This window comes from Microbacterium sp. 2FI, assembly GCF_005502885.1.
Classification (GTDB): domain Bacteria; phylum Actinomycetota; class Actinomycetes; order Actinomycetales; family Microbacteriaceae; genus Microbacterium.
The window spans coordinates 1-115,343 of the sequence record NZ_SCMR01000006.1 but is presented as its reverse complement, the minus strand read 5'-3'; the positions used below and the strand labels follow the sequence as shown (position 1 = coordinate 115,343).

Annotated in this window: 94 protein-coding genes (1 of these 94 running past the window's edge); 57 read left to right on the top strand and 37 right to left on the bottom strand. The window is 69.8% G+C overall.

The window, feature by feature from the left end:
• From FFS15_RS07450 to FFS15_RS07410, 9 genes are all read left to right on the top strand, one after another.
• On the top strand, window positions 1-9,196 hold the 3' portion of the coding sequence (locus tag FFS15_RS07450; RefSeq protein ID WP_171013118.1) for a right-handed parallel beta-helix repeat-containing protein. The gene continues 2,591 nt to the left of window position 1, outside the view; 9,196 of the gene's 11,787 nt are visible here — the last part of the coding sequence; its start codon lies beyond the left edge, outside the window; its stop codon occupies window positions 9,194-9,196.
• 76 nt (window positions 9,197-9,272) lie between these two features.
• The gene (locus FFS15_RS07445) at window positions 9,273-10,388 is read left to right on the top strand and encodes a mannose-1-phosphate guanylyltransferase (protein ID WP_137844380.1); all 1,116 of its coding nucleotides are present in this window, start codon (window positions 9,273-9,275) and stop codon (window positions 10,386-10,388) included.
• A gap of 148 nt (window positions 10,389-10,536) precedes the next feature.
• A complete protein-coding gene (locus tag FFS15_RS07440) occupies window positions 10,537-11,655 on the top strand; it encodes a BMP family ABC transporter substrate-binding protein (RefSeq protein WP_137844379.1) in 1,119 nt (372 codons plus the stop codon).
• Between the two features lie 93 nt (window positions 11,656-11,748).
• Complete coding sequence (locus tag FFS15_RS07435; protein WP_137844378.1) at window positions 11,749-13,266, top strand: ABC transporter ATP-binding protein; 1,518 nt, start codon at window positions 11,749-11,751, stop codon at window positions 13,264-13,266.
• Window positions 13,263-14,639 carry an ABC transporter permease gene (locus tag FFS15_RS07430; protein WP_137844377.1) on the top strand — a complete coding sequence of 459 codons (1,377 nt, stop codon included), beginning with the start codon at window positions 13,263-13,265 and terminating at the stop codon, window positions 14,637-14,639. The genes FFS15_RS07435 and FFS15_RS07430 overlap by 4 nt, the downstream gene beginning before the upstream one ends.
• Entirely contained in the window at window positions 14,636-15,922 is a 1,287-nt protein-coding gene (locus FFS15_RS07425) for an ABC transporter permease (RefSeq protein ID WP_137844376.1), read from the top strand. The genes FFS15_RS07430 and FFS15_RS07425 overlap by 4 nt, the downstream gene beginning before the upstream one ends.
• Window positions 15,923-15,965: 43 nt before the next feature.
• A complete protein-coding gene (locus FFS15_RS07420) occupies window positions 15,966-16,367 on the top strand; it encodes a cytidine deaminase (RefSeq protein WP_137844375.1) in 402 nt (133 codons plus the stop codon).
• Window positions 16,364-17,656, top strand: a complete 1,293-nt coding sequence (locus FFS15_RS07415) for a thymidine phosphorylase (RefSeq protein ID WP_137844374.1) — start codon at window positions 16,364-16,366, stop codon at window positions 17,654-17,656. Before FFS15_RS07420 ends, FFS15_RS07415 begins: the two co-directional genes overlap by 4 nt.
• A gap of 63 nt (window positions 17,657-17,719) precedes the next feature.
• Window positions 17,720-18,835: an adenosine deaminase gene (locus FFS15_RS07410; RefSeq protein ID WP_137844373.1), complete on the top strand. Its 1,116-nt coding sequence runs from the start codon at window positions 17,720-17,722 to the stop codon at window positions 18,833-18,835.
• A 189-nt stretch (window positions 18,836-19,024) separates the two neighbouring features.
• Here FFS15_RS07410 and FFS15_RS07405 read toward each other — a convergent pair whose 3' ends face one another.
• The 12 genes from FFS15_RS07405 to FFS15_RS07350 form a co-directional block, all read right to left on the bottom strand.
• Window positions 19,025-19,978 (bottom strand): SDR family oxidoreductase, encoded by a 954-nt coding sequence (locus tag FFS15_RS07405; RefSeq protein WP_137844372.1) that lies wholly within the window; start codon window positions 19,976-19,978, stop codon window positions 19,025-19,027.
• Complete coding sequence (locus tag FFS15_RS07400; protein WP_137844371.1) at window positions 19,975-20,955, bottom strand: bile acid:sodium symporter family protein; 981 nt, start codon at window positions 20,953-20,955, stop codon at window positions 19,975-19,977. Before FFS15_RS07400 ends, FFS15_RS07405 begins: the two co-directional genes overlap by 4 nt.
• Complete coding sequence (locus tag FFS15_RS07395; protein WP_137844370.1) at window positions 20,952-22,283, bottom strand: NAD(P)/FAD-dependent oxidoreductase; 1,332 nt, start codon at window positions 22,281-22,283, stop codon at window positions 20,952-20,954. Before FFS15_RS07395 ends, FFS15_RS07400 begins: the two co-directional genes overlap by 4 nt.
• 96 nt (window positions 22,284-22,379) lie before the next feature.
• A complete protein-coding gene (locus FFS15_RS07390) occupies window positions 22,380-23,102 on the bottom strand; it encodes a TSUP family transporter (RefSeq protein ID WP_171013117.1) in 723 nt (240 codons plus the stop codon).
• Between the two features lie 11 nt (window positions 23,103-23,113).
• Window positions 23,114-23,869, bottom strand: coding sequence for an alpha/beta hydrolase (locus FFS15_RS07385; RefSeq protein ID WP_249353825.1), 756 nt, complete (start codon window positions 23,867-23,869; stop codon window positions 23,114-23,116).
• The gene (locus FFS15_RS07380) at window positions 23,866-25,014 is read right to left on the bottom strand and encodes a mannitol-1-phosphate 5-dehydrogenase (protein ID WP_137844368.1); all 1,149 of its coding nucleotides are present in this window, start codon (window positions 25,012-25,014) and stop codon (window positions 23,866-23,868) included. The genes FFS15_RS07385 and FFS15_RS07380 overlap by 4 nt, the downstream gene beginning before the upstream one ends.
• Window positions 25,014-25,451 carry a PTS sugar transporter subunit IIA gene (locus FFS15_RS07375; RefSeq protein ID WP_137844367.1) on the bottom strand — a complete coding sequence of 146 codons (438 nt, stop codon included), beginning with the start codon at window positions 25,449-25,451 and terminating at the stop codon, window positions 25,014-25,016. The genes FFS15_RS07380 and FFS15_RS07375 overlap by 1 nt, the downstream gene beginning before the upstream one ends.
• A 131-nt stretch (window positions 25,452-25,582) precedes the next feature.
• The gene (locus FFS15_RS07370; RefSeq protein ID WP_137844366.1) at window positions 25,583-27,139 is read right to left on the bottom strand and encodes a PTS mannitol transporter subunit IICB; all 1,557 of its coding nucleotides are present in this window, start codon (window positions 27,137-27,139) and stop codon (window positions 25,583-25,585) included.
• Window positions 27,140-27,173: 34 nt separating this feature from the next.
• Complete coding sequence (ptsP, locus tag FFS15_RS07365; protein ID WP_137844365.1) at window positions 27,174-28,850, bottom strand: phosphoenolpyruvate--protein phosphotransferase; 1,677 nt, start codon at window positions 28,848-28,850, stop codon at window positions 27,174-27,176.
• A gap of 4 nt (window positions 28,851-28,854) precedes the next feature.
• Window positions 28,855-29,130 carry an HPr family phosphocarrier protein gene (locus tag FFS15_RS07360; protein WP_137844364.1) on the bottom strand — a complete coding sequence of 92 codons (276 nt, stop codon included), beginning with the start codon at window positions 29,128-29,130 and terminating at the stop codon, window positions 28,855-28,857.
• Window positions 29,131-29,197: 67 nt separating this feature from the next.
• Entirely contained in the window at window positions 29,198-29,542 is a 345-nt protein-coding gene (locus FFS15_RS07355; RefSeq protein WP_137844363.1) for a PTS sugar transporter, read from the bottom strand.
• Between the two features lie 86 nt (window positions 29,543-29,628).
• Window positions 29,629-29,970, bottom strand: a complete 342-nt coding sequence (locus FFS15_RS07350; RefSeq protein ID WP_137844362.1) for a hypothetical protein — start codon at window positions 29,968-29,970, stop codon at window positions 29,629-29,631.
• A 147-nt stretch (window positions 29,971-30,117) separates the two neighbouring features.
• Here FFS15_RS07350 and FFS15_RS07345 point away from each other — a divergent pair, with 147 nt between their 5' ends.
• Complete coding sequence (locus FFS15_RS07345; RefSeq protein ID WP_137844361.1) at window positions 30,118-32,049, top strand: PTS sugar transporter subunit IIA; 1,932 nt, start codon at window positions 30,118-30,120, stop codon at window positions 32,047-32,049.
• A 282-nt stretch (window positions 32,050-32,331) separates the two neighbouring features.
• Here the strand turns inward: FFS15_RS07345 and FFS15_RS07340 are convergent, their stop codons facing one another.
• The 5 genes from FFS15_RS07340 to FFS15_RS07320 form a co-directional block, all read right to left on the bottom strand.
• The gene (locus tag FFS15_RS07340; RefSeq protein ID WP_137844360.1) at window positions 32,332-33,291 is read right to left on the bottom strand and encodes a hypothetical protein; all 960 of its coding nucleotides are present in this window, start codon (window positions 33,289-33,291) and stop codon (window positions 32,332-32,334) included.
• A gap of 201 nt (window positions 33,292-33,492) precedes the next feature.
• Window positions 33,493-34,077: a GNAT family protein gene (locus FFS15_RS07335; protein ID WP_137844359.1), complete on the bottom strand. Its 585-nt coding sequence runs from the start codon at window positions 34,075-34,077 to the stop codon at window positions 33,493-33,495.
• 28 nt (window positions 34,078-34,105) lie between these two features.
• On the bottom strand, window positions 34,106-35,515 hold the full coding sequence (locus FFS15_RS07330) for an MFS transporter (protein WP_137844358.1): 1,410 nt from the start codon (window positions 35,513-35,515) through the stop codon (window positions 34,106-34,108).
• Window positions 35,516-35,624: 109 nt separating this feature from the next.
• Window positions 35,625-37,322 carry a phospho-sugar mutase gene (locus FFS15_RS07325; protein WP_137844430.1) on the bottom strand — a complete coding sequence of 566 codons (1,698 nt, stop codon included), beginning with the start codon at window positions 37,320-37,322 and terminating at the stop codon, window positions 35,625-35,627.
• Window positions 37,323-37,369: 47 nt separating this feature from the next.
• Window positions 37,370-38,203 (bottom strand): purine-nucleoside phosphorylase, encoded by an 834-nt coding sequence (locus FFS15_RS07320; protein WP_137844357.1) that lies wholly within the window; start codon window positions 38,201-38,203, stop codon window positions 37,370-37,372.
• Window positions 38,204-38,284: 81 nt separating this feature from the next.
• On the opposite strand from FFS15_RS07320, the gene FFS15_RS07315 reads away from it, so the two are divergent.
• The gene (locus FFS15_RS07315; RefSeq protein WP_137844356.1) at window positions 38,285-39,742 is read left to right on the top strand and encodes an NAD(P)H-quinone dehydrogenase; all 1,458 of its coding nucleotides are present in this window, start codon (window positions 38,285-38,287) and stop codon (window positions 39,740-39,742) included.
• 162 nt (window positions 39,743-39,904) lie between these two features.
• On the opposite strand, the gene FFS15_RS07310 is transcribed toward FFS15_RS07315, so the two are convergent.
• The 3 genes from FFS15_RS07310 to FFS15_RS07300 all read right to left on the bottom strand — a co-directional run bounded on the left by FFS15_RS07310 (window position 39,905) and on the right by FFS15_RS07300 (window position 43,077).
• On the bottom strand, window positions 39,905-40,372 hold the full coding sequence (locus tag FFS15_RS07310; RefSeq protein WP_137844355.1) for a hypothetical protein: 468 nt from the start codon (window positions 40,370-40,372) through the stop codon (window positions 39,905-39,907).
• A 143-nt stretch (window positions 40,373-40,515) separates the two neighbouring features.
• Window positions 40,516-42,282 (bottom strand): biotin carboxylase N-terminal domain-containing protein, encoded by a 1,767-nt coding sequence (locus FFS15_RS07305; RefSeq protein ID WP_137844354.1) that lies wholly within the window; start codon window positions 42,280-42,282, stop codon window positions 40,516-40,518.
• A 75-nt stretch (window positions 42,283-42,357) separates the two neighbouring features.
• On the bottom strand, window positions 42,358-43,077 hold the full coding sequence (locus FFS15_RS07300) for a Maf family protein (protein ID WP_137844353.1): 720 nt from the start codon (window positions 43,075-43,077) through the stop codon (window positions 42,358-42,360).
• Window positions 43,078-43,100: 23 nt separating this feature from the next.
• On the opposite strand from FFS15_RS07300, the gene FFS15_RS07295 reads away from it, so the two are divergent.
• From FFS15_RS07295 to FFS15_RS07280, 4 genes are read left to right on the top strand one after another with little or no spacing between them, the layout of a single operon-like run.
• Window positions 43,101-44,474 (top strand): TRAM domain-containing protein, encoded by a 1,374-nt coding sequence (locus FFS15_RS07295; protein WP_249353823.1) that lies wholly within the window; start codon window positions 43,101-43,103, stop codon window positions 44,472-44,474.
• Between the two features lie 10 nt (window positions 44,475-44,484).
• Complete coding sequence (locus tag FFS15_RS07290) at window positions 44,485-45,162, top strand: response regulator transcription factor (RefSeq protein ID WP_137844352.1); 678 nt, start codon at window positions 44,485-44,487, stop codon at window positions 45,160-45,162.
• Window positions 45,152-46,399 carry an ATP-binding protein gene (locus FFS15_RS07285; protein ID WP_137844351.1) on the top strand — a complete coding sequence of 416 codons (1,248 nt, stop codon included), beginning with the start codon at window positions 45,152-45,154 and terminating at the stop codon, window positions 46,397-46,399. Before FFS15_RS07290 ends, FFS15_RS07285 begins: the two co-directional genes overlap by 11 nt.
• On the top strand, window positions 46,396-47,448 hold the full coding sequence (locus tag FFS15_RS07280) for a hypothetical protein (protein ID WP_249353821.1): 1,053 nt from the start codon (window positions 46,396-46,398) through the stop codon (window positions 47,446-47,448). Before FFS15_RS07285 ends, FFS15_RS07280 begins: the two co-directional genes overlap by 4 nt.
• 270 nt (window positions 47,449-47,718) lie before the next feature.
• Here FFS15_RS07280 and FFS15_RS07275 read toward each other — a convergent pair whose 3' ends face one another.
• Together FFS15_RS07275 and FFS15_RS07270 are read right to left on the bottom strand one after the other, a co-directional pair.
• Window positions 47,719-47,943 (bottom strand): acyl-CoA carboxylase subunit epsilon, encoded by a 225-nt coding sequence (locus tag FFS15_RS07275; RefSeq protein WP_137844350.1) that lies wholly within the window; start codon window positions 47,941-47,943, stop codon window positions 47,719-47,721.
• Window positions 47,940-49,538: an acyl-CoA carboxylase subunit beta gene (locus FFS15_RS07270; RefSeq protein WP_137844349.1), complete on the bottom strand. Its 1,599-nt coding sequence runs from the start codon at window positions 49,536-49,538 to the stop codon at window positions 47,940-47,942. The genes FFS15_RS07275 and FFS15_RS07270 overlap by 4 nt, the downstream gene beginning before the upstream one ends.
• A gap of 402 nt (window positions 49,539-49,940) precedes the next feature.
• On the opposite strand from FFS15_RS07270, the gene FFS15_RS07265 reads away from it, so the two are divergent.
• From FFS15_RS07265 to FFS15_RS07130, 28 genes are all read left to right on the top strand, one after another.
• Window positions 49,941-51,833, top strand: coding sequence for a serine hydrolase (locus FFS15_RS07265; RefSeq protein ID WP_137844348.1), 1,893 nt, complete (start codon window positions 49,941-49,943; stop codon window positions 51,831-51,833).
• Between the two features lie 20 nt (window positions 51,834-51,853).
• Window positions 51,854-52,651, top strand: a complete 798-nt coding sequence (locus FFS15_RS07260; protein WP_137844347.1) for a biotin--[acetyl-CoA-carboxylase] ligase — start codon at window positions 51,854-51,856, stop codon at window positions 52,649-52,651.
• 71 nt (window positions 52,652-52,722) lie between these two features.
• Window positions 52,723-53,292: a PH domain-containing protein gene (locus FFS15_RS07255; protein ID WP_137844346.1), complete on the top strand. Its 570-nt coding sequence runs from the start codon at window positions 52,723-52,725 to the stop codon at window positions 53,290-53,292.
• 56 nt (window positions 53,293-53,348) lie between these two features.
• Window positions 53,349-54,485, top strand: coding sequence for a 5-(carboxyamino)imidazole ribonucleotide synthase (locus FFS15_RS07250; RefSeq protein WP_137844345.1), 1,137 nt, complete (start codon window positions 53,349-53,351; stop codon window positions 54,483-54,485).
• 112 nt (window positions 54,486-54,597) lie between these two features.
• A complete protein-coding gene (purE, locus tag FFS15_RS07245; RefSeq protein WP_283205748.1) occupies window positions 54,598-55,101 on the top strand; it encodes a 5-(carboxyamino)imidazole ribonucleotide mutase in 504 nt (167 codons plus the stop codon).
• Window positions 55,098-56,543 carry an LCP family protein gene (locus FFS15_RS07240; RefSeq protein WP_137844344.1) on the top strand — a complete coding sequence of 482 codons (1,446 nt, stop codon included), beginning with the start codon at window positions 55,098-55,100 and terminating at the stop codon, window positions 56,541-56,543. Before purE ends, FFS15_RS07240 begins: the two co-directional genes overlap by 4 nt.
• Before the next feature lie 4 nt (window positions 56,544-56,547).
• Window positions 56,548-57,675, top strand: a complete 1,128-nt coding sequence (locus tag FFS15_RS07235) for a glycosyltransferase (RefSeq protein ID WP_137844343.1) — start codon at window positions 56,548-56,550, stop codon at window positions 57,673-57,675.
• 51 nt (window positions 57,676-57,726) lie between these two features.
• A complete protein-coding gene (locus tag FFS15_RS07230) occupies window positions 57,727-60,597 on the top strand; it encodes a hypothetical protein (RefSeq protein WP_137844342.1) in 2,871 nt (956 codons plus the stop codon).
• 30 nt (window positions 60,598-60,627) lie between these two features.
• A complete protein-coding gene (locus FFS15_RS07225; RefSeq protein ID WP_137844341.1) occupies window positions 60,628-61,623 on the top strand; it encodes a GDP-mannose 4,6-dehydratase in 996 nt (331 codons plus the stop codon).
• The gene (locus FFS15_RS07220) at window positions 61,620-62,777 is read left to right on the top strand and encodes a LegC family aminotransferase (protein WP_137844340.1); all 1,158 of its coding nucleotides are present in this window, start codon (window positions 61,620-61,622) and stop codon (window positions 62,775-62,777) included. Before FFS15_RS07225 ends, FFS15_RS07220 begins: the two co-directional genes overlap by 4 nt.
• Window positions 62,774-63,937, top strand: coding sequence for a UDP-N-acetylglucosamine 2-epimerase (neuC, locus tag FFS15_RS07215; RefSeq protein ID WP_137844339.1), 1,164 nt, complete (start codon window positions 62,774-62,776; stop codon window positions 63,935-63,937). The genes FFS15_RS07220 and neuC overlap by 4 nt, the downstream gene beginning before the upstream one ends.
• Window positions 63,934-65,031 carry an N-acetylneuraminate synthase family protein gene (locus tag FFS15_RS07210; RefSeq protein ID WP_137844338.1) on the top strand — a complete coding sequence of 366 codons (1,098 nt, stop codon included), beginning with the start codon at window positions 63,934-63,936 and terminating at the stop codon, window positions 65,029-65,031. The genes neuC and FFS15_RS07210 overlap by 4 nt, the downstream gene beginning before the upstream one ends.
• Entirely contained in the window at window positions 65,024-65,665 is a 642-nt protein-coding gene (locus tag FFS15_RS07205) for an acetyltransferase (RefSeq protein WP_137844337.1), read from the top strand. The genes FFS15_RS07210 and FFS15_RS07205 overlap by 8 nt, the downstream gene beginning before the upstream one ends.
• On the top strand, window positions 65,662-66,708 hold the full coding sequence (locus FFS15_RS07200; protein WP_137844336.1) for a nucleotidyltransferase family protein: 1,047 nt from the start codon (window positions 65,662-65,664) through the stop codon (window positions 66,706-66,708). Before FFS15_RS07205 ends, FFS15_RS07200 begins: the two co-directional genes overlap by 4 nt.
• Window positions 66,705-67,403 (top strand): acylneuraminate cytidylyltransferase family protein, encoded by a 699-nt coding sequence (locus FFS15_RS07195; protein WP_137844335.1) that lies wholly within the window; start codon window positions 66,705-66,707, stop codon window positions 67,401-67,403. Before FFS15_RS07200 ends, FFS15_RS07195 begins: the two co-directional genes overlap by 4 nt.
• Window positions 67,400-68,860, top strand: coding sequence for a hypothetical protein (locus FFS15_RS07190; protein WP_137844334.1), 1,461 nt, complete (start codon window positions 67,400-67,402; stop codon window positions 68,858-68,860). The genes FFS15_RS07195 and FFS15_RS07190 overlap by 4 nt, the downstream gene beginning before the upstream one ends.
• A 104-nt stretch (window positions 68,861-68,964) precedes the next feature.
• Window positions 68,965-69,870 (top strand): ABC transporter permease, encoded by a 906-nt coding sequence (locus FFS15_RS07185; protein WP_137844333.1) that lies wholly within the window; start codon window positions 68,965-68,967, stop codon window positions 69,868-69,870.
• Window positions 69,867-70,604 carry an ABC transporter ATP-binding protein gene (locus FFS15_RS07180; RefSeq protein WP_137844332.1) on the top strand — a complete coding sequence of 246 codons (738 nt, stop codon included), beginning with the start codon at window positions 69,867-69,869 and terminating at the stop codon, window positions 70,602-70,604. Before FFS15_RS07185 ends, FFS15_RS07180 begins: the two co-directional genes overlap by 4 nt.
• Entirely contained in the window at window positions 70,601-72,562 is a 1,962-nt protein-coding gene (locus tag FFS15_RS07175; protein WP_137844331.1) for a DUF6541 family protein, read from the top strand. The genes FFS15_RS07180 and FFS15_RS07175 overlap by 4 nt, the downstream gene beginning before the upstream one ends.
• 32 nt (window positions 72,563-72,594) lie before the next feature.
• Window positions 72,595-73,329 (top strand): glycosyltransferase family 2 protein, encoded by a 735-nt coding sequence (locus FFS15_RS07170; protein ID WP_137844330.1) that lies wholly within the window; start codon window positions 72,595-72,597, stop codon window positions 73,327-73,329.
• Window positions 73,330-73,334: 5 nt separating this feature from the next.
• Window positions 73,335-73,757, top strand: coding sequence for a DUF2304 domain-containing protein (locus FFS15_RS07165; protein WP_137844426.1), 423 nt, complete (start codon window positions 73,335-73,337; stop codon window positions 73,755-73,757).
• A complete protein-coding gene (locus FFS15_RS07160) occupies window positions 73,754-74,941 on the top strand; it encodes a glycosyltransferase family 4 protein (protein ID WP_137844329.1) in 1,188 nt (395 codons plus the stop codon). Before FFS15_RS07165 ends, FFS15_RS07160 begins: the two co-directional genes overlap by 4 nt.
• Window positions 74,942-75,005: 64 nt before the next feature.
• Window positions 75,006-75,617, top strand: a complete 612-nt coding sequence (locus FFS15_RS07155) for an acyltransferase (RefSeq protein ID WP_249353819.1) — start codon at window positions 75,006-75,008, stop codon at window positions 75,615-75,617.
• The gene (locus FFS15_RS07150; RefSeq protein WP_137844328.1) at window positions 75,614-76,711 is read left to right on the top strand and encodes a DegT/DnrJ/EryC1/StrS family aminotransferase; all 1,098 of its coding nucleotides are present in this window, start codon (window positions 75,614-75,616) and stop codon (window positions 76,709-76,711) included. Before FFS15_RS07155 ends, FFS15_RS07150 begins: the two co-directional genes overlap by 4 nt.
• Window positions 76,711-77,697 carry a Gfo/Idh/MocA family oxidoreductase gene (locus FFS15_RS07145; RefSeq protein WP_137844327.1) on the top strand — a complete coding sequence of 329 codons (987 nt, stop codon included), beginning with the start codon at window positions 76,711-76,713 and terminating at the stop codon, window positions 77,695-77,697. The genes FFS15_RS07150 and FFS15_RS07145 overlap by 1 nt, the downstream gene beginning before the upstream one ends.
• A 3-nt stretch (window positions 77,698-77,700) precedes the next feature.
• A complete protein-coding gene (locus tag FFS15_RS07140; protein WP_137844326.1) occupies window positions 77,701-79,485 on the top strand; it encodes an ABC transporter ATP-binding protein in 1,785 nt (594 codons plus the stop codon).
• 11 nt (window positions 79,486-79,496) lie between these two features.
• Window positions 79,497-80,720 (top strand): glycosyltransferase family 4 protein, encoded by a 1,224-nt coding sequence (locus tag FFS15_RS07135; protein ID WP_137844325.1) that lies wholly within the window; start codon window positions 79,497-79,499, stop codon window positions 80,718-80,720.
• Between the two features lie 137 nt (window positions 80,721-80,857).
• Complete coding sequence (locus tag FFS15_RS07130) at window positions 80,858-81,946, top strand: glycosyltransferase (RefSeq protein ID WP_249353817.1); 1,089 nt, start codon at window positions 80,858-80,860, stop codon at window positions 81,944-81,946.
• A 20-nt stretch (window positions 81,947-81,966) separates the two neighbouring features.
• Here the strand turns inward: FFS15_RS07130 and FFS15_RS07125 are convergent, their stop codons facing one another.
• The gene (locus tag FFS15_RS07125) at window positions 81,967-82,392 is read right to left on the bottom strand and encodes a hypothetical protein (protein WP_171013116.1); all 426 of its coding nucleotides are present in this window, start codon (window positions 82,390-82,392) and stop codon (window positions 81,967-81,969) included.
• A 5-nt stretch (window positions 82,393-82,397) separates the two neighbouring features.
• A complete protein-coding gene (locus FFS15_RS07120; RefSeq protein ID WP_249353815.1) occupies window positions 82,398-83,753 on the bottom strand; it encodes a glycosyltransferase in 1,356 nt (451 codons plus the stop codon).
• Between the two features lie 108 nt (window positions 83,754-83,861).
• On the opposite strand from FFS15_RS07120, the gene wecB reads away from it, so the two are divergent.
• Complete coding sequence (gene wecB, locus FFS15_RS07115) at window positions 83,862-84,926, top strand: UDP-N-acetylglucosamine 2-epimerase (non-hydrolyzing) (RefSeq protein WP_137844323.1); 1,065 nt, start codon at window positions 83,862-83,864, stop codon at window positions 84,924-84,926.
• A gap of 45 nt (window positions 84,927-84,971) precedes the next feature.
• Here wecB and FFS15_RS07110 read toward each other — a convergent pair whose 3' ends face one another.
• Entirely contained in the window at window positions 84,972-86,117 is a 1,146-nt protein-coding gene (locus FFS15_RS07110) for an acyltransferase (RefSeq protein WP_249353812.1), read from the bottom strand.
• A gap of 110 nt (window positions 86,118-86,227) precedes the next feature.
• Between FFS15_RS07110 and FFS15_RS07105 the strand changes: the two genes are divergently transcribed.
• Window positions 86,228-87,520 carry a nucleotide sugar dehydrogenase gene (locus FFS15_RS07105; RefSeq protein WP_137844322.1) on the top strand — a complete coding sequence of 431 codons (1,293 nt, stop codon included), beginning with the start codon at window positions 86,228-86,230 and terminating at the stop codon, window positions 87,518-87,520.
• A 27-nt stretch (window positions 87,521-87,547) separates the two neighbouring features.
• Here the strand turns inward: FFS15_RS07105 and rfbB are convergent, their stop codons facing one another.
• Window positions 87,548-88,546 (bottom strand): dTDP-glucose 4,6-dehydratase, encoded by a 999-nt coding sequence (rfbB, locus tag FFS15_RS07100; RefSeq protein WP_137844321.1) that lies wholly within the window; start codon window positions 88,544-88,546, stop codon window positions 87,548-87,550.
• A gap of 141 nt (window positions 88,547-88,687) precedes the next feature.
• On the opposite strand from rfbB, the gene glf reads away from it, so the two are divergent.
• From glf to FFS15_RS07085, 3 genes are read left to right on the top strand one after another with little or no spacing between them, the layout of a single operon-like run.
• Window positions 88,688-89,824: a UDP-galactopyranose mutase gene (gene glf / locus FFS15_RS07095; RefSeq protein WP_137844320.1), complete on the top strand. Its 1,137-nt coding sequence runs from the start codon at window positions 88,688-88,690 to the stop codon at window positions 89,822-89,824.
• Between the two features lie 24 nt (window positions 89,825-89,848).
• The gene (locus tag FFS15_RS07090; protein ID WP_137844319.1) at window positions 89,849-90,640 is read left to right on the top strand and encodes an ABC transporter permease; all 792 of its coding nucleotides are present in this window, start codon (window positions 89,849-89,851) and stop codon (window positions 90,638-90,640) included.
• Window positions 90,640-91,386, top strand: a complete 747-nt coding sequence (locus FFS15_RS07085) for an ABC transporter ATP-binding protein (protein ID WP_137844318.1) — start codon at window positions 90,640-90,642, stop codon at window positions 91,384-91,386. Before FFS15_RS07090 ends, FFS15_RS07085 begins: the two co-directional genes overlap by 1 nt.
• On the opposite strand, the gene FFS15_RS07080 is transcribed toward FFS15_RS07085, so the two are convergent.
• From FFS15_RS07080 to FFS15_RS07065, 4 genes are read right to left on the bottom strand one after another with little or no spacing between them, the layout of a single operon-like run.
• A complete protein-coding gene (locus FFS15_RS07080; RefSeq protein WP_137844317.1) occupies window positions 91,371-92,330 on the bottom strand; it encodes a glycosyltransferase in 960 nt (319 codons plus the stop codon). The genes FFS15_RS07085 and FFS15_RS07080 overlap by 16 nt on opposite strands.
• Complete coding sequence (locus FFS15_RS07075) at window positions 92,330-94,240, bottom strand: glycosyltransferase (protein ID WP_137844316.1); 1,911 nt, start codon at window positions 94,238-94,240, stop codon at window positions 92,330-92,332. The genes FFS15_RS07080 and FFS15_RS07075 overlap by 1 nt, the downstream gene beginning before the upstream one ends.
• 59 nt (window positions 94,241-94,299) lie before the next feature.
• Window positions 94,300-95,643 carry an O-antigen ligase family protein gene (locus tag FFS15_RS07070; RefSeq protein WP_249353810.1) on the bottom strand — a complete coding sequence of 448 codons (1,344 nt, stop codon included), beginning with the start codon at window positions 95,641-95,643 and terminating at the stop codon, window positions 94,300-94,302.
• Window positions 95,640-97,046, bottom strand: coding sequence for an O-antigen ligase family protein (locus FFS15_RS07065; RefSeq protein WP_137844315.1), 1,407 nt, complete (start codon window positions 97,044-97,046; stop codon window positions 95,640-95,642). Before FFS15_RS07065 ends, FFS15_RS07070 begins: the two co-directional genes overlap by 4 nt.
• A 75-nt stretch (window positions 97,047-97,121) precedes the next feature.
• Here FFS15_RS07065 and manA point away from each other — a divergent pair, with 75 nt between their 5' ends.
• The 4 genes from manA to FFS15_RS07045 all read left to right on the top strand — a co-directional run bounded on the left by manA (window position 97,122) and on the right by FFS15_RS07045 (window position 103,083).
• Window positions 97,122-98,315 carry a mannose-6-phosphate isomerase, class I gene (gene manA / locus FFS15_RS07060; protein ID WP_137844314.1) on the top strand — a complete coding sequence of 398 codons (1,194 nt, stop codon included), beginning with the start codon at window positions 97,122-97,124 and terminating at the stop codon, window positions 98,313-98,315.
• A gap of 96 nt (window positions 98,316-98,411) precedes the next feature.
• Window positions 98,412-98,738, top strand: coding sequence for a WhiB family transcriptional regulator (locus FFS15_RS07055; RefSeq protein WP_137844313.1), 327 nt, complete (start codon window positions 98,412-98,414; stop codon window positions 98,736-98,738).
• Between the two features lie 80 nt (window positions 98,739-98,818).
• A complete protein-coding gene (locus FFS15_RS07050; protein ID WP_137844312.1) occupies window positions 98,819-101,668 on the top strand; it encodes a glycosyltransferase in 2,850 nt (949 codons plus the stop codon).
• Window positions 101,665-103,083 carry a DUF5719 family protein gene (locus FFS15_RS07045; RefSeq protein WP_137844311.1) on the top strand — a complete coding sequence of 473 codons (1,419 nt, stop codon included), beginning with the start codon at window positions 101,665-101,667 and terminating at the stop codon, window positions 103,081-103,083. The genes FFS15_RS07050 and FFS15_RS07045 overlap by 4 nt, the downstream gene beginning before the upstream one ends.
• A gap of 21 nt (window positions 103,084-103,104) precedes the next feature.
• On the opposite strand, the gene FFS15_RS07040 is transcribed toward FFS15_RS07045, so the two are convergent.
• Entirely contained in the window at window positions 103,105-103,545 is a 441-nt protein-coding gene (locus FFS15_RS07040; protein ID WP_171013115.1) for a metallopeptidase family protein, read from the bottom strand.
• Between the two features lie 89 nt (window positions 103,546-103,634).
• On the opposite strand from FFS15_RS07040, the gene FFS15_RS07035 reads away from it, so the two are divergent.
• Together FFS15_RS07035 and ahcY are read left to right on the top strand one after the other, a co-directional pair.
• Window positions 103,635-103,841, top strand: a complete 207-nt coding sequence (locus tag FFS15_RS07035) for a DUF3499 family protein (protein ID WP_137844310.1) — start codon at window positions 103,635-103,637, stop codon at window positions 103,839-103,841.
• Between the two features lie 111 nt (window positions 103,842-103,952).
• Window positions 103,953-105,434 (top strand): adenosylhomocysteinase, encoded by a 1,482-nt coding sequence (ahcY, locus tag FFS15_RS07030; RefSeq protein ID WP_137844309.1) that lies wholly within the window; start codon window positions 103,953-103,955, stop codon window positions 105,432-105,434.
• Window positions 105,435-105,452: 18 nt separating this feature from the next.
• Here ahcY and FFS15_RS07025 read toward each other — a convergent pair whose 3' ends face one another.
• The gene (locus tag FFS15_RS07025) at window positions 105,453-106,298 is read right to left on the bottom strand and encodes an RDD family protein (RefSeq protein ID WP_137844308.1); all 846 of its coding nucleotides are present in this window, start codon (window positions 106,296-106,298) and stop codon (window positions 105,453-105,455) included.
• Between the two features lie 16 nt (window positions 106,299-106,314).
• Between FFS15_RS07025 and FFS15_RS07020 the strand changes: the two genes are divergently transcribed.
• Genes FFS15_RS07020 through katG form a run of 3 tightly spaced genes read left to right on the top strand, consistent with a single transcriptional unit; the run spans window position 106,315 to window position 110,127 of the window.
• Entirely contained in the window at window positions 106,315-107,310 is a 996-nt protein-coding gene (locus tag FFS15_RS07020; RefSeq protein ID WP_137844307.1) for a stage II sporulation protein M, read from the top strand.
• 52 nt (window positions 107,311-107,362) lie between these two features.
• A complete protein-coding gene (locus tag FFS15_RS07015) occupies window positions 107,363-107,815 on the top strand; it encodes a Fur family transcriptional regulator (RefSeq protein ID WP_137844306.1) in 453 nt (150 codons plus the stop codon).
• Between the two features lie 35 nt (window positions 107,816-107,850).
• Window positions 107,851-110,127 (top strand): catalase/peroxidase HPI, encoded by a 2,277-nt coding sequence (gene katG / locus FFS15_RS07010; protein ID WP_137844305.1) that lies wholly within the window; start codon window positions 107,851-107,853, stop codon window positions 110,125-110,127.
• Between the two features lie 72 nt (window positions 110,128-110,199).
• On the opposite strand, the gene FFS15_RS07005 is transcribed toward katG, so the two are convergent.
• From FFS15_RS07005 to FFS15_RS06985, 5 genes are all read right to left on the bottom strand, one after another.
• Window positions 110,200-110,997 carry an aquaporin gene (locus FFS15_RS07005; protein WP_137844304.1) on the bottom strand — a complete coding sequence of 266 codons (798 nt, stop codon included), beginning with the start codon at window positions 110,995-110,997 and terminating at the stop codon, window positions 110,200-110,202.
• Between the two features lie 101 nt (window positions 110,998-111,098).
• Complete coding sequence (locus tag FFS15_RS07000; protein WP_137844303.1) at window positions 111,099-112,400, bottom strand: DUF58 domain-containing protein; 1,302 nt, start codon at window positions 112,398-112,400, stop codon at window positions 111,099-111,101.
• 2 nt (window positions 112,401-112,402) lie between these two features.
• Window positions 112,403-113,401, bottom strand: coding sequence for an AAA family ATPase (locus FFS15_RS06995; protein ID WP_137844302.1), 999 nt, complete (start codon window positions 113,399-113,401; stop codon window positions 112,403-112,405).
• Window positions 113,398-114,576: a DUF4350 domain-containing protein gene (locus FFS15_RS06990; protein ID WP_249353808.1), complete on the bottom strand. Its 1,179-nt coding sequence runs from the start codon at window positions 114,574-114,576 to the stop codon at window positions 113,398-113,400. Before FFS15_RS06990 ends, FFS15_RS06995 begins: the two co-directional genes overlap by 4 nt.
• Window positions 114,573-115,343: DUF4129 domain-containing protein (locus FFS15_RS06985; protein ID WP_212743125.1), on the bottom strand; the 771-nt coding region annotated here is incomplete at its 5' end. The genes FFS15_RS06990 and FFS15_RS06985, both read right to left, overlap by 4 nt.

Genomic DNA, 115,343 nt, shown 5'->3' with positions numbered 1-115,343 from the left:
CGCCGCGGAGGATGCGACTGTCGACGAGGCGCTTCCGCTCGAGAATGCGAGCTTCAGCGAGTTCCTCACCGTGCGATCGCAGGCGCCCGGCCAAGACGCCCGGGCCCTGATCCGCTTCGATCTGCCCGACGACGGGCCGGACTGCGCCCTGGAGAGCGCGCGGCTGCGACTGTACGGCGAGGGTGATCCGGGCCGGACGCTCGACGCAGCCCCGGTGACAGCGCCGTGGTCGGAGAGCCTCGTGACCTGGCAGAGCCGGCCGGACGCCGCGGTCGGCGGAGCCTCCACCGCGACGGGATCCGGCTATCACGAGTGGGAGGTCACGGCGCACGTCGCGGCGGCGCTCGCGGGCGAGATCGACGATTACGGGTGGATGATCCGCGACGCATCGGAAGAGGATGCCGCGGGAGCCGAGGCGTCGTTCCTCTCCAGCGAAGCGGTCTCCGACCCGCCGACCCCGCCGCAGCTCGTGCTGCGCTTCGTCCCCGGCAACGCGCCCGCGCCCACAGCCCCGCCGGAGCCGACGGTCGTCACCGAGGTCGAGTGCGGCCAGGTGCTCACCGCGAGCACGCTCGTCGGCAATGACCTCTCGTGTGCAGGGGAGGGGCTCGTCATCGGCGCAGACGACATCGTGCTCGACCTCAACGGCCACACGATCCGCAGTTCGCTCGTGATCGAGCTGGGCGAAGAAGAGGGGTTGGATGCCGGCGTCCGCAATGCCGGTCACACCAACGTCGTCGTCAGGGACGGGCGCGTCGAGAACTTCGGCTACGGCGTCCGACTCATGGCGGGTGCGGCTTACAACGTCGTCCACGACATGACGCTGCACAACAACGTCAACGCCGGCGTCGAGCTGTTCGACGCCGACAACGGGCGCGTGGGCAGCGTGGTGCGCGACAGCGTGTTCACGCTCAACGGTGACGGCGTGACGCTGGTAGCGGGCGCCGAAGGCAACGTGATCGAGGGGAACGACTTCACCGGCAACGCCGGCCGCGCGGTGTACGCCTTCGATGCCGCATTCACCGTGCTGCGCGACAACACCGTCTCGGGGCTCACCAACGACCCGCTGCTCGACAGCGACGGCGGTTTCTACCTGGAAGGGTCGACCGACACCCTCGTCAGCGGGAACTTCCTCGGCGACACCGGCGACGCGGCGATCGTCGTGACCGCTGGATCGCATCGCACCACCATCCAGAACAACACGGCGACCCGCACATCTGACGCCTCGCTGAGTGCCGACGGTTCGCGCGACCTCACGATCACGGGAAACGTCTTCCACCTCGCCGGTGGCGCCGCGATCGGCGTGTCCGACCTCGACGGCGGCACGATCACCGGCAACGACGTGCGCTTCAACCCGGGCGGCATCGAGGTCAGCGGTTCGCGCAACCTGCTCATCGAGGGCAACGATGCCCGGCAGACCGGTGCCGATGGCATCGTGCTCGAGGCGACGTCGCTGAGTACCATCCGCGAAAACCGCGTGGAGCACACCGGAGCCACCGGAATCAGTGTGGAAGGCGAGGTGCTCGACGGTGCAGGTGACCCGATCGACGGCAACGTGATCGAAGGCAACAGCGCATCCGGCAACCTCGGCGACGGCATCTCCATCAACGGCGCCGGGCACACCGTGCGCGCCAACGAGGCCTACAACAACGGCGGCTGGGGGATCAGCGCCGACGTCGGCTCTGACGACGGCGGCGGCAACCTCGCCAGCGGCAATGCGGAGCCGGCACAGTGCGCAGGAGTGGTCTGCGCACCGGGAACGGCGCCAGCACCGGTTGCGCCGGACCTCGTGGCGCCCGATACCGCCATCACGGTCCAGCCCGTGAACGGCGGCAGTTCGCTCTCGCCGCAGCGGTTCGAGTTCACCGGCACCGACGACCAGACCCCGGTCACCGCGTTGCGGTTCCAGTGCCGCCTCGACGCGCCTCCGGACCCGGAGCCCGAGATTCCCGACCCGCCGGACCCCGGCGACCCGCCGGAGCCGGTGGAGCCGCCATCCGTCGACAACTGGGGAGAATGCGGCAGCCCGACGATCTACTCGTACCTGCTGGCAGGCGAGCACACCTTCGAAGTTCGCGCGATCGATCCGGCCGACAACGTCGACCTGACTCCGGCCGTGCACACGTGGATCGTGGTTCCCGCGCCCGTGGGAGACGATGACGTCGCGCCGTCGACCAAGATCGCCGCGCAGCCTGAGAACCCGAGCGACGAGACCACCGCCACCTTCCGGTTCCGCGGCAGCGACAATGCGACCCCCGGTCCCTACCTCACCTATCAGTGCAGTCTGGACGGGGCGGACTGGGCCGCGTGCACCTCGCCGATCTCTTACCCGGGACTCACGCTCGACGATCACCTCTTCGAGGTGCGAGCCACCGATCTGGCGGGGAACACGGATGCCTCACCCGCCGCGTACGCATGGTCGATCGTGGCTCCGCCGGAAGACCACGTCGCGCCGGAGACCGAGATCGTCTCCGGTCCCGACCCGGTGACCGTGGCGACGGTCGCGACCTTCGTCTTCACCTCCGACGATCCCACCGCGACCTTCATCTGCGCGATCGATGACGAGGAGGACGCGTCCTGCGAGTCGCCGTGGTTCGTCGAGGCCGGTGAAGGAGAGCACTCCGTCACGATCCACGCGGTGGATCCCGCGGGCAACGACGATGAGACGCCGGCAACCTGGACGTGGGAGGTCGGCCCGCCCCCGGTGCCGAGCGCCCTGTCCTGCGGGGCGGTCGTCACTCAGAGCGTCCGCCTCACCGCGGATCTCACCGACTGCCCGGGCGACGGCCTCGTCGCCGCGGAGGACGGGATCACGATCGACCTCGACGGGCACACCGTCGACGGCACCGGGCTGGGGTCCGGCATCCTGGTCTCCGGATTCCGGGACGTGACCGTCGTCGACGGGACCGTGCAGGAGTTCGACTTCGGCGTGCACTTCGCCACCGGAGCGGCCCGCGCCCTGGGCCACGAACTCACCCTCCAGCTCAACGCCGACGCCGGCGCTCTCATCGCCGATGCGGATGACGGCACGGTCGGAGCGACTCTCCGCCACAGTTCGATCAGCGGGAACGGCGTGGGTGTGCATGTGGGGCCGGGAACCCACGCGATGCGCATCCACGACAACGTCATCAGCGGCAACTCCGGCCAGGGCGTGCTCCTGGAAGCAGCCACCGGGGGAGAGCTCCGCGAGAACACCATCTCCGGCAGCGCGGACGCCGGCGTGCACCTGATGGGCTCGAGCGGAAACAGCGTCAAGGACAACGAGATCTCCGGGGCCGCCGACTCCTCGATGGTCGTCGAACTGGCCTCGAACGCGAACATCGTGCAGCGCAACGATATCCACGACGGAGAAGCCGGGATCATCGTCTCGGAGTCGTCGGGCAATCAGCTGCTCGACAACCGCGCCAACGGGATGGGCGACAACGGCATCGAGCTGGAGCTCGCGACCGGCACGCTCGTGCGCGGCAATGATCTGCGCTACAACACCGGAGGCCTCGCCATCGGCGAATCCAGCGGCAACCGCATCGAGGCCAACAACGCCTCCAACAACGACGGCACCGGCATCGAGATCGGCGCGGACTCCGCCTCCAACACGGTGATCGGCAACACCGCGAACGCCAACGCCGGCGTCGGCATCGAGATCAGCGCGCATGCACCTGCGGGCCTCGGCACGATCGTCGACGGCAACTCCGCGAGCCGCAACGGCGACGACGGGATCCATGTCGGCGATGTCAGCCACATCATCCGCGGCAATGTGGCCAATGACAACGGCGGCTGGGGTGTGTACTCCGCCCTCGGTTCGATCGCCGGCACCAACGTCGACGGCGGTGGCAACCGGGCGACCGGCAACGTCGGTGGAGGCATCGACCCCTACACACTGCTGGTCGTCGAGTGCCACAACATCCGCTGCGACGGCAGCGGCGGTCCCAGCGGCGATCTCGTCCCCCCCGAGACGACGATCGTCAGCGGGCCGAATGCGACGACGGCCCTCACCCGCGCGACCCTGCGCTTCTCCGGGAGCGACAACGCCACAGGCGTGACGTTCGAGTGCGCGCTGAACAGCGCGAGCTTCGCACCCTGCGACAGCGGCATCGTCTACACGGGCCTCGCCGTCGGCGCGCATACCTTCCTCGTGCGATCCGTCGACTGGATCGGCAATGTGGATGCGACTCCCGCGGCGCACACCTGGACGATCGTGCCGCCTGATCCCCTGCAGGCTCCCGACACGACGATCCTCACTGGACCCGACTCCATCACCGCGCAGACCTCCGCCTCGCTGTCGTTCGAGTCCGATGAAGAGGGCACGACCTTCGAGTGCTCGCTCGATGGCGCCGCCTTCGCGCCGTGCGCCTCGCCGGTCTCGGTCGGCGGTCTGCCGACCGGGCCGCACACGTTCGCCGTGCGCGGCACAGACCCCGAGGCGAATGTCGAAGCCGCCCCCGCCCTGTGGTCGTGGACGATCAGTGCGGCACCGGTGCCGACCGCGACGAACTGCGGCATGACGGTGACGGTCTCGATCCGCCTCACCGCCGACATGGTCGACTGCCTGGGTGACGGGCTCGTGGTCGGAGCATCCGGAATCACGATCGACCTCGGCGGACGCACGATCACCGGCACGGGGCTCGGCGCGGGTGTGCGCAACCCCGGCTTCGACGCGGTCGCCGTGACCAACGGCATCCTGATGGAGTTCGACGTCGGCGTCCTGCTGCAGGCGGGCACCGCCGGCAACGTCGTCGCGGGGGTGACGGCATCGATGAACCAGGATGCCGGCGTCTCGATCGAAGGCGGTGACGCGAGCAATGCCATTCGCTCGTCGAACCTGTCGGAGAACGCCGTCGGCGTGTTCCTCTCCGCAGGCACCACCGCAGCGACGGTGAAGGACAACGTCATCGACGCGAGCGCCGGCGATGGCGTTCGTCTGTGGGGTGTCTCGGGCAACGCGATCTTGGGCAACACCATCACCGAGTCGTCGCAGTCCGGGATCGGTCTGGAACAGGCCACCGGCAACACGTTCGACGCCAACACGATCAGCGCCTCGGGTTCTGCCGGAATCTCGGTCGACCTCGCCTCGCACGGCAATGCCGTGCTGGGCAACACCATCAGTGCGGGTGCGATGGGCATCTCGGTGAATGAATCGAACGACACCCAGCTCGCGGCGAACATCGTCACCGGATCCGGTGGTGGCGGGCTCGTCATCGAGTACTCCGCGCGAACCACCGCACGCGGGAACGACGTGCGCTACAACGCCGGTGGTATCGACGTGTTCGACGCACCCGACACCCTCCTCGAGCAGAACAACGCGGGTGGCCAGAACGGCACCGGCATCGCGGTGGACGCCACATCGCTGCGCACCGTCGTGCGCGGCAACGCGGCCTCGGGCAACTCCGGTGACGGTGTGGAGGTCGCCGGCGTCGGAACGACCGGCGCAGGCGTCGTCGTCGTCGGCAACGTCGCGAACTTCAACTCCGGCGACGGCATCTCGGTGCCCGACGCCGGTCACATCATCCGCGCCAACAGCGCCAGCCTGAACGACGGGTGGGGGGTGTACGCAGGCACGGGCGGCATGGACGGCGGCGGCAACACCGCCTCGGGCAACAGTGAGCCCGCGCAGTGCTTCAACGTCGCCTGTGCGATCACCGAGGCGCCGGGCGCTCCCGACACCACGATCGTGATGCAGCCGCCGGCGACGAGTTCGAGCGCCAACGCGCTGTTCACCTTCACGGGCTTCGACGACACGACCGCGGCGTACGACCTCGGGTTCGAGTGCCGCCTGGACAGCATCAGCGACACCGCGTGGGTGGAGTGCGAGAACCCCTGGGAGTACCAGGGCCTCGCGGCGGGCAGCCACACCTTCGAGGTGCGGGCGATCGACGAGTTCGGCGCGGCCGACCACACCCCTGCGATCTACACGTGGGTCTACCAGCCCCTGCCGACCGGCGTGGCTCCCGACACGTTCATCGGAATCAAGCCGGCCGCGGAGACACCGCTGTTCGAAGCGATCTTCACCTTCAGCTCGAACGAACCCGACGTCACGTTCTCGTGCCGTGTCGACATTGGAGCCTGGAACCCCTGTGCGTTCGCCGTCGAGTATGAGTTCGCCGACACGGCATTCGGTCTCCATACCTTCGAGGTGCGCGCCACGGATTCCGAGGGCAACACCGATCCCAGTCCGGCGACGTGGACGTGGGACATCACCGGTGCGCTCACGGTCGTCACATCCGGTCCGGCGTTCATGCCCGGTGACCCGGGGGAGCCGGCCGAGGGTGGCGAGACGGAGGAGACTTCGGCCACCTTCGCGTTCGAGGCGAACATCGCCGATGCCACCTTCCGCTGCTCGCTCGACCTCGGACCGTTCGCCGAGTGCGCGTCGCCGGTGAGCTACACCGGCCTGGCGGTCGGAGAGCACGTCTTCCGGGTCTACGCGATCGACGCGGAGGGCGCCGAGCAGCTGGAGGCGACGGAGTACGGCTGGGTGATCCTGCCCAGTCTCGATCTGACGCCGCCGCAGACCGCGATCACCACCGTCGGTCCGCCGATCGATCCCGTGACGGGGGCCGTTCGGTTCGCCTTCAGCGGGATGGACAACGTGACATCGCCGCAGGGACTGGCCTTCGAGTGCTCGCTCGTGAGCCCGCTCGACCCCGGGTACGAGGCATCCTTCGCCGAGTGCGCCAGCCCCTGGACGCTGCCGAACCCGGACGCGCCCGATCCGCTTCCCGCAGGGGAGCACGTCTTCTCGGTCCGCGCGATCGACGTGGAGGACAACATCGACCCGACCCCTGCCGTGACGAGCTTCACCTACGTCGGGGATGAGACAGCGCCGAGCGCGTCGATCGTGGCGGCTCCGCCGGCCGAGACGACGCTGACGGCGGTCACCGTGCGGTTTGCCTCCAACGATCCGTTCGCCACCTTCGAGTGCGCTCTCGACGGTGCCGGCTACGAGCCGTGCGCGACACCCCACGAGGCCGCCGCCGACCTCGTCGGCCCGCACGTACTGCGCGTGCGTGCCGTCGATCTGGCCGGCAACATCGGTGAGCCGGTGAGCGCCGCATGGACGCTGCTCGGCCCGCCCGAGACGACTCTGCTCTCCGCCCCCGAGGTGGAGACCGCCGCCACCACGGCGACCTTCACGTTCTCTGCCGACATCGCCGGATCCAGCTTCGCCTGCAGCCTCGATGGAGGAGCCTTCCTGCCCTGCGCATCCCCTGCGGAGTACGCCGGCCTCGGTGGCGGTATCCATACCTTCGCGGTCGCCGCGACGAGCCCCGCAGGGTTCGCGGATGCCTCGCCCGCCGAGCACGAGTGGACCGTCGAGGCGCCGCCGGACACGACACCTCCTGGCGCGCCGGTCATCACCGGCCCGGCAGCGGTGACGCTCGCGACGACGGCGACGTTCACCTTCACGGTGGGCGAGCCGGGTTCGACCTTCGAATGCGCTCTGGATGCCGGGTCGTTCTCGGCCTGCCCCTCGCCCCACCTGATCGAGGGACTCATCGAGGGTGAGCACACCCTCGCCGTGCGAGCGGTCGACGCAGCCCTGAACACGGGGCCGGCGGTCGAGTACACGTGGGTGGTCGATGGGCCGCCCGAGGCGGCGATCACGTCGGGCCCGGACGAGGAGACGGAGTCGTCGACTGCGACGTTCGAGTTCACCTCCGACGAACCGGGCTCGATGTTCGCGTGCTGGCTGGACGGTTCCGAGTCACCCTGTGCCTCGCCCGTGACGTACACGGGTCTCGGCATCGGCGAGCACGTGTTCGCCGTGCGGGCGACCGATGCCGCGGGCAACCAGCAGGTCGACTGGGTGGACTACGAATGGATCGTGGTCGCAGCGGTGCCGCCCGAGACGACGGTGACGGCCGGGCCGACGGGGACGACCACGCAGACCTCGGCGTCGTTCAGTTTCAGCGCGACCGAGACGGCGACGTTCGAGTGCGCGCTCGACTCGGCGGGCTTCACCCCCTGCACGTCGCCGATGTCCTACGCCTCGCTGGGAGTGGGTGCGCACACATTCGCGGTTCGGGCGATCGACGCGACGGCGACGGTCGATCCGACTCCGGCGGTCACGACCTGGACGATCGAGGCTCCTGCCCCGAGCTGCGCAGGCACGACGGTGACGCTCACCGCCACCGCCGACAGCTGGATCAGCTCCGGGTCCACGTCGCAGAACAAGGGGACCGACTCCAACCTCAAGGTCACCTCGAAGTCGAGCGGCAACACGCGCACGCTCGTGAAGTTCCCGATGGGCACGGTCCCCGACGGCTGCGTCGTGGCCTCCGCAACATTGCGGCTCTGGCTCGACTCCTACCGCAGCGGACGCACGCTCCAGGCGCTGCCCGTGACCGGATCGTGGACGGAGAACGCCGTGACGTGGGCCAACCAGCCCGCGACCGGTACCGGCCCCGTCGAGGTCGCGTCCGGCTCGAGCAAGGGCTGGCGCGAATGGGCGGTGGCGAGTCAGGTCACGGCGATGTACGCGGCAGGCAACGTCCAAGGATTCCTCCTCCGCGACAAGGTCGAGGGGCAGGATGCCGAGCAGCAGTTCTTCAGCCGCGAGAAGGGTTCGAACCGGCCTCAGCTCGTCGTGACGTTCGCTCCGGCAACTGCGCCTGCGCCGGTGCCTGAGCCGACGCCGACGCCGACGCCGACGCCGACGCCGACGCCCACTCCGCCGCCTCCGCCCGCGGTCGACTGCGGGTCGACGATCACGCTGCGCGCGACCGCCGACGCGTGGATCGATGCGAAGGATCCCGGAGCGAACAAGGGTGCCGACTCGGCGCTGAAGGTGCGGTCGAAGTCGGGGGAGGCGCTGCGCGCACTCGTCGCATTCGATCTCCCGTCCGCTCCGGCGGGATGCCAGGTGGGTTCGGCGAGTCTGCGGATGAACGCCTCCTCGGCACGCAACGGTCGGACCCTGCAGGCGCTCGCCCTGAATGGGCCGTGGGCGGAAGGGCAGGTGACGTGGGCGACGGCGCCGGCGACGACGGGTGCCGCGGCCACGACGGCGTCGGGGACCGGGTGGCGCGAGTGGAGCGTGACCGCGCAGGTCGCGGGCATGTACGCCGCGACCGTCGAGCACGGCTTCCTCATTCGCGATGCCAACGAGACCCAGGACGCGGAGCAGTCGTTCCGAAGCCGTGAGGATGGAGCAGCCAGTACCCCCACGCTGGTGCTGACCTTCACGCCGGCGACCTGAACGCGCCGGGCAGGTGGCCGCGGCGCCTGGCGTCCGCGGCCATCTCGGCGCTCACGGCGCCCGATATCCTTGGCCCATGCCAGAGCCGATCGAAGACTTCTACGCCGTCATCCCCGCGGGCGGGATCGGCAGCCGGCTCTGGCCACTCTCTCGCGCCGATGCGCCCAAGTTCCTCCACGATCTCACCGGCTCGGGTCAGACGCTCCTGCGCGACACGTGGGACCGCCTCGAGCCCCTGGCGGGGCCCGACCGGATCGCGGTCGTGACCGGACGCGCGCACCGCGCAGCGGTCGAGAAGGAGCTCCCCGGCATCCCCGACATGAACGTGTTCCTCGAGTCGGAGCCGCGCGACTCCGCCGCCGCCATCGGGCTCGCGGCGGCGATCCTCTCGAAGCGCGAGCCGGATGTGATCATCGGGTCGTTCGCGGCCGACCACGTCATCCGGGTGCCGCACCTGTTCGACTGGGCGGTCCGGCAGGCGGTGGCGACCGCGCGCGAGGGCTACATCTGCACGATCGGCATCCAGCCCTCCGAGCCGTCGATCGGCTTCGGCTACATCCGGAAGGGGGCCGAGATCGTCGTCGACGGCGCCCCCGAGGCGGCCCTCGTGGAGAGCTTCGTCGAGAAGCCCGATCTCGACACGGCCAAGGCGTACTTCGCCGACCGCTCCTACCTGTGGAACGCCGGCATGTTCATCTCGCGCGCCGACGTGCTGCTCGGCGAGATCGCCGACAACCAGCCGCACCTGTACGCAGGGCTCATGGACCTCGCCGAGGCGTGGGACGACCGCGACGCCCGCGGACCCGTCGTCGACCGGGTCTGGCCGACCCTCACCAAGATCGCGATCGACTACGCCGTCGCCGAGCCTGCCGCAGAGAAGGGCCGGCTCGCCGTCGTCCCCGGCCACTTCGACTGGGACGACGTCGGCGACTTCGCGAGTCTCGCCAAGCTCAACTCCCACGGCCGCAAGAACGATCTCGCGATCCTGGGGCCGAACGCCCGCATCCTCTCGGATGCCGCGAGCGGCATCGTGGTGAGTCAGACCTCGCGCGTGATCAGCCTCATCGGCGTGCGCGACATCGTCGTGGTCGACACCGAGGACGCCCTTCTCGTGACCACCAGCGAGCACGCGCAGCGGGTCAAGGGTGTCGTGGACGCCCTCAAGCTCACCGGGCGCGGCGACGTGCTCTGAATTCCGCGGCTGTGACGGTCCGGTATCGACGTATTGCGTCTTTGTAACCTTTCGGCCCCAGAGGCGGTTCTGGATGCAAGCACGTCGTCACAGTGGGTAACTTTATGCAGTCCCCGTGAAGGACGCGGGGTTACCAGTGGAGGCTGAGTTGAACATCTCACGCACCAAGAAGCTCGTCGGTGTCACTGCCGCCGCGGGCCTTCTCATCGCCCTCGCGGGCTGCGGCGCAGCGCCGGAGAGCACCCCGAGCGAAACCGCCGACGCCATCGACGTCGTCGAAGGCTTCACCCCCTGCCTCGTCTCGGACGACGGCGGGTTCAACGACAAGTCGTTCAACCAGTCCGCGCTCGAGGGCATGGAGATGGCGGCCGAGGAGCTGGGCGTCGAGCCCATCGAGGTCGAGTCGAGCTCGGCCAACGACTACGCGCCGAACCTCGACAACCTGATCGCCGAGGGCTGCACGTTCATCGTCGCCGTCGGCTTCAAGCTGTCGGCCGACACGATCGCCTCGGCGACCGCGAACCCCGACGTCGACTACGCGATCATCGACGACTGGGCCGACGCCGACTTCAACGGCGAGACCGACGCCCCCAACATCAAGCCCCTCATGTTCGACACGGTCCAGGCCGCGTACCTCGGCGGCTACGCCGCGGCCGCATGGTCGGCTGAGGCCGGCGTCAACAAGGTCGGCACCTTCGGCGGCATCCAGATCCCGCCGGTGACGATCTTCATGGACGGCTTCGTCGACGGCGTCGCCAAGTACAACGAGGACAAGGGTGCCGACGTGGCGACCTTCGGCTGGGACGTCGCCGGCCAGGAGGGCTCCTTCACGGGCGGCTTCGCCGCCAACGACACTGCCAAGGTGACCGCGCAGGGCATCCTCGACCAGGGTGTCGACGTGATCCTGCCCGTCGGTGGACCGATCTACCAGAGCGCTCGCGACGCGATCGCCGACGGCGGCGCGAACACCGTCATGCTCGGTGTCGACTCCGACCTCGCCGTCGTCGACCCGTCGGTCGCCGACCTCGTGCTGACCTCGATCATGAAGCGCATCGACCAGGCCGTCTACGAGGCGACCATGGCCGCCGCGACCGGTGAGTTCGATGTCGCGCCGTACGTCGGCACGCTCGAGAACGAGGGCGTCGGCCTCTCGGGCTTCGGCTCGTTCGAGTCGCAGCTGCCCGAGGGCCTGGTCGACGAGCTCGCCGCGCTGCAGGAGCAGATCATCTCGGGTGAGCTCGAGGTGACCTCGCCCAGCTCGCCGTAGCACCGGCGCAGTGCGCACTGCGGCCGGGTGGATGACACATCCACCCGGCCGCAGTTCTTCCAGCCCACCCGACTCACTCGGTAAGGTGCAGATATGAAGCTCGAGCTCCGTGGAATCACGAAGCGGTTCGGGTCCCTCGTCGCGAACGACCACATCGATCTTGTGGTCCGCCCGGGTGAGATCCACGCCCTCCTGGGCGAGAACGGCGCCGGCAAGTCCACCCTCATGAACGTGCTCTACGGCCTGTACCAGGCCGATGAGGGCGACATCCTGCTGGACGACGTCGTCCAGCACTTCCGGGGTCCCGGAGATGCGATGGCCGCCGGCATCGGCATGGTGCACCAGCACTTCATGCTCATCCCCGTCTTCACGGTCGCAGAGAACGTCATGCTCGGCCATGAGGACACCAAGGCGCTCGGCGCCCTCGACCTCTCCAAGGCTCGCCAGCATGTGCGCGATGTCGCCGCCCGCTTCGGGTTCCAGGTCGATCCCGACGCGATCGTCGGCGATCTCCCCGTCGGCGTCCAGCAGCGGGTCGAGATCATCAAGGCCCTCTCGCGCGACGCCAAGGTGCTCGTCTTCGACGAGCCGACCGCGGTCCTGACGCCGCAGGAGACCGACGAGCTGATGGGCATCATGCGCCAGCTCCGCGACGAGGGCACCTCGATCGTGTTCATCACCCACAAGCTGCGCGAAGTCCGCGAGGTCGCCGATCGGATCACGGTCGTGCGACTCGGCAAGGTCGTCGGCGAGGCATCTCCGACCGCCTCCAACGCCGAGCTCGCCTCTCTCATGGTCGGGCGCGCCGTCGAACTCACCGTCCACAAGGGCGAGGCATCGATCGGCGAGGGCGGGCTCGCCGTCAAGGATCTCCGGGTTCTCACCGCCGAAGGTGCCGTCGTCGTCGACGGCGTGAGCTTCGATGTGCGTCCCGGGGAGGTGCTCGCCGTCGCGGGCGTCCAAGGCAACGGTCAGACCGAGCTCGTGGAGGCGATCGTCGGCCTTGCCGAGCGCGTCACCGGCACCATCACGCTCGACGGCGTGAACCTGATCGGGCGGAGCGTGCGCGGCATCCTCGACGAAGGAGTGGGGTTCGTCCCCGAGGATCGCACCGAAGACGGGCTCGTCGGAGGCTTCACGGTCGCCGAGAACCTCATCCTCGATCGCTCGTCGGATGCCGCCTTCGTCCGCGGCGGCACGATCAAGCGCACCGCCCTCGACGACTTCGCGAAGGCGCGCATCACCGAGTACGACATCCGCACGCAGGGCCCCGACGTTCCGGCCGGCACGCTCTCGGGCGGCAACCAGCAGAAGGTCGTGATCGCGCGCGAGATGAGCCGCGAGCTGAAGTTGCTCGTCGCCGCCCAGCCGACGCGCGGCGTCGACGTCGGATCGATCGAGTTCATCCACACCCGCATCGTCGAGACGCGCGACTCGGGTGTGCCGGTGCTCGTGGTCTCGACCGAGCTCGACGAGGTGGCGGCACTCGCCGACCGCATCGCCGTGATGTACCGCGGAACGATCGTGGGCATCGTGCCGGGCGACACCCCGCGAGACGTGCTGGGCCTGATGATGGCGGGCGAGACGCCCGAGAGCGGGGTGGCCGCGTGAGCGATGACGCCAAGGGGACGACCCCCGGCACTTCCGACCCGACCAAGGGCCTTCCGCCCGAGCAGCTGCCCCCGGCCTCCGGTCCGCTCACGGGCACGCCGGATGCTGCGACCGTCGACGCCGAGATCGCGCCGCCGCCGCGACAGAACGTCGTCATCAAGGAGATCCTGCGCAGCAACTGGGTGACCACGGTGCTTGCGATCGTCGCGGCGATGATCGTCGGCGGCATCCTGATGGCGATCACCGACGAAGACGTCCAGGCCGCTGCGGGCTACTTCTTCTCACGACCCGGCGACACCATCGCAGCCGTCTGGAGCGCCGTGTACGGCGGGTACGAGGCGCTCTTCCGCGGCGCGATCTTCAACTCGCGGGCGAACGACTTCGCGACGGCGATCCGTCCGCTCACCAACACGCTGGGCTTCGCGGCGCCGCTCATCGCAGCCGGCCTCGGCGTCGCCCTCGCCTTCCGCGTGGGGCTGTTCAACATCGGCGGGCGCGGCCAGATGCTCATCGGCGCGGCGTTCGCGGCGCTGGTGACGTTCAACCTCGACCTGCCGATGTACCTCCACCTGCCGCTGACGCTCGCCGCCGGCATCGTGGGCGGTGCGATCTGGGGTGGCATCGTCGGTGTACTCAAGGCCCGCACCGGCGCGCACGAGGTGATCCTCACGATCATGCTCAACTACGTCGCGTTCTATCTCGTGTCGTGGATGGTGCGCACCCCGGGACTCCTGCAGCGCCCGGCCGGCGACCAGCCGATCTCAGCCCCGACCCCCGCGTCGGCGCAGTTCCCGGATCTCATCGGCCCGCGCTTCCCGATGCTCGACTGGGGATTCATCATCGTCGTCGGCGCGACCGTGTTCGTGTGGTGGCTCGTCGAACGGTCCAGCCTCGGCTTCCGACTGCGGGCCGTGGGCGAGAACCCGCACGCCGCGCGGGCCGCGGGCATCTCGGTGCAGCGCATGTACATCTACGCGATGCTCTTCGCCGGAGGCCTGGCCGGTCTTGCGGCGATGAACCAGATCCAGGGGTCGGTGACCAGCGGCTTCGACGGCTATATCGACGCGGGCATCGGGTTCGACGCGATCACGGTCGCCCTGCTCGGACGCAGCCGCGCGTGGGGCGTCTTCGCCGCCGGCATCCTGTTCGGCGCCCTCAAGGCGGGTTCCTTCACGATGCAGGCGTCGCAGGGCATCCCCGTCGACATCGTGCTGGTCGTCCAATCGTTGATCGTGCTCTTCATCGCGGCACCACCGCTCGTGCGCACGATCTTCTTCCTTCCCAAGTCCGATGCCGAGAAGGCTGCCAAGGCCCGAGCCAAGGCCGCGAAGCGTCGACCCGAGCCTGTCAACGACAAGGCGGTGTCCGCATGACCGCTCTCGCTCCCTCGACGGCCGCCGACGGCACGATCCAGCTGGCGACCGTGCGCGTTCGCCACTGGAAGCTCGCCATCAGCCTGACACTGTCCACGGCGCTGCTGGGCATCCTCTTCCTCGTCGCCCCGCGCGACGGGGTGAGCACCTTCCGACTCGGCGATCCGGCATCCTCGATCGAACTCCCCAACGTCAGTGTTCCGACCGCGGCGACGAGCTGGATCGTGTGGGGAATTCTCCTCGTGCTCACGCTGTGGGCGGCGTGGGACGCGTGGGGGTACCGCCGCACCGGAATCTGGCTGCCGATCGTCTACGGCGTGCTGGCGATCTTCGCGTTCCTCACGTGGGCCGCCGCCGACGGACTGGTCCCCGTGACCGGACTCCTCTTCGGCGCGCTGTCGCTGTCGATCCCGCTCATCTTCGGTGCGCTGGGCGGTGTCATCGGCGAACGCGTCGGAGTCGTCAACGTCGCGATCGAGGGCCAGTTCCTGCTGGGCGCGTTCAGCGCGGCGCTCATCGCGAGCATCACCGGCAACCCCTTCATGGGCCTCATCGGCGCGATGGTGGGCGGCGTGCTCGTCGCGTTCGTGCTCGCGGCGTTCTCGATCAAGTACCTCGTCGACCAGGTGATCGTCGGTGTCGTGCTCAACGTCCTCGTGACCGGGCTCACCGGATTCCTCTACGGCGCGCTCCTCGTTCCCAACGAGTCCGAGCTCAACCGCCCGGTGCGCTTCACGCGCTGGGAGATCCCGCTCCTCGGCGACATCCCGATCCTCGGGCCGGTGCTGTTCAACCAGACCTTCATCGTCTACCTCATGTACTTCACGGTCGCCGCCGTGGCGTGGGGGCTCTACCGCACCCGCTGGGGCCTGCGCCTGCGCGCGGTCGGCGAGCACCCGCAGGCCGCCGACACCGTGGGCATCAAGGTCAACATGAGCCGGTTCTGGAACGTCTCGCTCGCGGGAGCGATCGCCGGCATCGGCGGCGCGTACTTCACGCTCGTCTCGGTCGGGCAGTTCACGAAGGAGATGACCGCGGGCCTCGGCTTCATCGCGCTCGCGGCGGTCATCTTCGGCCGGTGGGATCCGGTCCGCGCGACCCTCGCGGCGCTGCTCTTCGGCTTCACGACCAACCTGCAGAACCTGCTGACAGTGCTCGGCACGCCGATCCCCAGCGAGTTCATGCTGATGCTCCCGTACCTCGTCACGATCATCGCGGTCGCCGGCTTCGCGGGACAGATCAGGGGTCCGGCCGCGGCGGGCAAACCGTACATCAAGGGATGACCGTGACCGACCCTCCCGATACCGACCCGAAGGACGACCGCTCGTGACCGACATCGACTGGGATGACCTGCGTGCGGTCGCGACGGACGCGATGCGGCGCGCATACGCCCCGTACTCGCGCTACCGGGTGGGGGCTGCGGCACTCGTGTCGGACGGGCGCATCGTCGCCGGCTGCAACATCGAGAACGCCTCGTACGGCGTGACGCTGTGTGCCGAGTGCGCGCTGGTCGGCGACCTTTTCATGTCGGGCGGCGGCAAGCTCGTCGCGTTCGTGTGCGTGAACGGCGACGGTGAGACGATCATGCCGTGCGGTCGCTGCCGGCAGCTGCTGTACGAACACGCGATCCCCGGGATGCTTCTCGAGACCGTGTCGGGCATCCGCACGATCGACGAGGTGCTGCCCGACGCGTTCGGCCCCCGCGACCTCGAGGAGGCCGGGCGATGAGCTCCGTCGAGGCCCACGACGCGGTCGACGTCATCCGCGCGAAGCGCGACGGGGGAGCAGTCCCCGAGGATGCGCTGCGCTGGATGGTCGACGCCTACACGCGCGGCTACGTCGCCGACTCGCAGATGGCCGCGTTCGCGATGGCGGTGCTCCTCAACGGCATGACCCGTGACGAGATCCGTGTCATGACCGACGCGATGATCGCGTCGGGCGAGCGCATGAGCTTCGCCGGCCTCGGCAAGCCCACGGTCGACAAGCACTCCACCGGCGGTGTCGGCGACAAGATCACGCTGCCGCTCGCGCCGCTCGTCGCAGCCTTCGGCGTCGCGGTTCCGCAGCTCTCGGGTCGCGGCCTCGGGCACACCGGCGGCACGCTCGACAAGCTCGAGTCGATCCCCGGCTGGCGGGCGGCGCTGTCGAACGACGAGATGTTCGCGCAGCTGCGCGACGTCGGCGCCGTGATCTGCGCCGCCGGGTCGGGCCTGGCTCCCGCCGACAAGAAGCTCTACGCCCTCCGCGACGTCACCGGCACCGTCGAGGCGATCCCGCTGATCGCCTCGAGCATCATGTCGAAGAAGATCGCCGAGGGCACCGACTCGCTCGTGCTCGATGTGAAGTTCGGCTCGGGAGCATTCATGCGCGACGTCGAGCGCGCGCGGGAGCTCGCCCGCACGATGGTGGCGCTCGGCACCGACTCGGGCGTGTCGACCACGGCGCTGCTCACCGACATGAACACGCCGCTCGGCCTCGCGATCGGCAACGCCAACGAGGTGCGCGAGTCGGTCGAGGTGCTCGCCGGCGGCGGTCCCGCCGACGTGGTGGAGCTCACCGTCGCGCTCGCGCGCGAGATGCTCTCGCTCGCGGGCCAGCCCGATGCCGACGTCGAAGGAGCACTCCGCGACGGCCGGGCGATGGACGCGTGGCGCGCGATGATCCGGGCCCAGGACGGGGATCCGGATGCTGCACTTCCCGCTCCGAACGAGACTCACACCGTGACGGCGACCGAGGCAGGCTTCGTCACCGGCATGGAGGCGCTGCCGTTCGGCATCGCCGCATGGCGGCTCGGGGCCGGCCGCGCCCGCGCCGAGGACCCGGTGCTGCATGCCGCCGGGATCGATCTTCACGTCAAGCCCGGCGACGAGGTCGCCGTCGGTCAGCCGCTGTTCACCCTGCTGGGCGAGGATGCGTCGCGGTTCGACCGCGCGCTCGACGCCCTCGAGGGCGCATGGGACGTGGGTGCTGAGGCCCCCGCCCGTACCCCGCTCGTGCTCGAACGCATCACCGCCTGACGCCGCCGGCGCGGCATCCATCCCCTTCCGCTTCCACACCGCCCCGACTCCGAGGAGAAACCCATGCCCATCGATCAGCACGGCGACGCCGTTCTCGACGGAGTCTCGATCCGGAGCCTGCCGAAGGTGTCGCTGCACGATCACCTCGACGGCGGCGTGCGGCCGGCGACCATCATCGGACTCGCCGACGCGGCGGGCGTCGAGGTGCCCGAGACCGATCCCGACGACCTCGCCGACTGGTTCGCCGAGAAGAGCGACTCGGGCTCGCTCGTGGAGTACCTGAAGACGTTCGACCTCACCACCGCGGTGATGCAGACGCGTGAGGGACTCACGCGCGTCGCGCGCGAGTTCGTCGAAGACCTCGCCGCCGACGGCGTGATCTACGGAGAGGTGCGCTGGGCCCCCGAGCAGCACCTCACGCGCGGCCTGTCGCTCGACGAGGTCGTCGGCGCGGTGCAGGAGGGCATCGAAGAGGGTGAGGATTCCGCCGAGCGCAGCGGCCGTGACATCCGCGTCGGGCAGCTCATCACCGCGATGCGCCACACCGACCGGTCGCTCGAGATCGCCGAACTCGCGGTCGCCTGGCGTGGACGCGGCGCCGTCGGCTTCGACATCGCCGGGCCCGAGGACGGGTTCCCGGCGTCGAACCACCGCGCGGCGTTCGACTACCTGGCGGCGGAGTTCTTCCCGGCCACCGTGCACGCGGGCGAGGCGGCCGGACTCGACTCGATCCGTTCGGCGCTGATCGACGGACGCGCGCTGCGCCTCGGCCATGGGGTGCGCATCGCGGAAGACCTCGAGGTCGTCTCGCGCGCGGGCGAAGAGGTGCTCGTGCAGTTCGGCGACCTGGCCCGCTGGGTGCGCGACCGTGAGATCCCGCTCGAGCTGTCGCCGTCGTCCAACCTGCAGACCGGCGCGATCGCGGCGTGGGGGACGGCCCTCGAGGACCACCCCTTCGACCTGCTGTACCAGCTCGGGTTCTCGGTGACGGTGAACGTCGACAACCGCACGATGAGCCGCACGTCGCTCACGCGCGAGCTGGCGCTGCTGGCCGAGACCTTCGACTACGGCCTCGACGACCTCGAGGCGTTCCAGCTGAATGCGGCCGCCGGTGCGTTCCTGCCGATCGAGGAGCGCGAAGAGCTCATCGAGCTGATCGCCGACGGCTTCGAGCGGTAGGTCTCCGCGCGGGGACTGGGACACCCCGGGTTTGGGGCGCTTCGCGTGCGCGACGCGCCGGGTGGGTCGGCGTGTCGGGCACGGAAGGCGCCCCGAACCCGGGGTGGAGTGCCGACGGATGCTGCGGCTCGGCGTGTCGGGCACGCACGGCGCCCCGAACCGCGGGCCGAAACACCCGGAGAGACCGGACTAACGCCGCGCGACGCCCGGGTGGGTGTCGAGATACGCCTCGAACGCCTCGGCCGAGGTCTTCTCCGGCGTGAAGCCGAAGTCGCGCACGAGGGCGTCGTTCGCGAGCACCGGGCGGTAGCGGAGGAACCCGACCTGCTCGGGGCCGTGGACCGTGAGTCGCAGCATCCGTCCCATCCGCAGGGCGAAGGCGAGGACGCCGGCCGGAAGCGTCAGCAGCGGCTTGCCGAGGCGGGCGGCGATCTCGTTCACGGTCATGCGGCCGGTTCCGGCGACGTTGTAGATGCCGGCGGGGCCGTCGGTCGCCGCGCGCGCGATCGCGGCGGCGACGTCGTCGACCCAGATGAAGACGAACGGCGACTCCGAGCCGCGGACGGCCAGCACCCGGCGGCCGTCCCACAGCGCCGTGATCTGGTTCTTCACGGTGGGCCCGAGGATCGTGCCGATCCGGAACACGACCTGCTCGAGCTCGGGGTTCGTCTGCCGGAACGCCGCCAGCATCTGCTCGACGAGACGCTTGTGCTTCGAGTACGGGAACTCGTCGTTGCCGCGCACCGGGTCGCTCTCGTGCAGCCACTCCGGATTGTCGGGGTGGTACCCGTAGGCGGCGCCCGACGACGACACGACGATGCGCTTGACACCGGTCTCGACGCAGGCCTCGAGCACGTGGCGCGAGCCGTCGACGTCGACCAGATACTCGAGGTCGTGGTCACGGCCGGGGTTCACGATGGCCGCGAGGTGCACGACGACGTCGATGCCGTGACGCTCCAGCAGCGGCACGAGCGAGCCCTCGCGCGTGACGTCGGCCTCGTCGTAGACGACGCCCTCGATCGGGTGCTCCGGCCGGCGCACATCGGCGGCGACCACGAGCGCGACATCGGGGTGGGCGACCAGCGCCGCGGCGACGTGGGTGCCGAGGAACCCGGCGCCGCCCGTGATCAGAACGCGCGTCATGCGGATGCCTCGGCGGCGGCATCCGCGGTGCCCTCGTCACGCGTCGCATGGCGCGAGGCGTCGCCCTTGGCCGAGCCCGTGCGGCGCTTCGTGTGCCGAGCCCAGAGCGTCGCGACGATGAGTCCGGCGATGATGTCCCAGATGCCCCACCAGCCGGCGACGATCGCCATGCCGCCGAGGCCCCCGAAGAAGGTGAAGACGAGGCCGAGTCCGAGACCGGCATTGCGGATGCCGACCTCGAACGTCATCGCCTTGCGCTCGCGTGTGCCGAGTCCGCCGACCACCGCCGTGCCGTAGCCGATCGCGAGGGCGACGGCGTCGTGGATCGTGACCACGAGCACGATGATGCCGAGGAACGCGACGAAGAAGGCCCAGTTGCCGGCGAGCGCGGCGACGATGAACCCGACGAGCGCGATGAGCGAGAACCACTTCACGAACGGCTGCACCTTCATCGCGAAGGCCGGGAAGCGGTTGCGGATCAGGAGTCCGGCGGCGAAGGGGAGGCCGATGATGAGGAATATGTCGACGAGCATCTGCCACGGGTTGAGCTCGACGGTCTCCAGCAGCGTGCTCGCGGTCGGATGCAGGGACCCCCAGAACGCGACCGACAGCGGCAGCGCGAAGATGTAGATGACGTTGCCGACCGCGGTCATCGACACCGACAGCGCGACGTTGCCGCCGGAGCGATGCGTCAGCACCTGCGAGATGTTCCCCGGCGGGCAGCAGGCCACCAGGATCATGCCGAGCGCCATCGACGGCGTCACCGGCAGGATGAGGGTCAGGGCGAAGGTCACCGCAGGCAGGACGACCAGCTGCGCGAGAATCGCGATCGCGAACGGCTTCGGCTTGCGCGCGACGATCTTGAAGTCGTCGACGGTGGTGTCCAGCGCGATGCCGAACATGATGAGCCCCAGCACCACGTTCAGGATCACGAGGGTCCCGGGGTTGAAGTTCAGGACGATGTCGTCGGGGTTCATGCGGGGATCCTCTTCTTCGAGGGGGCGGTCTCGCCCGTGCGCAGCTTCGCGGTCGCGGTGCGCACCGCGCGGCGGTACGCATCCTTGTTGACGTAGTACGACATGCGCTCGAGGCCGAGGTACTTGTAGCCGCCCGTGAGGTCGGGCCACGGCTCGCTCGTCGCCGTGCGACGGAACTCGGCCGCGCGCTCGGGATCGCTCTCATCCGCCGCGAGGTACGCCGCGATGAGCTCGGCCTGCTCGTAGCGGCCCTGCCACCCGATGCCGGAGGCCTCGATCATGCCCATGACATACAGGCCGTTGAACGAGGGCGGGAAGACGTTGAGGAAGAGCTTGGGTGACCAGCCCGTCCAGTTGAGGGCGTCGCGGGCGACGAAGGGGTAGTCGAGCGTGTAGCCGGTCGCCAGCAGCACCATGTCGTAGTCGGCGCTCGAGCCGTCGCGGAAGTGCACCGTCTGCCCGTCGAACCGGTCGATGTCGGGCTGGATCCGCAGGTCGCCCTGGCCGAGGTGGTTCAGGATCAGGGTGTTGACGATCGGGTGCGACTCGTAGATCTTGTACCCGGGCTTGGGAAAGCCGAAGCGCACCGGGTCGCCCGTGAACGCCTGCAGCACGCGCTTGTCGACGAACTGCTTGATGCGCGCGGGCAGGGGCTTGCCCTGGTTCAGCGTGTCGGACGGACGGCCGAAGAGGTAGCGCGGCACGAAGTAGTAGCCGCGACGCACGCTCATATCGACGGATGCCGCGTGGTGCACCGCGTCGACGGCGATGTCGCAGCCCGAATTGCCGGCTCCGATGATGAGCACGCGCTTGCCGGTGAGCTGCGCCGCGCTCTTGTAGGCGCTGGTGTGCACGATCTCGCCGGTGAACTCGCCGCGGAACGCCGGCACGTTCGGCTCGGCGAGCGTGCCGTTTGCGAGGATCACGCCGTCGTAGCGCTCGGAGGTCGTGCCGTCGGGCCCATCGGCGCTCAGCATCCAGCCGCCGTCGTCGGTCTTCTCGACCGAGGTGACCTTCGTCTCGAAGCGGAACCGCTCGGTGAGGCCGAAGTGATCGGCGAAGTCGCGGAAGTATCGGATGAGCGTGCGGTGGCTCGGGTAGTCGGCCGTCGTGTCCATCGGAAACTCCGCGAACTCGGTCGTCGTGCGCGAAGAGATGAGGTGGGCCGACTCGTACATCGTCGAGCGCGGGTTCTCGATGTCCCAGAGGCCCCCGACGCCGCGTGAGGCCTCATAGCCGTCGAACGCGACTCCTGCCTTCTGCAGGGCGCGCGCTGCGGACAGCCCTGAAGGACCGGCGCCGATGATGGCGTAGCGGTGCTCGTGCATTCTTCTCCCAGACACGTCTTCGTGATCGGGCTCCGGCCCGGACAACCTCACGATGTTAGCCGTTCTTAACTGAAAATCCGCATCGTGTGTGGATGGTCACGACAACAGTGCCAGGATGCCGCGTACGAGCACCACTGTCGCGCCCGCCCACGCGATCGCGAGCATCGCGATTCGGGCGATGCGGGAGGGCACGAACCGCACCAGCAGAGTGCCGATCAGGATGCCGGCGGCGGTCGCCGCGATGAGCAGCCAGATGTCGGCGACGGGGGATACCGGGAGCCCTCGCAAAGCCACCGAGACGACGCTGAACGTCGCGAAGATCACCTGAACGCTCGCGGCGAACCGGCGCTGCTCCCACTGGTCGCCGACCGCGTAGGCGGCGAGCGGCGGGCCGGACAGGCCGCTCGCGACGTGCATGAACCCCGCGGCCGAGCCCGCGACGACCGCTCCCGGGCGGCCGCGCAGCGATGCCGAGAGGGCCGGGATCCAGCCGGCCACGAGCGCGAAGTACGCCATCGCGGCGATGAGGAGGAGGAGCGCCGAATCGGGCAGCACCCGCACGAGGAGCGCCGCGAAGGGGGCGGCTACCAGACCCGGCCAGATGAGCCACCACGTCCGCCGCCACTCGATCTGCCGCCAGACGAGCGGGATCGCAGACAGCGACGCGACGAGCGCGAGCAGCACGCCGATCGTGACGCCCTCGAGCGGGCCGTAGAGCAGCACGATGGGTCCGACGAGCACGAGCACGAACCCGAGGCCCGTGATGCGCTGGATCACCGCCGCGACGAAGGCGGCGAGGGCTGCGAGGACGAGGGTCACGGGCGGAAAGTCTATGTCGCCGGCAGGCCGCTTTCGAACTCGACCAGCAGTTCCGTGAGCTCGGCTCGCATGTCGTCGTCCGAGATCGTCGGCGTGCCGTCGCCGTCCTGTGGGCCATAGTCGCCGAACGACGCGTGGCTCGCACCGTCGATTACCGCCATCTCCGCGTCGGCAGGCAGCAGCGGTCGCGCGTCGGCGATCTTCTCGGGGGTCGACAGCCCGTCCTCACTGCCGGCGATGCTGATCACCGGGAGCCCCGAGTCAGCGAGATCGGTCGCGCAGTACGACCCGAACAGGGCGAGGGCGTCGGCGTCGTCGGCCAGCTGGCACGCGCGGACGCCCCCGAGTGAGTGGCCGCCGACGATCCACGTGCCGACGTCGGGAGCGAGATCCGTGAAGGCCGACAGCGGACGCAGGTCGAAGAAGGCGAGGTTCAGCCAGGGTTTGGTGATCACGACCGTGACGCCCGCCTCGTCGACGATTCCCGACATCTTGTTCGCGTACGCCCACGGGTCGACCTTCGCGCCCGGGATGTAGACGAGGCCGACCTCGCTCGCGCCGTCGGCCGGGGCGAGCACGATGCCCGCGGCGGTGTCGCTGATCGTGATCGCCGGGTCGGCGCGCACGGCGGCGAGAGGGTCGGGCTCGGCGGCCATCACCCCCACCTGGCTCCAGATCACGATGCCGACGGCTCCCGCGAGCAGCAGCACTCCGATCGAGCCGAGCACCCACGCGAGGATCCGCCGGGCGCGGCGATGCGATGTCACAGCCCGGCCTGGCGCGCCGCGACGACGGCCTCCACACGCGGGAAGAGCGGATGCTGCGCCTCGAGCCCCGTCACGGTGGCGGTGAATGTCGCGGAGTCGTGCTCGCGCAGCATCCGCTGCAGGTCGACCGATTGCGGGTCCTCGGCATCGTCGAAGGCGAGCGCCGCGCCCATCGCCGCGACCAGCGCGTCGACCGGGAGCCCGCGTTCCGCGGCTTCGGCGGCGGGGCCGACGAAGCGCTCGTTCCGTGAGAGCTTGCGCAGGGGCTGGCGGCCCACCCGCCACACCGTGTCGGGGAGCGCGGCGTTTCGGAACCGGGCGAGGATCGTCGCGCGGTACGCCGCGAGATCGGCCGCGTCGAGCCCGTGCTTGGCGGCCAGCAGCGCCGAGGTCTCTTCGAGCGCCGCGGCCACACGCGCGGCGATCTCGTCGTTCGCGAGCGCGGCCGCGATCGTCTCGACGCCCGCCTGCGCGCCGAAGTACGCCGTCGTCGCATGCCCGGTGTTGACGGTGAAGAGCTTGCGCTCGATGTAGGGGGCGAGGTCGTCGACGAAGTGGGCGCCGGGAATGCGCGGGGGCTGCTCGCCGAACGGGGGGCGCTCGATCGCCCACTCGTAGAACGGCTCGACGGTGACGTCGACGCCGCCGTCCGCGGGCTGCGCGGGCACGATGCGGTCCACCGCGGTGTTGGCGAACACCGCGCGCCCGGCCAGGGCGTCCCATGCGTCGCCCGTGAGAGCGATGATCTCGTCGCGCAGCAGGTCGGTCGCGTTGATCGCGTTCTCGCACGCCATGATCTGCAGCGGGGGAGCCGCGGGGTCGCGCAGCCCGAGACCCGCGACGATGTGCGGCGCGACGAACTTCAGGATCGTGGGCCCGACGGCGGTCGTCACGACGTTGGCCGTGGCGATCTCGTCCACGACCTGCTGTGGGTTCTCGGCGCTGTTGATCGCGCGGAATCCGGTGACGACCGTGTCGCGGCCGCCCTCGCCCACCTCGTGGACGGTGTACTCTGAGACGGCGTTGATCGCGTCGACGAGCGGGGCCGCGACGTCGGAGAACACGAGCTCGTAGCCACCTTCGTGCAGCAGCAGCCCGACGAACCCACGGCCGATGTTGCCGGCGCCGAAGTGGACGGCCTTCATCACACGCCTGCGGACGAGACGATCGCGAAGAGCTCCTCGGGAGTCCCCGCCTCTTTCAGCCGCGCGACGTCGTCGTCGTCCGAGAACAGGATCGCGATCTGCGACAGGATCTCGAGGTGCTCATCGCCCTTGCCCGCGATGCCGACCACGAAGGTCACCGGCTCGCCGCCCCAGTCGACACCGCCGTCGTAGCGGACGACCGACAGCGCCGAGTCGAGGATCGTGTGCTTGGTCTCGTTCGTGCCGTGGGGGATGGCGAGTTCGTTGCCCATGTAGGTCGAGACGGTCTGCTCGCGCTGCTGCATCGCATCGAAGTAGGCGCTTGTGACGGCGCCCACGGACTCGAGGATGTCGGCCGCCTCCTTCATGGCCTCCTCGCGCGTCGCGCTGCCGGAGTGTATGCGCACCTGTCCGATGCTGAGGACCTCACGTGCCATGTCGGTCGCCTTTCTGTCGTCCGCGGATCCCGCGGCCTGTCTAGTTTCGAACGTACCCGGGCCGCCCCGGGGCCGGGAAGGCCACGAGGCCGGAGGCCTCCCGCCGTCCGGCCCCGCAGCGGTCTGGTGTGTCAGTTCTCGTGCTGGTTGCGCACGAGCTCCACGACCTCGTCGTACTTCGGCGAGTTCATGAAGTTGTCGACCGAGATGTGGACCGCATCCGGCGTCTTGGCGCGTGCGCGGTCGGTCAGCTGGTTCTGCGTGATGACCAGGTCGGCTGAGGAGTCGAGGGCCGCGATCGCCTTGTTGACGACGGTGACGTCTTCGATGCCCGCCTTCTTGATCTTGTTGCGCAGCACGCTCGCACCCATCGCCGACGATCCCATGCCGGCGTCGCACGCGAACACGATGTTCTTGATCTCGCGCTCGGTCATGATCGCGGGCTCCACGCCGCCGGCCGCGGCCGTCGCAGCCCCGCCGCGAAGGCCCCCGAGGGCGTCGGACGACTTGCCCTTGGCCGCCTCGGTCTGGGTGATCGCCGCGCCGAACGCGTCGTCGGTGGCCGCCATCGCCGCGAGGTCGCGCTTGCGCGAGGCCCGCAGGATCACGCCCGCGATGAGGAAGGTCACGGTCGCCGAGAGGATCACCGAGAGGATCACCGCGAAGTACGCGCCCGTCGCGGTCTGCGCGAGCACCGCGATGATGCTGCCCGGTGCAGCCGGTGCGCGCAGCGCGCCGCCGAGGAGCATGTTCGTGGTGACACCGGTCATGCCGCCGGCGATGAGCGCCAGGATCAGGATCGGCTTCATGAGCGCGTACGGGAAGTACACCTCGTGGATGCCGCCGAAGAACTGGATCACGGCCGCGCCGGGGGCCGAGGCGCGCGCGGCGCCGAGGCCGAAGAACGTGAACGCGAGCAGCAGGCCGACGCCGGGACCGGGGTTGGCCTCGAGGAGGAACAGGATCGAGGCGTTGTTGTCCGCCTCGGCCGCCTGCTGGATGCCCAGCGGCGTCAGCACGCCGTGGTTGATCGCGTTGTTGAGGAAGAAGACCTTCGCCGGTTCGATCACGATGCTCGTGAGGGGCAGGAGGTTGTTCTCCACGAGCCAGCCCACGGCATTGCTGAGTCCCTGCATGACGCCGTTGACGAGCCAGGCGATCGGGTAGAAGCCCACGACGGCCATCACGAAGCCCCAGATGCCGGCGGAGAACATGTTGACGAGCATCTCGAAGCCCGCCTTGATCTTCCCCTCCCACAGGCTGTCGAGCCACTTCATCGTGTAGGCCGCGAGCGGCGCCATGATCATCGCGCCGATGAACATGTGCACCTCGCCGAGCTGGTCATCCGCAGGCAACGTCGCGTTGACGTTCGCGATCAGCAGGTCGGAGCCCGCGATCGCACCCATCGTCGCGATCGAGGCGACGACGCCGCCGCGGATGCCGTAGACGATGCTGCCGCCGGTGTAGGCGATCAGGAGCGGCAGGAGGTAATGGATGAACGGACCGACGATCGTCGCGAGGTCGGCGTTCGGGGTCCAGCCCACTCCGATGAAGAAGGCGGTGAAGATTCCCCACGCGATCAGCGCGGGGATGTTCGGCATGATCATGCCGGACAGATACGTGCCGAAGCGCTGGACTCCGACTCGTGTCTTGCTGGTGCCCGTCGTGGGCGTTGACGCCGTTGTCATTGCGATCTCCTTGTTTGTTTCGGGTGGCGGCGCGCTAGGCCGCGGGGGTGGTGCTGTTCTCGGCCGCGGCGGCACGCGCCGCGTCCCGGGCGGATGCCGCGCCGGAGGCTTCGAGGGCGGCGGCGGCGATGACCCGCGCGTCGTCGATCGAGTGCTGCAGGAGCGTCGCGCGCACGTCGGCGAGCGCGGTGGGCGCCATCGACAGGCTCGTCGCGCCGAGGCCGACGAGGACGACGGCCAGCAGCGGGTCGGCCGCGGCCTCACCGCAGATGCCGACGGGCTTGCCGTGGATGCGGCCGGCATCGCCGACCTCGCGGATGAGCCGCAGCACCGCGGGGTGCCACGGATCCTGGAACGCCGCGACCGAACCCAGCAGGCGGTCGGCGGCGAGCGTGTACTGCGTGAGGTCGTTCGTGCCGATCGAGGCGAAGTCGGAGTAGGACAGGATCCGGTCGGCCAGCAGTGCCGACGACGGCACCTCGATCATGACGCCGGCGGTCTTCACGCCGTAGTCGCGGGCAAGGTCGGTGAAGTACACCGATTCCTCGACGGTCGCCACCATCGGCGCCATGACCCACAGGTCGGCATCCGTGGCGGCATCGGCCTGGGCGAGGGCGGTGAGCTGCTCGCGCAGGATGTCCTCGCTCGCACGGAGCGCCCGGATGCCGCGAAGCCCGAGTGCGGGGTTCTCCTCGTGCGCGTCGTTGAGGAACGCCAGCGGCTTGTCGGCACCGGCATCCAGCACCCGCACGACCACCTTCTTGCCGGGGAAGGCCGCGAGAAGCTGCGTGTACGACTCGCGCTGCTGCTCGACGGTGGGTGCCTGGCTCGCGCTGAGGAACAGGAATTCCGTGCGGAAGAGGCCGACGCCCTCGGCTCCGAGGGCGACCGCCTCGGCGGCGCCCTCCGGCTTGCCGAGATTCGCCAGCAGCGGCACGGGCGTGCCGTCGGCGAGCGCGCCCGGGGTGAGGGGAGCAGATGCCGCCGACGCGCGCGAAGCCGCACGGGTCTGTGCCCGCTCGAGTTCGTCGGCGGTGGGGTCGGTCGTGACGACGCCGGCTGCCGCATCCACGATCACCGTGTCGCCGTCCGCGAGAGTCGTCGCGCCCAGGGCGCCGACGACCGCGACGATCGCCTTCTCGCGGGCGAGGATCGCGGTGTGCGAGGTCGGTCCGCCGTCGGTGGTGACGAGCGCCAGCACCTTGTCGAGGTCGAGGAGCGCCGTGTCTGCGGGGGCGAGATCCTTCGCCACGAGCACGAACGGGTAGCCCGGATCGGGCACGCCCGGTGCCGGAACCCCGCGCAGGTGCGCGATGACGCGCTGCGCGACATCATCGAGGTCGGCCGCGCGCTCGCCGAGGTAGCCGCCCATCGCGGTCAGCGTGTCGCGGAACGACGCGAACGCGTCGAAGACTGCGAACTCGCTGGTCTTGCCCGCGGCCAGACGCGTGGCGATCTCGTCTTCGAGGGTCGGGTCCTCGGCCATCATGGCCTGCGCCTCGAGCACGTCCTGCGCCGCGCCGCCGGCCTGGGCGCCGCGGGCCTCGAGCTCGCGGGCGACGGCGCCGACGGCCTCCTTCACCCGCGCCGTCTCCTCGTCTGCAGACAGCGTGCTGGGTGCATCGCTCGGGGCGGGCAGAGGTTCGGACATGCGGGCCACGGGGCCTTGGGCGACCCCGAGGCCGATGCCGACACCACGGATCTCAGCCATCGTCCTACTCCGCGTCGTGATCGGTCGTGAGGAGCTCGGAGAGCGTGTCGAGCACGCCTTCGGCCCCGTCGCCGTCGGCGGTCAGGGTGACGTAGTCGCCGTGCTCGACGCCGAGCGCGATGACGCCGAGGATGCTCGCCGCGTTGACGGGGCTGCCGGCGCCCTTGGCGATCGTGACCGGGATGCCGGAATCCTTCGCCGCCTGGGCGAAGAGCTTCGCGGGGCGGGCGTACAATCCGTGCGAGGAGCCGATGTGGACGGTCCGGGAAATGGGGGGCATGTGCGTGACCTCTCTGTCGCTTCGTTTTCGTGTCGAGTCGGTGGTTTGCGGGATGTCGCGGGGAGCGTCAGGGGGGTGGGCCGCCCGCGGTCGGCAGGGTCCCCCCGGAGCCTCCGACCGCGGCGCGGACGAGCGCGAGCGTCCGCGTGCCGTCGAGATCCTGGAAGATGTCGGACGGCAACAGCACCACCGTCGTTCCTCGAAGCGCAGCATCCCGCTCGATGCGCTCGAGCGCATGCACGAGGTGCGGCCCCACGAGGACGACGTCGGCGGCATCGAGATCGATCGGTAGCGAAAGCTCGGTGCCGGCGAAGGCGGTGTAGGCGAGACCCTGGTCATGGGCCGCATGGCGCACGCGCTGTGCGACGAAGGTGCTCGAGGCACCCGCTCCGCAGACCACCAGGATCCTCATCGATCCGCCTCCTCGGTTGCCATTCTTGTGAGAATGCTGGGAGCCGACAACCAGTCGTTCTTCCGCGGGGGCGGAAGGACGCGTGCTCAGCTGAAGTAGGCGCTCGCCTTCGGCGAGTAGAGCAGGATCAGGCCGATGAGCGGCAGCAGGCTGCTGCCGATGACCGCCCACAGGCTGCTTCCGCCGGAGACGAACGCGGCGATCGCGACGGCGATGCCGATCACGAACACGATCGCCATGATGGTGCGCGCGCCGTTGCTGCCGCGGAAGAGACCGAGGCTCACGGCGATGGTGATGATGCCGATCACGATCGAGGCCCACCCCGCCCAGCTGAAGATGTGGAAGATCCCGCTGATGATCGTGAACAGTCCGTTGATCCAAGCGATGACGGCGACGAGCGTGACCCCGCCTGGGCGCTGACCTGCCATGAGCACTCCTTCGTCCGGGGCGGCCACGCCGCCCGTTGGCGCTCACGCTATCGCCCCCGTGGTCGCAGGGCCACGGCATCCGCATGCTCGCCCGCGTGTCGCGACGCGCGTGGTTGACTGGCTCCGGGTCTGCGAGAGAGGAGCACCGTGGCACGAGCGAGGCAGGACAGACTGCTGGGTCTGCTCGCGCGCGACGGTGACTGGGCGACGGCGGCGACGCTCGCCGACGCCATCGGGGTGACTCCGCGCAGCATCCGCTCGTACGTCACCGCGATCAATGCGCGCATCGCTCCCGGCGTCGCGGTCGAGTCCGGTCCGCTCGGGTATCGAGCGGGGACGGATGCCGCAGCCGCCCTCCGCGCCGGCCTCGAGACCGGCACACCTCGCGACCGCCTGCACACGCTCGTGCGGAGCCTGCTCGACGCGCCCGACGGCATCGACGTCTACGAGACGGCCGACGCGCTGTTCGTGAGCACCGCGACCCTCGACGCCGACCTCGCCCGCGTCCGCGGACTTCTCGGCGGCACCGAGCTCACGCTCGAGCGCTCCGCGTCGCGCGCGCGTCTGCGGGGTACCGAAGCGGCGCAGCGGCGCCTTCTCAGCCGTCTCGCGCACGACGAGATGGATGCCGGATCCTTCGACCTCGCGAGTCTTCGACGCACCCTCGGCGAGGGATCGGTCGGCGCGCAGGCGTTCGGGCCGTTCAAGACCGAGCTCGTCGCGCGGCTGGGGGAGCGCGGCTGGTTCGTGAACGAGTTCGGCATCAGCGACGTCGTGATGCACATCGCGATCGCCGCCGATCGCGTGGCTCAGGACCGACCGCTCGAGGCGGTCGCCGCCGATGCTCGCCCCGCCCAGCTCGAGGTCGCCGGCATCATCGCCGAGCTGTCGGAGCGCCACCTCGGCGTCTCCCTCGGCAGCGGCGACCTGCAGCACCTCGCCACCCTCGTGCTGACGCGGGTCGTGGCGCCCGGCGCGCCCGGCGCCGCGACGGGCGACGACCATGCGCGCTCGCGGCTCGAGCCCGACGTCGAACAGGCGGTGCGCGAGGTCGTCGAGCACGCCGCGGCCGAATTCCTCGTCGACATCGCGCACGAGGACTTCATTCTGCGCCTCGCCCTGCACGTGCAGAACCTGCGTCATCGCGCGCGTGAGCAGGCGTGGTCGCGCAATCCGCTGACGCGCTCGTTGAAATCGACCTATCCGATGATCTTCGAGGTCGCCGTGTACATCGCCAGCGGCCTGCACGAGCGCCTCGACATCCCCCTCCTCGACGACGAGATCGCCTACATCGCTATGCACGTCGGCGGGCGGCTCGAGCGCAGCCGGCGCGCCGATCAGCTGCTCACCGCCACGATCGTCTGCCCGGGTTACTACGAGCTGCACGAACTGCTGCGGTCTTCGGTGGACCGGTCGCTCGGGCAGGCGATCGAGGTCGTCGGCGTCGAGACGCGCGTGGATCCCGACTGGACCTCGATCGACACCGACCTCGTGCTGACCACGATCGATCCGCCCGCATCGGGCGAGCGCATCGTGCGGATCCAGCCGTTCCTCACCGACGCCGACGTCGAGCGCGTGCAGGCGGCGGCCGGCCGCATCCGTCGCTCCCGCCGGCTCGCGCGCCTGCGCGCCGAGCTCGAACGGTACGTCGATGCGTCGGCGTTCGTGCGGGGACTGGATGCCGCGGCCGGCGTCGACGGTGCGATCCGCACGCTGGGCGCGCTGCTGGTCGCGCAGGGCGTCATCGACGAGGACTACATCGACCGCACGATCCAGCGCGAGCAGCTCTCATCCACCGCGTTCACCGACGCGCTCGCCGTGCCGCACGCCCTCGGGATGACCGCGACCCGCACCGCGATCGCGATCGGCATCGCCGAGCCCTCGATGCCGTGGGGCGAGGGCCGCGTGCAGGTCGTGGCGATGGTGGCGTTCTCCGAGACCGACCGCGAGGCGTTCCAGACGGTCTTCGAGCAGTTCGTCGAGGTCTTCTCGGAGCGCGACAGCGTGCAGCGGATCGTGCGCCGCGCGACGGACTTCCCCGGCTTCCTCGACGAGCTCGTCGCCGTCATCGACGGCTGAGCGGTTCGCGCGCAGGGGCGGAGGTTCCTCCGGTTCACCCCCGGTTTGGGGCGCGTTCCGTGCGCGGCACGCCGGGAGTGCTGGCGTGTCGCGCACGGAACGCGCCCCGAACCGGTGGGGTGCAGCATCCATGCCCTCCGTGGTGCCCGCGGGGTCGCCGGCCGGCTCATCGGTCGGGTCGACGGTCCCTCTCGGGTTTGGGGCGCGGTGCGTGCGCTACACGCCGGCGGTACTGGCGTGTCGTGCACGTTCGGCGCCCCGAACCGGTCGCGGAAGAGCCGCTCAGCCCGGGGGATGGATGCCGAAGGCGGCCAGTCGCGCGCCGAGCTTCGCCGCCGTCCTGATGTCGGTCCAGCCCCAGCGCACGAGCGGGAGCCCGGTCACTCCGCGGATCCAGTCCTCGCGCTGCTTCTCGTCGTCGAAGACCTCGTCGGGGGTTCGGTCGACGAGCAGGCGTCCGTCCTCGTACTTGATCCGGCCGTCGAACTCGCCCAACGCCCTCACATCGCCGAGCCCGAAGTCGACGTAGTACATGCGTCCATTGCGAGCCGATGGGACCGCGACCTGCAGTTGAGGTCGGCGGAACCCGAGTTCGGCGAGCCGGATGCGGCTGATGCTCTCGCCCGGGAGCTGTGCCCGGCCGTCGGCGAACCGCAGCACGCGCTGCGCGGCCGATACTCCGTGCGCGCTGCGCCGCGCGATCTCGAGCGCCGTCGCGCGGAACTCCTCAGCCGTGTCGTGGTCGTACTCGTGCGGCTCGGGCGTGCACCGCATGCGCAGCGCCGCATCGCCCACCGTGACCGCTGACTCGAACGTCGCCGTGCGCGCCATATCGGCGACCGTGCGTTCCAGTGACGTGCAGCGGATGTCGTCGACGACGACAACGTCGCCATCGGGCAGCTCGCCGCGATGGCGCACGACTCCGCCGGCGGCGCCGGGCCTGCCCTCGGACACGATCGCGTGCACGCGCGTCGCGGATGCGCGGTAGAGCGCAGCTCCGTGAACGGCTCCCGCCGTCTCGTGCGAGAACACCGGCGGCTCCTCAGACGCGGCGGCGAGGGCACGCGCGCGGGCGACGATCCGCATCTCGGGCGATGCCCGCTCCCATTCGTCGCCGACGGCGAACAGGCCGCGGCGGAGGGGGACCAGCATCCCGTTCGCGATCAGTTCTCGACGTCGCCGAGACGAATAGCCCCAGTCGGCGAGCTCGGCGTGGCTGAGGAGTCGCGGTTCGCTCTGCATGCCCCGATCGTCGGTCCCGGCGGAGAGTCCGGGGTGTCGGCATCCGTCATTGTGGACAACCGCAGGCCGGTTGCCTTCGGGGGAGGAACGGTCGACCCGACCCCGTTCGGGGCGCCGAACGTGCGCGACACTCCGGGTGCGCCGGCGTGTCTCGCGGGTATCGCGCCCCGAACCGGGCAGGACACACCGGCCGCCGCACCGCTATCCGCGGCGCAGGCGCTCCTCGAGGCCGAGGCGCACGGCAGGCCACTCGCCGGGCAGGATCGAGAACACGACCGTGTCGCGGAGCGTGCCGTCGGGGCCGAGGCGGTGATTGCGCAGGATGCCGTCCTGCTTCGCCCCGAGACGTGCGATCGCCGCACGCGACTGCCGGTTGTGCCAGTGCGTGCGGAACTCGACGGCGATCGCGTCACATCCCTCGAACGCGTGGGCGAGCATGAGCAGCTTCATCGCGGTGTTCACCGCGGTCCGCTGTGCTTCGACACCGATCCACGTGTGGCCGATCTCGACGTGCCGATGCGACTGGTCGATGTTGCAGAACGTGGTCGTGCCGACCACGCGTCCTGTGTCGAGGCGCCGCACGGCCCACGGGTTCATGCTGCCCTCGGCGTGCCACGCGAGGCGCTGCGCGACGTCGGAAGCCATCGCATCGGGAGTCGGCACCGACGTGTACCACGCGTGCTCGAGCCCGACGGCGGCGTCGGCGAGTTCGCCGGCGTGGTCGGCCTCAAGGGGCTCGAGTCGGACGTGGGCGTTCTCGAGGACGACGGGGTCTGTCAGCAGCACCCCTCGAGCGTAGAGCCCGCGCCCGCCCTCACGCGTTCTTGTGCATCGCAGCCTCGACCGCGGCAGCCGCCTCCGCCGGATCGTGGTCGCCCACGCGCGCGGCGGCGCGGGCGGCCGTGATCGCACGCTGACCGGCGGGAAGCCACACGGCGAGCCCGACGACGACGAAGGTGAGCAGACCCGCGGCGATCAGCAGCCATTCGATCGGCATGACATCCGCCAGCGGCCCGAACGCCACCATGCCGATCGGCATGGCGACGGCCATCACGATGCCGACGAACCCGAAGACGCGCCCCTGCCGCTCGGGCTCGACCGTCTCCTGCAGAAGCGTCATCGACGGCGTCGAGAAGAACGGCACCGCGAGCCCGACCAGGAACATGAACCCGAAGAACACCCACACGTTCGGCGACAGCCCGAGTCCGATCGACAGTGCCCCGAAGACGAGCGACGAGATCACGATCAGCGCGATGCGACTGCGCTTGGCGAAGAACGTGGCGATGAGGATGCCGCCGAGCATCATTCCGACACTGAACGAGATCTCGAGAACGGCGAGGTTGACGACGTCCTGTGACGCGCCTGCCGGGAACGAGCGCACCAGCATGAGGGGCGTGAGGTTGGACGGTGCCACCGTCAGCAGGAAGATGATCGCGAACAGCACGAGGAGCCACCGCACGAACGCGTGGTGCGCGACGTAGCGAACTCCGTCGACGAGGTCGGCGAAGTACCCGGTGTGGGCGTCTGCGGCGCGTCGTATGGTTCCGACCGGGATGAACGCGAGGAAGGCGATGCCGATCGCCGCCGTCACGACGTCGATGAAGAAGATCGGCACGAGCGCCGTCGCGCTCCCCCCGGAGGCGATCGAAGCCCACGCGTAGATCGCCCCGGCGGCTGCCGGCGCCAGCAGCGCCATCGCCGACTGGATCGAGCCGTTGATGCCGTTCACGCGCATGAGGTTGCGAGTCGGGGTGATCTGCGGGATGAGCGCGGCGACGGCGGGCATCTGGATGCCGGCTCCGGCCGAGCGGATCGCGAGCGCGGCGAAGATGAGCCACGGCGCGTCGTAGCCCGTCATCATGACGAGTGCCAGGGCGAGCGTCGTGATCGCGATCGCCGCGTCGGCGCCCATGATGAGGAACTTGCGGTTGTGCCGGTCGGCCCACACGCCGCCGAAGACCGAGATGATCGCCTGCGGCAGGAACCCGAAGACCGCGGCGAGGGTCATGATCAGCCCCGACTGATAGGTGATCGTGAGGTACCAGAACACCGCGTACTGCACGAGCATCGAGCCGAACAGGCTTGCCGTCTGACCGCTCAGGAACAGGATGACACTGCGTCGCCAGTGCGGCGGATCGGGCGTCGCCTCCGCGCCGGGCGAATCCACTGCAGCGACGGATGCCGAGGCCACGGCATCCGTCTCGTCGTTGTGCCGCCCCGTCATCGTGCGCTCCTCGCCTCGATCGCGCGATCGTGATGCTGATCGCGATATATCGCGAGTGAGACTGTAGCACGCACCGCGGACACGCGTCGCGGCCAGCGTTCGCCGGGGCTCAGCCGCCGTGCTCGGAGAGCAGAGCGCGCGTGCCCGCGGCCAGCGCCGTGATGCGCGTGTCGGCGTCTTGTCTCGAGTCTCCGCGCACGTCGAGATACAGCTTGAGCTTGGGCTCGGTGCCGCTCGGCCGCACGATGACGCGGGATCCGTCGGTGAGCCACAGCCGCAGCACATCCCCGGGCGGGAAGCCGTCCACGCCCTCGAGCAGATCGTCGACGCGGGCGACGTCGACATCGCCGACGGCGGAGGGATGCTGCGCCCGCAGCGCCGCCATGATGCGCGCGATCGTCGACACATCGTCGACCCGGATCGAGATCTGGTCGCTGGCGAACGCTCCGAAGGTGTCGTCGAACTCGGCGAGGAGGTCATTCACGCTCGCGCCGCGTCCGCGTGCCTCCGACACCATGCCGAGCATGGCGACGGCGGCGGAGATGCCGTCCTTGTCGCGTACCGTCTCGGGGTTGACGAGGTATCCCAGCGCCTCCTCGAACCCGAACACCAGCCCGGGTGCGCGCGAGATCCACTTGAACCCCGTCAGGGTGGCGTGGAAGTCGAGCCCGTAGTGATCGGCTACGGCCTTCAGGCCCGGCGACGAGACGAGCGAGCAGGCGAGCGACGAGCCGGCGGTCAAGCCGTCTTCCGCCGCGAGACGCGCGGCGCGCCAGCCGAGCAGCAGCCCGATCTGGTTGCCGGTGAGGCGCCGCCAGCCGCCCTCGGCCCCGTCATCGGGGATCGCGACGGCGAGGCGGTCGGCATCCGGGTCGTTCGCGATGACCAGCTCTGCGCCCGTCTCTCGCGCCGTCTCGAAGGCGAGGTCCATCGCCCCCGGCTCCTCCGGATTGGGGAACGACACCGTCGGGAAGGCGCCGTCGGGATCGAGTTGCGCGGTCACCGGGTCGGGCGTGGGGTAGCCGGCATCCTCGATGATCCGCGCGAACGTCTCCCAGCCGACGCCGTGCATCGCGGTGTAGACCCAGCGGAGCCCGTCTGCACCCTCGGGTGCGGGGGCGACGGCGGCGGTCGCGGCGATGTACTCGTCGACGAGCGACTCGGCGGCGTGCTCGTACCCGAGCGAGCGGGGGAGCGCGCCCACCTCGGCATCGTCGGCCACGCGCTGGATGTGCGCGGCGATCTCGGCGTCGGCGGGAGCGACGATCTGCGACCCGTCGTTCTCGCCGCCGAGGTACACCTTGTAGCCGTTGTCGTTGGGCGGATTGTGGCTGGCGGTGACCATGACGCCGGCCGCGGCGCCGAGGCGGCGCACCGCGAACGCCAGCACGGGGGTGGGCAGCAGCCGCGGCAGCAGCACGGTGCGCAGCCCCGCGCCGGCGAAGATCTCGGCGGAGTCCTGCGCGAAAACGGAGGAGTTCCGTCGCCCGTCGTAGCCGACCACGACCGTCGGCGCGTCGTCGGGCTCGATCTCGTCGTCGGGGCCGATGCCCGCCTTCTCGCGCACGAAGGCCGCGAGTCCGGCAGCGGCCTGGGCGACGAGCACGCGGTTCATGCGGTTCGGACCCGCTCCGAGCTCGCCGCGCAGTCCCGCGGTGCCGAACGCGAGGCGCGCGGCGAAGCGGTCTTCCAGGTCGGCCGCCGCTGCGGCGTCGCCGCCCTCGGCCGCTTCGATCAGCGCACGCAGTTCGGCGCGCGTCTCGCCGTCCGGGTCCTGCGCGAGCCACGCGTGCGCGCGCTCGGCAATGGCGGCGGGACCGACATCCGTCCCCTCGGCGTCGCCCCCCGGGCCGCTCACAGCGCGCCGATCACGCGGGCGAGGAGCGAGGAGATCACCGGTTCGGCTTCGCGGCCGGCGTCGATCACCTCCTGGTGGCTGAGAGGGGTGGTCTGGATGCCGGCGGCCATGTTCGTGATGAGCGAGAAGCCCAGGATCTCCATGCCGGCCTGACGTGCCGCGATCGCCTCGAGGGCGGTCGACATGCCGACGATGTGGCCGCCGATCGTCTTCGCCATGCGCACCTCTGCGGGCGTCTCGTACTGGGGTCCGCGGAACTGGCAGTAGACGCCCTCGTCGAGTGCCGGATCGATCGTGCGCGCGAGGTCGCGCAGGCGCATCGAGTACAGGTCGGTGAGGTCGATGAAGGTCGCGCCCTCGAGCGGCGAGTCGCCGGTGAGGTTGATGTGGTCGCTGATGAGCACGGGTGTTCCCGGTTTCCACGTGGGCTTGATGCCGCCGGCGCCGTTGGTGAGGACCATCGTGCGCGTGCCCGCGGCGGCCGCGGTGCGCACGCTGTGGACGACGCGGCGCACGCCATGACCCTCGTAGTAGTGCGTGCGTGCGCCGATCACGAGCACGTGGCGACCCTTCGGGGTGCGAACGCTGCGGAGGGTTCCGACATGCCCCTCGAGCGCGGGACGGCTGAAGCCGGTCACCTCGGTCGCGGGGAACGCGGCGGTGGTCTCGCCGATGAGCTCTGCCGCCTTTCCCCATCCGCTTCCGAGGGTCAGCGCGATGTCGTGCCGATCGACGCCGGTGAGGCGCGCGATGTCGGCTGCGGCGGCCGCCGCGACCTCGAACGGATCGGCGGTGGGATCGTCGAGCGGATTGCCGGTGGTGTCAGACATGCCCCCACTCTAGAAACGCGCGGCCCTCAGGGCCAGTACAACCGGGCCGGATGTCATGGCGTCGGCCTCGCGAGGGGGAGAATGGGACGCATGTCCTTGAGCTTCGAGCGCACCCAGAGCGTCGCCGTCATCGGCGGCGGACCCGGCGGCTACGAAGCGGCGCTCGCCGCCGCCCAGCTCGGGGCGGAGGTGACGGTGGTCGAGCGCGCCGGGATCGGCGGCTCGGCCGTGATCACCGACGTCGTGCCCTCGAAGACCCTGATCGCCACGGCCGACGCCGCCGTCGCGATCCGCGGCGCGGGCGACCTCGGCGTGCAGCTGTTCGCCAAAAGCGACAGCGGCAAGCCGCTCAAGCCCGAGATCGCGATCAACCTCACGGCGGTCAACAAGCGACTGCTGTCGCTCGCCCGTCAGCAGTCCGACGACATGCGCGCGTCGCTGGCCGAGGCCGGCGTCCGGATCATCTCCGGCCACGGACGTCTCGAGGGCGAGAACGCCGTCGTGGTGTCGACCGGTCCCGGCGGCACCGACTTCGATCGCATCGAGGCCGACACGCTGCTGGTGTCCACCGGCGCGTCGCCCCGCGAGCTGCCGACGGCCAAGCCCGACGGCGAGCGCATCCTCACGTGGACGCAGCTGTACGACATGAAGGAGCTGCCGACGCACCTCATCGTCGTGGGCTCGGGCGTCACCGGCGCCGAGTTCGCCGGCGCCTACATGAACCTGGGGGCCAAGGTCACGCTCGTCTCGAGCCGCGATCAGGTGCTTCCGGGCGAAGACACGGATGCCGCAGCCGTCCTCGAGAAGGTCTTCAAGCGCGGCGGCATGACGCTGCTCTCGAAATCCCGCGCCGACAAGGTCGAGCGCGCCGGCGACGGCGTCGTCGTGACGCTGTCCGACGGCCGCACCGTCGAGGGCAGTCACTGCCTCATGGCGGTGGGGTCGATCCCGAACACCGCGGGCATCGGACTCGAGCAGGCAGGCGTCCAGATGACCGAGTCGGGGCACATCCAGGTGAACCGCGTCGCGCGCACCTCGGTGCCGAACATCTACGCGGCAGGAGACTGCACCACTTTCGTGCCGCTCGCCTCGGTCGCCTCGATGCAGGGCCGTACGGCCGTATTCCACGCGCTCGGCGACGTCGTGATCCCGCTGGAGCGTCGCCGGATCACCTCGAACATCTTCACCGCTCCCGAGATCGCGACGATCGGCTGGCAGGAGAAGGACATCGCCGAGGGCCTCATCAACGGCGTCGTCCACAAGCTGCCGCTCGCCTCGAACCCGCGCGCGAAGATGATGGGCATCAAGGACGGCTTCGTCAAGCTCATCGCGCGGCAGGGGAGCGGCACCGTCATCGGCGGCGTCATCGTCGGCCCCCGTGCCTCCGAGCTCATCTACCCGATCGCGATCGCCGTCGAGCGCCGCCTCACGGTCGATCAGGTCTCGCGCGTGTTCGCGGTGTATCCGTCGCTGTCGGGCAGCATCACCGACGCCGCACGCGCGATGCACGTGGTGGACCACACCGTCTACGGCGGCTGAGTCTTCGCGGAGGCGGCGGCCGCAGCATCCGTCCCCCCTTCTTCGGTGTTTGGGGCGCCGTACGTGCGCGACACGCCGATGGCGTCGGCGTGTCGCGCACGGATCGCGCCCCGAACCCGGTGACGGGGAGGGCGAGTGGATGCCGCAGCCTGCGGCATCCGGTCAGGGCGCCGTGCCGACCACGGCGACGACGAAGGTGGTCGCAGCGTCCGAGCGGGTCGCGCGGGTCTCGACCGTGCTGACGTCCGCGATCGAAGCGGCACCGTCGAGCCCGACCTCGATGATCTCGGGCTCTGCGGTGCACGCGACAGGGAGTTCTGCCGAGACACCGACGCCCTCGCCACTGAGCGCGTAGCCGAACTGGGCTGTGCCGCCGCCGAAGCACGCCACCTCGAACGCGGTCACCTCGACCGGGGTGTCGAACGACAGGGTGCTGCCGTCTTCGGCAGTCGTGCTCGTCGTTCCCGACATGGTGCCCAGCACATCGGTGCGCCCGTCCAGGCTCTCCTCCTGGGCGGTCCGCCACTCCTGCGCGGCCGTCTGGTCGACGGCCGCCGACGGCGCACACCCCGCCAGCAGCAGCGCGGTGAGGGCGAGGAAGCTCAGCGCGAGCCGGGGTCTCAGGAGCATGGGTTCACCGTAGTGCCCGCGCAGAGCGGGTTCGGGGCGCCGAACCCGCGCGACGCGCCGCGCCCGTCGGCGTGTCGCGCACGTGGGGCGCCCCAAAACCGGGACGCGAACGACGGCGAGCGGAGGCCGACCCGCCGCCGCGGTCAGCTGATGGTCAGCAGCTGGTGCCCCGCCGAAACCGTGGTTCCGGGGTCGGCGTCGATCGCACCGACCGTGCCGTCCTTGTGGGCCTGGATCGGCTGCTCCATCTTCATCGCCTCGAGCACCACGACCAGGTCGCCCTTGACGACCTGCTGGCCGTCCTCGACCGCGAGCTTCACGATCGTCGCCTGCATCGGCGCCTTGACGGCATCGCCCGACACACCCGCGACGACCGACGGCGTGTGCGAGCGGCGCGACGGCGGCACGGCGGCCGGTCTGCCGGCCACGCCCGGGGTCGCCGCGACGCGGTCGGGAAGGCTCACCTCGAGGCGCTTGCCGGCGACCTCGACCACGACGATGTGGCGGCCCTCGCCCGGAGCCGGGGCCGAGAGCTCGCCGTCCCACGGCGGGATGTCGTTGTCGAACTCGGTCTCGATCCAGCGGGTGAACACGCCGAACCGGCCGTCCTCGGCGGTGAAGGCCGGGTCGCTGACCACCTTGCGGTGGAAGGGGAGCACGGTGGGGAGCCCCGCGACCTCGAACTCGTCGAGCGCGCGGCGCGAGCGGGCGAGCGCCTCGGCGCGGTCGCGGCCCGTGACGATGATCTTGGCCAGCAGCGAGTCGAACGCCCCCGACACGCTGTCGCCGGCGGTCACGCCGGAGTCGAGGCGGATGCCGGGGCCTCCGAACGTCTTGAAGACGTGGATGGGTCCGGGCTGGGGCAGGAATCCGCGGCCGGGGTCTTCACCGTTGATGCGGAACTCGATCGAGTGGCCGTCGGCGACCGGGTCGTCGTAGCCGATCTCCTCGCCTTCGGCCAGGCGGAACTGCTCGCGCACGAGGTCGACGCCGGTGATCTCCTCCGAGACCGGGTGCTCGACCTGCAGGCGCGTGTTCACCTCGAGGAACGAGATCGTGCCGTCGGCGCCGATCAGGAACTCGCACGTGCCCGCGCCGACATAGCCGACCTCGCGCAGGATCGCCTTCGACGACTCGTAGAGGATGCGGTTCTGCTCGTCGCTCAGGAACGGCGCCGGTGCCTCTTCGACGAGCTTCTGGTGCCGGCGCTGCAGCGAGCAGTCGCGGGTCGAGATGACGACCACGTTGCCGGCGGCATCGGCGAGGCACTGCGTCTCGACGTGGCGCGGCTTGTCGAGGTACTTCTCGACGAAGCACTCGCCGCGTCCGAATGCGCTGATGGCCTCACGGGTCGCGGATTCGAAGAGCTCGGGGATCTCCTCGACGGTGCGGGCGACCTTGAGGCCGCGGCCGCCGCCGCCGTACGCCGCCTTGATGGCGATCGGCAGGCCGACCTCCTGGGCGAAGGCCACGACCTCGTCGGCGCCGTCCACCGGGCCCGGCGTGCCGGGTGCCAGGGGCGCGCCGACCTTCTCGGCCACGTGGCGCGCAGTGACCTTGTCGCCGAGGGCCTCGATCGCGTCGGGCGAGGGTCCGATCCAGATCAGGCCGGCGCCGATCACCGCGCGGGCGAAATCGGCGTTCTCGGCGAGGAACCCGTAGCCGGGGTGCACCGCGTCGGCGCCCGAGCGACGCGCGACCGACAGGATCTTCTCGATCGACAGATACGTCTCGGCGCTCGTCGTGCCGTCGAGGGCATATGCCTCGTCGGCGAGCCGCGCGTGCATGGCGTCGCGGTCCTGATCAGCGTAGACGGCGACGGAGGACTTGCCCGCGTCTCGGGCGGCGCGGATGACGCGGACGGCGATCTCGCCGCGGTTCGCGATGAGCACCTTGGCGATATGAGGCATGGGTGCCAGCCTACCCACGGGGAAGGCGCCCCTTTTGAGCGGTTCGCACAAGAACCGACGAAGAACGTGGGCTCCCTACGACAAAGTCGGCGTGTCGAGCATCGCATCGCCCGAGGCATCCGCTGCTGCATGCGCCTCGAGTGACGGGTCGACCGTGTGCCATAGGTCGGTCCACTCGACGCCGAGCTCGCGCACGAGGTCCCGCAGCATCGACAGCGACATGCCGACGACGGTCGACGGGTCGCCCTCGATCCGCGTGATGAACGCTCCGCCGAGGCTGTCGACCGTGAAGGCCCCGGCGACGTGCAGCGGCTCGCCCGAGGCGACGTAGGCGTCGATCTCTGCATCCGTCACGTCACTCGCGAAGGTGACGGATGCCGCGGCGATGCCGTGCACCTCGCGCGGCGCCGCTCGAGGTGACAGGCGCACCACGGCGTGGCCGGAGTGCAGCACGCCGGTGCGCCCGCGCATCGCGTGCCATCGGGCGACGGCGTTCTCCGCGGTGTGCGGCTTGCCGAGCACTTCGCCGTCGAGCTCGAACATCGAGTCGCCGCCGATGACGACGCCGTCGAAGTCCGGGATGTCGTCGGCGAGCCGTGCGGCCACGTCGGCGGCCTTCCGTCGCGCCAGCAGCAGCACGTGCTCATCGGGAGCGAGGACGCGCTCCTCGGCCGCCTCGACGGCGGCGATGACGGCCTCTTCGTCGACGTCGGGGGCGACGGTGAGGGGACGGATGCCGAACTGCCGCAGCAGCATGAGCCGGGCGGGCGAGGTCGAGGCGAGGCACACGCGCATGAGGTCCACCGTAGGCTCTCACCGTGGATGCATCGACAGAATCAGCGGACGGGATCGTCGATCTCGAGATCACGGATGTCGCTCACGGCGGCGTCTTCGTCGCCCGGCACGAGGGTCGCGTCGTGTTCGTTCCCGACGCGATCCCCGGGGAGCGGGTGCGTGTCCGCCTGACGGATCCGGCGACGGGGACGGATGCCGACACCCGGCGCTTCTGGCGCGGCGAGGCTCTCGAGGTGCTCGACGCGTCGCCCGATCGCCGCGCGCACGTGTGGCGCCAGGCCGACATCGACGTCCCGCCGGAGCAGAGACCCGGAGGCGCGGACTTCGGACACATCGCGCTGGATGCGCAGCGCGCGCTGAAGCTCCGCGTCCTCCGCGACGCGCTCCAGCGGTTCGGGCGCATCGACCTGCCGGTGGAGATCGCCGAGGCCTTCCCGCCGCGCGACGACGCCGGCGTCCCGCTCGAGGAGGAGGAGAGCGCCGACGGCACCGGCTGGCGGACGCGCGTGAGCCTCCACGTCGACGAGGAGGGCCGCATCGGCCCGTACGCCGCGCGCAGCCACCGCGTCATCGAGGTGGAAGACCATCCGCTCGCGACCGCCGCGATCGAGCGGGCTGCTGCCGAGCTGCGCACCGGGGCGGTCGGACGCATCGATCTCGTCCAGCCCGCAGACGGCCGCGTGCGCGTGCTGCCGCGGCCCGAGGAACGGCGCACACGTGGGCGCGGCCGACCCCGGCGCCCGGCATCCCCGGCACCGCGGCCGTCCGAACTGATCGTCGAGACGGTCGCGGGCCGGGACTTCCGCGTCGATGTCGGCGGCTTCTGGCAGGTTCACCGCCTCGCAGCGGCATCGCTCACCGCGGTCGTCGCCGATGCGCTTCGCTCACTCTCGGGCGACGGCGCGGCGATCGATCCCGACGCGTGGCACCTCGACCTCTACGGCGGGGTGGGGCTGTTCGCGGCGACCCTCGGCGACCTGGGCGGCTCGTCGACCCGCGTCACCTCGGTGGAGTCGGATCCTCGAGCCACGGAGCACGCGGGCGAGAATCTCGCGGAGTGGGTCGGAGCGCGGGCCGAGACAGCGCGCGTCGACCGGTGGGTCGCACGGCTGAGTGCCGAGGCATCGGCCGCTGAGCGGGAGCGGCTCTCGCGCGGCGTCGTGCTGCTGGATCCGCCGCGGTCCGGCGCCGGCCGGCAGGTCGTCGAGGGCATCGCCTCGCTCGCACCCGCGAGTGTCGTCTACGTCGCGTGCGATCCGGTCGCCCTCGCGCGCGACCTCGCCACATTCCGTGACGCCGGCTACGAGACGACCGGGGTTCGGGCCCTCGACCTCTTCCCGAACTCGCACCACGTCGAGGCCGTCGCGACCCTCACCCCGATCACGGCGCGCGGCTAGAGTGGCGGGCATGACGCGCGTCGCACTCATCGACGACCACGAGTCGGTGCGGCTCGGGCTCGCGGCCGCCTGCGCCCGCGTCGGCACGAAACAGGTGGTGTTCTCGGGGAGCACTGTCGCGGACTATCTCGACTGGCGAGCGTTCAGCATGGCACCGCCGGCAGACGTGGTCGTCCTCGACCTCACGCTCGGCGACGGCACCACCGTCACCGAGAACGTCCGGCGCCTGGTGGTCGACGGCTCCAGCGTGATCATCCACAGCGTGGCAGACCGGCCCGCCGCGGTCCGCGAGGCGCTCGTCGCCGGCGCCGCCGGCGTCGTCAGCAAGTCTTCGCGCATCGACGAGGTCATCGCCGCGATCGGCACCGTCGCGCGCGGGGAGGCGCTCAACAACGTCGAATGGGCCAGCGCCGTCGAGGGCGATCGCGAGTTCGCCGACGCGCAGCTGTCCGCCCGCGAGCGGGACGTGCTGAGGCTCTACGCCGCCGGCCTCCCCCTCAAGGTCGTCGCCGATCGACTCGGGGTCGCCTACTCCACCGCCAAGGAGAACATCACGCGCATCCGCGTGAAGTACGTCGAGGTGGGCCGCCCCGCCCCCACGAAGATCGATCTCCTGCACCGGGCGATGGAGGACGGCATCCTGGCGCAGTCCGTGGTCGATCCGGGGGACGGCCCCGGTGGCGGCTGACACACCCACAGCGAGCCTCGACACCGCGTGGGGGCTCATTCCCCCGACGCGCGCGGAGACCGCCGGGATCGGGTCATTCACGCGCACGCGTGTCGAACGGATCCTCGCCCTCTCCAGCGGGCTGGGAGCTCTCGTGGTCGGCGCGCAGGCGCTGGTGACGGCCCTCGGCCCGGCCGTCGAGCGCCCGGGGTGGCATGAGCCGCTCATGCTCGCCGTCTTCGTGCCGCTGACGGCGATGGTCCTGGCATGCATGATCGGCCGTGGGGTCCGCATCACCGCAGGCGTCTTCGCGGTCGCCTATGTCGTCGCGTTGGCCGCATGGCCCATCGCGACCGCCGGGACCACGGCGTCGCCGACGGATCAGCCGTGGCTCTGGTACCTCGTCAACGTCGCGACACTCGCCGCGGTGCTGGCCTTCCCCTTCCCGCTCCAGGTGCTGTGGACGCTGCTCGTGCCGCTGCTCTACGGCGTCGTGCGTCTCGTGACGGGAGGGTTCGCACCCGACTTCTGGATCGCCGTCGGCCTCGAGATCTCGTTCTCGCTCATTCTCGGCGGCATGATCCTCACGCTCGGCTGGGTGTTCCGCTCGGTCGCGGCGAACGTCGACGCGACGCGTGCCCGGGCGGTGTCGTCGTACGCGCAGGCCGCCGCGGCAGACGCCCTGGAACAGGAGCGCGTCGCCGTCGCGGCGCTCATGCACGACAGCGTGCTCGCGGCGCTCATCGCCGCCGAGCGCGCCGAGACCCCCCGCGAGCGCACCCTCGCGGCGGCGATGGCCCGCGACGCTCTCACGCGGCTCGCGAACGCCGAGCAGGACGTGCACGAGGGCAGTGACGACCCGCGCGACCCGCAGAGCGTGGCCGACGACCTCGAGCTCGCCGCGCGCGAGGTCGGCGTCGAGCTCACAGTCGACCGGATCGTCTCCGATGACGCCCTCGAGGTGCCCGGGCGCGTCGCGCGCGCGCTCGGACTCGCCGCCACGCAGGCCGTCGCGAACGCCGTGCAGCACGCCGGCGGAGTCGGGCTCGCAGCGCGGCTCGAGGCGGACGCAGCCGGCCTCGGCATCACCGTCCGTGACGACGGCGAGGGCTTCGATCTCGACGATGTGCCCGACGATCGCCTCGGCATCCGCGCCTCGATCCTCGCGCGGGTCGCGGCCGTAGGCGGCACCGTCTCGATCGACTCGGGGTCCCGGGGCACGATTGTGCGGCTCGCGTGGAGCGGAGGGCCGTCGTGATCAGCGTCCGTCTGGTGCTCATGGGTCTGGCGGTCGCATTCACGGCGTACCTCGCCGCTCGCGGGCTGTGGTGGACGGGACCGGTGGAGCAGCCGCTCGTCATGGCCGCCACCCTCGGCCTCTACCTGCTCACGGCGCTGCTCTGCGTGTTCTGGGAGCCGAAGGGCACCACGGGGTCGGTGGATGCCGCGGCCGCCCAGCATCCACGCGGGCCGGTTCAGCTGCCCCGCGTGGCACAGGTCCTCGCGCTCGCGTGCGCATTCATCGTGCCGAGTGCGGTGGCGGTCGCCGTGGGACCCGAGTCCCGCACCACGACCTACGCGACGTGGTATCTCGGCGGCATCGGTGCGCTCATGACGATCGTCATGGTGCGCCGCCGCCCCTGGACGGCATGGATCGGGGTCGCAGCGCTCACCGTCGCCTCGATGCTGTGGATGGGTCCGGCCGAGGCGCTCGCGCTCGGACTCGTCGGCTCGATCGTGTGGGTGGCGGTCGCGCAGCTGCTGCTGATGTCGATCGACCGCGCCGCCGCCGACACCGCCCGGCTCGCGCAGCTGCAGCGCGCGGCATCCGCGTGGCAGACCTCGCAGGTCGTGCGTCAGCGCGAACGGCGGGTGCAGATCCAGCAGGCGCTCGCGGTCGCGGGACCCGTGCTCTCGCGCACCGTGGCGACCGGAGGCGAGCTCAGCCTCGCGGATCGGCTCGAGGCGCGGCTCGCCGAGGGGCGGCTCCGTGACGAGATGCGCGGCCCTCGACTGCTCGACGACGATGTGCGTGCCGAACTCGAGCACGCACGTCGACGCGGCGCGAACGTGACGGTGCTCGACGAGGGCGGTCTCGAGGGCTCGAGCGAAGCCTCGCTGCGGATCATCCGCGCGCAGCTGGCCGAGACGCTGCACTCGGCGGTCTCGGAGCGCCTCTACATCCGCACCTCACCGCACGATCGCATCGCGGTGACGGTCGTCGGTCGCTCGGCGTCCGTCGGCGCACCGTCCGACGAGGACGCCGTGGACCTGTGGCGCGAGATCCCGCACCCGAACGCGGTCTGACGCCTGTCTGAGGGCGCTTCGCTCCCCGTCCCGGTGGGGGAGGGGAACCGGGGCGGAGAGCGGGATGAAGGAGGCGAGGGGCGGCGAAGCCGCCCGCCCCTCGCCTGGCGATCGGTTACCCGAAAACCGATCGCAAGGCCGAACCCGGGATCTGCCGCAGAGCGGAAGAGCGAGCCGGCCGAACGCAGAAGCGTTCCAGCAGTTCAAGTATGTGCGAGTGCTCGCGGCGTGTATGTAGGTATTTTGGGGGACAAGCTCGGTCCCCCACGATCACCCGCGCCAGCCGAGTTCGCGGCGCAGCGGCTCGCGCAGATTCCGGCTCGAGATCGCCCAGGCCGACCGCGCCGGCTCATCGTCGGCGACGGCCTCGGCTGCCTCTCCGGTGTACGCCTCGGCGACGACCGCCATGAGCGCGGCGAGCTCGTCCTCTGTCGGCGCACCGCGACGGACGTCGATCGCGACGTCCTGCGGCTGCTCGTCCAGGTGCTCGGTCACAGCGGGATGTTCCCGTGCTTCTTCGGCGGCAGGCTCGCCCGCTTGCCGCGCAGTGCCCGCAGCGCCTTGGCGATCGAGACGCGCGTCTGCGCCGGCTCGATGATGCCGTCGAGTTCGCCGCGCTCGGCGGCGAGGAACGGCGAGGCGACGTTGTAGGTGTACTCGTTGGCGAGGCGGGTTCGCACGGCGGCGACGTCTTCGCCGGCTTCCTCGGCGCGGCGGATCTCGCCGCGGTAGAGGATGTTGACGGCGCCCTGGCCGCCCATCACCGCGATCTCGGCCGTCGGCCACGCGAGGTTGATGTCGGCGCCCAACTGCTTCGAGCCCATCACGATGTAGGCGCCGCCGTAGGCCTTCCGCAGGATCACGGTCACGAGGGGCACGGTCGCCTCGGCATAGGCGTACAGCAGCTTCGCGCCGCGGCGGATGACGCCGGTCCACTCCTGATCGGTGCCGGGAAGATAGCCGGGGACGTCGACGAGGGTCACGATCGGAATCGAGAAGGCGTCGCAGAAGCGGACGAAGCGGCTCGCCTTCTCACCGGCTTCGATGTTGAGGGTGCCGGCCATCTGCGACGGCTGGTTGGCGATGATGCCGACCGACCGGCCCTCGACGCGCCCGAATCCGATCACGATGTTCGGGGCGAAGAGCGGCTGCACCTCGAGGAAGTCCTCGGAATCCACGATCCCGCGGATGACCTGGTGGATGTCGTACGGCTGATTCGGCGAGTCGGGGATGATCGCGTTGAGTGCGCGGTCGGCATCCGTCGTCTCGAATTCGAAGCCGGTCTCGTACACCGGGAGCTCCGACATGTTGTTGTCGGGGAGGAAGCCGAGGAGCGTGCGCACGTAGTCGATCGCGTCGTCCTCGTCTTCGGCGAGATAGTGCGCGACGCCCGAGCGGGTGTTGTGCGTGTGCGCGCCGCCGAGCTCCTCCATGCCGACGTCCTCGCCGGTGACGGTCTTGATGACGTCGGGGCCGGTGACGAACATCTGGCTCGTCTTGTCGACCATGACGACGAAGTCGGTGAGGGCGGGTGAGTACACCGCGCCGCCCGCGGCCGGGCCCATGATGATCGAGATCTGCGGGATGACCCCGGATGCGCGGGTGTTGAGGCGGAAGATCTCGCCGTACTTGCCGAGCGCGACGACGCCCTCCTGGATGCGCGCACCGCCGGAATCCAGCATTCCCACGATCGGGATGCCGCTGCGAAGCGCGAACTCCATCACCTTGATGATCTTCTCGCCGGCCACTTCGCCCAGCGACCCGCCGAAGGTCGAGAAGTCCTGCGCATAGACGGCGACGGTGCGGCCGTGGATCGTGCCGACGCCGGTGACGACCGAGTCGCCGTACGGACGCGACTTGTCCATGCCGAACGCGGTGGTGCGGTGGCGCACGTACTCATCGAGCTCGACGAAGCTGCCGGGATCGACGAGAAGCTCGATGCGTTCGCGGGCCGTGCCCTTGCCCTTCGCGGACTGCTTGTCGTGGGCCGCCTTCTCGGCGTCGACGACCGCCTCCTGGTATCGCGCTCGGAGGTCCGCGATCTTGCCGGCGGTCGTATAAAGGTCGGGCTGATCGCTCACGCGTTCCACCTTATCTGCGGCGCTCCCGCATCGGTTGGAGGGTGCGCACAAGGGGTGAGGGGATTGGCTGTGGAGGTGTGACCCCAGGTGTTGCCGGCAGGTGAACTCTCACCGGTGTCTCATGGGAGCGAAGCGTGAGGGCGGTAGCTTCGCATTACTGTGTCGGTTCGAGTGCGTGGTGTGCTGAGAGCGTCGATGCGGCCCGGATCGCTGGTCCTGGTCGCGATGCTGGTGGCGGGATCGCCGTCACCGCTCCCGTCACCGCTCCCGACACCGACGGCTTCACCCATCGCGACGCCGACGCCGGCGCCCAGTCCGACGGCGACGCCGACGGCCTCGCCCCAGCCGACGGCCTCGCCGCAGCCGACGCCCGCCCCTTCTCCGAGCCCGCTTCCCGTCCCACGGGAGACCGTGGAGGAATCTGTCGAGCAGCGTCTTGCCGTCGCCCCGGTCACGGTTCCCCTCCCGAAGGCGAGTCGGATCACGACGGGCACCGACGCCTACGCGGCGGCGGTGGGCGCTTCCCGGTCGCTGTTTCCGCTCGGCACTGACACGGTGGTCATCACCTCCGGTCCGTACCCCATCTTCGCTGCGGTCGGTGCCGCCGTCGCCTCGGATTCGGGTGCAGCGCTCCTCCACGTCGGCGTCACGTCGGTGCCCGCGATCGTTCTCGAGGAACTGCGCCGACTCGCTCCGTCGCGCATCATCGTCGCAGGCGGGCCGGCCTACGTGAGTGACGCGGTGATCGCCACCCTGCGCGGTGTCACACCCCAGGTCAGCCGTATCGGGGGCGCGACGCTCTATGAGACTGCCCGTGCGGCCTTCAGCGCCGCGACCGCGCCCGCCGACACTGTCTTCATCGCGGGGGCGAAGACCACCGACGATGCTCCCCTCGCGGCGGTCGCCGCCGCCGCCGCAGGAAAACGGTCGCTGGTCGTCAGCGGGCACGCGCTCGCGCTCGACGCGGCGACGGTCGATGCCCTTCGCGGTGCAGGCACCGTTCGGGTCGTCGTCGTCCAGAGCACGTCGCCCTTGACGGCTGCATACCTCCAGGCGCTTCGCACCGCAGGCTTCTCCGTCTCGGTGGTCGGATCGACCGACCGGCTCGCCGCCGCGGCGCTCGCCATGCGCGAGACCCCTCCCGGCCGGACCGCGAACGTGATCGTCAATCCTGCGAAGCCGCAGGATGTCGCGGTCGCCGCCGGCGTGGCGGCGGCGGTGAGGCAGCCGTTGTACTACGCGTTGCCGGAGTGCATGCCGGACGCCTCGGCTTCTGCCATCGCGGCGGCGGGTGGTCGTCTGATCGTCGTGGGATCGTCCACGTCGGTCAGTTCGAGTGTGGCGTCGAACACGTCCTGCTCCACGGTGAAGGCGTCTCGAGAGGCTGCGCTGACATCAGCCATACGTGCGACGGCGGCGAAGTACGCGGGGTCCTTCACCGTGACCGTCCGCCAGATCGGCGGTCTGCACGAGGTCGCTCAGGTCAACGGGGGCGCGCGCCGTGAACCCGCCAGCATGATGAAGATCTTCGCCGCGTGGGCAGCGTACAAGCGGGTGGAGCAGGGCCGGGCGACCCTGTCGACGAGACTTCCTTCGGGCGTTCCGCTGGAGACGTGCATCCGCGTGATGATCCACGTCTCGGACAACTACTGTCACACCGACATCGTGCACTGGATCGGCATCTCGACGATCAACGACATGATTCGCGGGGCCGGGTTCACGAACACGTACTACGGCAGTGTGCCGCGGGGGACGAGTGTGCTCTACGCCGGCAACCGATCCTCGACGAACGACATGGCGTGGATGATGCAGAGGCTGGCGAACAGGTCAGTTCTCTCCCCGGCGTACTCGGATCGACTGATCAACCACATGCGGAGCCAGATCTGGCGGTCCCGGATCGCATCCGGCATCCCACCGGGTGTTCCCCAGGCGAGCAAGCCCGGGGCGCTGTGGATCGCCTCCGGTCTCCTGCAGGCCGATACCGCGATCGTCAATGGGCCGAACTACTCCTACATCGTCTCGATCATCGGCGACGACGGCCCCTCGAAGGCGGCGTTGCGGGCTATCTCCCGGACGGTGTATTCGCACTTCAACGGATCCTTCGGCACAGCGGCGAGCTATCCCGTGAAGCAGATGGTGACCACCAAGCCGGTCGGGCTCCGCAGCTCGCCGGCAGGCACCGTCGTGACGACGGTCGCCGGAGGCACCGCCGTCGAAGTCCTCGACGGCAACCGGGAGTGGTATCAAGTGAAGTGGGGCAGCAGGAAGCTCTGGGTCTACTACACGGGCCTCCGCAACCGGTGACCGACGGGTACCGTGGAGACATGCCGTTCCCGCAGGATGGATGTCCCCTCACCGCCGCGACCAGCCCCCGCGTCGAGGTCGTCCCGCACACCGACTCGACCAACGCGGATCTGGTGCGCCTCGCTTCGCGCGAGTCCGAGGCGTGGCCGCACCTCTCGCTCGTGCTGACGACCGACCAGCGTCGCGGTCGCGGCCGGCTCGATCGCACGTGGACGGCGCCACCCGGCACCGCGCTCGCGGTCTCGGTGCTGGTGCGCGTCGGCGATCTGCCCTCCGCGGCGCGCGGCTGGATCCCGCTCATCGCGGGCGCGGCGATGACGCGCGCGATCGCCGCGCAGCTGCGGGGGAGCGTCCACACGGCGCAGCTCAAATGGCCCAACGACGTGCTGCTGGACGGCGGCAAGGTGTGCGGCATCCTCGCCGAAGTCGTACCAGGCCACCCGGACGCCGTCGTGATCGGGTCGGGTGTCAACACGCGGATGCCGCGAGCCGACCTTCCCGTGCCCACAGCGACGTCGTTCGCTGCGGTGGGCATCGCGTGCGACGAGGATCGACTCCTCGCCGACTACCTCGCAGCCCTCGACGAACAGCTGCGTGCACTCTCCGCCGCGGACGGCGATGCGGCGGCATCGGGGGTCCTCGCCGAGATCGAGGCACTGTGCGCGACGCTCGGCGGCGACGTGCGGGTGTCGCTCCCCGACGGCTCGACCCTCGCCGGCCGCGCGCAGCGCATCGATCCCGACGGCCGCCTCGTCGTCGTCGTACCCGCGGGTGACGAGGTCGCGGTGTCCGCCGGAGACGTGGTCCACGTGCGCTGATCACCGCCCCGTGTGACGCCGATGGGCGTGGGGCGCGCGCCCATGTCGGAGCGCGCCGCACAATGGGAACCATGACCCAGCCGACGAGCCACATCGGGCGGCCGATGACACCGGCGCCCGGGGCGCCGACGCCGGAGCTGCGGGTCGCCCGGTTCCGCGGTCACGCGCGAAGGCTCGTCTGGTCCGCTCTCGTGCTCATCGCCGTCGCGGGGGCATGCGGCTACTTCTACGGCAATCTGCCCGCAGATATCGAGAACTGGATGCTGCTCGCCGCAGCCGCTGCCGTGATCCTCCTGCTCGTGCTGCTGCCGTTCCTGCGATGGTGGGCGCACGTGTACACGATCACGACGCGGCGGGTGATCGAGCGTCGTGGCGCGTTCGTGCCACGGAGCCGCGAGCTCCAGCATGTGCGGGGCTACACGATCCAGGTGCGTCGGGGCCTTCTGCAGCGGATGTGGGGCGCGGGCACGCTGACACTGTCGAACGGCGTGGACGAGCCGATGCGGCTCGCGAACGTCCCCAGCGTCGAGCTCGTCCACGAAGCGCTCGTGGATCAGGTCGAGGTGAGCCAGATCCTCGCGCATCGTGATGCCCAGACGCTTCCTCCCGGCCCGCCGCCTCCGGTACCTCCGCCCGTCTGAGGCGTCTCCTCCCGGCGCGTCCCGTGGGGGATGATGGAGGCGAGGAAGGGAGCGGAATGGCGCTTCGAGTCGGAGTCGTCGGCGGAGGTCAGCTGGCGCGCATGATGATCGCCCCTGCGGTGGAGGTCGGCGTCGAGTTGCGCGTGCTCGCCGAGGACGAGGGGATGTCCGCCGCGCTCGCCGCGACCGCGGTGGGCGACTACCGCGATGCCGAGACCGTTCTCGCGTTCGCGCGCGACGTCGACGTCGTGACCTTCGACCACGAGCACGTGCCGCAGGAGGTGCTGGCCGCACTCGTCGCCGCCGGGGTCGCGGTGCACCCGGGGCCTTCGGCGCTCGGCGTCGCACAGGACAAGATCGTCATGCGCACGCGCCTGGCTGAGCTCGGAATGCCCCAGCCCGACTGGGCGGCGGTCACGGGTCCTTCCGACCTGCAGACCTTCCTCGACGCACACGGCGGCCGAGCCGTGGTGAAGACCCCGCGAGGCGGCTACGACGGCAAGGGTGTGCGCATCGTGTCGGCGGCGACCGAGGCGGACGACTGGTTCGCAGCCCTCGCCGAGGACGCCCGCGGCGGAGCGCTTCTGGTGGAAGAACTCGTCGACTTCTCGCGCGAACTCGCTCAACAGGTCGCGCGCCGGCCCTCTGGCGAGGTGCGGGTGTATCCCGTCGTGGAGACGATCCAGCGCGACGGCGTGTGCGCTGAGGTCATCGCGCCCGCGCCGCACGCGAGCGAGCGGCTGCACGAAGTCGCCGCGCAGATCGGCGTCGCGATCGCGGAGGGCCTCGGCGTGACCGGGATGCTGGCGGTCGAGCTCTTCGAGACCACCGACGAGCGGCTGCTCGTGAATGAACTGGCCATGCGCCCGCACAACAGCGGGCACTGGACGCAGGACGGAGCGGTGACGAGCCAGTTCGAGCAGCACCTGCGCGCGGTGCTCGATCTGCCGCTCGGAGATGCTTCGTCGAGCGCCCCCTGGGCGGTCATGGTGAACATCCTGGGCGGCCCCGCTGTCGGATCCCTCGACGCCCGCTTCGCCGCGGCGATGAGCGAGCACCCGACGGCGAAGGTGCACACCTACGGCAAGGCGCCGCGCCCGGGCCGCAAGGTCGGTCATGTCAACGTCTCGGGGGCCGATCTCGACGACGTCGCGTATCAGGCGCGCGCTGCCGCATCGTTCTTTGACGGCTGAGCGGGCGTCCGTCGGATGCGCGCCGTTGCGGTGTTCTTCCAGCCACGCCCCCTAGCCTGGTCGGGTGACTGAGTCGATCGCGCGCCCGGACTCGATCGGGCGCGCTGTGCCCCTGCATTCCTCCGACGCGCCGCGGGTCGGAGTCGTCATGGGATCCGACTCCGACTGGCGCGTCATGAGCGACGCGTCTCAGGTGCTGACCGATTTCGGAGTGCCTCACGAGGTCGAGGTCGTCTCGGCGCACCGCACCCCCGACAAGCTGATGCGCTACGGCCGAGAAGCTCGTGCCCGGGGCCTCCAGGTGATCATCGCCGGCGCCGGTGGTGCGGCACACCTCCCGGGTATGCTCGCCTCGCTCACCGCGCTCCCCGTGATCGGCGTGCCGGTGCAGCTCGCGACCCTCGACGGGCTCGACTCGCTGCTCAGCATCGTCCAGATGCCGGCGGGGATCCCTGTGGCGACGGTGTCGATCAACGGCGCCAAGAACGCAGGCCTCTTGGCGGTGCGCATCCTCGGGTCGGCTGATCCCGCCCTCGCGACGAAGGTGGAGGAGTACGCCGCCGCGCTCGAGACCCAGGTCGACGAGAAGAACCGGCGGCTCAAGGAGTCGCTGTGAGCGTCGCCAGCCCGCCGCGGCCGATGACCGCGCCCCCTGCCTCCCCGTCGATCGTCGAGGAGCGCCCGCTGCGGTATCCCGACACAGCTTCGCACGACGTCATGTCGCGGCGCGGATGGTGGCTCGTCCTCCTCAACTTCCTCATGCCGGGGTCCGCCCAGGTGCTCGCAGGAAACCGCCGCCTCGGCCGGTTCGGCCTCGGCGCGACACTCGCGATGTGGGTGCTCGTCGTACTCGGAGCCCTCTGCGCCCTGCTGTGGCAGCCGGTGCTGTTCACGCTCGCGACGAACTGGATCGCGCTGCTTGCGGCGCAGGCCGTGTTCGCCGGCTACGCCGTGCTGTGGGTCGTGCTGACGATCGACACGCTCCGTCTCGTGCGACTGGTCAAGACCGGCGGCGCCGCGCGCTTCGGCATCGCCGCGCTCGCCGTCGCGCTGGTCGTCCTCGCAAGCGGCACCGCCGCCTATGCTGCGCACTACGCCGGCATCACGCGTGACACGCTGGGCTCGATCTTCGGCGCCAGCGGCCCGGCGGTGTCGCCTTCCGACGGCTACTACAACATCCTGCTGCTGGGCGCCGACAGCGGCGAGGGGCGCGATTCGATGCGCTTCGACAGCATCTCGGTCGTTTCGGTCAACGCCACCACGGGTGCGACGACCATCACCGGCATCCCGCGCGACATGCCGCACTTCCCGTTCTCGGCGGGGCCGATGCAAGACCGCTATCCGAACGGCCACGAGGGGCGTGCGGATCCGACCTGCGGGTGGGGAAGCGGTATCAACCAGCTCCGCACCGAGGTCGAGGTATGCCAGGACGGCAGCGCGCTGTACCCCGATGCGGTCGCGAACGGCTCGGCTCCGGGAATCGAGGCGACGAAGGATGCCGCGGAGGGGATCCTCGGGATCGAGATCCCGTATTACGTCTTCATCGACATGCACGGCTTCGCCTCCCTCGTCGACGCCCTCGGAGGCGTCGAGATAGACGTCGCCGAGCGCCTGCCCGAAGGGGGCGGCCCCTCTTACGACGGGCAGCCGGTCGAGGAGTGGGCGACCGGATGGATCGAGGTCGGACCCCAGCGCATGGACGGCGAGACCGCACAGTGGTACGCGCGGTCTCGGTACACGACGGACGACTTCGATCGCATGAAGCGTCAGCGCGAACTGCAGCAGGCGATCCTCGCCCAGTTCACGCCGCAGACCGTGCTGACGCGGTTCCAGGACGTCGCGTCGGCCGGTGCCGACATCGTCCAGACCGACCTGCCGCAGTCGCTGCTGCCCTTCCTCGCCGACCTCGCGCTGAAGGCGAAGGAGCTTCCGCTCGACACCATCGAACTCACGCCCGACGGCGGCGTCGATGAGAACGAGCCCGACTACACCTACGTGCAGGAACTGGTGCGCACCACCCTGCATCCGCCGACGCCGTCCGCCGAACCCGAGGGCTGAACCGATGGTCGCCACGCTCCGCATCGTGCTCGACCAGCTCGTGACCTCGGCCGAGCCCGATCTCGCCGAAGCCTCCCGCGAGCTCGCGCGGGCACTGGTGATCGCCGCGCCCGCCGGCTGCGAGGTGGAGGCGATCGTCCCCGCGGGCGGCGAAACCGATCCCGACGACGCGGTCCCGGGCCTCGCCGGCGTGCGCCGCACCGCTCTGCCGCGGCGCGAGCTCGCCGCCGCGCTGCAGCTCGGCGTCGGGACGGGCATCGGCGGCGGCATGATCCACGCGCCGACCCTGTTCGCCCCGCTCGTGCGCCATGACCGCGTTCACGACAACGATCAGACGGTCGTCACGGTGTGGGATCTGCGCCCGTGGGAGTCGGCCGACGAACTGCCGCGGTCGACCGCAGCCTGGCACCGCGCGATGCTCAAGCGGGCGGTCAAGCACGCCGATGCCGTCGTTGTTCCCACCCATGCGCTCGGTGAGCGCCTCGGCCAGATCGCTCCGCTCGGCGACCGCATCCGCGTCATCGCAGGCGCCGCGCCGCAGGGGTTCGCGGTTCCTGGCGATGAGATCGGACGCCGCAGGATGCTCGATCTGCCCGAAGGATTCGTGCTCCTGACAGGCGGTCCGCTTCCCTCGGACGCGCTCGACATCGGGCTGACGGCGATCGCGGCGTCCGGTGTCGATCTCCCGGTCGTCGTGATCGGCGTCGACGACGGCCAGGAGCCGGCTGTCGCCGGCCTGGCAGCGGCCGCGGGGATTCCCGAACGCCGACTTCACGTGCGCGGTGCGCTGGACCCGGCCGATCGCGCGGCGGTCTTCGGCGCCGCGCTCGCATTCATCGCACCCTCGCGACGCTCGGCGTTTCCCTGGCGGGTCGTCGACGCGCTCGCTCTCGGTGTGCCCGTGATCGCCGCTGACAGTGCGGTCCACCGAGAGGTGATCGTCGACGGGGGAGTCCTCGTCGTGGGATCGGATGCCGAGGCCGTGGCGGCAGGGCTGGGCGACGCGCTGGGCGACGCCCTCGGCTCGACCGCAGCGGCCGACCGGCTCGCCGTTCTCGCCGGCGATCGCGGCCGTTCATTCTCGTGGCGGGAGTCGGCGGACAGGGTGTGGCAGCTGCACGCCGAACTGTGACGATCTGAGCCGCTTGTTGTACTCACTGGTCACTTCGGTAACACTGTTCACATGACGTACGCCCGGAGGAGGGCCGCGCGCGCGTCCGCTCGCACCTTCGTGGTATCGGCGGTCGCGGTCTTCGCGGTGCTGGCGGGACTGCTGACCGCAGTCGTGCCGGCGGCGGCCTCGACGACCGCACCGGCATCCCTTTCCGACGTCTCCGCAAGCGTCGTGAAGACGGCAGACCTGTCGAAGTTCCAGCCAGGCAACATCATGAGCAACGCCGTCTTCTTCAACAAGACGACGATGACCGAGGCGCAGATCCAGAGCTTCCTGCAGTCGAAGGTGCCGTCGTGCCGGTCGGGGTACACATGCCTCAAGGACTGGTACGACATGCCGCGGACCACGAGCGCGGATGCGATGTGCGGTGCCTACGCAGGGGGGACGCGCGAACGCGCATCCCGCATCATCTTCAAGGTCGCGCAGGCGTGCGGCATCAACCCGCAGGTGATCCTCGTGATGCTCCAGAAGGAGCAGGGGCTCGTCATGCACACCTGGCCGAGCAGCTGGCGCTACACGATAGCGATGGGCCAGGGCTGCCCCGACACCGCAGCGTGCGACACGCGCTATTACGGGTTCTTCAACCAGGTGTTCGGTGCCGCTTGGCAGCTGAAGCGATACGCGAACCCTCCCGGAACGAGCCAGTTCTTCACGTGGTACGCGCCGGGGAAGACGTGGAACGTACGGTTCCATCCGAACGCGTCGTGCGGAACGTCCCCGGTGTACGTCTCCAACCAGGCCACCGCGAACCTCTACTACTACACGCCGTACCAGCCGAACCGTGCGGCGCTGAGTGCTGGGTACGGCACCGGCGATGCCTGCTCGGCCTACGGCAACCGCAACTTCTACCAGTACTTCACGGACTGGTTCGGATCGACCCAGGTGCCGGCTTTGACGCCGACGGGCGCGATCGCGACCGAGTGGAAGCGCACGGGCGGAGCATCCGGGCCCTTGGGAAGCCCTGCCGCAGCGATGCAGACGGTGACCGATCCGAACGGCAACGGTCTGGCCCAGAAGTTCGCGGGGGGATGGATCCACTCATCCGGCGCGGGAACCTTCTCGTCTCTCTCGCCGATCATGGTCGCGTTCAGCCAGGCGGGTTGGATTCGCGGCGACCTCGGCTGGCCGGCGGGACAGACGATCTGCACGGGAGGGATCTGCACTCAGCCGTTCGGCGGGGGCATCATCTCCCACGCGAGTGGTGCGAATGCCGTGACGACGCTCGGCGTTTCGTCACGGGCGATCGACCTCGAGCACACTGCGCGAGGCGGGGCGGGAGGGCCGCTGGGCAAACCGGCCGCCTCCGTTCAGGTCGTCTCGCACTCGAAAGGCAGCGGATTGGCGCGCCAGTACGTCGGAGGGTGGATCCACTCGTCCCAGACCGGAACCTTCTCGACCACGAGCAAGCTGATGGCCGCCTACAGTGCCAAGGGCTGGGTGCGTGGCAGCCTCGGCTGGCCGACCGGCTCGGAGCAGTCCGTCACAGACCCCAACGGCAACGGAATCGCGCAGGCGTTCCAAGGCGGATGGATACATTCGTCGGCGCGTGGAACCTTCGCCTCGTCCTCGAAGATCATGGCGGCCTACAGCGCGGCCGGCTGGGTCCGCGGCAGCCTGGGTTGGCCCACCGGCGCGGAGGTCTGCGCCGGCGGCGCCTGCGTACAGCCGTTCACCGGCGGCGTCATCGGCTACATCGGAGGGGGAGCGGCGACAGCTGATGTCGGCGTTACACCTGCCGCGATCACGTCCGCCGCCGCCAAGCAGATCAGTGTCACGGGCGTGCTGGGTTCCGCGCAGTCGTCCGTGCGGGTTGTAGCTGATCCGAACGGTGTGGGCCTCGCGCAGAACTACGAGCGCGGGGCCGTGCATTCCTCGAGGCATGGCACGTTCGTCTCGTCCAGCACGGTGATGACGGCATACCACGGTGCGGGCTGGGTGCGCGGAGAGCTCGGGTGGCCGACGGGGATCGAGACCTGCTCGGGCGGCGTGTGCTCGCAGTCCTTCGACGGCGGAAGCATCGTCTACACGCCCGGCAAGGCGGCGGTCACGGTTCTTGGCATGGGAGCCGAAGCCGTGACCGCGGCACGCGCCGCCGGTTCCGACTCGCTCGGCAAGGCGATGGCCGCCGTCCAGGTGGTGACCGACCCGAACGGGAACGGCCTCGCGCGGAAGTACGCAGGTGGATGGCTCCACGCGTCCGCGCGCGGGGTCTTCTCCTCGTCGTCGAATGTGATGAGCGGATATAGCGCTGCAGGATGGCTGCGCGGGTTCCTGGGCTGGCCGAAGACGGCCGAGCAGCCGGTGACCGACGTCAACGGGAACGGCGTTGCACAGGCGTTCGAGGGTGGTTGGGTGCATGCTTCGTCCTGGGGAAGCTATGCGTCGTCGCAGACGGTCATGACCGCCTACAGCGCCGCCGGGCGGGTCAGCGGCGCGCTTTCCTGGCCCGTCGGAACCGAGTTCTGCACGGGGAAGGCGTGCGTGCAGCAGTTCGGCGGCGGCGTCATCGGGTACATCCGCGGCAAGGCCGCCGTCGCCGCAGTCGGCGTGACCCCGGCGGCGATCACCGCGGCCGCTGCGGAGCAGAAGAGCGTCACGACGATCGGCAGCGCTCAGGCACCCGTTCAGGTCGTCGCCGACGTGAACGGCAGTGGTATGGCGCAGAGGTTCGCGAATGGCTGGGTGCACTCATCGGACAGGGGCACGTTCGTATCGTCGTCGACGGTGATGGCCGCCTACAGCGCAGCGGGATGGCTGCGGGGCGCGCTCGGATGGCCGACGAAGGTGGAGACATGTTCGGGAACCGTGTGCTCTCAGGCGTTCGAGGGCGGCACCATCAGTTACACCAAGGGCAAGCCTGCCACCGTGAAGCTCACGTGAGGCGCGCATCCGCACGTCTAAACTGGCCCCATGAAGGTACTGCTCACAGGAGCTGACGGTTTCATCGGGTCGCACCTGGCTGAGCAGCTCGTCAGGGACGGGCACGACGTCCGGGCGCTCGTGCTCTACAACTCGTTCGACTCGCGCGGATGGCTGGACGGCCTCGAACCGGAGGTCGCCGCCCAGATCGAGTTCCTTCCGGGCGACGTGCGTGATCCCGCGCTCATGATGTCGGCCGTGAGTGACCGCGACGCCGTGCTGCATCTGGCAGCCCTCATCGCCATCCCCTACTCGTACGCCGCCCCCGACCTCTATGTTCAGACGAACATCCAGGGCACGCTGAACCTGCTCAACGCGGCGCGATCCGCCGGCGTGAGCCGGTTCATCCACACGTCCACCAGCGAGGTGTACGGCACGGCCCGGTATGTGCCGATGGACGAGGACCACCCGCTTCAGGGGCAGTCCCCTTATTCGGCCTCGAAGATCGGCGCCGATCAGATGGTCAAGGCGTTCCACACCTCGTTCGACCTCCCTGCCGTGACCATCCGCCCGTTCAACACGTTCGGTCCGCGGCAGTCGGCGCGTGCGGTGATCCCCACGATCATCAGCCAGCTCGCGGCGGGCAAGCGCGAGATCCAGCTCGGCGCACTCACCCCCACGCGCGACTTCACCTACGTCCCCGATACCGTCTCCGGATTCACCGCGGCGCTCACGAGCACCGCGGGCGTCGGCGAGGTGGTCAACCTCGGAGTCGGGTTCGAGGTCTCGATCGGGCAGACCTTCGAGCTGATCGCGCAGGCGATGGGGATCGAAGCGACCGCGACCGAGGACCCCCGGCGCCTCCGCCCCGCCAACTCCGAGGTGGAGCGGCTCTTCTCCGACAACAGCAAGGCGAAGAAGCTGTTCGGCTGGCAGCCGCGCTATGACGGCGTCGACGGATTCCGAGAGGGCCTGCGGGTGACGGCGGAGTGGTTCACCGACCCCGCGAACCTCGCGCGCTATCGAACCGACGCCTACGTCGTATGACTTCCGCGCGAGAGGTGGTCACGGCACTGCGCGACGTCGTCGGGGACGAGCCGTTCGTCGGCTTGCACATTCCCGACATCACAGCGCTCGAGAAGCAGCGCGTGCAGGAGTGCCTCGACTCGACCTTCGTGTCGAGTGTCGGCGCCTTCGTCACGGAGTTCGAGCAGGGCATCGCGGCGTTCACCGGTGCGGCGCACGGAATCGCCGTATCCAACGGGACCTCAGCCCTGCAGGTGGCGCTGGAACTCGCCGACGTGCGCGCCGGGGACGACGTCATCGTGCCGACGCTCTCCTTCGTCGCGACGGCCAACGCGGTCAGCCATGTCGGAGCTCAGCCGTACTTCGTGGACAGCGATCCCGATACCCTCGGTATGTCGGTCGAGTCGGTCGCGGGGGTTCTGCGGGCCGCGCGTTCGACGCCGGATGGTCTGGTTAATGAAGCCACCGGCCGGCGCATCGGCGCGATCGTGCCGATGCACACTCTGGGTCATCCGATGCGCATCGCCGAACTCGTATCCCTTGCGGCCGAGTATGACGTTGCTGTCGTGGAAGACGCCGCGGAGTCGCTGGGCAGCCGTGTGGGCGGCGTGCACACGGGCACCTTCGGCCGGCTGGGCATCATCAGCTTCAACGGGAACAAGATCCTCACGACCGGCGGCGGCGGGATGATCATCGCGGACGACGACGAACTGGCCCGCCGCGCCCGCCATCGGACGACGACGGCCAAACTCCCGCATCGCTGGGAGTTCGAGCACGACGAGGTGGCCTACAACTACCGGATGCCGAATCTCAACGCAGCCCTGGGTGTCGCGCAGCTGGAACGGCTGCCCGGCTTCCTCGACGCCAAGCGTCGGCTCGCCGCACGGTATCGGGAGCGGTTCGCCGGGGTGCCCGGTGTCACTTTCCTCGACGAGCCGCCGGGGACCGAGAGCAATTACTGGCTCTGCGCCGTTCGCATCGACGGTGGGTTCGCAGTCCGGGACGAGGTGCTGGCGGCGACGAACGATGACGGACTGCAGTGCCGTCCGCTCTGGAATCTCCTGCATGCGCAGGCTCCGTATCGCCACCTCCCTCACGCCGCGGTTCCGACCGCCGAGGCTCTTCACGCGAGTGTCGTCTGCATCCCCAGCTCACCCGCTCTGGCGGCATCATGAGAACGATCGCCGTCCTCAGCGGCACGCGTGCGGACTACGGCCTGCTGCGGCGGCTGCTCCACGAGATCCAGGTCGAGCCGGAGCTCGACCTTCGGCTCATCGTGACGGGAACCCACCTCAGCGACGCCTTCGGTCGAACCGTGTCTGAGATCGAGAACGACGGCTTCCGCGTCGCGGCCTCGGTGCCGATCTGGTCGGGAGCAGGCGGCCGCGTGGACACGGCAGCCGACGTCGGAGCTGCGATCGCCGGCTATGCGGAGGTCCTCGCGGAAATCGACCCGGATATCCTTGTCCTGCTCGGGGATCGGCTGGAGGCGTTCGCCGCAGCTGCCGCCGCGACGATCCTGTCGGTGCCGCTCGCACACATCCACGGAGGCGAACTGACCGAGGGGGCGATGGACGATGCGCTCCGCCACTCGATCACGAAGATGTCCTACCTCCACTTCACCTCCACAGCCGACCACCGTCGCCGTGTGATCCAGCTGGGCGAGGAGCCGGATCGGGTGTACTTCCACGGGGCCCCGATCGTCGACGCCCTCTCGGCGCTCGACCTGCTGTCACGCGAGGAGGTCGAGGGGCGGTTCGGAGTGCGGCTGCCGTCACGGACGGCGCTCGTCACCTTCCATCCGGCGGCCATGGACGTCGAGCCGCCGGCGCACCTCGTCGACGAGATGCTCGCCGCACTCGAGTCGGTCGAGGATCTGCACATCGTCGTCACCGGATCGAACTCCGATCTCGGCACGGCGGATGTGCGGGCGCGGATCGCGGAGTTCGTCGCCGCGAACCCGGAGCGCGTCGATTACATCGAATCCTTCGGGCAGCTCGGGTACCTGAGCGCGATGCACGCTGCATCCGTCGTCGTCGGAAACTCGTCGAGCACCGTGCTCGAGGCGCCTGTGCTCGGGGTGCCGTCCGTACTCGTCGGCGACCGTCAGCGAGGGAGACCGCTCGCTCCGAGCGTGTCGACACCGCAGCCGACTCGCGCGGCGATCGAGATGGCCGTACGCGGTGCTCTCGACGATGAGGTCGATCGCGACGGCACCGCGATCTTCGGCTCGCCCGGTTTCGCCGAGCGCGTCGCCCGGACATTGCGTGACCACGCGATCCCGCGTCCGCCCCGCAAATCCTTCTACGACCTCGAAAGGGCAGTCACCTCATGACCGACTCCGTCTTCGTCATCGCCGAAGCGGGCGTCAACCACAACGGCTCGCTCGCCACGGCGAAGGAGCTCGTCGATCTCGCGGCGTCCGCGGGAGCCGACGCCGTGAAGTTCCAGACCTTCTCCGCCGACAACCTGGCGCTGGAGAGTGCCGCGATGGCCGAGTATCAGCGGCGATCCGAGGACGACGTCCGGTCGCAGCATGACCTGCTCCGGAAGTTGGAGCTCAGTCACGACGAGTTCCGGGCCCTGCGGGATCACTGCGACTCGCGCGGCATCCGGTTCCTGTCGACGGCATTCGATCTCGAGGGCCTCGACTTCCTCGTCAGCGAACTGGGCATTCCGCTGGTGAAGATCGCGTCGGGAGATCTCACGTTTGCGCCGCTGCTTGTCGCGGCCGGGCGCACCGGGCTGCCCGTCATCCTGTCGACCGGAATGGCGGACATCCCGGAGATCTCTCGCGCTCTGCGCTTCATCGCCGCGGGGGTGGCCCAGGGGCGTGGGGCGCTCGATCGATCAGAACGCATCACGCCGGAGGTGCTCGAGCGCTCCTGGCAGGCGCGCGACGAGTTCGTCGTCTTCGCCGAGCACGTGACGATCTTCCACTGCACGACACAGTATCCGGCCGCCGACGAGAACCTCGACCTGCGCGCCCTGCAGACCATCGCCTCCACGTTCGGCCATCGCGTCGGGTACTCGGATCATTCGCTGGGCTCGCTGGCGTCGGTGCTCGCCGTCGGTCTCGGTGCGGTCGCCGTCGAGAAGCACTTCACGTTCGACACAGGTGCCGAGGGACCCGACCACGCGGCCTCGCTCGACCCGGACGGGCTCCACGCATACGTCGCGGATCTGCGCCGCGTCCCGACGATGCTCGGGTCGGCGCAGAAGCGCTGCCAGCCGGTCGAGGTGGGCAACCGCGCGGTCGTGCGACGCAGTCTGGTTGCGGCGGGGGACATCGCTGCGGGGGCTGTGATTCGAAATGAGGACCTCGTGTGCTTCCGCCCGGCGTCGGGTCGGAGCGCCTTCGACTTCTGGGAGGTCGCAGGCAGCGCAGCGACCCGCTCCTACTCCCGCGGTGAGCTGATCGATGACTGAGCTCGTGCTACTCGGCGGCGGTGGTCACGCCCGTTCGGTGCTGGCCGCACTGACGCTGCGTGGGGAGCGGATCAGCGCGTACCTGGCGAATTCGCCGTCGACGACGCTGCCCGGCCTCACCCACCTCGGCGGCGACGAGCAGCTCGAGCTGCTCGACCCCGACGAGGTGCTGCTCGTGAACGGCGTGGGGACGACGGGATCGACGACGGCGCGCCGCACCCTCCACGACAGGGCGCGGCGACTCGGGTTCAGGGTGACGCAGGTCGTGCACCCGCGTGCGTTCATCGATCCAGGTGCGCACGTCGCGGACGCGGTCCAGGTTCTCGCGGGAGCCATCGTCAACGTCGGCGCAGAGCTCCACGAAGGGGCGCTGATCAACTCCGGCGCGATCGTGGAGCATGACACGCTGGTGGCGGCACATGCGCACATCGCTCCCGGAGCCGTCCTCGCCGGGGGAGTCAGAGTCGGTGCCGGCGCGCTGGTCGGGCTCGGTGCGCGGGTCATCCAGGGCATCACGGTGGGGTCGGACAGCATCGTGGGCGCAGGAGCGGTCGTCGTGCGTGATGTCCCTCCCGGTGTCACTGTGGTCGGAGTTCCCGCACGGCCCCGAGCAGCTGAAGGACGAGCACAGTGATCGACAACACACCCCTCACGGTCGGGCCGGAAGTCAGCATCCGCGATGCCCTCGTGCGCCTCGACCGAAGCCGACTTCAAGTCGTCTTCGTGGAGGATGCCGCGGGGAGACTGATCGGAGCCGTCAGCGACGGCGACGTACGGCGCGGTCTGCTCGCGGGCGCCGTACTCGAAGACCGCGTCAGCATCGTCATGAACCCGTCGCCGGCGACGGTGCCGCCGACTGCGACGCAAGACGATGTCGATGCTCTGAAGTCGGAGCGCGGCATCCGCATCGTCGCCGTCGTCGACGACGGGGGCCGCATGATCGACGTCGTCGGGGAGGGCGAGCGCATCGCCACGCCGCTGGCGACGCCTGTCGTCCTCATGGCGGGAGGGCGCGGTCAGCGGCTCTACCCCATCACGAAGGACATCCCGAAGCCGCTCGTCCCGGTCGGCGACGCACCGATGATCGACATCATCCTCGGACGGCTCCGCGATCAAGGCTTCCGCAGAGTGCACGTATCGGTCAACCACCTCGGACACCTCATCGAGGAGCACCTGGGGGACGGTGAGCGTTTCGGGCTGGAGGTCAGCTACCTGCACGAGCGGGCCCCGTTGGGCACGGCCGGAGCGCTTGCGCAGCTGAAAGGCGCGGCGGACACCGAGTTCGTGGTGATGAACTCCGACCTTCTCACCCAGGTGGATCTGCGCCGGATGCTCGACTTCCACCGCCGAACGTCCGCATCCGCGACGATCGGCGTGCGAGAGTACGGGTTCGAGATCCCCTTCGGCGTCGTCCGGCGCGAGGGCGACCGAGTCACATCGCTTGCGGAGAAGCCCCATCACCGCGAGCTGGTGAGTGCCGGCATCTACGTTCTCGAGCCGGAGGCGCTGTCATCGCTGGAGTTGGACGAGTACTGCGACATGCCGACTCTGCTCGCGCGACTGATCGCCCAGGACAGCCCGGTGCGCGCCTTCGAGATCCACGAGGAATGGATCGATGTGGGCCGCCCCGATGATCTGGAACGCGCCCGCCAGGCGTGGGAGCGGAGCACCCGATGAGGATCTGCACCATCACGGTGCGCGCCGGATCGAAGGGCGTGCCGGGCAAGAACCTCCGTGTCGTCGCGGGCAGGCCCCTGTTCGGTCACTCGGTGGTCCAGGCGGTGCGGTCGGGGCTGTTCGACGAGGTGGTGGTCTCGAGCGACTCCGACGAGATCCTCGCGCTGGCGCCGGGGTTCGGTGCCACCGGCGTCGTGGTGCGTCCCGCAGCGATGGCGACGGACACGGCTGGGAAAGTTCCCGCGATCGCTCACGCCGTCCGCGCCACCGAGCAGCGCACGGGCAGCACGTACGACGTCTGCGTCGATCTGGATGCGACGAGCCCCCTGCGCACGGTCGACGACATCCGAAAGGCCGTCGAGATGTTCGAATCCGCCGACGCCGACTCTGTGATCACGGGTACCGAAGCGCGGCGCAATCCCTACTTCAACCTGGTGGAGGAGCAGCCGAACGGGACCGTCGCGGTCAGCAAGTCGCCGAGCGACGCGGTCCTGCGCCGCCAGGATGCGCCGCGGTGCTTCGACATGAACGGCTCGATCTACGTCTGGAAGCGCACGGCGCTGCTCGAGGATCAGGTCGTCTTCTTCCCCTCGACGATCCTGTACGAGATGCCCCCGGAACGCTCGACCGACGTCGACAGTGAGTTCGACTTCGCGGTGGTGGAGTGGCTGATGAATCAGCGGAGCGATCTGTGACGGATCGGGGAGACGATTTCGCGCGGCGGACCTCGAGCACGATGCGCCGGTTCCTCGATCTCGAGGACCGGGCACCGGACGATCTCCTGGAGGTCCTTCCCGGCGCGACCGTCCCCTTCTGGGCGCAGGTTCGCATGCAGATCTTCTGGATGATGTCCGCCGAGCACACCGGCAGCGTCGAAGTCGCCAAGACGAGCGAGTGGACGCGCTGGGGAGAGGCCAGGCGGGTGGCTCGTGGCTATCTCCCCGGTCGCTGGGACGCGGTCCGGCGATCCGCTCGGCACGATGTCTGCTTCTATGTGTCGGGCTCCACGCTCGCAGACGAAGGCGGAAGGGCGCGAAACTGGCTCGTCGACGACTTCGCCGAGGCTGCTGGAGACGCCCTTGTGGTGCAACTGCGCCCGCTGCCTGCGCCGATCGGCAAGCCGGTGTTCCGCCCGACGCTCAGCATGGAGTCGGCCACTGCGCGGGCCCGCTGGCGCGCACGCGGGACGGCCATCGCGCCGAGCACATCTCGGTCGATGGACAGACTGCTCGAAGCGTTCGCGGGCCATCTGGACCGGCCGTCGGGCGCGTTCGCGGGCATCGGCCAGAGTGTGCGTCGCACCGAGCTTCTCCGTCCGTTCCAGCTCGACGAACTCAGCCGACTTCTCGATCGCGTACGGCCGAAGATCGTGCTGTTCGACAACGGCTCGTACACCTACCACGGCGAATGGGTCGGGGTGATGAAGGATGCCGGCGCGTGGGTGGCCGAGCCGCAGCACGGATGGATCGGACCGTCCCACGCGGCATACAACTACGGCACGGCGTTCGATCAGGCGGTTCTGAGGCGCGCACTTCCGGATGAAGTGCTCACGTTCGGCCCCTACTGGTCGGCCTCGATCCGTCACCCGGGCGTCGTCACCGCGATCGGCAAGCCGCACCTGGAACGCCAGGCAGCATCCGCACCGGAGACACGCCCGCGCAGCGTCCTGGTGGTTTCTTCGCGAACGGACCCCGACGTCACCGATGCCTTCGTCGTCGGTCTTCGTGCGGGGCTCGGGGCCGAGTGGTCGATCGTGTTCAGACCGCACCCGGGCGAGCGCTCCGAGACCGCACGCCGCTACCCGAGGCTGTCAGCGGATGCCGGCGTGATCATCGATGATGCGGCCGACGTCTACGAGACGCTGAAGCGGACGGCGATCGTGGTCGGCGAGGCCAGCACGGTGCTGTTCGAGGCGCGGGCATTCGGGTGTCGCGTGATCGCACGCGACAGCCCCTTCGCGGACAGCGTCATCGGCGATGCGTTCGGTGAGCGCGTGAGCGACGTCGCCCACAGCGTCCAGCGGATCGAGGCGCTCGGCGTGGACGGCGCCGTGGACGTGGCGACGGACCCGAGCATCTGGGCGGCGAAGCCTGTCGCAGCCTTCCGTGAATGGCTGACGGTCCGCCGTCAGGAGCCGCGGCGCACACCGTGATGCGCGTGGCGCCGACGTGCATCGAAAGCGCACAGGTTGGCTGACCTAGAATGTGCAGATCCCCGTGGCGACTTCCGTCGTTGCGCGCCGAATGAGTGAGGCCCGTGACCGATACCCGAGACCTCTTCAGCGCCGTCCCGCGTTCCGAGTTCGACACCCCTGGCAAGAGCCGCGGGCTGATCGATGTCGTGCGGTGGCGCTATCTGCTGCGCCTGCTGATTCGCACCGGTGTCACGACCCGCTATCGCAACTCCGTGCTCGGTTGGACGTGGTCGTACGTGCGTCCCGCCGCGCAGTTCCTGGTGTTCTGGGTCGTCCTCGGCCTGTTCCTCCAGATGGACCGTGGCATCGAGAACTACGCGGTGTACCTGTTCAGCGGAATCGTGGTCATCAACCTGTTCTCCGAGGGGTTCAAGAACGCGACGACCTCGATCGTCGGGAACGCCGCGCTCGTGCGCAAGGTGTTCCTGCCCCGCCAGCTCTTCGCGGTTTCCGCGGTGGTCGTAGCTTTCGTGCACTTCCTTCCTCAGGCCGCGCTGCTGCTGCTGGTGTGCCTGGTGCTCGGCTGGATCGTGAACGTCTCGATCCTCTCGGTGCTGGCGATCTTCGCGGGCATGGCGATCGTGATGGTGTTCGCCCTCGGGCTCGGACTGCTGTTCGGCGCGATCAACGTGCGATATCGAGACGCGGAGAACATCGTCGAGCTGATGCTGCTGCTGGCGACATGGGCTTCACCGGTGCTGTACTCGTGGACACAGGTGCAGGATGCCGTCGTCAACGTGCTCGGCTGGCCGCAGTGGGTCGTCGAGCTGTACATGCTCAATCCCATCACCCAGGCCGTCGAGCTCTTCCACTATGCGTTCTGGCGCCCGGTGACGGCGGGGGCATTCGAGATCCCACCAGGACTCGCCTGGAACACGCTGGCGACGTTCGTCATCGCCGTGGCGACGATGCTGCTCGGCCAACTCGTGTTCCGGCGCCTCGAGGGAAGGTTCGCGCAAGACCTATGAGCGACCAGACGACGATCACACCCAGCATCATCATCGACGGCGTGCGCAAGCGCTTCACGCTCAATCACGCGTACTCCCTCAAGGACACCGTCGTCTCCTGGATCAAGCGGCGAAAGCTCACCAGCGAGTTCGAAGCGCTCAAGGGCATCGATCTCGTGATCGGCGAAGGACAATCGGTCGCCGTCCTCGGCCTCAACGGCTCGGGGAAGTCGACGCTCCTGAAGCTGATTTCCGGAGTCATGGAACCGGACGACGGCGAGGTGCTCACGCGCGGGCGCGTGGCAGGCCTCATCGAAGTAGGCGCCGGATTCCACCCGGAACTCTCCGGGCGCGAGAACGTATTCCTCAACGCCGCCATCCTGGGCATGAAGAAGCACGAGATCGAGGCTCGCTACGACGAGATCGTCGCGTTCAGCGAGATCGAGGAGTTCATCGACCAGGAGGTCAAGCACTACTCCTCGGGGATGTTCATGCGCCTGGCGTTCTCGGTTGCGATCCACGTGGAGCTTGACGTCCTTCTCGTCGACGAGATCCTCTCTGTCGGCGACGCGCCTTTCCGGGAGAAGTGCCGTCTCAAGTTCGAGGAGCTCATCGCGCACCGGAAGACCCTGCTGATCGTGAGCCACGACCTCGACATGGTGCGCGAGCTCTGCAATCGCGGCGTGGTCCTCAGCAGAGGCGAGGTCGTGTACGACGGTCCGATCGAGGGGGCGGTAAGCCTGGTGGAGTCGTGATCGGCGCCTGGGCAGGCGCGCTGCCCGCGCTCCTCGTCGCCTTCGCGGTGGTGTTCCTCCCCGGTCTGGTCATGGGCGCCGGACTGCGCCTTCGCGCACTCGCGCTGTGGGCGATCGCGCCGGTGCTCGGCGTGGCCGCCTTCGCGGGGCTGGCGCTGGTGTACGGCGTGGTGGGGATCCCATGGTCGGCATGGTCGATCCTGGTCGGCGTCGCCGTGCTGGGGGGGCTCGCGTGGCTCGCGGGATGGTGGCTCGGACCGCGTCGACCTGCTGCCCGCAGTTCCGCCCACGGGCTGCGCCTCCTGGCGGCGGGCCTCGCGATCGGCATCCTGCTCACGACCGCGCGGTTCGTCATCTACGTGCACGATCCGGCGGCCATCTCGATGACCAACGACGCCGTTTTCCACCTGAACGCCGTGCGTCACATCCTCGAGACCGGATCGGCCTCGTCACTGCAGGTCAGCTCGGTGGTCGGCAGCAGAGGCTTCTATCCTGCGGCCTGGCACGCCCTCGCGTCAGCGGTCGTACTGTTCGCCGGAGTCGAGATCCCCGTCGCCGCGAACCTGGTCTCGCTCGTGATCGCCGCCGGGGTCTGGACCCTCGGGGTGACCTGGTTCGCGCAGCGGATGACCGGCATCCCCCCGATCGCGGTGGCCATGACCGCGGCTCTTTCGGCGTCGCTCGCGGTCTTCCCGATGCTGATGTTCCAGTGGGGCGTCCTCTACTCCTTCGCCCTGTCGCTCGCGCTCGTCCCCGCGGTCGCCGGGCTCGCCGTCGGCTCGGCGCAGTGGATGCAGTCGGATTCCCCGGTTGCCGGCCGGCTCCGCTCGGCGGTGCTGCTGGGCACGCTCCTGGTCGCGGGTGTCGGTGCCATCGCGCTCTCCCAGCCGGCATCGCTGCTCACCCTGTCGATCATCGCGGTTTCGTGGTTCACCTGGTGGGCGATCGCCGCGGCTGTTCCGGCCACCGGCCGGAAGCGCGCGCTGCTCATCGGAGCGATCGCCGGCGTGTGGGTGGCGTTCGTGCTGCTGTGGATCGCGCTCACGCGGAGCACGTCGGGTTCGCACTGGCCGCCGTTCCGCACGAAGCTCGAGGCCATCGCCGACGTGCTTTTGAACGGGCCGGTGCTCCTTCCGGTGCTCACCGGCGTGAGCATCCTGATGATCGCCGGTGTGATCGTCGCGATCACGCGCCCGCAGCTGCGCTGGCTGGCTACCGCCTGGCTCGTTCTCGGCGGCCTCTATGCGGTTGCCGCGTCCGTCGGCAACCCGATCCTCCGCCGCGTCCTGCTCGGAGCGTGGTATGCCGATCCGTACCGGATCGCGGCGGCGTGCGCCGTCGTGATCGTGCCGCTCGCGGCGATCGGGCTCGCATGGATCGCGACATGGGCCGCGCGGTCCCTCTCGCGCCGGCATGGAGCGGAGGCGGCGGCGTTCGGCGCAGCCTGGGGTCTTGCCGGAGTGGCGGCCCTGGGCATCGCCTCGCTCATCGCTGCCCCGATGATCCAGATGCGTGCGGTGACGCAGGGGACCGTCGACGCCGAGTCGCGCTACATCACCGAGGACTACCTCTCGCCCGACGAACGCGTGCTGCTCGAGCGTCTCGATGAGTTCGTCGACGAGGACGACCGGGTGATCGGCAACCCGTCGACAGGGATGGGCTTCGGCTACATGCTCAGTGGCCGCGACGTCTTCCCACGGACGTGGGCGCACCCGCGAACGGACCCGTGGAAGCTGATCCAGACCGACCTGCGCGACGTCGGGACGAATGCCGCGGTGTGTGATGCTCTCGAGGTGTACGGCTCGCCGTCGTTCGTGCTGGACTTCGGGCTGGGGGAGGAGACCCCCGGGCGCTATGAACTCGAGGGGATGACCGATTTCGCGGGCCAGCCGGGCTTCGAGCTGGTGGACCGTGAGGGGGAGGCGTCGCTGTGGCGGATCACCGCGTGCGAGCGGTGAGCTCGAACCGCGCTCGACTAGGATCGGGTGATATGCCCGCGTCCGTGCAGAACCTCCTGATCGTCGTGCCGGCGCTCAACGAAGAGGAGTCCGTGGCGGCGGTGGTGCGGAGCGTCCGCGAGGCCGTCCCCGAGGCGGTGTGCCTGGTCGTCGACGACGGCTCGACGGACGCAACCGCCCGTGCCGCCCGCGAGGCCGAGGCGATCGTGCTCCGACTGCCGTTCAACCTCGGCGTCGGCGGCGCGATGCGGGCGGGATTCCGGTATGCGAGAGATCACGGTCACTCGATCGTGGTGCAAGTGGATGCTGACGGTCAGCACGATCCGCGCTACATCCCCGAGCTGGTCGCGGGCCTCCAGGACGCCGACGTCGTCATCGGCGCGCGCTTCGCCGGGGTCGGCGACTACGACGCCCGTGGGCCGCGGCGCTGGGCGATGCGCGTTCTCGCGGGGGCCGTGAGCCGCGTTGCCGGACGCCGACTCGACGACGTCACGAGCGGGTTCAAGGCGAACGGTCCGGCGGCGGTGCGGCTCTTCGCCGAGACCTACCCGGCGGAGTACCTCGGCGACACGGTCGAGGCTCTCGTGATCGGCGCACGCGCCGGACTCCGCCTTACGCAGCACCCGGTCGCGATGCGCCCCCGTCAAGCTGGCTCACCGTCGCATCAGCCGTTTCGGGCGAGCATCTACCTGGTTCGGGCCGGGATGGCCTTTCTGCTGGCCCTCCTGCGACCGCGCGTGTCCGTCCCCGCGGAGGTCGCCGCGTGACCCCGATGACCTATGCGTTCGGCGTCGCCGCCGCCGTGCTCGCGCTGATCGCGATCGTCGAACTCATGCGACGCGCGACGCTGCGTGAGCGGCACGCCGTCTGGTGGCTCATCGGCGGTGTGATCGCGCTCGTCGTCGCCCTCTTTCCGCAGACCCTCACGTGGGCGGCCCAGCTGCTCGGCATCGCGGTGCCGACGAACCTGGTGTTCTTCATCGCGATCGGGCTCCTGTTCCTCGTCAGCCTGCAGTACGGGGCCGAGCTCACCCGGGTCGAGGACAAGATCCGCACGCTGGCCGAGCAGAGCGCGTTCCACGAGCTGCGGCTGGCGGAGCTCGAGGCAGCTCGACCGGCCGACGGCACGACGTCGGGAGCGGACGAGACGCCCGCCGGCGGAACGGCCGACGACGGCTCGGACGCTCCGCGATGAGCTCGGCAGACGCCGACCGCACCGCGGTCGTCATAGCCTCGCGCCTCTTCGTTCCCGAGGTGAGCGCCGGAGCATTCCGCCTGGGCGCGCTCGCGCGGGGGCTGACGGATGCCGGTGCATCGGTCACGGTGGTGACCACCGTGCCGCCGTCGCACGCACCCGCGACGTCCGATCCTCCGGGTGTAACGGTCGCGCGGTGGCCGGTGCTGCGGGACGGCGGAGGAAATGTGCGGGGCTACGTCCAGTACGCCAGCTTCGACGCGCCGCTGCTCCTGCGCCTGATGTTCCGGAAGTGGCGGCTCGCCGTGGCCGAGTCGCCACCGACCACGGGACTCGTGGTCGCCTTGGCGGCTGCGCTGCGTCGTCGTCCCTTCGGCTACTACGCGGCGGACGTGTGGACCGACGGCGTGAAGTCGATGGGCGCGTCCGCCCCGGTGGTCGCGGTAATGCGCTGGATGGAGCGCGCCGTGCTTCGCCGTGCGGCCGTCACGCTGTCGATCTCCGACGAGGTGACCGACCGGCTGGTCGCGCTCGGCGCCGATCGCGACCGCGTGGTCGTCGTCGGCAACGGCATCGACACCGAGGTCTTCTCGCCGGAGGTCCAACCCGCTTCCGATGAGCGCTATTTCGTCTACACCGGGACGATGTCCGAGTGGCAGCGCCCCCAGATCTTCGTCCGGGCGTTCGCGTCCATCGCGCAGAGCCACCCTGATGTATCACTCCGATTCTTCGGCCAGGGTGCCGTCGAGAGGGAATTGCGAACGCTCGCCGAGGATCTCGCGCCGGGCCGCGTGACCTTCGGCGGCGTGGTCAGCCCGGCAGAGTCGGCGTCGTGGATCCGCGGCGCGACTGCCGCGCTCGTGAGCATCGTCCCCGGGATCGGCTACGACTTCGCACGACCGACCAAGACCTATGCGGCCGCGGCCTGTGGCACCCCTGTGCTGTTCGCCGGGGCGCGCTCGGGCCGTCAAGTGGTCGCCGATGCCGAGCTGGGCGAGGCCGTCGAATTCGAGACCTCCGCCGTCGCCGACGCGATGCGACGCTTGCTTGACGCGGATGACTCAGGAGAGACAGAACGCAAACGCGCCGAACGGGCGGCCTGGGCGCTCGCGCACGTGTCGCTCGCGGCTGTCGGCCAGCGGGCGGCGGAGGCCCTGCTGGCGACGATCAGGAGACGACCATGACCTCCGGATACAATCGACCCGCATCGCACGCCGGACTGTGGCGTGGTGCAAGGAGCCCTCGAACGTGACCCATTCTTCCGCCGTGCGCATCGTCGACTCGGCCGACGTCTCGCCCGACGCCCGCATCGGCGACGGATCCTCGATCTGGCATCTCGCCCAGGTGCGCGAGGGGGCCGTTCTCGGCCGCAACTGCATCGTCGGACGCGGCGCCTACGTCGGCACCGGCGTCGTCATGGGCGACAACTGCAAAGTGCAGAACTACGCCCTGGTGTACGAGCCCGCGAAGCTGGGCGACGGTGTGTTCATCGGCCCGGCGGTCGTCCTCACCAACGACACCTACCCGCGCGCGATCAATGCCGACGGCAGTCTCAAGAGCGCCCACGACTGGGAGCCGGTCGGGGTGACGATCGAGACCGGTGCGTCCATCGGCGCGCGGGCGACGTGCGTCGCTCCGGTGACCATCGGCGCCTGGGCGACCGTGGCCGCCGGCGCGGTCGTCGTGAAGGACGTCCCGCCGTTCGCGCTCGTCGCCGGCGTGCCTGCTCGTCGTCTGGGCTGGGTAGGCAAGGCCGGCGTGCCGCTCACCCGCGAGACGCCCGACGGCCTGTGGCTCTGCCCTGCGACGGGCGACCGTTATATCGAGTCCGACGGACTCCTGACTGAGGAGAACGCATGAGCGAGTTCATCCCCCCGGCCAAGCCGATCATCGGCGACGACGAGCGTGCGGCCGTCGATCGCGTTCTGCGCAGCGGCATGGTCGCGCAAGGCCCCGAGGTCGCGGCTTTCGAGTCGGAGTTCTCACAGCATTTCGTGGCGGGTCGCCCGGTCGTCGCGGTCAATTCCGGCACCGCGGGCCTGCACCTCGGCCTGCTGGCGGCGGGAGTCGGCGCGGGGGACGAGGTCATCGTCCCCTCCTTCACGTTCGCAGCCACGGGCAATTCGGTTGCGCTGACCGGCGCCACGCCGGTGTTCGCGGACATCGAGCCCGAGACCTTCACGCTCGACCCGGCTTCTGTCGAAGCATCCATCACCTCGCGTACCAAGGGCATCATGCCGGTGCACCTGTACGGTCACCCGGCGCGGATGCGCGAACTCCAGGCCATCGCGGACAAGCACGGGATCGCGCTGTACGAAGACGCGGCACAGGCACATGGCGCCGCGCTCGACGGACGCCCGGTCGGCACATTCGGCGCGTTCGCCATGTTCTCGCTCTACCCGACGAAGAACATGACCAGCGGCGAGGGCGGGATGATCTCGGCGGCGACCGACGAGATCGCGCGCAACGCGCGGCTGCTGCGCAACCAGGGCATGGAGCGCCAGTACGAGAACGAGGTCATCGGCTTCAACGCGCGCATGACCGACATCCATGCCGCGATCGGCCGCGTGCAGCTGACGAAGGTGGATGCCTGGACCGCCACGCGACGGTCGAACGCCGCGTTCCTGGACGCGAACCTGAGCGGTGTGGTGGTTCCGCGGGTCCTCGACGGTGCCGTGCACGTGTACCACCAGTACACGATCCGCGTCGCCGACGACCGCGACGGCTTCGTGCGCGCGCTCAAGGAGGAGCACAACGTCGGCAGCGGCGTGTACTACCCGATCCCGAACCACCGTCTGCCGTCTCTCGCGCACTTCGCGCCCGGCTTGGACCTCTCCGAGACCGAGAAGGCGGCACGAGAGGTCGTGTCGCTGCCGGTGCACCCGTCGCTCTCGCAGAGCGATCTCGAGCGCATCGTCGCAGCGGTGGACGCCGTCACGGCAGCGGGCGCCTGATGGCTGCGTTGCGCGCAGGTCTCCTCGGCGTCGGAATGATGGGGCGGCACCACGCCCGTGTCCTGCGTGAGCTCGACGGCGTCGAGCTCGTCGCGATCGCCGACCCCGCCGGCGACCCTCACGGGGTCGCGGGCGACCTCGAGATCCTCCCCGACATCGACGCCCTCGTCGCCGAGGGTGTCGATATCGCCGTCGTAGCCGTGCCCACCCGGTTCCATCAGGATGCCGCACTCAAGCTCGCCGCAGCCGGCGTGCACACACTGGTCGAGAAGCCGATCGCCGACTCCGTCGAGGCCGGTCAGCGAATGGTGGACGCCTTCGCCGCTGCAGGCCTGGTCGGTGCAGTGGGACACATCGAGCGTTTCAATCCTGCACTCCAGGAGCTGCGCCGACGGATCGAGGCGGGCGACCTCGGGGCGGTGTACCAGGTGACCACGCGCCGCCAAGGCCCCTTCCCGTCTCGCATCGCGGATGTCGGCGTGGCCAAGGATCTCGCGTCCCACGATGTGGACCTGACCGCGTGGGTCGTGCAGAGTCACTACGAGCGGGTCTTCGCGCAGACGGCGTTCAAGAGCGGCCGCGAGCATGAGGACATGATCACCATCACGGGGCGCACAGCCTCGGGCGTGATCGTCAACAACATCGTGAACTGGCTCAGCCCGATGAAGGAGCGCGTCACCGTCGTGACCGGTGAGAAGGGCGCCTTCGTCGCCGACACCTCCACCGGCGACCTGACGTTCTACGCCAACGGGACCATCCCGCTGGAGTGGGAGTCGGTGTCGTCGTTCCGAGGAGTGTCGGAGGGCGATGTCACGCGATACGCGTTCGCCAAGCGCGAGCCGCTGCGCGTCGAGCACGAGGCGTTCCGTGACGCGGTGCTCGGCCACGATACCGATGTCGTGACCATGGAACAGGGCCTGCGGACGCTCGCCGTCGTCGAGGCCTCGCTGGAGTCCGCTCGCACGGGCGAGTCTGTGCGCTTCTGACCCATGATTCAGATCGTTCGCACCCTGCGAAGGCTGCTGCCGCTGCTCCCGTCGTCCGCGAGCAGGTTCCTGCTCGTGTTCGGGATCGTTTCCGCAGTGCTGGCCGTCGTGGATGTGACCGCCCTCATGACGCTCGCCGTCGTGCTCGCCGGGACGGTCACCGGCGCGGGCGCCGAACTCCCGATCATCGGCGCGATTCCGCAGGATCAGGTCGTCTGGCTGATCCTGATCCTCGCAGGCGTCATCATCGCGAAGTCGGCGGCGAATGTGTGGCTCCAGTGGATTGCGACCCGCCGCTTCGCCACCTATGAGCTCGCCGTCGGCCAGGAGCTGTTCGGCGCATACATCCGCTCGTCGTGGACGGACCGGATCTCTCGCAACAGTGCGCAGATCGTCGCGATGACCGACAGTGCGATCGCCAACGTCGTCGCAGGATTCCTTCTTCCGGTGACGACGCTTCCGGGCCTGATCGTGACCGGGGTCGGTGTCGTGGCGATCATCATCGTCGCGCAGCCGCTGACGGCAGTCATCACGACCGTCTACCTCGGCGGAATCGCACTTCTGCAGTATCTGGTGCTCACGGGGAAGACGAGACAGGCCGCGCGGGTGGCACGCGACTCATCCCTCCGCGTTGCGGCCCTGATCTCCGGCATGATCGCCTCGCTGAAGGAGATCACGCTTCGGGACAAGGCCGACGAGGTCACCGCCGTCGTCCGCGCGACGCGCCGGAGGACCTCCCAGGCGCGGGCGAACGCCAGCTTTCTCGCCGCGGTTCCGCGGTTTGTGTTCGACGCTGCGATCATCGGCGGGTTCGTCGTCGTCGGCGGGGCGACGTACGTCGTGAACGGCGGTGACATGGATGCGACGATCTCAGCGGTCGCGCTGTTCGGGATCGCCGGCTTCCGCCTGGTGCCCTCGCTGACAGGCTTCCAGACCGTGCTCACGAGGACGGTCACGGCCGGCCCCTATATCGAGCTCGTGATCGCCGACGTCGAGGCGTCCAAGAAGTTCCATGCCGACCGCGAGGAGCTGGGACGCGAACCTCTGCCGAGCGCTCCGAAGGCCTTGCGACTCGAGGACATCTCCTTCACCTTCCCCGGAAGCGCCGTCCCCGCGCTGAGCCACGTCTCCGTCGAGATTCCGCTCGGGACCACGGTCGGGATCGCAGGCGCCTCGGGTGCCGGCAAGTCGACGCTGGTCGACCTGCTCCTGGGCCTGCTCACGCCGACGTCAGGGACGATTCGCATCGACGATCGTCCTCTCACCGACGTCTTGCGGGCATGGCGCACCCACGTCGGCTACGTCCCGCAGGAGGTGACGCTGTTCGACGGAACGATCGCGCAGAACATCGCCCTCACCTGGAGCGACGACTACGACCGCGAGCGGGTCGAGGAGGCAGCGCGTCGGGCTCAGATCTGGAGCGTGGTCGAGGGTCGCGCGGAGGGGCTCGACACACGCGTCGGGGAGCGGGGGCTGAGTCTCTCCGGTGGCCAGCGGCAGAGATTGGGCATCGCGCGCGCGCTGTACAGCGATCCGCTCATCCTCGTTCTCGACGAGGCCACCAGCGCGCTCGACACCAAGACCGAGTCCGATGTCGCGGAGGCCATTCGCAGCCTTCGCGGGGACGTGACCGTGATCGCCGTCGCGCATCGCCTCAGCACGATCCGGGAGTCGGATCAGATCCTCTTCCTCGCCGACGGCGCGATCGCCGCGCAGGGCGCCTTCGACGACGTGGTCGCGCGCAATCCGGACTTCGCTCATCAGGCGCGGCTCGCCGGACTGACGTGAGGCACCGCAGGATGACGTTGCGTGCCTCGGTCATCGGGGCCGCCAGAATGATCCTCGGTCTGGTGCCGGACGCTCTGCTCGGGCGACTCCTTCCGGGACGACTCGGGTGGCGGGCAGACCCGTTGCCGGTGTCCGTGCGTCCGCAGGGCGAGGTACGCCTGCTTGTGGCCCCGGTGAACTCGGCAGGTCAAGGCTTCCTGTGGGCGCGTGCCGCCGAGGGGATCCCCGGGGTCGGCGCTGCCAACCTCGAGACGACCAGCGCCGCGATGGCGGCCTTCGGCTTCGCCGCTGACGTGTCGGTGCCCGAGGGGGCGTACCTGTTCGCGCGCGGCTGGCAGCGGCGACAACGCCGCGCCGTCCGCTCCGGCTTCACGCACGTCCTCCTCGAGTCGGGCCGCTTCCTCTACGGCACAGACCCGATGCGCACCCCGCTCGAGGTGGCGCGTGAGACCGCAGATCACGGCCTCCGGGTGGGGCTGCTGTGGCATGGAAGCGACATCCGTGTGCCGAGTTCCCATGCTCGGTTCGAGCAGGATTCGCCGTTCGGCGAGCGCGGCGCGTATCCGCCGGAGGCGACGAGAGTCCTCGAAGCGAGGACTCTCGCCAATCGGCGAATGGTCGACGACTCCGACTTTCCGGTCTTCGTGTCGACACCGGGCCTGCTCGACGTTCCTCGGTCGACCTGGCTTCCCGTGGTCGTGGATGCTGCGCGGTGGCGGACCGACCGCCGACCGTTCGAGGGCGGCATTCCCGTGGTCGCGTACGTGCCGAGCAACGCGCCCTTGAAGGGCAGCCCGCAGGTGGACGAGCAGCTCACGGCGCTCGAGCGTGAAGGGGTCATCGTCTATCGGCGGCTGGAGCGGGTTCCGGCCGATCGGATGCCGATGGTCTACGGCGAGGCGGACATCGTGCTCGACCAGTTCCGCCTCGGCGATTACGGAGTCGCGGCGTGCGAGGCCATGGCAGCCGGACGCTTGGTGCTCGGGCACGTGCACCCGGACGTGCGGCAGGCAGTTCGCCGCGAGACCGGACTCGAGCTGCCGATCGTCGAGACGCGATTCGACGAGGTCGGCGACCGCATCCGCGAGATCCTTGTGGATCCGGGCGGCTGGTCTGCGCGCGCCGCCGCCGGTCCGGCTTTCGTCGACGCCGTTCACGACGGCACCGCCTCGGCGCGGGCGATGGAGCACTTCCTGCTCGACGGCGGCACCGAGGGGTCCCGAGGTGGGCGCTGATAGAGTTCGACATGGTGTGCGACCGGCAGTTCCTGTCGCACTGACCGAGAGATGATCTTCTGGAATCGAATGTGAACGAGACTCTGCGCCCTCGAATCCTCTGCATCTCCTTCTCCGACATTCGCTCGGATGCCCGTGTGCTGCGCCAACTCGACGTGCTCGCCCGCCACGGCGACGTCACGACGCTGTCGTACGGCGAGCGCCCGGATGCCGCGCACGATCACCTGCAGATCGACAGCGCACTGCCCTCGCTGCCGCAGACCGTCAGCGGCGTGCTCAAGCTCGCGCTCCGGCGGTATCGCTCGGTGGCGCTCGATGCCCCCGCGGTGCGGGCGGCTCGAGAGGCTCTCGGTGCGCGGGAGTTCGACATCGTGGTCGCCAACGAGGCGCGTGCGCTTCCGCTGGCACGCGCGGTGGCCGGTTCGCCGCGTATCTGGTGCGATCTGCACGAGTGGGCACCTGCGGAGCGATCTCATGTACTGTCCTGGAGACTTCTCGTCGCCCCTTTCATGGACTGGGTGTGCCGCACGTATCTGCCGGGCGTCGATGCCGCGACCACGGTGAATCAGTCGATTGCGACGATGTACGAAGAGCATTTCGGCGCACGAACGGAAGTGGTGCGCAACGCGATGGCGTACTGCCCCGACCTCGCCCCATCGCCGCTCGCCTCCGACCGCATCCGGCTCGTGCACAGCGGCGGCGCCGTTGCGGGGCGCAACATCGAGGCGATCATCGAAGCGGTCGATCTCCTCGGCGACAGGTACTCGCTGGATCTGTATCTCATCCAGCCACGCCAGGCTGACGGATACTGGCGCAAGCTCGCCGACCGCATCGCCGCGAGCGCACAGACGACGCTTCATCCGGCAGTCCGTCCGGCCGACCTTCCGCAGACGTTGAACGCGTACGACCTCGGCGTCTTCGTGCTCCCCCCGCACACGCCGAACCACCGTCTCATGCTTCCGAACAAGTTCTTCGACTTCGTGCAGGCCCGGCTCGGCATCGTCTTCGGCCCGGCTGTGGAGACCGACCGGCTGATCCGGGATCACCGGCTCGGCGTGATCACCGAGGGGTACACGGCCGCCGACCTGGTGCGTGCGATCCAGGGGATCTCACGCGAGGACGTCGCGCGATTCAAGCAGAGTGCGCACGACGTCGCGGAGCTGCTGTCGTCCGAGGCGGACATCGCCGTCCAGGACGCCATCCTCACGCGGCTCGTTCACGCGTAGGCCGGCGTACCGCAGCCACATCAGCGTCGGCGCTCCGCGCGTGCTTCCGCCAAGCGCCCCTGCGCGGCCGGCACTCCGTACACAGCGCTGGTGCGCGAACCGGCGCGGCGTGCGGCGTGCCAGCCGGCGAGGATTCCGTCGCGCTCGAGCACGACGATGAGGTCGGCATCCGCGATTGCGGCGCGAAGCCGCGTGCTGCGCCGCGTCGCGCCGGCAAAACGCCGTCCGGTGTCCAGGGGAGTCAGGCGCACCGCGTTGCGCCCGAGAACCGAACCGCCGAACAAGCTCCATGCCCGGCGCGACGCCCGACCGAGCGACGGCGTAACGATCACCGCACGGGTGTCGGCGTCGGGCGCGGCGCCCACGACGGCGAGAACGTCGTCGTCGGCCTCGAGCGCGAGTTGGTCGAGCGCCGAGGCGATCGAGCCGGACGGGGCGATGACCACGATCCTCATCGTGCGGCTCTCCGATCTTCCACGAACGCGTGCAGGGCGGAAATCTGAGGATCGAGCTGACGCGCACGCTGGAACTGCTCGGCCCACGCGCGAGCTGCCTCGCGCTCCTCGGGGCGTTGCGCACGGGCCCGATCCGCAGCGGCGATCAGGGCGTCGGCGATGGCGTCGGGGCTGTCCACCGAGGCGACGGGGAACCAAGCCGGCGCATCGCGCAGGACGTCGCTGGCCGCGTTGCCCGGATCGTGCACCGAGACGATGGGCAGTCCCGTGGCGGCATACTCGAACACCTTGCCGCTGGTGACGTACTTCCCGGTGCCGAGTACGAGCAGAAGTGCGTCGAATCGCGAATAGACGCGGTCCACTTCGTGCTTGGGTACCGGCCCTCGGTACGCGATGCCGTTCTCGGCGAACCCGGCCATCTGCTGCGACACGGCCTCGTTCGGGGTCCCGACATGGTTCAGGTGCCCCCACAGTTCGATGCGCGAGGCCGCGAGCAGCGACGAGCGGCTCCGCGCCAGTTTCCATCCCGCGACCAGACGGTCGATGGGCACAGCCGACGAGATCGTGCCGAGATAGCCGAAGACGAGCCCTTCGCCGTCGGCCGAGCCTGCGCCCCGTTGAGGTGCGCTGTCGTAGCCGTTCGCGACGACATGGAGCCGGTCCGCCGCCGCGGGATAGACCTCGGCATGCCAGCGCAGGATCGGCTCATTCACGAACCACACCGCGTGCGCGTTCTCCACGAGTTCGCGCTCCCAGCGAGCCACATCGCTGTCCGGTACGGTGAGGCGCGCACCGCTGAAGACGTCGAGCTGCCAGGCATCGCGGTAGTCCATCACGTACGGTACGCCGTGATCCCGATGAAGCCGCAGACCCGGAGTGAAGTCCACGTGCGGGTTCGCCGTGCCGAGGACGAGATCGACCGGATGCCGCCGGTGCACGTCGAGCGCCGCGGCCTCGAGGGCCGGACGCCATGACCCGTAGGTCCGCTCCGGGAAGGTGCGCTGCTCCTTGCGCGCGTTCACGACACTCCACAGCTCGGGAGCGGTGGCCCGAAGCCAGGGCCACGTGCGCAGGTCGTTCTCGAAGGCGGCGGAGTCGAACGGGACGCGCACGATCTCGATCCGCGGATCGACCGTTCGCTCCAACGACTCGTCGACCCCTGTCGACATCGTGAACACCTCGCGCGGCACCGTGAGGACGGTGACGTCCCATCCGGCCGCGGCGAATGCATTCGCCGTCGCCCATGCACGGTAGACGCCGCTGCCGCGGCAGGGCGGAAACCCCCATGCGACGTACAGCAGGTGCGGGCGAGGCGATTGCGAACGGCCCTCCGACGGGGTGGTCTCAGTCACGACGCTCCGGCTCACTCTCTGTGGATCCGCTCCATCGTAGCCACTGAGCATGCGAGGTCCCGAGCCGGCCGATGCCGCCGCCCGGTGCACCACGTACACTTTCTCAGCGTGAAGATCGTCAGCGTCGTCGGCGCCCGCCCCCAGTTCGTCAAGCTCGCGCCGATCCACAAGGCGGCTCAGGCCGCCGGTGTCGAGCACGTCATCGTGCACACCGGTCAGCATTACGACCCGATGCTCTCCGACGTCTTCTTCGACGACCTCGGCATTGCGGCCCCTGACGTGCACCTCGGGGTCGGCAGCGGCTCGCACGGCGTGCAGACCGGGGCCATGCTCGGTGCGCTCGATGCGGTCTTCGACGAGCACCGCCCGGACTGGGTGCTCGTCTACGGCGACACCAACTCGACCCTCGCCGCGGCGGTCAGCGCGGTGAAGATGCACATTCCGGTGGCGCACCTCGAGGCGGGCCTGCGCAGCTTCAACCGCCGCATGCCCGAGGAGCACAACCGCGTGATGACCGATCACGCCGCAGACCTGCTGCTCGCGCCCACGCAGGTCGCGGTGGAGCACCTGTCGAACGAGGGCCTCGCTGCAAGGACCATCCTCGTGGGCGATGTCATGACCGACGTCCTGTTCGAGGTGCGCGACCAGGTGGGGGAGACCCCGTCGAAGCTCATGGAGGAGCTCGGTCTCGAGGACGGTGGCTACTACGTCGCGACGATCCACCGCGCCGAGAACACCGACGACCCGGCCCGGCTCGCCGCAGTCGCGGCCGGGTTGGCGGCCATCGAGAAGCCGGTCGTCCTCCTTGCCCACCCCCGGGTGGTCGCGAAAGCGGCGGCGCACGGCATCGCGCTGACCCAGGGATCGCTCGTCGCCCACGCTCCGCTGGCCTACGCGGACCTCATCTCGGCGGCACTGTCGAGCGCAGGCGTCGTGACCGACTCGGGGGGACTGCAGAAGGAGGCGTTCCTGCTCCGCGTGCCCTGCACGACCGTCCGCACCGAGACGGAGTGGGTGGAGACGGTCGAGCTGGGGTGGAACGTGCTGGCCAATACGGCTGAGGAGATCGCGGCTGCGGTCACGCGTCCCCGACCGACCGAGACGGATGCCGCGCCCTACGGCGACGGCCGGGCCGCCGCCCGCGTGATCGATGCGCTGCTCGCGCCTCGCTGATCGCGCGGTCGGCCACGCCGACGGGGAAGCCTCGGTCACGCGGCATCACTCCGTGCGGGCGGGCACCCGTTCCCCGGCACGCGCAGCCGCGCGCTCGTCGTCCCAGGCGCGAAGGCGCCGCTCGGCGGGTCGCTCGATCCAGATGTGCAGCACCGCTGCGGCCGCGATCGAGATGACCAGCAGTCCGGCGAACCACACTGCGCCCGTCCAGCCGCCCGGCTGATAGCCGAACAGCTCGCGTGCGCCGTAGAGGAGCGTCGCATGTATGAGATAGAACGCGTACGACCACTCGCCGAGCAGCACGATCGGGCGGGCGCGGGCCAAGCGCGTCCGGCCCGCCAGGTCGGCGCCGGCCGTCGACACGATGAGCAGCGCGCACAGTGCGGAGGTCACCTCGCTCACGTAGGGCGCGACCGCGCCGTATGCCGGCGCCGTCTCAGCCGTGAGCGGCAGCAGTGCGAGGGCAGCCAGCCAGCCGGCGATCAGGAGCACGGGGATCCAGAGCGGGATCCGCGGCCGCCATCCGCGCCGGAACGCCCACGCGAGGCAGACGCCGAGCGCGAACTCGTTCAGTCGCAGGACGGGCCAGGGCAGATCGGCAACCCAACTCTCCGGCTGTGTGATGATCAGCACCCTCGTCGCCGCGGCGAATGCGATCACCGCCGCGGCCGCGATCAGTGCTCCGCGCACGGCGAAACGGCGGATCGCCAGCGTGAAGAACGGATGCAGCGCGTAGAAGAACGCCTCGGACGTCAACGTCCACGAGGCGGGGTTGCCCGCGAAGAGGATCGCGGGATCCCGCGACCAGCCCTGCAGCAGGAGGACGCACAGCAGCAGGATTCCGAAGTCGAACGGCTTGACCCAGGTCTGGGCGGGGTCCGGATTGAAGCTGTAGAACACCGGGATCGCGCACAGCAGCGTGACGATGTGCAGGGGATAGATCCGCGCGAAGCGACGCCAGTAGAACGTGCGCCGCGAGGTCGCGGCGCGCCAGGACCACGTGAGCACGAAGCCCGAGAGCACGAAGAAGAACGTGACCCCGAGGTTCCCGAACGGCGAGAACAGCGCAAGCTCTTCGGGCAGTGGTGCGAGGTTGGGGAAGTGGAAGACGAACACCGCGAACGCGGCCCACCATCGCAGACCGGTGATCGCGTCCAGGCGCGGCATCCGGGGGAGTGGGGCGTCGGTCACGAGCGCCCAGTCTACGGCTCGGTGGCGAGGCGTCCGGTTCGGCGCGGCAGCCGCTGAGCTCGCGCCCGAGACGGGAGGTCGCCCACCGACGCTGGCCTAGACTGGAATCCATGCGCATCGCCGTCGTGGCCCTCGGAAAGATCGGTCTTCCCCTCGCCGTCCAGTTCGCCGACTCCGGTCACGAGGTGATCGGCGTCGACGTCAACCCGAAGGCCGTCGACGCCGTCAATGCCGGGATCGAGCCGTTCCCGGGAGAGGCCCATCTGCAGGAGAAGCTCTCCGAGCTCGTCCCCGCGGGGCGCCTCCGTGCGACCACCGACTACGCCGAGGCGATCCCCGGCGCGGACGCCGTCGTGCTGGTGGTGCCGCTCTTCGTCAACGACACGACGTGGGAGCCCGATTTCGCGTGGATGGATGCCGCGACCCGCTCGCTCGCCGAGCACCTCACCCCCGGCACTCTCGTGTCGTATGAGACGACGCTCCCCGTCGGCACCACGCGCGGTCGGTGGAAGCCGATGCTCGAGGAAGGCTCCGGACTCACGGAGGGCACCGACTTCCACCTCGTGTTCTCGCCGGAGCGCGTGCTGACCGGCCGCGTCTTCGCCGACCTCCGCAAGTATCCGAAGCTCATCGGCGGGCTCTCCGACGAGGGCGCCCAGCGTGCACGTGAGTTCTACGAGGCCGTGCTGCAGTTCGACGAGCGCGACGACCTTCCCCGCCCGAACGGCGTGTGGGACCTCGGCAGCGCCGAGGCCTCCGAGATGGCCAAGCTCGCCGAGACGACCTACCGTGACGTGAACATCGGCCTCGCGAACCAGTTCGGGCTGTTCGCGGCCGAGCACGGCATCGACGTCTACCAGGTCATCGAGGCGTGCAACTCGCAGCCCTACAGCCACATCCACCGCCCCGGCATCGCCGTCGGCGGTCACTGCATCCCCGTCTACCCGAGGCTCTACCTCTCGACAGACCCCGACGCCGACATCGTCCGTACCGCGCGCCTCCTCAACGCCTCGATGCCCGAGCGTCTCGTGGCTCAGGCCGCCGGCATCCTCGGCTCCCTCGAGGGCACGCGCGCTGTGGTGCTGGGCGCCGCCTACCGCGGCGGCGTCAAGGAGACCGCGTTCTCGGGCGTCTTCCCCACAGTCGAAGCGCTCACGGCACGCGGTGCCGAGGTGCGCGTGCACGACCCGCTCTACTCCGACGACGAGCTCCGCTCGCTCGGATTCGAGCCCTACGCGCTCGGCGACGAGGTCGACCTCGCCGTCCTGCAGACCGATCACGCGGACTACCGCTCGATCAGCCCGGCCCAGCTCCCCGGCATCCGCCTCATCGTCGACGGCCGCAACGCGACGGACGCCACCGTATGGGCGGGGACGCCGCGGATCGTGGTCGGCGCCGGCTAGAGACTCTGCAAGGTGCGGGCGACCTGACTACTGGCCCCGCGCAGCATAGAACGCCTCGACGGCGTCCTTGGACTCTGCCCACCACGACTCGTTCTCGCGATACCACCGGATCGTATCCGCGAGCCCTGACTCGAAATCGCCGTACCGCGGTGACCAGCCGAGTTCGGTGCGGAGCTTGGTCCCGTCGATCGCGTACCGCAGGTCGTGGCCGGCTCTGTCGGTCACGTGGTCGTACGCGTCGCTGCGATGACCCATGAGCTCGAGGATCAGTTCGACGACCTCGGTGTTGCTGCGCTCCCCATCGGCGCCGATCATGTACGTCTCGCCGATCCTTCCGCCGTCCAGAATCGTCAGGACTGCCGAGGAGTGATCGTCGACGTGGATCCAGTCGCGGATGTTCTCACCGCGGCCGTAGACCTTCGGTCGAATCCCGCGAATGACGTTGGTGATCTGCCGGGGGATGAACTTCTCCACGTGCTGGTAGGGCCCGTAATTGTTGGAGCAGTTCGAGATCGTCGCCCGAACGCCGAACGATCGCACCCAGGCCCGCACCAGCAGGTCGCTCCCTGCCTTCGTCGCAGCGTACGGTGACGACGGGTTGTAGGGCGTTCGCTCCGTGAACCGCTCACTGGCGTCGAAGGCGAGGTCGCCGAAGACCTCGTCGGTGGAGATGTGGTGGAATCGGCGCCCATGCCTGCGGGCGGCCTCCAGCAGCGTGTACGTGCCCACGATGTTGGTGTGCAGGAACGGCCGGGGATCGTCGAGCGCGTTGTCGTTGTGGGACTCTGCGGCGCAGTGCACGACGGCATCCGTGTCGGCGAACAGCCGATCGACCAGGGCGGCATCGGTGATGTCGCCTCTGACGAAGGTCAACCGGTCTTCATCCAGGCCCGCCAGCGAGTCGCGGTTGCCCGCGTAGGTGAGGGCATCGATCACCGTGACGTGGTGATCGGTCTGGTTCACGACGTGGCGGATGAAGTTCGATCCGATGAATCCGGCGCCGCCCGTGACCAGGAGCCTGCCCATCAGCCGTTCCTGTGTGCAGAGGGGGTGCTGTTCACGGGGCAATCGTCGCACGGAACTCCGACTAGAATCGAAGGCCGCGGCCGGGAACCGTTCGCCGCATCGCCGTCTCTGCGGCATACGACTCACGAAAGCGCTGCACCCATGGATCTTCTCGTCGTCGGCTCCGGCTTCTTCGGCCTCACGATCGCCGAGCGGGCCGCGGCATCCGGTCGCAAGGTCACGGTGATCGACCGGCGCTCGCACATCGGCGGCAACGCCTACAGCGAGAACGAGCCCACCACCGGCATCGAAGTGCACCGCTACGGCGCGCACCTCTTCCACACCTCGAACCCGGGTGTGTGGGAGTACGTCAATCGCTTCACGACGTTCACGAACTACGTCCACCGCGTGTACACGAACCACAAGGGCGTCGTTTTCCCGCTGCCGATCAACCTCGGCACGATCAACCAGTTCTTCCAGGCGGCGTACACGCCCGATGAGGCGAAGGCGCTCGTCCACGAGCTCGCGGGCGAATTCGATGTGAGGGATGCCGCGAACCTCGAGGAGAAGGGGATCGCGCTCATCGGCCGCCCGCTCTACGAGGCGTTCATCCGCGACTACACCGCGAAGCAGTGGCAGACCGATCCCCGCGAGCTTCCGGCCGAGATCATCAGCCGTCTCCCGGTGCGGTACACCTACGACAACCGCTACTTCAACGACACGTGGGAGGGGCTTCCCACCGACGGCTACACCGCGTGGATCGAGCGGATGGCCGACCAACCGAACATCGAGGTGCGGCTCGACACCGACTTCTTCGACGAGGGTCAGCCCTTCAACAAGGCGGCCACCGTCGGTCAGCTGCCCATCGTCTACACGGGGCCGATCGATCGCTACTTCGAGGATGCCGAAGGCGCGCTCTCGTGGCGCACTCTCGACTTCGAAGAGGAGGTGCTCGAGGTGGGCGACTTCCAGGGCACGCCCGTGATGAACTATGCCGACGCCGAGGTCCCGTACACGCGCATCCACGAGTTCAAGCACTTCCACCCCGAGCGCGCCGACCGGTATCCCGCCGACAAGACGGTCATCATGCGCGAGTTCTCGCGCTTCGCCTCGCGTGACGACGAGCCGTACTACCCGGTGAACACCGCCGACGACCGCGCGGGCCTGCTGGCCTACCGCGAGCTCGCCAAGGGGGAGGAGGACGTCTTCTTCGGCGGGCGCCTCGGCACATACCAGTACCTCGACATGCACATGGCGATCGGCGCGGCGCTGTCGATGTGGCAGAACCAGCTCGCATGAGTTCGCGACCCTAGACTCGACTCCGTGACCACGGCCTCCGTCGGCGCCCCGGGCTCTCCCCGGCGCTACCTCCACTCGCTGTGGATTCTGTCAGCGCGTGATCTGCGCGTGCGATATGCCACCAGTGCGCTGGGTTATCTCTGGTCGGTGCTCGACCCACTCGTGATGAGCCTGATCTACTGGTTCGTCTTCACGCAGGTGTTCGGGCGCGGCGTCGGCGAAGAGCCGTACATCGTGTTCCTCATCACAGCCCTGCTGCCCTGGGTGTGGTTCAACGCGGCGGTCGGCGACTTCACGAAGGCGTTCATCAAGGATGCTCGCCTCGTGCGCTCGACATCGATCCCACGGTCGATCTGGGTGAACCGGATCGTGCTCAGCAAGGGGATCGAGTTCCTGTGCTCGATCCCGGTGCTCGTGCTCTTCGCGGTGATCTCCGGTGCGACGGTGAGCTGGGGCATCCTCTGGATGCCCGTCGCCGTCCTGGTGCAGACGGCCCTGCTGGTGGGCATCGGACTCATCGTCGCGCCGCTCTGTGTGATGTGGGGAGACCTCGAACGCACGACGAAGCTCATCCTGCGAGCACTGTTCTACGCGTCTCCGATCATCTACGGAATCTCCGATCTGCCGGGGATCTTCGGCCAGCTCGCAGCACTCAACCCGCTCGCGGGAATCTTCACGCTCTATCGCGTGGGCTTCTTCCCCGACCAGTGGGACACGCTCGCGGTGGTGCTCTCCGTCGTCATGAGCGTCGCCTTCCTCGGACTCGGCGTCCTGGTGTTCCGCCGGCTGGAACGACCTATGTTGAAGGAGCTGTGATGGCGGCATCCGATCCCGCGATCGAGGTCCGCGACCTCGGCGTCCGCTTTCGCCGCAACCGGCGCGGCCGTCGCAGCATCAAGGACCTCTTCGCCGACTCGTCGCGTCGGTCGAGGCCGGACGAATTCTGGGCGCTGCGTGACGTCGGCTTCGCCGTGGCACGGGGCGAGTCGATCGGCGTGGTGGGCCGCAACGGCCAGGGCAAGAGCACACTGCTCAAGCTCGTCGCGGGAGTGCTCATCCCTGACGAAGGCACCGTATCGGTTCAGGGCGGGGTAGCGCCGCTCATCGAGATCACCGGCGGCTTCGTCGGCGATCTCACCGTTCGCGAGAACGTCCGCCTGACGTCAGGGCTGCACGGCATGCCGAAGGCCGAGGTCGCCCGCCGATTCGACGGCATCATCGCCTTCGCGGAGCTCGCCGATTTCGTGGACACGCCGTACAAGCACCTGTCGAACGGAATGAAGGTGCGACTGGCGTTCGCGGTGGTGTCCCAGCTCGACGAGCCCATCCTCCTCGTGGACGAGGTGCTCGCCGTCGGCGACAAGGCGTTCCGCGAGAAGTGCTACGCGCGTATCGACGAACTGCTCGCCGAAGGCAGGACCCTCTTCTTCGTGAGCCACAACGAGCGAGACCTCCGTCGCTTCTGCACGCGCGGCCTGTATCTCGACAAGGGCAGGCTCGCCCTCGACGGTCCGATCGACGAGGTGCTCGACCGCTACGACAGCGACTACGCCGTCGGCTGAGCCGCGAGGGGCGGCATCGGCCGCCACGAGCGGTCCTTCGCGATCATCCGTCCGTCACGGAGGCCCCGGAACAGATTGCTCGTGCCCCGCACCTTGCGCTCGACGAAGACGAGGCGAATGAGCTCCTTCGCGAACGTGAGCGCGGTGCCCAGGCCGAACAGCACCGGGTTGTGGATGCCGAGCGAGCGGTAGTACTGCTTGATATGGCCGCGGTTGCGCATGATGTAGTACCGGTACGCGTCGCTCGACGCGTTCATGTGCCGGATCCCCATGTCCCACTGCTTGATCTCGCGGGTGCGTCGCAGCACGAACTCATCGACGATGACCGATGTCGTCCGCCGCGAAGCGAGCCAGCCGTAGGTCTGGTCGTCCCAGTAGATGAAGAAGCGCGGATCGGGAAGGCCGATCTGCTCCACGATGTCGCGATGGATGAACATGCCCTCGAAGCAGCCCGAGTTCATCTCGCGGTAGCCCGAGGCGTCGAAGCTCGCGGGAGCGAACGGGATGGGGATGGCCAGTGACTCGGCGACCCGGTACTGCCAGTAGAACTCACTGCCGTCGTAGTCGTAGCGACGGCCCTGGATGCTGCGGAAGCGCGGAGCCCATTTGCCCATCTTGGCGAGCCCGTCGGGGATGACCTCGACATCGTCGTCCATGAGCCAGATCCACTCCGAGCCGAGCTCGAACGCGACGCGCATGCCCTCGCTGAATCCGCCGGACCCGCCGGTGTTCGTCTCCATCCGGCGGTAGATCAATTCGGTGCCGAGAGTGTCGCGGAACGATTCGACCACGGCGGTCGTGTCGTCCGTCGACGCATTGTCGACGACGACCACGTGCCCGGGCTTCGGGTCCATCTCGGCGATGCTCGTCAGGAGCCGGGTGAGAAGGCCGGATCGGTTGTAGGTGACGATGGCGATCGTCGCGCTCGCGGGATCGAACGGCATCACGAGGCGTCCTCGAACGTGCGCTTCCAGGCGGCGAGCGACGTGAGTTCGGGCGCTGCATCCCGATAGGCAGCGGAAAGCTTCGGCCATTCACGGCGGAGTCGTCGGTGGAGCCGGACGGTGTCCAGCAGCATCCGCCGGAACTTGCGCCTGTCGCGCGTATAGATGTTCCTGCCCGACCCGTCGGCGGCGCTCACCAGAGCGCTGTCGTAGCGCGGCAGACGCCACCAGTGCGCGTCGGTCTTGCCGAACTCGACCTCGGGCTGTGCGACATTCTCGGGACGCGGGGCATGGAACCAGTGCGAGAGGAGAGTCGACAGCGTGAACCAGCGGAGCCGGAGGCCCGTGGGATTGTCGAACTCGTTGCGTCGTTTCTGGGTGAACACCGCTCGACCTCGTCGCGCGCGCAGCGCCACGCCCACGTCGCGGTGGACGATGGTCTCGGGGAACTCGGCGGCGAGCGCGCGAGCGGCGGGCATGGCGGTCGCGAGGTTCGCCCGCATGTGCTCGGGACCCGAGAGGATGTCTCGGATCGCCCGGTGCCGCAGCGCCACGGGGTAGTACTGCATCATCATGAGGTGCTTCAGATCCACGCGCCGGCTGTGGCGGAGAAGCGTCCCTCCGCGCGGAAGGTTCGAGTGGATCAAGCCCGCGGCGATGCGATTGCGCGCATGGAAGTAGGCCTGCCAGTCGATCGAGTCGTCCTTGCCGACCCACGACACGTGCCAGAGGGCGACGCCGGGCATCGACACCGTCGGGAACCCCGCACTGCGTGCGCGGAGGCAGAACTCCGCGTCGTCCCACTTGATGAAGGCGGGGAGTGCGAGCCCGACCTCACGGATCGCGGCGAGCGGGATGAGGCACATCCACCAGCCGTTGTAGTCGGCATCCAATCGCATGTGGAGCATCGGCGACTGGCGGAGGTTCGCCGCGCTGAAGTCATGGGGCAGCTTCTCCTGGAAGACCGCGCGCCACATGAAGGGCTCTTCGTCGACGACCTCGGCCCAGGCATGGAGCTTGGGCCGGTCGAGCAGATCGAACATGTGCGCGCCGACGAGGGTGGGGACGGTCGTGTAGCGACCGAAGACGATGGAGCGCCGCAGCGATTCGGGTTCGAGCCGCACATCGTCGTCGAGCAGTTGGACGAAGTCGTTCCCGGGCCGAGCCAGCGTCTCGGCCATCGCGCGGGCGAAGCCGCCCGATCCGCCCAGGTTCGGCTGGGTGATGACCTGGAGCGTCTCGCCCAGCGAGGCCGCCACGTCGGGGAACTCCGCCTGCGCGTCTACGCGGCGATCGCCCTGGTCGACGAGGAAGATGCGGTCGACGACTTCGAGGACGTCGGGCGACTCCGCGAGGTTCGTCAGTGTCCAGATGCAGTAGTCCGGCTTGTTGTACGTCGTGATGCCGATGGAGGCCTTTCCATCGCGGACGGGTTCGTGCTCGGTCGTCCATTCCGCGCCGGTGAAGAGCACGTTCTTCTCGTCGGCGACGATGTCGAACCAGATGAATCCGCCGTCGCCGTACTGATCGAGAACCAGGTCGAAAGAGGTCGAGACCGTCCCTTCGACTTCGCGTGTGTCCAGCCGCTGGCGGGCACCGTCCCCGTTCGAGCGGTAGACCAGGATCGTCGCGGGTCCGTTGGTGCGGACGGTGAGCGTGACCTGCCGAACGCCCGTCCAGTGCTGCCAGTACGATGCGGCGAAGGCATTGAAGTAGGTGCCGAACGAGACGCGACGCCCAGCGACGATCCGCGCTGAGGTCCGACCGAGGATGTTTCCGAGCTGGGCACGGTTCGAAACGCGGACGGGCTCTTCGTCGATGATCGACCACGTCTCCGGGTCGACATAGAGCGGGAGCAGATCGGGATCCCGGTCAAGGGGGAAGACGGTGTTCTGCAGGACGTAGCTCACGATTGCGGATCTCCGGATGCGGGGCGACGGGCGCCGAGGCGTCGGGCCGAGACGACAGCCTACCGCGACTGGCCCGGGAGTCCCTGAGCGGACGGCAGTCCGCCCTCGTCGCCGGTGATGTCGATGCGGTCGCGCCACGATCGCGACTGCCCGGCCCGTACGGCGCAGAGCACCAGCATGAGCCAGCCGATCCCGGTGAGGGTGAAGCTCTCGAACATCGAGTCGATGAGAAGAGCGATGAGGATCAGCGGCGTCCACGCGTAGATGACCGAACGGCGCTCGCTGGCGGCGAGCCACGACCGCACCAGGGCGATCGCGGCGAGCGCGACGAAGATGAGCAGGCCCACCCAGCCCAGCTGCAGCAGCACGTCGAAGTAGGCGTTCAGGCCGGTCGCGTGCGAGGCGTCGAGCCGGAAGTTGAGCTGTGTGAACGGGAAGTCACGCGGGCTCCACGGACCGAACCATCCCCAGCCCTCCACGGGGCGATAGCGCACGTAGTCGACCATCATGTTCCAGAGGTTCACGCGCATCGAGAAGTCGGTGCCCGCGCCGAGCCACGCGATGATCGGATGCCGTGCGGCGTAGCCGACGAAGACGAACACCACCACGAGGGCGCCGAGCGTCCACTGCAGTGCGACGCGCCGCGCGGGGGCGGTGTGCCGGACGAGTGCGAGCGCGCCCACCGCGGCCCCGACGCCGACCGCGAGCACGAGGACGGTGGGGGAGTCGCTGAGTGTCGCGAGACTCCCCGCCAGCACCACCGACGCGATCGAGACCCCCGGCCGAACCGACTGGGTGCGGTACTCGATGAGGAAGGTGATGAGGGCGAGCACTGCGACGAACCCGAGCAGGTTGCGCGTTCCGAAGATGCCCTGGATCGGACCCAGCTGGGCGAGGTTTCCCTGCACGCCGAGGAACCGGAAGGGGATGTCGAGCAGGATGCCCGAGAGCACCTCGACCGCGAGCGAGGCCGCCAGGAGCACCCGCAGCACGTCGCCGAGCGCGCGCGCGGTCTGCAGCGTGTCGCGGACGTGACCGATGACGACGGCGAGGAAGGCGAGGGCGAGGGTCGATACCCAGCTCCAGAACGAGGTCGCGGCATCCGTGCTCCAGAAGACCGACGCGAGCGCCCACGCGAGGAACGCCACGACGGTGATCGGCACGAGGCGCAGCAGCGAGATCTCACGTCGCCGAGCGACGAGGATGCCCGCGCCGAAGAGGCAGAGCCCGACGATGATCGTGACGTAGGTGACGCGCCCGGCGATGCGCTCGATGGCGAACGACGAGAAGACCACTCCCAGCACGACGAGCGTGAAGGCGCGGGCGAAGGATGCCGAGGCCAGCAGCCCGCCGAGGATGCCGCCGCGTGTGTCGTCGTCGCGTCGGCCGTCGGCGAGTGTCACGGATCCCGCTTCGTCAGCTCGCCCCGCTCGATGGCCGCGCTCTGCTCAGCCGGCCCGACGCCGACGTGCGGCGACTGCTTGATCTTGGCGCCGAGCATGACGACGAACAGCCATCCCCACACCAGCAGTGGACTCGACTCGGCGAGGCCCTGGACGAGCACGATCGCGCCGATGAGGGTCGGCAGGAGCGTGAGCGCCGAGTAGGGGCGGTCGGCGCGCAGGTCCCAGCGCGGTCGATCGACGGCGAAGAACCACGCTCGCCACACGAAGGCGAGGTAGAGGAGAGCGAGCAGCACGACTCCGATGATGCCGAGCTGCATGCGGACGTCGACCCACATGTTGTGGGCCTGCAGCACGGTCTGGCCGTGGTCGATGATCCAGCCGTCGAACGCCGGCTCCCAGGGCGCCCACGGGGTGGCGAAGCCCCAGCCGACCCACGGGCGCTCCGCGGCGCGAGCGAGGACGGCGTCCCAGATCGCCTCGCGGCCGGTGAGGTCGGCGGTGCGCCCGAGCGCGCCGAAGATGGCGTCGCGCAGCGCCCACAGCGCGAACAGCCCGCCGACTCCGACGGCGGCGTAGGCGACGTAGTACCGCGTGCGCTCGCCGGGGCGCTTCGTGCGGCGCATGAGCAGGACCGTCGTCAGCACGATCGCGACGCCCGCGGCGGCGACGTAGGCCGTCGCCGAGCCCGCGCGCACGAAGAGGAAGGCGGCGACGCCGATCCACGTCCACAGCAGGAAGCGGCGGGGGGCGCCCGAGGCGAGGCGGATCGAGAACACGATGATCGCGAGCAGAGCGACGGGGCCGAGAAGGTTCGCGTTGCCCATGATTCCCTGGATGCGACCCTCGAAGTCGAAGAGGTTGTTGCGCGACCAGTACACGATGGGGTCTTCGGCGGGCTCGTCGGGGATGACGAATCCGGGCAGGAGCGGTCCGCCGATGAAGACCGACACCCACACCTCGAACACGAGCGACAGTCCGATGACCCACTTCAGCGCCGAGGCCGCCGCGCGGACGAGCTCGTGCCACGTCAGGGCGCTGCCGATGAACAGCGCCTGCACAGCGGTGATCCACAGCAGGAGGAGCGTGAGCGCGGTCGTCTGCGGCCACGCCGACCACAGGAGCGACAGCGTCGCCCATGCGACGTACGCGACGACGAACCACGGGAGGCGTCGCCACTCGAACGGCGGACGGATGCGGAACCACAGCGCTACCGTCAGCAGTCCGCCGCCGATGACGATCGCCGCGGCGGTCGTCTCGCCGAAGGCGTGGATCCACGCGGTCCCCGACAGCGACATGAACAGCACGAAGATGCACCATCCGCGCATCATGAGGTGGCCCGTCTTCTCACGGACCGGGGGCGCGGGCGGCGCCGACGCCGGGTGCTTCGAGTGGACGGCCATCGCCTCACAGGGTACCCCCGACAGCCCGGCGTCTTGCTGGCATCGCGCCGGAGGGGGGTTGTCTACGCTGGAAGGATGCTGGTTCCCCTCGCCAACGAGCCCCGTGATTACTCGTGGGGATCGATGACACTGATCGCAGACCTCGAAAGCCGTGAGCCTTCGGGCCGCGCCGAGGCGGAGGTGTGGTTCGGCGACCACCCCGCCGATCCTTCCGAGACGCCGGACGGTCGCACCCTCGACACGTGGCTCGCCGACGAGGGCCCGGCGGTCGGGGTGCCGGCCGCGCTGCCGTATCTGCTGAAGCTGCTGGCGGCGGCATCCGCGTTGTCGATCCAAGCCCACCCGTCGAAGTCGCGGGCCGAAGCGGGCTTCGCTCGCGAAGAGGCCGCGGGGATCCCGCGCGACGCACCCGAGCGCACCTATCGCGATGCCAACCACAAGCCGGAGCTCATCGTCGCGGTGAGCGAGTCGTTTCGCGCCCTCGCCGGGCTCCGCGATGTGGAAGGCACGCGCCGCCTCGTCGACGAGCTGGGTCCGCGTGCTCGGCCGCTCGCCGAACGCCTCGCGGCATCCGATGCGCCGCTCGCCGCCGTCATCGGCTGGGTGCTGGGAGAGGCCGGCGACGACATCCACGCGATCATCGCGGCCGCCTCCGACACGCACTCGGCCGAGTTCGCGGCGGAGCTCGCGCTCGTTCGCGAGCTGGATGCCGCGTTCCCCGGCGACCCCGGGATCGTGGTCGCCCTGCTCATGAATCTCGTGACACTCCGTCGCGGCGAGGGACTGTTCGTTCCGGCCGGGGTGCTGCACGCCTACCTCGAAGGCCTCGGGGTCGAGCTCATGGCGGCCAGCGACAACGTGCTGCGCGGTGGACTCACACCCAAGCACGTCGATGTCGCGGAGCTGCTCTCGGTGCTCGATGCGACGCCGGGGCAGGTGCCCGTCAGCTCTGCCCGCGAGGTGGCGCCGGGTGTCGACCGCTACGACGTGCCGGTGGCCGACTTCACCCTCCACCGCGTGCGCTCAGCCGCGACGCTCCCGGTCGGCGGACCCGCGATCGCGCTCGCCACCGCTGGGCGCGTGACGGTCGAGGGTGCGGTGAGCGCGACGGGTGTCGAACTCTCACCCGGGCAAGCCGTTCTCGTCACCCCCGACGAGAAGCACGTCCGGGTGACGGGGGAGGGGGAGCTGTTCGTCGCGCTTCCCGGCGGACCGTTATCACAGCGCGACACGCCGTCGGCGCGTCGTGAAGGTTCAAGCGACGCTTGAGGCTTTAATATCCGCGACTTGACCTCGGCGAACTACACGGGTGTAATTACTCGTACACGCACCAGCGTGCAGGGGGATACACGGGGGGAGAACGAGATGACGGCTTCGCAGTACCGTTCCAGCGTTCCCGACAATTGGTTCGTCGACCCGGTGCAGCTCGGTGTTCCGGGCGTGCGCCGTCAAGCAGATCCGGGCGACGACAATCCGCTCGGCTGGCAGACCGACGCGCTCTGCGCGCAGACCGACCCCGAGGCGTTCTTCCCGGAGAAGGGCGGCTCGACGCGCGATGCCAAGCGCATCTGCACGACGTGCGATGTGCGCGATCAGTGCCTCGAGTACGCGTTGCAGAACGACGAGCGCTTCGGGATCTGGGGCGGCCTCAGCGAGCGCGAGCGGCGCAAGCTCAAGCGCCGCGCGGGCTGATCCCGACCACTCCGCCGATCTCGCGCCCTCGGCGCGTGCTTCAGCGGGCGCCGAGGACCCGCGCCTAGGCTGACCACGTCATGCCCGCCCGAGTACACGCCATCCTCGTCGTGCGTCCCGACGGTCGCACGCCGGCCGCGTTCCATCTGCGGCGCACGCTCGCAGCCCTCGCGACCCAGTCGCGCGCGGTCGACGCGCTGACGATCGTCCTCTGCGGTGACGACGAGCGCGCGGCAGAGGTCGCCGGAGACTCGACGGCCGAATCCGTCGTGCGTGCTCCGGCGTCCACGTGCTTCGCCGATGCCGTCGCGCTCGTCTCGCCGCGACTCGACGGCGATGCGCTGTGGCTGCTCGCCCAGGACACGGCGCCCGAGCCCGACGCACTGGCGCGGCTCGCCGGCGCCCTCGAGCTCGCACCCTCGGTGGCGCTGGTGGCCCCGAAGCTCGTGCGCTGGGACGACCGGTCCGAGATCGTGTCGCTCGGCCTCGGCATGACGCGGCTCGGCCGCACCGTCGAGCATGCCGCGGGGGAGCTCGACCAGGGTCAGCACGACGGCACCGAGGATGTGCTCGGGGCGGACGTGCGCGGCATCCTCGTCCGCTCCGACGTATGGCAGACGCTCGCCGGGCTCGACCGCGCCCTGCGCGGTGCCGACGAAGGACTCGACCTGGGCGTGCGCGCGCGGCTGGCGGGCGCCCGCGTCTCGCTCGTACCCGGAGCCCTGGTGGCGACCGCGAGCGACGGTGTCGCGGGTCTGCCCTCGCCGCTCACGGGGCAGCGGCGCCGTCAGCGCGCTTTCGCATCGCGGACGGCGCAGCTGCATCGGCGCCTCGTCTACGCCCCGCTCGCAGCGGTCCTCCTGCACTGGCTGGCGATCCTGCCACTCGCGGTGTGGCGCACCCTCGTCCACCTCGTGGGCAAGCAGCCTGGCCTCATCGGGCCGGAATGGGCCGCGGCGTTCGTCGCGTGGGTGCGCGTGCGAGCGGTCGCCCGATCCCGCACACGGCTCGCTTCCGTGCGGACGCAGTCATGGGCGCAGCTCGCACCGCTGCGTACGACGCGTGCACACCTGCGCGAGCGTCTGGACGAGGACCCCGAGGCAGCCGCCGGCATCCGCATCCGCTCCGAGCTGCGATTCTTCTCGGGGGGCGGGGCGTGGCTGGTGCTGGCCGCGCTCGCCGTGTCGGTGGCGGCCTTCCCTGCGCTGCTGGCCTGGCCGGTGCTGGGCGGCGGCGCACTTCAGCCGCTGCGGTCGACCGTCGTCCAACTGTGGGCGGACGCGACATTCGGCATGCGGGCACTCGGCGCCGCCACCGTCGGGCCTGCGGATCCCTTCGCCGCCGTGATCGCCGTGCTCGGATCGCTCGCACCGTGGGAGCCGTCACGCGCGCTCGTCGCGCTGTGGGTGCTCGCGCTGCCGCTCTCCGCACTGGGCGGCTGGTTCGCCGCGACCCGCGTGACCGAGAGATCGGTGCTGCGCCTTGCGGGCGGCGCGCTCTGGGCGCTCGCGCCGACGTTCCTCATCGCGCTCACGAACGGCCGGCCGGCCGCCGTCATCGCCCATCTCCTTCTGCCCTGGCTCTTCTACGCCGGATCTGTCGCGCACCGGTCGTGGGCGGGGGCCGGCGCAGCATCGCTGCTGCTCATCGGGGTGGTCGCCACGGCGCCCGTTCTCGCCCCGGCGCTCGGCGCGCTCTGGGTAGCTGCACTCCTCGTGCTGATCGTGCTGCGCGCCGGCCACGGGGCGACGCGTCTCATCTGGACCCTCGTGCCCACGCTCTGTCTGGCGGCGCCCCTCGTCTGGCATGCGATCCACGCCCGGGATCTGTGGACGCTGCTCGCCGACCCCGGTGCACCCTGGGCGGGTCCGCAGGTCGCCGCAGACGCCGCCGGCCGCGCGCTGCTCGCTGCCGGCATCCCGACGCCCGATCTCGCCGGCTGGGCGACGCTCCTCCCCGAGGGCCCGACGTGGTGGGTTCCGCTGCTGGCCGCGCCCCTCGCCCTCCTCGCCCTCGCAGCACCGCTCACCCAGCGGTGGGCGGTGGGCATCGCACTGCTGCTGGTGGCCGCGTTCGGCATCGCGACGGCCTTCGCCGCCGTCGGCGTCGCGGTGGCGTTCAGCGAGGCAACCTCGGTGGCGCTGTGGCCGGGCACGGGGCTGAGTCTCGCGTGGCTGGGCGTCGTCGGCGGTGCGGTGGTCGCCCTCGACGCCGGCCTCGCGCCGCGACTGGCGCTGGTGCGGGGCCTCTCCGCGTTCGCCGTGGTCGCAGCCGTGGCGGTGATCGCGGTTCCCGCACTGACGGCGGGCGCCCGCGGCACGACGCTCCTCACGAGCGGCCCGGCGAGCACGCTCCCCGCGTATGTCGCCGCGGAGGGTCGCGACGACCCCGACATCGGCACGATCGTGCTCACGCCCCAGAACGACGGCGGCGTTTCAGCGCGCATCGTGTGGGGCGGCAGCGAGACGCTCGGCTCGCAGGCGACGATCGTCTCGACGCGCACCGATCCCACGGCCCAAGACACCGCGATCGCCGAGCTGACGGCCGACCTCATGACATCGGCGGCCGACGACATCGTCGCAGACCTCGCCGGGTACGGCGTCAAGTTCGTCCTGCTCGCTCCGGCCGCGCCGCCCGAGTCGGACGCGGCGCGGGCACTCCGTCTGTCGGCGTCGACGGCGCTCGACCAGCGCGAGACACTCGACGCCGTGGGCGACACCGCGAAGGGCGCCCTGTGGCGTGTGACCACCGAGGTGGCGCCTCGGCCGACGGAGTCGGATGCCGTCGAGGGTCTTGCCGCCCTCATCGCCGCCGTGCAGCTCGTGGCGGTGGCCGCTGCCCTCCTGCTCTCGCTGCCGACGGCGGCATCCCGCCGCGAGGCGCGCCGTACGCCGCGCGTCGTCGGACCCCACTGGAGGGAGGGCCGATGAGCGATCGACGTGTGTTCCGCTGGGCGACGACGAGCGCGCGACTGCTGGCAGGCACCGTGGTCTCCGCGCTCGCGGTCGTTGCCGTGGTCACGGCCGTCACGGTCCCGTGGCCCACGCTGAGCCGTGAACCCGTCGCGGTCTCGGCGGTGCCGGCGCCCGCGGAGTCGGTCATCGCGTGCGACGGCGGGCTGCTGACCCTCGGACGAGATCTGACGGATGCCGCAGCCGTCGCCCTCGCGGCGCCCCAGAGTGTGTACAGCGGCGTCGCCGACGGTGTCCCCGAGCCCGCCGAGGCGCGCCTTGCGGTGCCGCAGGTCTTCGGCGGATCGGGCCCGGTCGTCTTCACATCGCAGCCGCAGGGACGCAGCCGCACCGATGTCGCGGCGTCGGGGTCGGCCACGGCGTCGGACGACGACCTCGCCGGGTTCGCCGCCTCGGCGTGTCGCCCGCCGCTCATGGAGTCGTGGCTCGTCGGCGGATCCGCGGCGACCGGAGCGGCCGACCTCGTGCTGCTTTCGAATCCCGGGACGGTGGCCGCGACCGTGCAGCTGACGGTTTTCGGGGCGGCAGGGGAGCAGACGCCGCCGGGTGGGACGGATGTGATCGTCGCAGCCGGAACCCAGCGCATCATTCCGCTGGCGGGTCTCGTCCTGGGTGAGGAGAGTCCCGTCGTGCGGATCTCTGCGATCGGAGCGCCCGTGCATGCGGCTCTGCAGACGAGCATCACGCGGACGCTCACGCCCGGGGGCGTCGACCAGGTCGGCGCCATCACCGAACCCGAACAGAATCAGGTGATCACCGGCGTGACCGTGACGCGGCGATCGGGCGCAGACGGCGCCTCCGATGCCGCGACCGTGCTGCGCCTGCTGTCGCCGTCGGCGGATGCCGCGGCGACCATCACCGTCACGGCGGTGGGGCGCGGCGATCCCGCCCTCTCGCCGGTCAGCCTCAGTCTCGTGGCGGGCGAGCCGGCCGAGCTCGATCTCGGCGGACTCCTCATCGGCACCTACACCGTCGAGGTCATAGCCGACGCGCCGGTCGTATCTGCGGTGTGGCAGACCACGGGGTTCGACGAGGGCGACGACTTCGCGTGGTTCACTCCGGCGCCGATCGTCGACGCGCCGAGCCTGTTCGCGACGACCGCAGGCCCGCCGCCGGTCCTCACCGTCGTGAATTCCGGCGATGCGGCCGCGACGGTCGCGATCACCTCGAACGACGGCAGCTTCCGTCTCGAGCTCGCGGTCCCGCCGGGTGGGTCGGCGATCGGGCGGCTCTCACCGCGCACGGTGTACCTGCTCGATTCCGGTGGCGCCGCCGTCAGGGCCGGGCTGTCGGTCTCGGGCGACGGCGCGCTCGCCGGGTTCCCGGTGTGGCCCGCGGACGCCGCGGCCCCCGCGATCGTCGTCTACCCGTAGCGGAGCCGGCGCGCGCTCGCGTCAGAAGTACCGGAAGCGCTCGGGCCCGAGATCCCAGGGGTCGCGATCGAGGTACTCGGCGGCCGCGCGGAACACGCATCCCTCGATCATCATGCGGCGGTGCAGGTCATCGTCGCGGTGCAGGTGACTCAGGCGCTCGATCGGCAGACGGTACATGATGATGCGCTTCTGATCCGACAGCACGCTCCACCGGGGGATGCCGTCATCGTCGGTCGCCTGCGGCATGTCGGCGATCTCGAAGCGCACGTCGCGAAGCTCCGGCCATGACGAGCGCAGGAACTCCGCGGCCGTGCCCACCGCGAGGTCGAAGCGGTCGACGCGCGTGTCGAGCGGGGGGAGAGGCGGGCGAACCACCGGGCTGCGTCCCTCGCGGCCGTGACGGCCGTGCCGTGACGGCCGCCGCGCCGTGCGCTCCGTGCTCCGGGTCCGACGCCACGCCATGCGCCCATCCTAGGCGCCGCGAGCCGGTGCCGGACCGACGCGGCGCGGCATCGGCTGCGGGGGGTGTGCACCGGCTAGTGTCGGCACCGATGCGCGAGAGACTCTGCTCCAAGGTGGGTTGCGCCCGTGAGGCCGTGACCACGCTGACCTACGACTACGGCGACCAGATGGCCGCGCTCGGCCCGCTCGGCCAGGGCGGCGACCCGCACGCGCACGATCTGTGCGCGATCCACACCGATCGGCTATCGGTGCCGCAGGGCTGGGTCTTCGTGCGCCACGAGACGCTGCGCGTCTGACCCCTCTCCCCTCTCCGTTTACGGACGGAACACGCCGCAGGGTCACGTCTCCACGGTGGCGTGTCCCGTCCGTAAACGGCTGGCGTCGGGAGCGGGTGCGAGAATAGGCGGATGCCGATCGAAACCGCCGCCACCGCCCTGGCATCCGTCCCCACGCTCTCCTTCGAGGTCGCCGATCTGTCGCTCGCCGCGGCCGGCCGCCACCAGCTGCGCCTGGCCGAGAACGAGATGCCGGGCCTCATGGCTCTGCGCGAGGAGTTCGGGCCGGCGCAGCCGCTCGCCGGCGCCCGCATCGCCGGCTCGCTGCACATGACCGTGCAGACCGCGGTGCTCATCGAGACGCTCGTGGCGCTGGGCGCCCAGGTGCGCTGGGCCAGCTGCAACATCTTCTCGACCCAGGACGAGGCCGCCGCCGCCGTCGTCGTCGGCCCCACCGGCACGGTGGACGCCCCGGCGGGTGTTCCGGTGTTCGCGTGGAAGGGGGAGACGCTCGAGGAGTATTGGCGCCTCGCCGACCGCATCTTCGACTGGACGGACGAGGGCTTCGACGGCCCCAACCTGATCCTCGACGACGGCGGCGACGCCACACTGCTCGTCCACCGCGGTGTCGAGTTCGAGAAGGCGGGCGCGGTCCCCGCGGCGACGGATGCCGACTCCGCCGAGTACCGCATCGTGCTCGAGACGCTCCGCGCGAGCCTCGAACGCGACCCGCAGCGCTTCACCCGCATGGCGACCGAGCTGATCGGCGTCACCGAGGAGACGACCACCGGCGTCCACCGCCTGTACGAGCTGGCCGCCGCCGGCACCCTGCTGTTCCCCGCGATCAACGTCAACGACTCGGTCACCAAGTCGAAGTTCGACAACACCTACGGCATCCGCCACTCGCTGCCCGACGGCCTCAACCGCGCCACCGATGTGCTCATCGGCGGCAAGGTCGTCTTCGTCGCCGGCTATGGTGACGTGGGCAAGGGCTCGGCCGAGGCGCTGCGGGGTCAGGGCGCCCGCGTGATCGTCGGCGAGGTCGACCCCATCTGCGCGCTCCAGGCTGCGATGGACGGATTCCAGGTGGCACGCCTGGAGTCGGTCATCGGCGACGTCGACATCATCGTGACCGGCACCGGCAACACGCGCGTGGTCACCGCCGAGCACCTCTTGGCACTCAAGCACCTGGCGATCGTGGCGAACGTCGGCCACTTCGACGACGAGATCGACATGGCGGGACTCGCGGCGATCGCCGGTGCCGAGCGCATCGAGATCAAGCCGCAGGTGCACGAGTGGCGCCTGCCGACCGGCCGCAGCGTCCTCGTGCTCAGCGAGGGCCGGCTCATGAACCTCGGCAACGCCACCGGGCACCCGTCGTTCGTGATGAGCGCGTCGTTCACCAACCAGGTGCTCGCACAGCTCGAGCTGTACACGCGCACCGCGGACTACCCCGTCGGCGTGTACACGCTGCCGAAGAACCTCGACGAGAAGGTCGCCCGGCTGCACCTCGATGCCCTGGGTGTCGAACTCACGACCCTCACCGACGAGCAGGCCGCATACATCGGCGTGCCGGTCGAGGGTCCGTACAAGCTCGACCACTACCGTTACTGACGCGACGCGGATCGACTCTCAGCGTTCCGGGAACCCGCGCGGGGCGACCGCGACCGCGTGGGTGAGGCGCGCGACGCGCTCGTTCTCGAGCACGACGCCGCGCAGCTCGCGCGTGCGCCGCACGGCGGCGACACCGTGGAGAAAGGTCTCGGGGTCGACGCGGGGGACGGGTGAGACGAAGGCCGACGCCTCTTCGGCGAGGGATGCCGCGACCCGCGCACGTGCCGACGGCTCGAGGTTCGGCGCCGACGTCAGGAACTGCGCGATGCGTCGCGCGAGCCGGTCGGGGAGCCGCGCGACGTCGGCGACCGTGCTCCACGCGGCCAGCGTCGGCGGGATGCCGAAGGCAGGGTCGGGGAGGCGCGGCGTGCGCGTGCGCTCCGAGTACGTGCCGGCGATGAGGTCGCCGAGTCGCTGCGAGCGCGGCGTGAACGCGCCGACCAGCGCGGCGACGGCGCCGACCGTGAACCACAGTTCGAAGACGCCGACGAGGGCGCGGATGAACGCGTGACGGAAGCCGGCGGCGCCGCCGTCGGTGCGGACGATCCTTCCGCCGACCGCGAGGCGGCCGAGACTCCGCCCGCGCGTGACGGTCTCGGTGACCGTGGGGATAACCACGGTCACGACCACGACGATCACGATCGTGAGGATCGGCATGACGGTCTCGTCGAGGAGGCCGAGGCCGCCCAGCCACGCCGTGACGACCAGGAAGAGGATGAAGACCGCGACCCCGAGCAGCATGTCGATGATCACGCCGAGTGCGCGCATGAAGAAGCCGAGCGGCTGGACGTCGAGGGCGACGGCCTCGCCGGTGAGCACCTCGTCCTGATGGATCTCGATGATCGCGGCACCTTCGGCGGGCATGGGTACAGTGAAGCACATGGATCTCGACGCCCTCACGGTCGCTCGCCGCGACGAGTGGGCGCGACTCGATGAGCTGAGCCGGATACGGCGCCTCAGCGGCCGCGAGATCGACGAGCTCGTCACCCGCTACCGCGCGGCATCCGCTGACCTCGCCGATGTCAAGACCTCGGCGGGCCGCACCCCGCAGGGCGATCACATCTCGACCATGCTGGCACGGGCCCGGCTGCGCCTCACCGGCGCACCCGAGAACGTGCTCCGGCAGATTCCGCGGTTCTTCGCTCTGCAGCTGCCCGCTGCGCTGTACCGCATCCGGTGGGCGACGCTCGTGATCGCCGTCGGCTTCGTCGCGGTGGGAACGATCGTGGCGCTGTGGGTGTCGGGTGATCCTGCGCTCGTGGCGAGCCTCGGCGATCGCGCGCAGCTCGAGGAGTACGCGGAGAACGAGTTCACCGACTATTACAGCGAGAACCCGGCGGCGGTGTTCGCCGGGACCGTATGGACCAACAACGCGTGGATCGCGGCGCAGTGCGTGCTGTTCGGCGTGACCGGCATCTGGCCGATCATGGTGCTCGTGCAGAACGCCGTCGGGGTCGGCACGGCGGCGGCGGTCATGATCGCCTTCGGCCGGGGCGACGTCTTCGTGCTCTACATCCTTCCCCACGGCCTCCTCGAGCTCACGTGCATCTTCGTCGCCGGGGCAGCGGGGCTGCGGATCTTCTGGGCGTGGGTGGCTCCCGGTCCGATGCCGCGGGGCGAATCGCTCGCCGCGGCCGGACGATCGCTGGCGACAGTGGCGATCGGGCTCGTGATCGCCCTCGCCGTCGCGGGACTCATCGAGGGGTTCGTCACGGCGCAGCCGTGGCCGTGGCCGGTGAAGATCGGCATCGGGGCGGCCGCGCTCGCGCTGTTCGTCTTCTACATGGTCGTCGTCGGGGGGCGTGCTCAGCGCCTCGGCGAGACGGGCGATCTCACCGAGTACGAGACCGGAACGCCGACGCTCGTCGCAGGCTGAGGCCGCAGCATCCGTCTTTTGAATCATTCAAAGAAGCGGTAGGCTCGAGACCATGACCTCCTCGCCCTCGGCCGCGTCCCACGCTGTCGTCGCGGCGGAGCACATCCGCGGTGCCGGGCTGCGCGTCACCGACTCGCGGCGCGCGGTGGTCGACGCGCTGCGCGAGCGCCCGCACTCCAGCGCCGACGAACTGTTCGCGATCGTCGAGCGCACCGTGCCGCAGACGAGCCTGCAGTCGGTCTACAACGCGCTGGGCGACTTCGTCGACGCCGGCCTCGTCCGCCGCATCGAGCCGGCGGGCCGCCCGGGCCTGTTCGAGCTGCGGGTGGACGACAACCACCATCACCTCGTGTGCACCGAGTGCGGTGCCGTCGAAGACGTCGACTGCGCGGTCGGCCCCGCCCCCTGCCTCACCCCGTCCGACGCCCACGGCTATACCGTGCGCACCGCCGAGGTGACCTTCTGGGGCGTCTGCCCCGCGTGCGCCTCGGCGCTCCCGAACTGAATCTCTCCTCGCCCATCCCTTCAGGAAGGAATCCCATGACCGAACACGACGAAACCGCCACCGGTGTCGGCGGCGAGACCGAGGTCGACCAAGCCGTCACCGTCACCGATGAGCCCGAGCAGGCGGGCGGCTGCCCCGTCGTCCACACGGCGCTCCCGCACCCCACAGCGGGGTCTGCCAACCGCGTGTGGTGGCCGAACCAGCTGAACCTCAAGATCCTCGCGAAGAACCCGGCGGTCGCCAACCCCCTCGGCGACGCGTTCGACTACCGCGCGGCGTTCGAGAGCCTCGACCTCGCAGCCGTCAAGAAGGACATCGAGTCGGCCCTCACGACGTCGCAGGACTGGTGGCCCGCCGACTTCGGTCACTACGGTCCCCTTGCCATCCGCATGGCGTGGCACGCGGCGGGCACCTATCGCGTCACCGACGGCCGCGGCGGCGGCGGCGCCGGACAGCAGCGCTTCGCGCCGCTGAACAGCTGGCCCGACAACGTGAACCTCGACAAGGCCCGGCGCCTCCTCTGGCCGGTCAAGAAGAAGTACGGCCAGAACCTGTCGTGGGCCGACCTCATGATCCTCGCCGGCAACGTCGCGCTCGAGTCGATGGGCTTCGAGACCTTCGGCTTCGCCGGCGGTCGCCCCGATGTCTGGGAGCCGGACGACGACGTGTACTGGGGTGCCGAGACCGAGTGGATGGGCAGCGACCAGCGCTTCACCGGCCCCGAGCGCAAGCTCCGCGGCCCGCTGGGTGCGACCCACATGGGTCTCATCTACGTCAACCCCGAAGGTCCGGAGGGCAACCCCGACCCGCTGCTCGCCGCGCACGACATCCGCGAGACGTTCGGTCGCATGGCGATGAACGACGAGGAGACTGTGGCGCTCATCGCCGGCGGCCACACCTTCGGCAAGACCCACGGCGCGGCGCCCGACACGAGCGTCGGCGACAACCCCGAGGCTGCAGGGCTCGAGGAGCAGGGTCTCGGCTGGAAGAACTCCTACGGCACCGGCAAGGGCGACGACACGATCACCTCGGGCCTCGAGGTGACGTGGACCTACCACCCGACGCGCTGGGACAACGAGTTCTTCCACATCCTGTTCGCGTACGAGTGGGAGCTCTTCCAGAGCCCGGCGGGCGCGAACCAGTGGCGGCCGAAGGGCGGCGCGGGCTCGGACATGGTTCCGCTCGCACACGACGCCACGAAGCGTCGCGAGCCGCGCATGCTCACGACCGACCTCGCGCTGCGGTTCGACCCGGTGTACGGCCCCATCTCGAAGAAGTTCGCCGAGAACGCCGACGCCTTCGCCGACGCGTTCGCGCGTGCGTGGTTCAAGCTCACGCACCGCGACATGGGCCCGATCCAGCGGTACCTCGGGCCGGAGGTTCCCAGCGAAGAGCTCCTGTGGCAGGACCCGGTCCCCGCGGTCGACCACGAGCTGATCGACGCCGCCGATGCGGCGGCGCTGAAGGCGCAGATCCTGGATGCCGGCCTCACCGTGGCCGAGCTCGTGTCGACGACGTGGGCTGCGGCATCCTCGTTCCGTGGCAGCGACAAGCGCGGCGGCGTCAACGGCGCCCGCATCCGTCTGGCGCCGCAGAAGGACTGGGAGGTCAACAACCCGGCCCAACTGCAGAAGGTGCTCTCGGCTCTCGGCAGCATCCAGCTCGCCTTCAACGGCTCGCAGGCAGGGGACAAGAAGGTGTCGCTGGCCGACCTCATCGTGCTCGCCGGCAACGCGGCGGTCGAGAAGGCGGCGGCGGATGCCGGTGTCGAGGTCGAGGTGGCGTTCCACCCCGGCCGCACCGACGCCTCGCAGGAGCAGACCGACGTCGAGTCGTTCGGCTACCTCGAGCCGGTCGCCGACGGCTTCCGCAACTACTACAGTCGCACGGCCGAGCTCCCTGCCGAGTATCTGCTCGTCGACAAGGCGAACCTGCTGACCCTCAGCGCGCCCGAGATGACGGTGCTCGTCGGAGGCCTCCGTGCCCTCGGTGCCAACTGGGACGGTTCGAACCACGGTGTCTTCACGCACCGCCCGGGTGTGCTCACGAACGACTTCTTCGTGAACCTGCTCGACCTCGGCACCACGTGGAAGCCGCTCGACCCGGGCTCGCACGCGTTCGCCGGCACGAAGGACGGCTCGGGCGACAGCATCGGCATCGGCACGCGCGCCGACCTGCTGTTCGGCTCGAACTCCGAGCTCCGCGCCCTCGCCGAGGTCTATGCGAGCGACGACGCGACCGAGAAGTTCGTCCGCGACTTCGCAGCGGCGTGGGGCAAGGTCACCGAGCTCGATCGGTTCGACTTGGTCTGACCGGCGCCGCCACGGCACGCGAAGCGGCCCGCCCCCTCGGGGACGGGCCGCTTCGTCGTGAATCCCGACGGGCTACTTGACGCGTGCCGTCTTCGGAGCGGGGGGAACGGTTCCCTTGGCCTCGAAGAGCGCGCGGTGGAGGAACCCGGCCAGCAGACCGCCGACCAGCGGGAACAGCAGGAACACCCACAGCTGCCCGAGCGCTTCGGGGCCGCCGTAGATAGCGGTCGCGATCGAGCGGGCGGGGTTGACCGATGTGTTGTCGATCGGGATCGACGCCAGATGGATGAAGGTCAGCGTGAGGCCGATCGACAGGCCGGCGAAGCCCGCCGTGCCGCGCTGGGGGTGCGTCACGCCGAGGATCACGAGCAGGAAGATGGCCGTGAACAGCACCTCCGCGATGATCGCGGCGCCCAGGCCGAAGCCGCCGGGCGAGCCGAACGAGCCCTCGCCGTAGCCGTTGCTTGCGAACCCGCCGTTTTGAGCATCGGCGAGCCACGTCCCGGGACCGAACACGCCGATCAGCACGATGAGCGTCGTGCCGACGGCGCCGCCGACGATCTGGGCGATGATATAGCCCGGGGCGTCCTTCCACGCGAAGCGGCCCGCGGCGGCGAGGCCGAAGGTCACCGCGGGGTTGAAGTGGCCGCCCGAGATGGGGCCCCACGCGTAGATGCCCGCCATGAGCGTCAGGCCGAAGGCCAGCGACACTCCGATGAAGCCGACGCCGAGCGACGTTCCGTTGGGTCCGGTGCCGAAATCCGAGGCGAACAGCGCGACGCTGATCGACCCGAACACCAGCAGGAATGTTCCGAGTGCCTCGGCAACGAGCTTGGTCGCCGTCGAGGGCTCGGTGGTGGTATCCGTCATGGCGGACTCCTTTCCTCGTCGTGAGCGTAGCGGCAGGCTCAGCCGATTCTCAGGAACCGCCACGAGTGTTCATCGAAGTGACGGATGCCGCAGGCCGGCGCTCAGAGGCGTCCAGCGGCCTTGAGGGCGAGGTAGCGGTCGGCGATCCGGGGCGGCAGAGCGTCGGGGGTGTCGGCGATCGCCTCGGCCCCGGCGCGTGCGATCGCGGCCGCCACGACCGCCGCATCGCGTGCCGTGCGCTCGCCGGCGGCGGCGCGGTAGACCTCGGCGGCATCGGGGTTCGGCACGGCCTCGGCCGGCTCTTCGGTGACGGTTCCGACGAGCACATGCGCGCGCTGCGCGAGCGCGGGCAGCGACCCGAGGAACCCTCGTGCGGAACTCGGTGCGTCCTGCGCGGTGAGGAGCACGACGAGCGACGGGCGCGACGTGAGCGCGCGCACCTGGGCGAACGCGGCGTCCCAGTCGGTGTCGATGAGCTGCGGCTCGACCGGGGCCATCGCGTCGACGAGCGCGGGCAGCAGCGCCGGCCCGTCGACGCGGCTGACCCGCGCACGCGTGACGCGGTCGAACATCACGAGGTGCGTGTGATCGCCGGCACGGGTCGCCAGAGCGGCGAGCAGCAGGGCCGCCTCCATGGCGGCATCCATCCGCACCCCGTCACCCACGCGCGCGGCGGCCGTCCGGCCGGTGTCGATGACGATGACGACATGCCGGTCGCGCTCGGGGCGCCAGGTTCGCAGCATGGTCGTGCTCGACCGTGCGGTCGCGCGCCAGTCGATCGCGCGCACGTCGTCGCCGCGCACGTATTCGCGCAGGCTGTCGAACTCGGTTCCCTGCCCGCGCACCTGCACACTGGTGTTGCCGTCGAGCTCGCGCAGTCGTGCCAGGCGCGAAGGCAGGTGCCGGCGCGCCGTGAACGGCGGGAGCACGCGAAGCGCCCCGACCGATGCGATGCGCGCCTGCCGACCCGCGAAACGAAGCGGACCGTCGGAGCGCACGACTACGAAGCGCGAGGTCAGCTCGCCGCGGCGACGGGGGAGGAGTGGGATGCCGATGACGCGGCTCTCGCCGGGCGGGATGTCGATCGCGGCGCGGTCGGCCGGGGCTCCGGCGGTCGGCTGCCACGCGTCGCGAATGCGGCCGCGCAGGCGCCGCGCGCCGGTGTTGCGCAGTCGCAGCTCGGTGGTGACGGGTTCGCCCAGCCGTGCGCGACGCGGCACGGTCCGCTCGACCATGACGCGGCCAGGGCGGGGCGCGGCGGCGGCGTCGGCGAGAGAGACCAGCAGGCACAGCACGATCCAGCCGAAGGCTGCGAGCCACGCATCGACGCCGGCGAACGAGAGCAGCACGACCGGCACCGCGCCGACGACGACGAGGAGAGGGAGGCGGCCGGTGAGGTACATGCCTAGATGGGAACGCGGGTCTGCTGCACGACCGATCCGAGTACGGCGTCGACTGACACGCCTTCGAGTTCGGCGTCCGGCCGCAGCCGGATGCGGTGTCGCCACGTCGGCACGAGCATCGTCTGGACGTGGTCGGGCGTGATGGCGGGGTAGCCGCCGAGCCATGCCCACGCCTTGGCCGCCGCCAGCAGCGCCGTCGCCGCCCGGGGGCTCACGCCGAGCTGAACCGACGGGCTGCGTCGCGTGGCCTGGGCGAGGTCGACGACGTAGCCGAGGACGTCGTCCGAGACGGTGACGGATGCCGCAGCCCGCTGCGCGGAGCGCAGCTCGTCGGCGCTGGCGGCTCGCTTCAGCCCCGCCGCGGCGAGGTCGCGCGGGTCGAAGCCGTTCGCGTGCCGACGCAGCACCGCGAGCTCGGCGTCGCGGGCAGGCACCTCGACGATGAGCTTCAGCAGGAACCGGTCGAGCTGTGCCTCGGGCAGCGTATAGGTGCCCTCGTGCTCGATCGGGTTCTGGGTGGCGGCGACCAGGAACGGGTCGGGGAGCGCCCGGGTCACGCCGTCGGTGGAGACCTGGCGCTCCTCCATCGCCTCGAGGAGGGCAGCCTGCGTCTTCGGCGGCGTGCGATTGATCTCGTCGGCGAGCACGATGTTGGTGAACACCGGACCCTCGCGAAACTCGAACTCGCCCGCGCGAGCGTCGTAGACCAGTGACCCCGACACGTCGCCCGGCATGAGGTCGGGTGTGAACTGGATCCGCTTGGTGTCGAGCCCGAGCGCGGTCGAGAACGCGCGCACCAGGAGCGTCTTCGCGACGCCCGGTACACCCTCCAGCAGCACGTGACCGCGTGCGAGCACCGCGATGAGCAGGCCCGTGACGGTGCCGTCCTGGCCGATCACGGCCTTGCCGACCTCGATCCGAACGCGATTCATCGCCTCTCGCAGCGCCGCGTCGCTCGGCTCTGACAGGGGGAGGGGAGGGGGAGTCGGCACGTCTGTCATCGGGGATTCCTTTCGGGACGGATGGCCGCGTTCACGGCCTCCTCGAGGTGGCGGATGTGGGCGGCGAGCGCGACGAGGTCGGCGTCCCCCGCGGGCACGTCATGGATGAGGATGCCGCGTGCTGCACCGCGGTCGATGCCGGTGACCGCGGCCGCGGCATCCGCGATCTCGTCCGCCGACGCCGCAGGCCCCAGGCCCAGCGATCGCGCGATCCGCGTGAGAGCCCCGATGCGCAGCTGGTCGGCGGCGTGGACGGCGTCTCGCGCCTGCGCGTACAGGCGCGCCCGACCCTCGGTCGTCTCGGACACGCGGACGCTCACGGGCAGTCGCTCGGCGACAAGGGGTCCGAACCGGCGCCCGCGCCAGATCGCGGCCGCGACTCCGGCGACCAGCAGCAGGAGGATCACCGGGCTCACCCACGGCGGCGTGAGCTCGCCGAGAGACGGATCGGTGTTCTCGAGATCGGTGTCGCCCAGGCCCGGCGCATACCAGACCACGCGGGGGTTTCCGCCCATGAGGTTCACGGCGAGCGCGGCGTTGCCGTCGTCTGCGAGGTGCTCGTTCGTCAGCAGCGCGCCCCCGTCGACCGCGGCGACGGTTCCGTCGGCGTGCGGCCCGACGAGCAACGCGTACCCGTCGCCGGACGGATAGCAGGCGACCGCGTCTCCCGATCCGCCCGGTGCGAACAGCGCACCGGGCTCGATCGCTCCCGAGCGCGTCGCCTCAGGAAGATCGCACTCGGGCTCGACGAGCCCGCCGGGAGCGAAGCCGGCTGGTGTGGAGCCCGCAAGAAGCAGATCGAGAGTGCGCGCGCGAGGATCGATGAGCACGACGTCGGCCGCGGGTTCGGTCAAGGAGAGGATTCCGTCGTCGGAGAGCGCCGGGGCGTCGGGCAGCACCAGCGTCGCATTCCCGCTGCCGAGGGCGGCGATCGCGCTCGCACGGTCGCGCTCGACGAGCACTTCGACGCCGTGATCGCGCAGCACCTCCGCGAGTGCGCGGGTGCCGAAGGGACCGGCCGAGTCGGGGTCGAGCGCATCGCGCTGCGCCCACTCGCCGGCGCTCGACAGCACCGAACCGATGCCGCCGACGAGCAGGAGGGCGAGTCCGATCGCGATCCAGGCGGCGACGCTCCGGCGGCGGCGGCTCGGCGTGCGGATCTCGACGGCGTTCACGCGGAGACCTCGTCGCGAAGCACCGGGCGCGCGGCCGACACCGCGTCGTCGACGTCGGCGACCTGTCGGTAGAGCTCGGCCGTGCCGGGCCGGCGGAGGTAGCGAACATCGTCGAAGGCGGAGGCCGCGCGCTCGAGCGGGTCCGCGAGGGTGGGGAAGGCGCGTGTCGCGGCGCGCGCGAACGCGTGAACCGTGGCGCCGGGCGGAGTGTCGACGACCCCGCGCTCGACGCACCCCCGCGCGAGTGCGCGGAATCGCAGCACGATCGCGGCGTCCCACTCGGCCTTCGCGGCGTGGGCGGCCGCGTCCCGCCGAAGCTCTGCGGCCGAGCGCGCCTCGGCCGCGCCGAAGAGCTCCGTCGCCACGCCCCGGCGGCGCCCGGTCGCGCGTGGCACACCCCACACGACGAAGGCGGCGATGATGACGACGATCACCACGAGGGCGGCCACGAGCGCGATCGCGGACCCCCAGTCGCCCGAGAGCTCTGCGCCGAACAGGTTCTCGAAGAACTCTGCGATCGCCCGCGCGATGCGATCCAGCGGTGTCGGCTCGGCGGTGCGGTATATAGGATCGGCGAGTTCGCGCTCGGCCCATTCGCGTGCCTCATCGCCGTCCGGCGTCAGCGGAGGGACGGCATCGGCGAGGCGCTGCAGGAGAGAGCCGAGCGGTCGGTTCAAGCCGGCGGCGCCTCTCGGTCGTTGCTCGGCGGTGCTCCCGGTGCCGCCCACTGCGTCGGGGCCGGGGCCGGGGCCGTGGCCCCGACGCAG

Excerpts from the sequence above, each read along its gene's own strand:
- FFS15_RS07445 (WP_137844380.1), top strand. The coding sequence starts at position 9,273 with ATGCCAGAGCCGATCGAAGACTTCTACGCCGTCATCCCCGCGGGCGGG.
- FFS15_RS07435 (WP_137844378.1), top strand. The coding sequence starts at position 11,749 with ATGAAGCTCGAGCTCCGTGGAATCACGAAGCGGTTCGGGTCCCTCGTC.
- FFS15_RS07425 (WP_137844376.1), top strand. The coding sequence starts at position 14,636 with ATGACCGCTCTCGCTCCCTCGACGGCCGCCGACGGCACGATCCAGCTG.
- FFS15_RS07415 (WP_137844374.1), top strand. The coding sequence starts at position 16,364 with ATGAGCTCCGTCGAGGCCCACGACGCGGTCGACGTCATCCGCGCGAAG.
- FFS15_RS07410 (WP_137844373.1), top strand. The coding sequence starts at position 17,720 with ATGCCCATCGATCAGCACGGCGACGCCGTTCTCGACGGAGTCTCGATC.
- FFS15_RS07405 (WP_137844372.1), bottom strand. The coding sequence starts at position 19,978 with ATGACGCGCGTTCTGATCACGGGCGGCGCCGGGTTCCTCGGCACCCAC.
- FFS15_RS07400 (WP_137844371.1), bottom strand. The coding sequence starts at position 20,955 with ATGAACCCCGACGACATCGTCCTGAACTTCAACCCCGGGACCCTCGTG.
- FFS15_RS07395 (WP_137844370.1), bottom strand. The coding sequence starts at position 22,283 with ATGCACGAGCACCGCTACGCCATCATCGGCGCCGGTCCTTCAGGGCTG.
- FFS15_RS07380 (WP_137844368.1), bottom strand. The coding sequence starts at position 25,014 with ATGAAGGCCGTCCACTTCGGCGCCGGCAACATCGGCCGTGGGTTCGTC.
- FFS15_RS07375 (WP_137844367.1), bottom strand. The coding sequence starts at position 25,451 with ATGGCACGTGAGGTCCTCAGCATCGGACAGGTGCGCATACACTCCGGC.
- FFS15_RS07370 (WP_137844366.1), bottom strand. The coding sequence starts at position 27,139 with ATGACAACGGCGTCAACGCCCACGACGGGCACCAGCAAGACACGAGTC.
- ptsP (WP_137844365.1), bottom strand. The coding sequence starts at position 28,850 with ATGGCTGAGATCCGTGGTGTCGGCATCGGCCTCGGGGTCGCCCAAGGC.
- FFS15_RS07360 (WP_137844364.1), bottom strand. The coding sequence starts at position 29,130 with ATGCCCCCCATTTCCCGGACCGTCCACATCGGCTCCTCGCACGGATTG.
- FFS15_RS07355 (WP_137844363.1), bottom strand. The coding sequence starts at position 29,542 with ATGAGGATCCTGGTGGTCTGCGGAGCGGGTGCCTCGAGCACCTTCGTC.
- FFS15_RS07350 (WP_137844362.1), bottom strand. The coding sequence starts at position 29,970 with ATGGCAGGTCAGCGCCCAGGCGGGGTCACGCTCGTCGCCGTCATCGCT.
- FFS15_RS07340 (WP_137844360.1), bottom strand. The coding sequence starts at position 33,291 with ATGCAGAGCGAACCGCGACTCCTCAGCCACGCCGAGCTCGCCGACTGG.
- FFS15_RS07330 (WP_137844358.1), bottom strand. The coding sequence starts at position 35,515 with ATGACGGGGCGGCACAACGACGAGACGGATGCCGTGGCCTCGGCATCC.
- FFS15_RS07320 (WP_137844357.1), bottom strand. The coding sequence starts at position 38,203 with ATGTCTGACACCACCGGCAATCCGCTCGACGATCCCACCGCCGATCCG.
- FFS15_RS07315 (WP_137844356.1), top strand. The coding sequence starts at position 38,285 with ATGGGACGCATGTCCTTGAGCTTCGAGCGCACCCAGAGCGTCGCCGTC.
- FFS15_RS07310 (WP_137844355.1), bottom strand. The coding sequence starts at position 40,372 with ATGCTCCTGAGACCCCGGCTCGCGCTGAGCTTCCTCGCCCTCACCGCG.
- FFS15_RS07305 (WP_137844354.1), bottom strand. The coding sequence starts at position 42,282 with ATGCCTCATATCGCCAAGGTGCTCATCGCGAACCGCGGCGAGATCGCC.
- FFS15_RS07300 (WP_137844353.1), bottom strand. The coding sequence starts at position 43,077 with ATGCGCGTGTGCCTCGCCTCGACCTCGCCCGCCCGGCTCATGCTGCTG.
- FFS15_RS07290 (WP_137844352.1), top strand. The coding sequence starts at position 44,485 with ATGACGCGCGTCGCACTCATCGACGACCACGAGTCGGTGCGGCTCGGG.
- FFS15_RS07260 (WP_137844347.1), top strand. The coding sequence starts at position 51,854 with ATGCCGTTCCCGCAGGATGGATGTCCCCTCACCGCCGCGACCAGCCCC.
- FFS15_RS07255 (WP_137844346.1), top strand. The coding sequence starts at position 52,723 with ATGACCCAGCCGACGAGCCACATCGGGCGGCCGATGACACCGGCGCCC.
- FFS15_RS07250 (WP_137844345.1), top strand. The coding sequence starts at position 53,349 with ATGGCGCTTCGAGTCGGAGTCGTCGGCGGAGGTCAGCTGGCGCGCATG.
- FFS15_RS07235 (WP_137844343.1), top strand. The coding sequence starts at position 56,548 with ATGGTCGCCACGCTCCGCATCGTGCTCGACCAGCTCGTGACCTCGGCC.
- FFS15_RS07230 (WP_137844342.1), top strand. The coding sequence starts at position 57,727 with ATGACGTACGCCCGGAGGAGGGCCGCGCGCGCGTCCGCTCGCACCTTC.
- FFS15_RS07225 (WP_137844341.1), top strand. The coding sequence starts at position 60,628 with ATGAAGGTACTGCTCACAGGAGCTGACGGTTTCATCGGGTCGCACCTG.
- FFS15_RS07220 (WP_137844340.1), top strand. The coding sequence starts at position 61,620 with ATGACTTCCGCGCGAGAGGTGGTCACGGCACTGCGCGACGTCGTCGGG.
- neuC (WP_137844339.1), top strand. The coding sequence starts at position 62,774 with ATGAGAACGATCGCCGTCCTCAGCGGCACGCGTGCGGACTACGGCCTG.
- FFS15_RS07210 (WP_137844338.1), top strand. The coding sequence starts at position 63,934 with ATGACCGACTCCGTCTTCGTCATCGCCGAAGCGGGCGTCAACCACAAC.
- FFS15_RS07205 (WP_137844337.1), top strand. The coding sequence starts at position 65,024 with ATGACTGAGCTCGTGCTACTCGGCGGCGGTGGTCACGCCCGTTCGGTG.
- FFS15_RS07195 (WP_137844335.1), top strand. The coding sequence starts at position 66,705 with ATGAGGATCTGCACCATCACGGTGCGCGCCGGATCGAAGGGCGTGCCG.
- FFS15_RS07180 (WP_137844332.1), top strand. The coding sequence starts at position 69,867 with ATGAGCGACCAGACGACGATCACACCCAGCATCATCATCGACGGCGTG.
- FFS15_RS07170 (WP_137844330.1), top strand. The coding sequence starts at position 72,595 with ATGCCCGCGTCCGTGCAGAACCTCCTGATCGTCGTGCCGGCGCTCAAC.
- FFS15_RS07165 (WP_137844426.1), top strand. The coding sequence starts at position 73,335 with ATGACCTATGCGTTCGGCGTCGCCGCCGCCGTGCTCGCGCTGATCGCG.
- FFS15_RS07160 (WP_137844329.1), top strand. The coding sequence starts at position 73,754 with ATGAGCTCGGCAGACGCCGACCGCACCGCGGTCGTCATAGCCTCGCGC.
- FFS15_RS07150 (WP_137844328.1), top strand. The coding sequence starts at position 75,614 with ATGAGCGAGTTCATCCCCCCGGCCAAGCCGATCATCGGCGACGACGAG.
- FFS15_RS07145 (WP_137844327.1), top strand. The coding sequence starts at position 76,711 with ATGGCTGCGTTGCGCGCAGGTCTCCTCGGCGTCGGAATGATGGGGCGG.
- FFS15_RS07140 (WP_137844326.1), top strand. The coding sequence starts at position 77,701 with ATGATTCAGATCGTTCGCACCCTGCGAAGGCTGCTGCCGCTGCTCCCG.
- FFS15_RS07135 (WP_137844325.1), top strand. The coding sequence starts at position 79,497 with ATGACGTTGCGTGCCTCGGTCATCGGGGCCGCCAGAATGATCCTCGGT.
- FFS15_RS07105 (WP_137844322.1), top strand. The coding sequence starts at position 86,228 with ATGCGCATCGCCGTCGTGGCCCTCGGAAAGATCGGTCTTCCCCTCGCC.
- rfbB (WP_137844321.1), bottom strand. The coding sequence starts at position 88,546 with ATGGGCAGGCTCCTGGTCACGGGCGGCGCCGGATTCATCGGATCGAAC.
- glf (WP_137844320.1), top strand. The coding sequence starts at position 88,688 with ATGGATCTTCTCGTCGTCGGCTCCGGCTTCTTCGGCCTCACGATCGCC.
- FFS15_RS07085 (WP_137844318.1), top strand. The coding sequence starts at position 90,640 with ATGGCGGCATCCGATCCCGCGATCGAGGTCCGCGACCTCGGCGTCCGC.
- FFS15_RS07080 (WP_137844317.1), bottom strand. The coding sequence starts at position 92,330 with ATGCCGTTCGATCCCGCGAGCGCGACGATCGCCATCGTCACCTACAAC.
- FFS15_RS07065 (WP_137844315.1), bottom strand. The coding sequence starts at position 97,046 with ATGGCCGTCCACTCGAAGCACCCGGCGTCGGCGCCGCCCGCGCCCCCG.
- manA (WP_137844314.1), top strand. The coding sequence starts at position 97,122 with ATGCTGGTTCCCCTCGCCAACGAGCCCCGTGATTACTCGTGGGGATCG.
- FFS15_RS07055 (WP_137844313.1), top strand. The coding sequence starts at position 98,412 with ATGACGGCTTCGCAGTACCGTTCCAGCGTTCCCGACAATTGGTTCGTC.
- FFS15_RS07050 (WP_137844312.1), top strand. The coding sequence starts at position 98,819 with ATGCCCGCCCGAGTACACGCCATCCTCGTCGTGCGTCCCGACGGTCGC.
- FFS15_RS07045 (WP_137844311.1), top strand. The coding sequence starts at position 101,665 with ATGAGCGATCGACGTGTGTTCCGCTGGGCGACGACGAGCGCGCGACTG.
- FFS15_RS07040 (WP_171013115.1), bottom strand. The coding sequence starts at position 103,545 with ATGGCGTGGCGTCGGACCCGGAGCACGGAGCGCACGGCGCGGCGGCCG.
- FFS15_RS07035 (WP_137844310.1), top strand. The coding sequence starts at position 103,635 with ATGCGCGAGAGACTCTGCTCCAAGGTGGGTTGCGCCCGTGAGGCCGTG.
- ahcY (WP_137844309.1), top strand. The coding sequence starts at position 103,953 with ATGCCGATCGAAACCGCCGCCACCGCCCTGGCATCCGTCCCCACGCTC.
- FFS15_RS07025 (WP_137844308.1), bottom strand. The coding sequence starts at position 106,298 with ATGCCCGCCGAAGGTGCCGCGATCATCGAGATCCATCAGGACGAGGTG.
- FFS15_RS07020 (WP_137844307.1), top strand. The coding sequence starts at position 106,315 with ATGGATCTCGACGCCCTCACGGTCGCTCGCCGCGACGAGTGGGCGCGA.
- FFS15_RS07015 (WP_137844306.1), top strand. The coding sequence starts at position 107,363 with ATGACCTCCTCGCCCTCGGCCGCGTCCCACGCTGTCGTCGCGGCGGAG.
- katG (WP_137844305.1), top strand. The coding sequence starts at position 107,851 with ATGACCGAACACGACGAAACCGCCACCGGTGTCGGCGGCGAGACCGAG.
- FFS15_RS07005 (WP_137844304.1), bottom strand. The coding sequence starts at position 110,997 with ATGACGGATACCACCACCGAGCCCTCGACGGCGACCAAGCTCGTTGCC.
- FFS15_RS07000 (WP_137844303.1), bottom strand. The coding sequence starts at position 112,400 with ATGTACCTCACCGGCCGCCTCCCTCTCCTCGTCGTCGTCGGCGCGGTG.
- FFS15_RS06995 (WP_137844302.1), bottom strand. The coding sequence starts at position 113,401 with ATGACAGACGTGCCGACTCCCCCTCCCCTCCCCCTGTCAGAGCCGAGC.